The 113,740-nt window shown below is 71.4% G+C and carries 106 protein-coding genes, 3 tRNA genes and 1 pseudogene (2 of these 110 running past the window's edge); 47 read left to right on the top strand and 63 right to left on the bottom strand.

From position 1 onward, the window contains the following. The 3 genes from CP980_RS16420 to CP980_RS16430 form a co-directional block, all read right to left on the bottom strand. Positions 1-382: the beginning of an NHL domain-containing thioredoxin family protein gene (locus CP980_RS16420; protein WP_150528478.1), read on the bottom strand. It extends 1,466 nt beyond the left edge of the window; 382 of the gene's 1,848 nt are visible here — the first part of the coding sequence; it begins with the start codon at positions 380-382; its stop codon lies beyond the left edge, outside the window. A gap of 90 nt (positions 383-472) precedes the next feature. After that, positions 473-1,150 (bottom strand): class I SAM-dependent methyltransferase, encoded by a 678-nt coding sequence (locus CP980_RS16425; protein ID WP_150530249.1) that lies wholly within the window; start codon positions 1,148-1,150, stop codon positions 473-475. A gap of 92 nt (positions 1,151-1,242) precedes the next feature. Beyond that, positions 1,243-1,701, bottom strand: coding sequence for a glycine-rich domain-containing protein (locus CP980_RS16430; protein WP_150528479.1), 459 nt, complete (start codon positions 1,699-1,701; stop codon positions 1,243-1,245). Positions 1,702-2,038: 337 nt separating this feature from the next. Here CP980_RS16430 and CP980_RS16435 point away from each other — a divergent pair, with 337 nt between their 5' ends. Continuing rightward, complete coding sequence (locus tag CP980_RS16435; RefSeq protein ID WP_150528480.1) at positions 2,039-2,818, top strand: helix-turn-helix domain-containing protein; 780 nt, start codon at positions 2,039-2,041, stop codon at positions 2,816-2,818. 315 nt (positions 2,819-3,133) lie between these two features. Here CP980_RS16435 and CP980_RS16440 read toward each other — a convergent pair whose 3' ends face one another. The 3 genes from CP980_RS16440 to CP980_RS16450 form a co-directional block, all read right to left on the bottom strand. Then, entirely contained in the window at positions 3,134-4,633 is a 1,500-nt protein-coding gene (locus tag CP980_RS16440) for a recombinase family protein (RefSeq protein ID WP_268257459.1), read from the bottom strand. Between the two features lie 72 nt (positions 4,634-4,705). Then, positions 4,706-5,227: a DUF4240 domain-containing protein gene (locus CP980_RS16445; RefSeq protein ID WP_132758237.1), complete on the bottom strand. Its 522-nt coding sequence runs from the start codon at positions 5,225-5,227 to the stop codon at positions 4,706-4,708. Positions 5,228-5,267: 40 nt separating this feature from the next. Then, positions 5,268-6,071: an ATP-grasp domain-containing protein gene (locus CP980_RS16450; protein WP_132758235.1), complete on the bottom strand. Its 804-nt coding sequence runs from the start codon at positions 6,069-6,071 to the stop codon at positions 5,268-5,270. Between the two features lie 32 nt (positions 6,072-6,103). Here CP980_RS16450 and CP980_RS16455 point away from each other — a divergent pair, with 32 nt between their 5' ends. Next, the gene (locus CP980_RS16455) at positions 6,104-6,625 is read left to right on the top strand and encodes an LURP-one-related/scramblase family protein (protein WP_150528482.1); all 522 of its coding nucleotides are present in this window, start codon (positions 6,104-6,106) and stop codon (positions 6,623-6,625) included. Here CP980_RS16455 and CP980_RS16460 read toward each other — a convergent pair. Next, positions 6,561-6,908, bottom strand: coding sequence for a hypothetical protein (locus CP980_RS16460; protein WP_229907322.1), 348 nt, complete (start codon positions 6,906-6,908; stop codon positions 6,561-6,563). The two genes, CP980_RS16455 and CP980_RS16460, sit on opposite strands and share 65 nt — an antisense overlap. A gap of 211 nt (positions 6,909-7,119) precedes the next feature. Then, positions 7,120-7,896, bottom strand: coding sequence for a carbon-nitrogen family hydrolase (locus CP980_RS16465; protein ID WP_132758233.1), 777 nt, complete (start codon positions 7,894-7,896; stop codon positions 7,120-7,122). A 149-nt stretch (positions 7,897-8,045) separates the two neighbouring features. Here CP980_RS16465 and CP980_RS16470 point away from each other — a divergent pair, with 149 nt between their 5' ends. Then, positions 8,046-8,876 (top strand): maleylpyruvate isomerase family mycothiol-dependent enzyme, encoded by an 831-nt coding sequence (locus CP980_RS16470; RefSeq protein ID WP_132758231.1) that lies wholly within the window; start codon positions 8,046-8,048, stop codon positions 8,874-8,876. A gap of 62 nt (positions 8,877-8,938) precedes the next feature. Here the strand turns inward: CP980_RS16470 and CP980_RS16475 are convergent, their stop codons facing one another. The 5 genes from CP980_RS16475 to CP980_RS16495 form a co-directional block, all read right to left on the bottom strand. Further along, the gene (locus CP980_RS16475) at positions 8,939-10,246 is read right to left on the bottom strand and encodes an MFS transporter (RefSeq protein ID WP_132758229.1); all 1,308 of its coding nucleotides are present in this window, start codon (positions 10,244-10,246) and stop codon (positions 8,939-8,941) included. After that, the gene (locus CP980_RS16480) at positions 10,243-10,917 is read right to left on the bottom strand and encodes a GntR family transcriptional regulator (protein WP_150528483.1); all 675 of its coding nucleotides are present in this window, start codon (positions 10,915-10,917) and stop codon (positions 10,243-10,245) included. Before CP980_RS16480 ends, CP980_RS16475 begins: the two co-directional genes overlap by 4 nt. Before the next feature lie 106 nt (positions 10,918-11,023). Continuing rightward, complete coding sequence (locus CP980_RS16485; RefSeq protein WP_150528484.1) at positions 11,024-11,359, bottom strand: protease inhibitor I42 family protein; 336 nt, start codon at positions 11,357-11,359, stop codon at positions 11,024-11,026. Between the two features lie 17 nt (positions 11,360-11,376). Next, entirely contained in the window at positions 11,377-13,266 is a 1,890-nt protein-coding gene (locus CP980_RS16490) for a C1 family peptidase (RefSeq protein ID WP_150528485.1), read from the bottom strand. 162 nt (positions 13,267-13,428) lie between these two features. Further along, positions 13,429-14,544 (bottom strand): ribosomal eL19 family protein, encoded by a 1,116-nt coding sequence (locus CP980_RS16495; protein WP_150528486.1) that lies wholly within the window; start codon positions 14,542-14,544, stop codon positions 13,429-13,431. Between the two features lie 293 nt (positions 14,545-14,837). Here CP980_RS16495 and CP980_RS16500 point away from each other — a divergent pair, with 293 nt between their 5' ends. Continuing rightward, on the top strand, positions 14,838-16,058 hold the full coding sequence (locus tag CP980_RS16500; protein WP_150528487.1) for a DUF1266 domain-containing protein: 1,221 nt from the start codon (positions 14,838-14,840) through the stop codon (positions 16,056-16,058). An 83-nt stretch (positions 16,059-16,141) separates the two neighbouring features. Continuing rightward, on the top strand, positions 16,142-16,558 hold the full coding sequence (locus CP980_RS16505; protein ID WP_132758217.1) for a PPOX class F420-dependent oxidoreductase: 417 nt from the start codon (positions 16,142-16,144) through the stop codon (positions 16,556-16,558). A 17-nt stretch (positions 16,559-16,575) separates the two neighbouring features. Here the strand turns inward: CP980_RS16505 and CP980_RS16510 are convergent, their stop codons facing one another. From CP980_RS16510 to pdhA (CP980_RS16530), 5 genes are all read right to left on the bottom strand, one after another. Continuing rightward, the gene (locus CP980_RS16510) at positions 16,576-17,340 is read right to left on the bottom strand and encodes a hypothetical protein (protein ID WP_150528488.1); all 765 of its coding nucleotides are present in this window, start codon (positions 17,338-17,340) and stop codon (positions 16,576-16,578) included. A 35-nt stretch (positions 17,341-17,375) separates the two neighbouring features. After that, on the bottom strand, positions 17,376-18,311 hold the full coding sequence (locus CP980_RS16515; protein WP_150528489.1) for a GNAT family N-acetyltransferase: 936 nt from the start codon (positions 18,309-18,311) through the stop codon (positions 17,376-17,378). Between the two features lie 111 nt (positions 18,312-18,422). Beyond that, positions 18,423-19,856 (bottom strand): dihydrolipoamide acetyltransferase family protein, encoded by a 1,434-nt coding sequence (locus CP980_RS16520; protein WP_132758569.1) that lies wholly within the window; start codon positions 19,854-19,856, stop codon positions 18,423-18,425. Between the two features lie 34 nt (positions 19,857-19,890). Next, positions 19,891-20,871, bottom strand: coding sequence for an alpha-ketoacid dehydrogenase subunit beta (locus CP980_RS16525; protein WP_030857582.1), 981 nt, complete (start codon positions 20,869-20,871; stop codon positions 19,891-19,893). Further along, entirely contained in the window at positions 20,871-22,085 is a 1,215-nt protein-coding gene (gene pdhA, locus CP980_RS16530) for a pyruvate dehydrogenase (acetyl-transferring) E1 component subunit alpha (RefSeq protein WP_132758211.1), read from the bottom strand. The genes CP980_RS16525 and pdhA (CP980_RS16530) overlap by 1 nt, the downstream gene beginning before the upstream one ends. A gap of 326 nt (positions 22,086-22,411) precedes the next feature. Here pdhA (CP980_RS16530) and CP980_RS16535 point away from each other — a divergent pair, with 326 nt between their 5' ends. Next, complete coding sequence (locus tag CP980_RS16535) at positions 22,412-23,074, top strand: response regulator (RefSeq protein ID WP_099890498.1); 663 nt, start codon at positions 22,412-22,414, stop codon at positions 23,072-23,074. Positions 23,075-23,175: 101 nt separating this feature from the next. Then, the gene (locus tag CP980_RS16540) at positions 23,176-23,592 is read left to right on the top strand and encodes a pyridoxamine 5'-phosphate oxidase family protein (protein ID WP_123513479.1); all 417 of its coding nucleotides are present in this window, start codon (positions 23,176-23,178) and stop codon (positions 23,590-23,592) included. A 13-nt stretch (positions 23,593-23,605) separates the two neighbouring features. Here the strand turns inward: CP980_RS16540 and CP980_RS16545 are convergent, their stop codons facing one another. Continuing rightward, positions 23,606-25,162 (bottom strand): protein kinase domain-containing protein, encoded by a 1,557-nt coding sequence (locus tag CP980_RS16545; protein WP_150528490.1) that lies wholly within the window; start codon positions 25,160-25,162, stop codon positions 23,606-23,608. A gap of 262 nt (positions 25,163-25,424) precedes the next feature. On the opposite strand from CP980_RS16545, the gene CP980_RS16550 reads away from it, so the two are divergent. From CP980_RS16550 to CP980_RS16595, 10 genes are all read left to right on the top strand, one after another. Beyond that, positions 25,425-27,098: a protein kinase domain-containing protein gene (locus CP980_RS16550; protein ID WP_132758205.1), complete on the top strand. Its 1,674-nt coding sequence runs from the start codon at positions 25,425-25,427 to the stop codon at positions 27,096-27,098. A 141-nt stretch (positions 27,099-27,239) separates the two neighbouring features. Next, on the top strand, positions 27,240-27,857 hold the full coding sequence (locus tag CP980_RS16555) for a hypothetical protein (protein ID WP_150528491.1): 618 nt from the start codon (positions 27,240-27,242) through the stop codon (positions 27,855-27,857). A 107-nt stretch (positions 27,858-27,964) separates the two neighbouring features. Next, a complete protein-coding gene (locus tag CP980_RS16560; RefSeq protein WP_132758202.1) occupies positions 27,965-28,615 on the top strand; it encodes a PadR family transcriptional regulator in 651 nt (216 codons plus the stop codon). Between the two features lie 118 nt (positions 28,616-28,733). Then, complete coding sequence (locus tag CP980_RS16565) at positions 28,734-29,450, top strand: ABC transporter ATP-binding protein (protein ID WP_132758567.1); 717 nt, start codon at positions 28,734-28,736, stop codon at positions 29,448-29,450. Continuing rightward, positions 29,447-32,269: an ABC transporter permease gene (locus CP980_RS16570; protein WP_150528492.1), complete on the top strand. Its 2,823-nt coding sequence runs from the start codon at positions 29,447-29,449 to the stop codon at positions 32,267-32,269. The genes CP980_RS16565 and CP980_RS16570 overlap by 4 nt, the downstream gene beginning before the upstream one ends. 93 nt (positions 32,270-32,362) lie before the next feature. Then, positions 32,363-32,896, top strand: a complete 534-nt coding sequence (locus CP980_RS16575) for a bacterial proteasome activator family protein (RefSeq protein ID WP_030153082.1) — start codon at positions 32,363-32,365, stop codon at positions 32,894-32,896. A gap of 120 nt (positions 32,897-33,016) precedes the next feature. Beyond that, the gene (locus CP980_RS16580) at positions 33,017-33,886 is read left to right on the top strand and encodes an NTP transferase domain-containing protein (protein WP_150528493.1); all 870 of its coding nucleotides are present in this window, start codon (positions 33,017-33,019) and stop codon (positions 33,884-33,886) included. Then, the gene (locus CP980_RS16585; protein WP_150528494.1) at positions 33,883-35,190 is read left to right on the top strand and encodes a molybdopterin molybdotransferase MoeA; all 1,308 of its coding nucleotides are present in this window, start codon (positions 33,883-33,885) and stop codon (positions 35,188-35,190) included. Before CP980_RS16580 ends, CP980_RS16585 begins: the two co-directional genes overlap by 4 nt. Next, a complete protein-coding gene (locus CP980_RS16590) occupies positions 35,178-36,251 on the top strand; it encodes a potassium channel family protein (RefSeq protein WP_150528495.1) in 1,074 nt (357 codons plus the stop codon). Before CP980_RS16585 ends, CP980_RS16590 begins: the two co-directional genes overlap by 13 nt. Before the next feature lie 47 nt (positions 36,252-36,298). Then, entirely contained in the window at positions 36,299-37,276 is a 978-nt protein-coding gene (locus tag CP980_RS16595) for an NAD(P)H-quinone oxidoreductase (RefSeq protein WP_150528496.1), read from the top strand. Between the two features lie 99 nt (positions 37,277-37,375). On the opposite strand, the gene CP980_RS16600 is transcribed toward CP980_RS16595, so the two are convergent. Genes CP980_RS16600 through pdhA (CP980_RS16610) form a run of 3 tightly spaced genes read right to left on the bottom strand, consistent with a single transcriptional unit; the run spans position 37,376 to position 40,814 of the window. Then, positions 37,376-38,683, bottom strand: coding sequence for a dihydrolipoamide acetyltransferase family protein (locus CP980_RS16600; protein WP_150528497.1), 1,308 nt, complete (start codon positions 38,681-38,683; stop codon positions 37,376-37,378). After that, positions 38,683-39,651, bottom strand: coding sequence for an alpha-ketoacid dehydrogenase subunit beta (locus tag CP980_RS16605; RefSeq protein WP_229907329.1), 969 nt, complete (start codon positions 39,649-39,651; stop codon positions 38,683-38,685). Before CP980_RS16605 ends, CP980_RS16600 begins: the two co-directional genes overlap by 1 nt. A gap of 26 nt (positions 39,652-39,677) precedes the next feature. After that, positions 39,678-40,814 carry a pyruvate dehydrogenase (acetyl-transferring) E1 component subunit alpha gene (gene pdhA, locus CP980_RS16610; protein WP_150528499.1) on the bottom strand — a complete coding sequence of 379 codons (1,137 nt, stop codon included), beginning with the start codon at positions 40,812-40,814 and terminating at the stop codon, positions 39,678-39,680. Between the two features lie 176 nt (positions 40,815-40,990). Here pdhA (CP980_RS16610) and CP980_RS16615 point away from each other — a divergent pair, with 176 nt between their 5' ends. After that, positions 40,991-41,575 (top strand): Lrp/AsnC family transcriptional regulator, encoded by a 585-nt coding sequence (locus tag CP980_RS16615; RefSeq protein WP_150528500.1) that lies wholly within the window; start codon positions 40,991-40,993, stop codon positions 41,573-41,575. 89 nt (positions 41,576-41,664) lie between these two features. Here the strand turns inward: CP980_RS16615 and CP980_RS16620 are convergent, their stop codons facing one another. The 3 genes from CP980_RS16620 to CP980_RS16630 all read right to left on the bottom strand — a co-directional run bounded on the left by CP980_RS16620 (position 41,665) and on the right by CP980_RS16630 (position 45,607). Beyond that, the gene (locus tag CP980_RS16620) at positions 41,665-43,245 is read right to left on the bottom strand and encodes a PKD domain-containing protein (RefSeq protein WP_150528501.1); all 1,581 of its coding nucleotides are present in this window, start codon (positions 43,243-43,245) and stop codon (positions 41,665-41,667) included. A 227-nt stretch (positions 43,246-43,472) separates the two neighbouring features. Further along, the gene (locus CP980_RS16625) at positions 43,473-44,063 is read right to left on the bottom strand and encodes a TetR/AcrR family transcriptional regulator (RefSeq protein WP_132758185.1); all 591 of its coding nucleotides are present in this window, start codon (positions 44,061-44,063) and stop codon (positions 43,473-43,475) included. Then, positions 44,060-45,607: a 3-hydroxyacyl-CoA dehydrogenase gene (locus CP980_RS16630; RefSeq protein ID WP_150528502.1), complete on the bottom strand. Its 1,548-nt coding sequence runs from the start codon at positions 45,605-45,607 to the stop codon at positions 44,060-44,062. Before CP980_RS16630 ends, CP980_RS16625 begins: the two co-directional genes overlap by 4 nt. 167 nt (positions 45,608-45,774) lie before the next feature. Between CP980_RS16630 and paaN the strand changes: the two genes are divergently transcribed. Together paaN and CP980_RS16640 are read left to right on the top strand one after the other, a co-directional pair. Continuing rightward, positions 45,775-47,457, top strand: coding sequence for a phenylacetic acid degradation protein PaaN (gene paaN / locus CP980_RS16635; protein ID WP_132758182.1), 1,683 nt, complete (start codon positions 45,775-45,777; stop codon positions 47,455-47,457). A gap of 82 nt (positions 47,458-47,539) precedes the next feature. Beyond that, positions 47,540-48,586 carry a DNA polymerase III subunit beta family protein gene (locus CP980_RS16640; RefSeq protein ID WP_229907321.1) on the top strand — a complete coding sequence of 349 codons (1,047 nt, stop codon included), beginning with the start codon at positions 47,540-47,542 and terminating at the stop codon, positions 48,584-48,586. 220 nt (positions 48,587-48,806) lie between these two features. On the opposite strand, the gene CP980_RS16645 is transcribed toward CP980_RS16640, so the two are convergent. From CP980_RS16645 to CP980_RS16655, 3 genes are read right to left on the bottom strand one after another with little or no spacing between them, the layout of a single operon-like run. Continuing rightward, positions 48,807-49,556: a TrmH family RNA methyltransferase gene (locus tag CP980_RS16645; RefSeq protein ID WP_132758179.1), complete on the bottom strand. Its 750-nt coding sequence runs from the start codon at positions 49,554-49,556 to the stop codon at positions 48,807-48,809. Positions 49,557-49,570: 14 nt separating this feature from the next. Further along, positions 49,571-50,833, bottom strand: a complete 1,263-nt coding sequence (locus tag CP980_RS16650; RefSeq protein WP_229907328.1) for an HTTM domain-containing protein — start codon at positions 50,831-50,833, stop codon at positions 49,571-49,573. Beyond that, the gene (locus CP980_RS16655) at positions 50,830-51,618 is read right to left on the bottom strand and encodes a DUF5819 family protein (protein WP_229907320.1); all 789 of its coding nucleotides are present in this window, start codon (positions 51,616-51,618) and stop codon (positions 50,830-50,832) included. Before CP980_RS16655 ends, CP980_RS16650 begins: the two co-directional genes overlap by 4 nt. Positions 51,619-51,753: 135 nt before the next feature. On the opposite strand from CP980_RS16655, the gene paaA reads away from it, so the two are divergent. The 6 genes from paaA (at position 51,754) to CP980_RS16685 (ending at position 56,687) form a co-directional block, all read left to right on the top strand. Next, positions 51,754-52,773 carry a 1,2-phenylacetyl-CoA epoxidase subunit PaaA gene (paaA, locus tag CP980_RS16660; RefSeq protein ID WP_150528504.1) on the top strand — a complete coding sequence of 340 codons (1,020 nt, stop codon included), beginning with the start codon at positions 51,754-51,756 and terminating at the stop codon, positions 52,771-52,773. Further along, positions 52,770-53,054, top strand: a complete 285-nt coding sequence (paaB, locus tag CP980_RS16665) for a 1,2-phenylacetyl-CoA epoxidase subunit PaaB (protein ID WP_132758176.1) — start codon at positions 52,770-52,772, stop codon at positions 53,052-53,054. Before paaA ends, paaB begins: the two co-directional genes overlap by 4 nt. Next, positions 53,051-53,791, top strand: a complete 741-nt coding sequence (paaC, locus tag CP980_RS16670) for a 1,2-phenylacetyl-CoA epoxidase subunit PaaC (protein WP_150528505.1) — start codon at positions 53,051-53,053, stop codon at positions 53,789-53,791. The genes paaB and paaC overlap by 4 nt, the downstream gene beginning before the upstream one ends. After that, the gene (gene paaD, locus CP980_RS16675; protein ID WP_132758173.1) at positions 53,785-54,306 is read left to right on the top strand and encodes a 1,2-phenylacetyl-CoA epoxidase subunit PaaD; all 522 of its coding nucleotides are present in this window, start codon (positions 53,785-53,787) and stop codon (positions 54,304-54,306) included. Before paaC ends, paaD begins: the two co-directional genes overlap by 7 nt. Continuing rightward, on the top strand, positions 54,307-55,434 hold the full coding sequence (locus CP980_RS16680; RefSeq protein WP_123513510.1) for a 2Fe-2S iron-sulfur cluster-binding protein: 1,128 nt from the start codon (positions 54,307-54,309) through the stop codon (positions 55,432-55,434). A gap of 110 nt (positions 55,435-55,544) precedes the next feature. Continuing rightward, entirely contained in the window at positions 55,545-56,687 is a 1,143-nt protein-coding gene (locus CP980_RS16685) for an acyl-CoA dehydrogenase family protein (RefSeq protein WP_150528506.1), read from the top strand. Between the two features lie 25 nt (positions 56,688-56,712). Here the strand turns inward: CP980_RS16685 and CP980_RS16690 are convergent, their stop codons facing one another. The 6 genes from CP980_RS16690 to CP980_RS16715 all read right to left on the bottom strand — a co-directional run bounded on the left by CP980_RS16690 (position 56,713) and on the right by CP980_RS16715 (position 62,387). Continuing rightward, on the bottom strand, positions 56,713-57,057 hold the full coding sequence (locus tag CP980_RS16690) for a rhodanese-like domain-containing protein (protein ID WP_099890552.1): 345 nt from the start codon (positions 57,055-57,057) through the stop codon (positions 56,713-56,715). A 36-nt stretch (positions 57,058-57,093) separates the two neighbouring features. Continuing rightward, a complete protein-coding gene (locus CP980_RS16695) occupies positions 57,094-57,903 on the bottom strand; it encodes a J domain-containing protein (protein WP_150528507.1) in 810 nt (269 codons plus the stop codon). A 94-nt stretch (positions 57,904-57,997) separates the two neighbouring features. Continuing rightward, positions 57,998-59,443 carry a DUF2252 domain-containing protein gene (locus CP980_RS16700; protein ID WP_229907319.1) on the bottom strand — a complete coding sequence of 482 codons (1,446 nt, stop codon included), beginning with the start codon at positions 59,441-59,443 and terminating at the stop codon, positions 57,998-58,000. Between the two features lie 89 nt (positions 59,444-59,532). After that, complete coding sequence (locus CP980_RS16705) at positions 59,533-60,180, bottom strand: response regulator (RefSeq protein ID WP_165937331.1); 648 nt, start codon at positions 60,178-60,180, stop codon at positions 59,533-59,535. A 20-nt stretch (positions 60,181-60,200) separates the two neighbouring features. Then, positions 60,201-61,886 carry a sensor histidine kinase gene (locus CP980_RS16710; protein WP_150530250.1) on the bottom strand — a complete coding sequence of 562 codons (1,686 nt, stop codon included), beginning with the start codon at positions 61,884-61,886 and terminating at the stop codon, positions 60,201-60,203. Between the two features lie 418 nt (positions 61,887-62,304). After that, positions 62,305-62,387: transfer RNA gene (locus CP980_RS16715), tRNA-Leu, on the bottom strand. A 292-nt stretch (positions 62,388-62,679) separates the two neighbouring features. Between CP980_RS16715 and CP980_RS16720 the strand changes: the two genes are divergently transcribed. The 6 genes from CP980_RS16720 (at position 62,680) to pknB (ending at position 70,793) form a co-directional block, all read left to right on the top strand. Beyond that, positions 62,680-63,495, top strand: coding sequence for an FhaA domain-containing protein (locus CP980_RS16720; protein WP_048477937.1), 816 nt, complete (start codon positions 62,680-62,682; stop codon positions 63,493-63,495). A gap of 10 nt (positions 63,496-63,505) precedes the next feature. After that, positions 63,506-64,012: an FHA domain-containing protein FhaB/FipA gene (locus CP980_RS16725; RefSeq protein ID WP_132758167.1), complete on the top strand. Its 507-nt coding sequence runs from the start codon at positions 63,506-63,508 to the stop codon at positions 64,010-64,012. A 144-nt stretch (positions 64,013-64,156) separates the two neighbouring features. Continuing rightward, positions 64,157-65,620 carry a Stp1/IreP family PP2C-type Ser/Thr phosphatase gene (locus CP980_RS16730; protein ID WP_189999053.1) on the top strand — a complete coding sequence of 488 codons (1,464 nt, stop codon included), beginning with the start codon at positions 64,157-64,159 and terminating at the stop codon, positions 65,618-65,620. A gap of 34 nt (positions 65,621-65,654) precedes the next feature. Next, positions 65,655-67,079: an FtsW/RodA/SpoVE family cell cycle protein gene (locus tag CP980_RS16735; protein ID WP_123513551.1), complete on the top strand. Its 1,425-nt coding sequence runs from the start codon at positions 65,655-65,657 to the stop codon at positions 67,077-67,079. After that, complete coding sequence (locus tag CP980_RS16740) at positions 67,076-68,551, top strand: peptidoglycan D,D-transpeptidase FtsI family protein (protein ID WP_132758163.1); 1,476 nt, start codon at positions 67,076-67,078, stop codon at positions 68,549-68,551. The genes CP980_RS16735 and CP980_RS16740 overlap by 4 nt, the downstream gene beginning before the upstream one ends. A gap of 214 nt (positions 68,552-68,765) precedes the next feature. Then, the gene (pknB, locus tag CP980_RS16750; RefSeq protein ID WP_132758161.1) at positions 68,766-70,793 is read left to right on the top strand and encodes a Stk1 family PASTA domain-containing Ser/Thr kinase; all 2,028 of its coding nucleotides are present in this window, start codon (positions 68,766-68,768) and stop codon (positions 70,791-70,793) included. Positions 70,794-70,874: 81 nt separating this feature from the next. On the opposite strand, the gene CP980_RS16755 is transcribed toward pknB, so the two are convergent. From CP980_RS16755 to CP980_RS16775, 6 genes and pseudogenes are all read right to left on the bottom strand, one after another. Next, complete coding sequence (locus CP980_RS16755) at positions 70,875-71,597, bottom strand: class E sortase (protein WP_150528509.1); 723 nt, start codon at positions 71,595-71,597, stop codon at positions 70,875-70,877. 13 nt (positions 71,598-71,610) lie between these two features. Next, positions 71,611-72,441 (bottom strand): annotated as a pseudogene (locus CP980_RS16760) (class E sortase); the annotation flags it as partial. Then, a complete protein-coding gene (locus tag CP980_RS16765) occupies positions 72,423-73,061 on the bottom strand; it encodes an aminodeoxychorismate/anthranilate synthase component II (RefSeq protein WP_150528511.1) in 639 nt (212 codons plus the stop codon). The pseudogene CP980_RS16760 and the gene CP980_RS16765, both read right to left, overlap by 19 nt. After that, positions 73,058-73,234, bottom strand: coding sequence for a hypothetical protein (locus tag CP980_RS35165; RefSeq protein ID WP_099890577.1), 177 nt, complete (start codon positions 73,232-73,234; stop codon positions 73,058-73,060). Before CP980_RS35165 ends, CP980_RS16765 begins: the two co-directional genes overlap by 4 nt. A gap of 89 nt (positions 73,235-73,323) precedes the next feature. Then, the gene (locus CP980_RS16770) at positions 73,324-74,112 is read right to left on the bottom strand and encodes a class E sortase (protein WP_150528512.1); all 789 of its coding nucleotides are present in this window, start codon (positions 74,110-74,112) and stop codon (positions 73,324-73,326) included. Then, complete coding sequence (locus tag CP980_RS16775) at positions 74,069-74,857, bottom strand: DUF881 domain-containing protein (protein ID WP_132758153.1); 789 nt, start codon at positions 74,855-74,857, stop codon at positions 74,069-74,071. The genes CP980_RS16770 and CP980_RS16775 overlap by 44 nt, the downstream gene beginning before the upstream one ends. A 91-nt stretch (positions 74,858-74,948) precedes the next feature. On the opposite strand from CP980_RS16775, the gene crgA reads away from it, so the two are divergent. Next, entirely contained in the window at positions 74,949-75,203 is a 255-nt protein-coding gene (gene crgA / locus CP980_RS16780; RefSeq protein WP_030153143.1) for a cell division protein CrgA, read from the top strand. 142 nt (positions 75,204-75,345) lie between these two features. Here crgA and CP980_RS16785 read toward each other — a convergent pair whose 3' ends face one another. Both CP980_RS16785 and CP980_RS16790 read right to left on the bottom strand, forming a co-directional pair. Continuing rightward, a complete protein-coding gene (locus CP980_RS16785) occupies positions 75,346-76,221 on the bottom strand; it encodes a rhomboid family intramembrane serine protease (protein ID WP_099890583.1) in 876 nt (291 codons plus the stop codon). A gap of 130 nt (positions 76,222-76,351) precedes the next feature. Beyond that, complete coding sequence (locus CP980_RS16790) at positions 76,352-76,879, bottom strand: peptidylprolyl isomerase (RefSeq protein ID WP_099890585.1); 528 nt, start codon at positions 76,877-76,879, stop codon at positions 76,352-76,354. 175 nt (positions 76,880-77,054) lie between these two features. On the opposite strand from CP980_RS16790, the gene CP980_RS16795 reads away from it, so the two are divergent. Beyond that, positions 77,055-77,738: a DUF5324 family protein gene (locus tag CP980_RS16795; protein ID WP_165937319.1), complete on the top strand. Its 684-nt coding sequence runs from the start codon at positions 77,055-77,057 to the stop codon at positions 77,736-77,738. Positions 77,739-77,813: 75 nt separating this feature from the next. Here the strand turns inward: CP980_RS16795 and CP980_RS35570 are convergent, their stop codons facing one another. Next, a complete protein-coding gene (locus CP980_RS35570; RefSeq protein WP_132758149.1) occupies positions 77,814-78,287 on the bottom strand; it encodes a LysM peptidoglycan-binding domain-containing protein in 474 nt (157 codons plus the stop codon). A 139-nt stretch (positions 78,288-78,426) separates the two neighbouring features. Between CP980_RS35570 and CP980_RS16805 the strand changes: the two genes are divergently transcribed. Beyond that, positions 78,427-78,951 carry a GNAT family N-acetyltransferase gene (locus CP980_RS16805; protein WP_132758148.1) on the top strand — a complete coding sequence of 175 codons (525 nt, stop codon included), beginning with the start codon at positions 78,427-78,429 and terminating at the stop codon, positions 78,949-78,951. An 83-nt stretch (positions 78,952-79,034) separates the two neighbouring features. Here CP980_RS16805 and CP980_RS16810 read toward each other — a convergent pair. Continuing rightward, positions 79,035-79,107, bottom strand: a tRNA-Ala gene (locus CP980_RS16810). Positions 79,108-79,271: 164 nt separating this feature from the next. Here CP980_RS16810 and CP980_RS16815 point away from each other — a divergent pair. Continuing rightward, positions 79,272-79,820 (top strand): helix-turn-helix domain-containing protein, encoded by a 549-nt coding sequence (locus CP980_RS16815; protein ID WP_030292665.1) that lies wholly within the window; start codon positions 79,272-79,274, stop codon positions 79,818-79,820. 143 nt (positions 79,821-79,963) lie between these two features. After that, positions 79,964-81,187 carry a serine/threonine-protein kinase gene (locus CP980_RS16820; RefSeq protein WP_150528513.1) on the top strand — a complete coding sequence of 408 codons (1,224 nt, stop codon included), beginning with the start codon at positions 79,964-79,966 and terminating at the stop codon, positions 81,185-81,187. Between the two features lie 3 nt (positions 81,188-81,190). Here the strand turns inward: CP980_RS16820 and CP980_RS16825 are convergent, their stop codons facing one another. The 11 genes from CP980_RS16825 to dnaA form a co-directional block, all read right to left on the bottom strand. Then, positions 81,191-82,495, bottom strand: coding sequence for a hypothetical protein (locus tag CP980_RS16825; RefSeq protein WP_150528514.1), 1,305 nt, complete (start codon positions 82,493-82,495; stop codon positions 81,191-81,193). Between the two features lie 121 nt (positions 82,496-82,616). Beyond that, positions 82,617-82,751, bottom strand: coding sequence for a DLW-39 family protein (locus CP980_RS35575; RefSeq protein WP_208809277.1), 135 nt, complete (start codon positions 82,749-82,751; stop codon positions 82,617-82,619). Between the two features lie 146 nt (positions 82,752-82,897). Continuing rightward, positions 82,898-82,971, bottom strand: a tRNA-Ile gene (locus CP980_RS16835). Between the two features lie 94 nt (positions 82,972-83,065). Continuing rightward, the gene (locus tag CP980_RS16840) at positions 83,066-83,752 is read right to left on the bottom strand and encodes a DUF3566 domain-containing protein (RefSeq protein ID WP_123513569.1); all 687 of its coding nucleotides are present in this window, start codon (positions 83,750-83,752) and stop codon (positions 83,066-83,068) included. 3 nt (positions 83,753-83,755) lie between these two features. Then, positions 83,756-86,362: a DNA gyrase subunit A gene (gene gyrA / locus CP980_RS16845; protein ID WP_099890600.1), complete on the bottom strand. Its 2,607-nt coding sequence runs from the start codon at positions 86,360-86,362 to the stop codon at positions 83,756-83,758. A 44-nt stretch (positions 86,363-86,406) separates the two neighbouring features. Continuing rightward, positions 86,407-88,467: a DNA topoisomerase (ATP-hydrolyzing) subunit B gene (gene gyrB / locus CP980_RS16850; protein WP_123513571.1), complete on the bottom strand. Its 2,061-nt coding sequence runs from the start codon at positions 88,465-88,467 to the stop codon at positions 86,407-86,409. 285 nt (positions 88,468-88,752) lie between these two features. Then, positions 88,753-89,292 carry a DciA family protein gene (locus CP980_RS16855; protein WP_099890604.1) on the bottom strand — a complete coding sequence of 180 codons (540 nt, stop codon included), beginning with the start codon at positions 89,290-89,292 and terminating at the stop codon, positions 88,753-88,755. Continuing rightward, complete coding sequence (gene recF / locus CP980_RS16860) at positions 89,289-90,437, bottom strand: DNA replication/repair protein RecF (RefSeq protein ID WP_150528515.1); 1,149 nt, start codon at positions 90,435-90,437, stop codon at positions 89,289-89,291. Before recF ends, CP980_RS16855 begins: the two co-directional genes overlap by 4 nt. A gap of 120 nt (positions 90,438-90,557) precedes the next feature. Beyond that, positions 90,558-91,481, bottom strand: coding sequence for a phosphogluconate dehydrogenase (NAD(+)-dependent, decarboxylating) (gnd, locus tag CP980_RS16865; protein WP_373312967.1), 924 nt, complete (start codon positions 91,479-91,481; stop codon positions 90,558-90,560). 188 nt (positions 91,482-91,669) lie between these two features. Beyond that, positions 91,670-92,800 carry a DNA polymerase III subunit beta gene (gene dnaN, locus CP980_RS16870; protein WP_099890610.1) on the bottom strand — a complete coding sequence of 377 codons (1,131 nt, stop codon included), beginning with the start codon at positions 92,798-92,800 and terminating at the stop codon, positions 91,670-91,672. 919 nt (positions 92,801-93,719) lie between these two features. Continuing rightward, a complete protein-coding gene (gene dnaA / locus CP980_RS16875; protein WP_425281769.1) occupies positions 93,720-95,651 on the bottom strand; it encodes a chromosomal replication initiator protein DnaA in 1,932 nt (643 codons plus the stop codon). Between the two features lie 211 nt (positions 95,652-95,862). Between dnaA and rpmH the strand changes: the two genes are divergently transcribed. The 9 genes from rpmH (at position 95,863) to CP980_RS16920 (ending at position 102,325) form a co-directional block, all read left to right on the top strand. Further along, positions 95,863-96,000 (top strand): 50S ribosomal protein L34, encoded by a 138-nt coding sequence (gene rpmH / locus CP980_RS16880; RefSeq protein ID WP_018547628.1) that lies wholly within the window; start codon positions 95,863-95,865, stop codon positions 95,998-96,000. A gap of 21 nt (positions 96,001-96,021) precedes the next feature. Then, the gene (rnpA, locus tag CP980_RS16885) at positions 96,022-96,396 is read left to right on the top strand and encodes a ribonuclease P protein component (protein WP_078621799.1); all 375 of its coding nucleotides are present in this window, start codon (positions 96,022-96,024) and stop codon (positions 96,394-96,396) included. Then, positions 96,393-96,674: a membrane protein insertion efficiency factor YidD gene (yidD, locus tag CP980_RS16890; RefSeq protein WP_078613072.1), complete on the top strand. Its 282-nt coding sequence runs from the start codon at positions 96,393-96,395 to the stop codon at positions 96,672-96,674. The genes rnpA and yidD overlap by 4 nt, the downstream gene beginning before the upstream one ends. A gap of 3 nt (positions 96,675-96,677) precedes the next feature. Then, entirely contained in the window at positions 96,678-97,781 is a 1,104-nt protein-coding gene (gene yidC / locus CP980_RS16895; protein WP_132758139.1) for a membrane protein insertase YidC, read from the top strand. A gap of 15 nt (positions 97,782-97,796) precedes the next feature. Further along, positions 97,797-98,309, top strand: a complete 513-nt coding sequence (locus CP980_RS16900; protein ID WP_030153171.1) for a Jag family protein — start codon at positions 97,797-97,799, stop codon at positions 98,307-98,309. Between the two features lie 112 nt (positions 98,310-98,421). After that, a complete protein-coding gene (gene rsmG, locus CP980_RS16905; protein ID WP_037835282.1) occupies positions 98,422-99,162 on the top strand; it encodes a 16S rRNA (guanine(527)-N(7))-methyltransferase RsmG in 741 nt (246 codons plus the stop codon). Between the two features lie 245 nt (positions 99,163-99,407). After that, the gene (locus CP980_RS16910) at positions 99,408-100,493 is read left to right on the top strand and encodes a ParA family protein (RefSeq protein ID WP_099890618.1); all 1,086 of its coding nucleotides are present in this window, start codon (positions 99,408-99,410) and stop codon (positions 100,491-100,493) included. Next, positions 100,490-101,602, top strand: coding sequence for a ParB/RepB/Spo0J family partition protein (locus tag CP980_RS16915; protein ID WP_132758137.1), 1,113 nt, complete (start codon positions 100,490-100,492; stop codon positions 101,600-101,602). The genes CP980_RS16910 and CP980_RS16915 overlap by 4 nt, the downstream gene beginning before the upstream one ends. A gap of 105 nt (positions 101,603-101,707) precedes the next feature. Next, positions 101,708-102,325, top strand: a complete 618-nt coding sequence (locus CP980_RS16920) for a GNAT family N-acetyltransferase (protein ID WP_099890623.1) — start codon at positions 101,708-101,710, stop codon at positions 102,323-102,325. Positions 102,326-102,408: 83 nt separating this feature from the next. Here CP980_RS16920 and trxA read toward each other — a convergent pair whose 3' ends face one another. The 7 genes from trxA to CP980_RS16955 form a co-directional block, all read right to left on the bottom strand. Then, the gene (gene trxA / locus CP980_RS16925; protein WP_099890625.1) at positions 102,409-102,744 is read right to left on the bottom strand and encodes a thioredoxin; all 336 of its coding nucleotides are present in this window, start codon (positions 102,742-102,744) and stop codon (positions 102,409-102,411) included. Positions 102,745-102,799: 55 nt separating this feature from the next. Continuing rightward, on the bottom strand, positions 102,800-103,759 hold the full coding sequence (gene trxB / locus CP980_RS16930; RefSeq protein ID WP_150528517.1) for a thioredoxin-disulfide reductase: 960 nt from the start codon (positions 103,757-103,759) through the stop codon (positions 102,800-102,802). Between the two features lie 126 nt (positions 103,760-103,885). Then, positions 103,886-104,815 carry an anti-sigma factor family protein gene (locus CP980_RS16935; protein ID WP_150528518.1) on the bottom strand — a complete coding sequence of 310 codons (930 nt, stop codon included), beginning with the start codon at positions 104,813-104,815 and terminating at the stop codon, positions 103,886-103,888. Next, a complete protein-coding gene (gene sigM / locus CP980_RS16940) occupies positions 104,812-105,513 on the bottom strand; it encodes an RNA polymerase sigma factor SigM (protein ID WP_132758133.1) in 702 nt (233 codons plus the stop codon). The genes CP980_RS16935 and sigM overlap by 4 nt, the downstream gene beginning before the upstream one ends. A 101-nt stretch (positions 105,514-105,614) precedes the next feature. Further along, positions 105,615-107,354, bottom strand: a complete 1,740-nt coding sequence (locus tag CP980_RS16945; RefSeq protein WP_132758131.1) for a protein kinase family protein — start codon at positions 107,352-107,354, stop codon at positions 105,615-105,617. Between the two features lie 117 nt (positions 107,355-107,471). Then, positions 107,472-109,646, bottom strand: coding sequence for a murein biosynthesis integral membrane protein MurJ (gene murJ, locus CP980_RS16950; protein ID WP_150528519.1), 2,175 nt, complete (start codon positions 109,644-109,646; stop codon positions 107,472-107,474). A 46-nt stretch (positions 109,647-109,692) separates the two neighbouring features. Continuing rightward, positions 109,693-111,960, bottom strand: coding sequence for a DUF6049 family protein (locus CP980_RS16955; protein WP_189999051.1), 2,268 nt, complete (start codon positions 111,958-111,960; stop codon positions 109,693-109,695). Between the two features lie 185 nt (positions 111,961-112,145). On the opposite strand from CP980_RS16955, the gene CP980_RS16960 reads away from it, so the two are divergent. Further along, entirely contained in the window at positions 112,146-113,588 is a 1,443-nt protein-coding gene (locus CP980_RS16960; protein WP_150528520.1) for a CCA tRNA nucleotidyltransferase, read from the top strand. Between the two features lie 60 nt (positions 113,589-113,648). Here CP980_RS16960 and CP980_RS16965 read toward each other — a convergent pair whose 3' ends face one another. Continuing rightward, on the bottom strand, positions 113,649-113,740 hold the end of the coding sequence (locus CP980_RS16965; RefSeq protein ID WP_150528521.1) for an MFS transporter. It continues 1,174 nt past the right edge of the window; only the last 92 of its 1,266 coding nucleotides appear in the window; its start codon lies off the right edge, out of view; the stop codon is at positions 113,649-113,651.

Raw genomic sequence — 113,740 nt, forward strand, 5'->3', positions numbered from 1 at the left:
AGGCCCGTACGGCGTACTGCTTCCAGGTGGCCAGCTCGGGGTCGTCGAGGACGGGGTGGTGCACCTCGTACCGCTCGACGGCGTCGACGACGGCCGCGTGCTCGGCCTCGTGCACGAACTTCGGCGAGTGGACACCGATGATCACGACGGTGTCGCGGTGCTTCTCCTCCAGCTCGCGCAGCTCGTCCAGGACGTGCAGGCAGTTGATGCAGCAGAAGGTCCAAAAATCGAGGATCAATGTGCGACCTCGGAAGTCGGCGAGCTTCAGATCCTTGCCGCCGGTGTTGATCCATCCGCCCTTGCCGATCAGCTCGGGGGCACGGACACGGGCACGCTTGCGGGGTACGGGCGCGGGGGTGGGCGCCGGGGCAGCATCGTTCATGTTTCAAGCTTGCCATTGGCCCATGAACACCGGATCACGGCCGTACGACGCCGTTGTCCCGCGCAGCTATGGGATCCGCTCCACCACGGACTAGCCTCCTGGGACGCCCCGGACGAACAGGGTTCCTGCGCGCCGACTCCCGGCGGGTGGGGCAAGCACGGACGCTGACACGTCCACGAAGCCGTGTTCCTCGAGAATCCGCGCCCACACATCGGGTTCGTAGTCCCACCGCTTGACGACAGCGGGGTCTTCTTCGGGCCCGCGCGGGATGTATGACGCCTGGCAGCCGTAGCACCCTTCAACCGGGGGACGCTGGGAGAAGGCGAAGACGCCACCCGGCTTGAGGTTCGCGTGAACCATCGGCAGCAGAAGACCGGGGTCGGTGAACCAGGCAGCGCCGAACACGCTGTAGACCGCATCGAAGATCGTGAACGTGTCTCCGAGATAGGTGAGCGCGTCGGCCTGGCGGAGTTCCATCCCGTCCACGCCCGGCCACCGCTCGCGTGCCTTGTCGAGCTGCTTGGCGGAGAGGTCGATCCCGACGGACTGATTGCCGAGCATTGCGAGATGAGCGGCGTTCCCTCCAGACCCGCACCCGAGATCGAGCACGCGGTCTCCCGGGTTGAGGTTGAGCACGTCGGCCCTGGGGCCGTGGTCCGGGTACTGGGTCCAGTTGAACCATGTGGTCTCGCCCTTGGCGTTGGTCTTCCGCCGCTGGGGCTTGCTCTGCGAGTAGGTGTCCCATGCGGTGCTGCGAGCGTCAGTCACTACCTGTCCGTTCTCGTTCACGGCGACAGCCGCCCGGCACGATACCGGGCGGCTGAAGCTCTCGTGGGTCAGTCGCTCCGCTTAAGTCGGAGCTATGTGGCAACGGGGCTGTCGGAGCAGCCCGCGTAGCTCTGGGTGCAGTCGGCTGCGCCGTTGATCGGCCAGAACTCCGGGTCCACGTCGAAGCCGGCCGATCGGATCACCTCGGCCGTCCGACGCATCGCGGCCCGGCCCTCGGCGGGGTCGTGGCCGTTGTTGCGGTCGGGGACGTGGTGGATGAATCCGCCGCCGAGCGCGTCGCAGACCCTGGCGTAGTCCTTGGTGTGGAGCACGAGTGCGTGCCAGAAGAGGTCCACGCGAAGGCTGGGCGTGGCCCTCTCCGTGGTGTTCGCGGCGACGGCGAGGAAGGCCGCCACCTGGTTGACGCCGCGCTGGCCCTGGTCGTCGGTCATCTCCGGCCAGGAGTCCTCGCGGACCATGGTGATGAGGTCGGCCCTCAGCTCCGGGGTGATGAGGTCGTACACGGCCTTCGTCGTGTCGGTGATCGTCACGTCTGTGCCTTCCTGGTCTGTGAGGAACATCGGGGGCACTTGCAGGGGGGCCAGGCAGCGGAGGCCATGGGGGTCAACGGCTTCTCGGCGCTGCTGCTGGGGTAGATCACCTCAGAGCCGAACATCTGGCCGGAGTCGCGAGACACCCGCACGGTCATGGTCATCGTTGGCCTTCTGCTTGCCCGGTCCGGTTGGTGAAGCGATGTTCCCGCCGCCGGTCGGTCGGAACGACGACGCTTCGGGCGTCGCCTGGGCGTCACTCAGTGGGGTGTCAATGACGCCCTCCAGGGCGTCAAACCGGTGTCATTGCATGGCTGTTCGGTCTAGCTTTGACGTCATGACGACGACCGCCGTGGTGCCGAATGATGTGCTGCGGGCCGTTCGTATCGGCCTGCGCTTAAGCCAAGACGACTTCGCCAAGGCGCTCCGCCGGGCAGGTGCGGAACTGGGGGAGCCGAACGAGGCTTCGAAGCGGCTGGTGCAGCGCTGGGAGTCCGGCACGAGCAAGACGCCTCGGGGCGTGTACGCCAGGGCCTTAGAACGGGTCACTGGGCGTCCGGTCGAGGCACTGGGGTTCGCCCTGCCGGTGCCGACGGCACGAGTCCACGCAGACGGGAAGGGAGGGCATGACATGGAGACCGGCACAACCGATGTCGCGTCTGCCTCCGTAGGCGCGCAGCCCACCGCGCAGACGGGTGAGGAGACGTTTTCGGGAGTGTGGCTCAGCCGCTACGAGTTCTTCTCTTCGAGCCGGGGCGACTCGTACGAGGGCAAGCACTACGTAGTGATCGTCCAGCACGGGAACCGGCTGACCGTTCAGAGTCTGCCCGGGGCGAGCAGCAACCCGGACAGCCCGCTCACGCTGGATCTCACTGTCGATCGCAACGTGGTCACGGGTACGTGGGTCGAGCAGACTGCCGCAGACGGCTACTACAACGGGGCCCGCTACCACGGGGCCATCCAACTCCTGGTCGAGCCGACCGGACGGCGCATGGCCGGAAAGTGGGTCGGCTTCGGCAAGGACTTCGACGTGAATACCGGCCCCTGGGAACTGCGGCTGGTGGACCGGTCCACGAGCAAGGCGACGCTGGAGAGGTACGGCCAGCCGCCGGAGTGACATCCGACCCGGCACCTGATCGGGCGAAGACCCCACGGGGTGGGGCCTTCGGCGGGCTTTGCAGGGCGTTAACTGTGCCGCTCTCGCGCCTTCGGCGGTCGATATGCGCTGGTCAGAGCCCACGATGGGCCGGAAAATGGGGGTCATACCCAGCGTGCGCGTTCCGAGCTGCGGCCGGGGTCGGGATGGTGACCACAGCGCAACTTCGCGCCGACCCTCGGGCCGCCCCAGTGACGAAGTGACGGAATGACATTTAGTTCTATTCCATCCATAGAGACTCAGAATATCTCTTAAGGAGGTAGCGGACTTCGACCGTCATTCCGTCACTTCGTCACCCGCCGACTCCGCCCCGGCACCGTCTCTCGTCGCCCAGACGATCCGGCAGCGCTCGTCACCGTCGAACCTCACGCCCACTCTGCCTCGCCGGACTTCCACGCGATCGATTGCGAGGCCAAGGCGTGCACGCCTTCCGGCCGCATCGTCGGCTTCCCACGATTCACGCAGCAGGCTCGCGTCCAGGAGCGGAGAGATGTCCACGGAAGGGGTCGGCACCCGCAGTAGGTCCGCGCGCAGCCCCTCGATGCGGGTACGAAGTCGCCCGGCGAGTCGGTTGTACCGGTCGATCGCGTCTGCGCCTGTGAACTCGCCACGGACGTACCTGGCCTCCTCCAGGTCCGCCAGACGGGCCCCTTCGTCCGCGATCTCCGCCTCGATCGCGTCCCGCTTCGCGAAAACCTCCGGGTCCTCCCTCTGTACCCAGCGATCGGCGATCACGGCGAGCAGCGGGTCCTGAGGCCCCAGGGAAGGCAGGCGTGAGAGGAACGCCCGGGTCACGTAGTCATCGATGCTCTCCACCCGAGCCGAGACGCCGGAGCATCCTCGCCCCATGCGGTGGCTGGAGCACTGGTACGACGTGCCGGCCTTGCTCATCCGGGCCCCGCAGAGCCCACAACGCGCTATCCCGGTGAGCAGCGACTTCCCCTGCTTGTGACCGTGCCGCATCCCCGCCAGAGGGAACGTGCGCGCTTCGAGCTGGCGGAGGATGAGCTCACGCTCCCCGACCGTGATGATCCCCTCGCCGATACTCACGGTTTCGAGCGTCTCCGGGTCCCGGTAGGGAGAGACCCGGTTCATGTACTTGCGTGTCCCATCCGGCTGCTCCTCGTACTCGGTCTGCGGCATGAGACCGGCGAAGGCCGGTGAGCGAAGGAGCTGCATGACGCTGGACGAGTTCCACTCGCCTCCGCGGGCCGACTCCACCCCGTTCTCGTTCAGCAGTCGGGCAATGTGAACGAGGGCCTTCCCGGACAGCGCTTCGTCGGCGATCAGGCGGGCGTAGACAGCGGTCTCGGGGTCGTGGACGAGCTTCTTCGCCTCCGGGTTCACCAGGAGCCCGTAGGGCGGCTGCCCGCCGATCCATTGCCCTCGCTGCCGCAGGTACCGCTTGGCACTGCCCACGCGCATCCCCAGATTGCGTGACTCGTTGCGCGCGAGCTCCGCCAACATCGCAATGGTGACGCGGGCACTGTCGTTCTGCGTGTCGAGGCCATCCATGACGGAGACCAACCGCCCGCCGCCCCGGCCTATGTCGTCCAGCGCCTTGCCGACCTCGCCGATGCCTTTGCGGGACAGACGGTCGAGTTTCCAGACGATCAGCACGCCCACGACGCCGGCCGTGACGGCTGTGATCGCCGCGTCGAACCCCTTGCGGCTGACGTTCTTGTAGCCGGAACGTCCACGGTCGACGTGGACCTTGCGGACTGTCAGTCCGTTGCGCTCCGCCCAAGCCCGGCAGTCGGCTTCCTGGCGGTCGATCGCGGTCTTGCCTTCCCCGTGAACGCCAGGTCACGGGCGTGCGACCGCGTCCGCCGGGTGCGCCCGGGGCGGCTAGTCGAAGAGGGCGCTCAGGCGGGGGAGGCGGGCGGCGGTCTCCTTCGTGTCGTCGAAGTCGAAGTCCCAGGACGGGTCCAGCGCGGGGTAGCTGATCGTGAAGGAGTCCGACGGGAGCTCGCGGCCCGTGGCGGATTCGTAGGCCGTCCAGGCGATCGACAGGGCCTCCTCGTCCCACAGCTCCAGGCCCTGCGCCGCCGCCTCGCGGACCGCGGGGTGGTCCGCGAGGGAGTCGGGGTCGGCCAGGGCCCCGGCGAAGGCCTCCTCGCCCTGGGTGAGGAGCCAGCCGCGGAAGTAGTCGAAGCCGTCGTCCGAGCAGCCGCCGTTGATCACGTACGCCGCGGCCCACAGGGGGCTGCGGTAGGACTCCGCCAGCAGGTCCCACAGCACCTGCTGGGCGGCGGCTATCTCGGCCTCGGGGCAGCGCGCCAGCAACTCCGAGGCCCGCGCCGCCACCTGGTCCGGCTCGGCGTCCGTGCGGGCGGCGTCGATCAGCTTCCAGAACGTTTGCTTGTCCATGGGGGAATCGTGGCACTCCCCTCTGACATCGGACGCGTCGTCAGACCGTGAGGAAGGAGTGGAGGGATTGCGTCAGAGCGGTGACGAAGGCCTCCTGGGTCGCCGGGGGGACCAGGTCCAGGGAGAGGTACGGGTTCAGGTCCTCCAGTTCGACGAGGAGCAGCTCGCCCGACGGGGCGCGGCAGGCGTCCACCCGCTGGATGCCGTGCGCCAGCGTGTTCCACGCGATGAAGGCGCGGGCGAAGTCGAGGTCGGCCGCCGTGGCCTCGTACGGCTCCAGCTGCCAGCGGCGGGCCGGGTCCGGGGCGTACAGCGCGTACTGGAAGGCGTCGTCGACGAAGTAGAAGGAGACCTCGTACGCGAAGTCGACGCGCGGCTGGATCAGGTTCACCCCCGCCGGGCCGTCCGGGTGCGGGGTGAAGGTCAGGCCTATGGAGTCGGCGCCCTGCTTGGGCTTCACCGCGTACGAGGGCACCGACGGGAGCAGCGCGAGGTCGGCGGGGTCGTCGATCGTGGGGATGACCGGGTAGCCGGCGGCCGTGAGGTCGAGGAGGTACTGCTTGCCGGCCATGTCGCCGCGGCCCGTGAGCGGGTTGTAGACGCGGGTACCGGCGGCGAGCGCGGCCGCGCGGAACGCGTCGTACGCCTCCTGGTAGTGCAGGACCGGCCCGCTGTTGCGGACGACCACCGCGTCGAAGTCCGCCATGACGGCCTCCGCGTCCAGCGGATGGCACAGGGCGAGCGGGAAGTGCTCGCGCAGGCGGGAGGTGAGGAGGATGTCCTCGTCGCAGTAGCGGCGGCCGCGCGCCGGGTACGCCAGGTCGGTCACATAGAGCAGGGGCATGGCGGCAACCTATCGCGGGCATCGATCCGGGCATGAAATACCTGGTTCGGGACAAAATGCTGGCCCTCGGCGACGACTACTGGATCGAGGACGAGGACGGCAGGCACGCCTTCCTCGTCGACGGCAAGGCGCTGCGCATCCGGGACACGCTGGAGCTGAAGGATCCGGACGGGCACATCCTGATCACGCTGCGGGAGAAGCTGCTGGGCCTGCGCGACGCGATGACGCTGGAGCGCGACGAGCGCCGGCTCGCCGTGATCCGCCGCAAGCGGCTGTCCCTGCTGCGGGGCCACTACCTCGTGAAGCTGATCGAGGGCACCGAACTGGACGTGAGCGGGCGGCTCCTGGACCGGGAGTTCAAGATCGAATACGAGGGGGAGCTCCTCGCCCTGGTCTCGCGCCAGTGGTACCGGATCCGCGAGACCTACGCCGTGGACGTGATCCGAGAGGACGCGGACGCGGCGCTGCTGATCGCGGTCGCCGTGTGCGTCATCCGGATGGCGGAGAGGGAACGGGAGGACGGGGCCGGTCCCGATGGTGGTGCCGGGCCGTGAGCTGGCCCTGGACGTAGGCGTCGGTGTCCGGCGCGTACGGGCCTCCGTGGTCCAGCAGGAGGTCGCTGATGCGCTGCCACTCGGCGGCCTCGGCGCGGGCGCCGGCGTCCGCGGACTCCAGGTCACCGGTGTCGGCGAGCACGGCCTCCAGGGCGGCCCGCGCCGCGTGGTGGGTCATGCCCGTGGCCCGGTCCCGGACGCGCCGGCGGGCCTCGATCTCCGCGGCGGCGGGCTCGTGCGGCTCCAGTGCGGCCTCCAGCACGTCCTCTGCGTCGTCCTTCACGGCGCGTCCCCCTCCTCGTCTCCCGGCGCGGAACCGGTCCGGCACCGCCCACTCCTCCCCCTCTGCCCGCGGACCCCGGCGTCAACCGGGGCCTTCCGGGGGCATCCGGCGGCTTCCGGGGCCGTCCAGGGGTTCCGGGGGGGCCGGGGGCTTCCGGGACGCGGGCCCGCGGGGCCCCGGAGCCCCGGAGCCCCGGGGCCCCGGGCGACGGTCAGCGCATGCGGCGGTCCTTCAGGGCCGGGAACTGCTCGCGGGTCTCGGCCACCTTCGAGGGGTCCAGCTCGACGGTGAGGACGTCCTCGCCGGGGCCCGCCTCGGCCAGGACCTCGCCCCACGGGTCCACGACCAGGCTGTGCCCGGCCTGCTCGACGCCCGCGTGCGTACCGGCCAGCCCGCAGGCGAGGACGTACGACTGGTCCTCGACGGCCCGGGCCCGGTTCAGCAGGGTCCAGTGGGCCCGGCGGCGGGCCGGCCAGCCCGCGGCCACGACCATCGTGGTGGCCCCGGCGTCGACCAGGCCCCGGAACAGCTCGGGGAAGCGCAGGTCGTAGCAGGTGGCGATGCCGAGGACCTGCTCCGGCAGGGTCACGGTGGTCAGGGACTCGCCGGCCGACATCAGGACGGCCTCGCCCTGGTCGAAGCCGAAGCGGTGGATCTTGCGGTACGTGGCGGCCAGCTCGCCGGCCGGCGACAGGACGAGGGCGGTGTTGTAGAGGGAGCCGTCGCCCGCGCGCTCCACGACCGATCCGGCGTGCAGCCAGACCCCGGCGTCGCTCGCCGCCTTCGACATCGCCTCGTACGTCGGGCCGTCCAGCGGCTCGGCCTCTGTCTCGAACTGCTCGTAGGCGAAGGCGCCCACCGTCCACAGTTCGGGCAGCACGACCAGGTCCGAGCCCGACTGCTCCCGTACGAGATCGGCCGCTCGGGCCCGGCGTGAGGCGACCGACTCCCCGTCGGACACCGCGATTTGGATCAGCGAGGCGCGCACACTACCACCGTCCTGGCATTCAAGCCGTCAACTCCGGCCTACGATCGTCACACGAAAGCGGTGCCGGGGTGCTCACCGGCAGCGTAGTTTGGGAATCAGTCCACACGCTTCCAGAAAACGCGCCACTGAACAGCACGCGAGGGGTCCCGTTGACCGTCCAGCCGCATCCCAGCCTCCAGCCCTATGCCGACGCGTGGACCCACTCCATCGAGGCGATATCCGAGCTCGTCCTCCCCCTGACGGAGGGCGAGTGGAACCGCGCGACCCCGTGCCCCGGCTGGTCCGTCCGTGATGTGGTGTCACACGTCATCGGCATCGAGTGCGAGCAGCTGGGGGATCCGCGGCCGATCCACACGCTGCCGCGGGATCTGCGGCACGTCGTGGACGAGTTCACCCGGTACATGGAGGTCCAGGTCGACGTCCGGCGCCACCACACCGCGCCGGAGATGACCTCGGAGCTGGAGTACACGATCATCCGGCGGTCGCGGCAGCTGCGGAACGAGAAGCGGGATCCGGACACGATGGTGCGGGGACCGCTGGGCGACCAGGTGACCCTGGAGCACGCTCTGCGGCTGCGCGCGTTCGACGTGTGGATCCACGAGCAGGACCTGCGGGCGGCGCTGGGCGTGCCGGGGAACTGGGACTCGCCGGGGGCGTACGTGGCGCGCGACATCCTGCTGGCGGGGCTGCCGAAGGTGGTCGCGAAGAAGGCCGGGGCGCCGGCGAACTCGGCGGTCGTGATCGACGTGCACGGCCCGGTGGAGTTCCTGCGGACCGTGCGCGTGGACGCGCAGGGGCGCGGGACGGTGGACGGTACGCCCTCGCTGGGCCCGGCCGTGACGCTGACGACGGACTGGGAGACGTACGTGCGCCTCGCGGCGGGCCGGGTGCGCGCGGGTGCCGTCGCGGACCGGGTGAAGGTCGAGGGCGACGCCGAGCTGGCCGAGGCGATCCTGGCCCACTTCGCCGTGACCCCTTGACCCCTTGACCCCGTGACCCCTTGACCCCGTGACTCCGTGGCCGCCGCGCGGGGAACCGCCGCTCAGGCCCGGGTCGGGCTCGGGGAGTCCGCGCTGTGGCGGCTCGGAACGGTCGGCCGGTGGGCGCGTTCCGCCCTCAGGGCCGCCGGGCGCAGGCGCAGGATCTGGGTCAGGCCCAGGAGTTCCACCACGAAGACCGACGAGAAGGCGATCCGGTAGTCGTCGCCGGTGGCGTCCAGGAGGAGGCCGATCGCCAGCAGGGTCGTCATCGAGGCCAGGAAGCCGCCCATGTTGGTGATGCCCGACGCCGTGCCCTGGCGCTCGGGCGGGTTCGCGGGGCGGGCGAAGTCGAAGCCGATCATCGAGGCCGGGCCGCAGGTCCCCAGGACCACGCACAGCATGACGAGGAGCCACATCGGGGCCCGCTGCCCCGGGTAGGCCAGAGTCGAGGCCCACAGCAGCGCCGTGAGACCGACGGTCCCCAGCGCCAGCGGGATCCTCGCCGACTGGCGGCGGCCTATCAGCTGGCCGTAGACGAGGCCGAAGGCCATGTTCGAGGCCACCACCAGGGTCAGCAGTCCGGCCGCGGTGGTCCGCGCCAGCCCCTGGTCCTCGACCAGGAACGGCATGCCCCACAGCAGCAGGAACACCATCGCCGGGAACTGCGTCGTGAAGTGCACCCACAGGCCCAGTCGGGTGCCGGGCTCCTGCCAGGACTCCCGGATCTGGCGGCGCACGAAGCCCCCGCCCGCCACGCGCGCCGGCGGCTCGTGGCCTTCCGGGTGGTCCTTCAGGAACAGCACCAGCGGGATCAGCACCAGCACGCCCGCCGCCGCGCTGCCCGCGAACGCCTGCACCCAGCCGAACCCGTGCAGCACGGGTGCCAGCACCAGCGTGGAGACCAGGTTGCCGGCCATGCCGACCAGCCCCGCCAGCTGCGCCGTCAGCGGACCGCGCCGGGCCGGGAACCACCGGGTGCCCAGCCGCAGGACGGAGATGAAGGTCATCGCGTCGCCGCAGCCCAGCAGGGCGCGGGCTGCGAGGGCCATCCCGTACGTGGGCGAGAGCGCGAAGCCGATCTGCCCGGCCGTGAACAGGACGGCGCCCAGCGTCAGCACCTTCTTGGTGCCGAGCCGGTCCACCATCAGCCCCACCGGCACCTGCATGCCCGCGTACACCAGGAGTTGGAGGATGGAGAAGGTCGAGAGCGCGGAGGCGTTGACGTGGAAGCGGTCCGCCGCCTCCAGTCCGGCCACGCCCAGGCTCGTACGGAAGATCACCGCGACGAAGTAGACGGCCACGCCGATGGACCAGACGGCCACCGCCTTCCGGCCCCCCGGGGGATCCTTGAAGACCACCGCCCCGCTCACCGGCCCGGCCCCCGCACCAGCGACTCGACGCGGCCCACGTGACCCCGTACGGCGGCGGCCGCCGTCTCCGCGTCCCCGGCCCGCAGCGCGTCCAGGATCTCCGCGTGCTCGGCCAGCGAGCGCTCCACCCTCTCGGGGTGCGCGTGCAGCAGGGCCACGCCCATCCGCAGCTGCCGGTCGCGGAGCTGGTCGTACAGGCGGCAGAGGATCGCGTTCCCGGCGCTGCGCACGATCTCGGCGTGGAAACCCCGGTCGGCGGCCATCATCGCCGCGAGGTCGCCCCCGGCGGCGTGCCGGCGCTGCTCCTCCAGCAGTTCCGCGAGCCGCTCCAGCAGCCCGGGCGGGGCCGGTACGGCCCTGCGTACGGTGAACTCCTCGACCAGCAGCCGGGTTTCTATGACGTCGGCGATCTCCTGAGCGGAGACCGGCAGCACCAGCGCGCCCTTCTTCGGGTACAGCTTCAGCAGCCCCTCGGTCTCCAGACGCAGCAGCGCCTCGCGGACCGGCGTACGGGACACCCCGACGGCGTCGGCGAGTTCGCCCTCGGTGAGGAGGGTGCCGCCCTCGTAGCGGCGGTCCACCAGCACGGCGTGCTTGACGTGTCGGTAGACGCGTTCGGCGGCGGGAACGGCCGCCGGCGCGGTGGTGGCTGGGGGAGCGGCTGAAGGCATGCGCACAGGATAGATACGTGAAGGGTGCACCGGTCCTCCCCGTCCGGGATGTGGACAGCCGCGCCGCTTCGGGCGGGCCCGCTGGAGGCCGTACGGCACCGGGCGCTCAGCTCCCGTCCCTCCCGGGGGTCGCGCCCGTGACCTCCACCTCCAGCACGAACTCGTCGTACGGGGCCTCCTGCGGGTAGGGCGGCCGGATCTGCGCGAAGCGGATCGTGGCCCGCCCGCCCGGGCAGCGGCCCCGGACCAGGTAGGTCCGCTCCAGCTGGGCCCCGGGCAGCACCTGCGCGGGCGGCGGCGGGGGCCCGCTCACGTCGCTGACGGAGACGGCGTCCGCGTCCCCGGTGACCTGCCAGGTCCACACGTACCCGCGCGCCCCGCGCCCGGCGAGCCGCAGCTCGTACGACTCGCCCGCGCCCAGGGCGATCCGGCGTACCTCCACCGCGAAGACCTCCCGGCTCAGGCGGGGCCGATCACCGGCCCCTCGTGCCAGCCCGCCGCGTCCCGCCAGTAGTGCTGAAGCTGCCGGTCCGTGCGCAGGACGATGACCTCCAGGTTGAACCCGAAACTCCCCTGGAGCATCCCGGTGACGGCGAGCGCGTCGTGGCCGAAGACGGCACCGCGGCTCCAGGCGGAGCCGGCGGCGTTGCCGCGCCACCAGTGCTCGACGCGGCCGCCGGCGCCGACCGCGCAGAGCTCGTAGTTCCCGGCGGTGTCCTCGTCGGCCGCCCCGTACTGGGACTCGATCAGGCAGGGTGCGGAGGTGATCGCGCTCCCGAAGACCTCCCCGGGGCGCCAGGTGAAGCCGTTCGGGTCGTCGCGCCACCACAGCTGCATCCGGCCGTCCGTACGGGTGGCGACGAGGTCGAGGGTGCGGCCGCGGGTCTGGACGAGGGCGGGCCCGTAGTGGGCGATGCCGGAGCCGAAGCGGCCGCCGTCGTTCCAGGTCCAGGGGGCGCCGTTGATCCGCCACCAGTGGTTCAGACGGCCGTCGGCGGTGCGGACGACCACCTCGAAGTTGCCCGGCTTGCCGTAGTCGCTCTGGATGAACGCCGGGGTCGAGCCGATCGCCGCGTCGCCCGGCCCGAAGGCGCCGCCGTCGCGCCAGACGCCGGCGGACTGCTCGTAGTACCAGTGGCGCAGCCGGCCGCCGGTCGTCACGTGCAGGGACTCCATGTTCCGGTTGTACGTGGTGCCGGTGAAGGCGGGCTGGCCGGAGGCGTCACTCGCGTACGCCTGGGCGCGGGTCCACGCGAAGGGGGCGTCGCCCTCGCGCCACCAGTGCTGGAGGCGGCCCCCGCCGGCGGCCGCGCACAGCTCGAAATTGCGGTGGGCTCGGCCGTTGCCGCTCTCGTAGACGTTGCCGGCGTGCAGGCGGCGCTTGCTCCACGGGTCGATGTTGGTGCCGTGCAGACCGCACTTGGCCCAGTAGTCGATGTTGACCTCGCCGTAGGCGATCCGCCCGTGGCCGCCGACGTGGTAGCCCGTCCCCCAGGAGTTCTTGAACAGCCAGCAGCCCGCCGCGTCGTCGTAGCCGGTGATCAGGACGCAGTGGCCGCCCGCGAGACGGTCGCTGGTGCGGTGGTAGACCCCGGAGCCGAGGCCGAAGAAGTCGTCGTACACGTCGAAGCAGGCGGTGAGCGGGCCGACGGTGTCCAGCCAGACCTTCTGCTGCTCCACATCTCCGAGGCGTACGTAGTCGGTGATCCGGACGGTCCGGCCGGACCGGTCCCAGCTGGGCGTGTACTCGGCGCGCCAGGCGTCGCGGCGGTCGGCCGGGACGGTGGCCGGGGGCGGGGAGTAGGGCCAGCAGTCGGGGTCGGCGAGGCCGCCGTTGGCCTTGACCCAGTCGAGGGCGGTCTCGGGGTTGGAGCCCTGGCCGCAGGTGAACTTCAGACCGTCGTGGACGTCCCCCTCGGAGCGCTTCGCCCACACGTTGTGCTCGATGCGGGCCATGGACTCGACGAGTCCCGCGGCCCCGAAGGCCCAGCAGGAGCCGCACGGGTTCTGGTCCTTCACCTTGGTGATCCAGGGCCAGCCCCAGCGGGTGCGCCAGTCGACGGCAGCGGGTCGGGCGCCGGGCCCCGCGGGCGGCGATCCGGGCAGCAGGCCGTGGGCGGCGCGGCGGCGGGTGAGGCGCGGATCGGCGCTCTCGTGGCCGATGAGCGCCGGCAGGTCGACGGCGCCGATCTGCGCGGCGGGCGTGAGGTTCACGCCCGGTTCCAGGCCGAGGGAGGGCCGGGGTACGGGCTCCTCGTCGGCGAGATGTTCGATGACGGACCAGCGCGCTCCCCGCGCCACGAGCCGCGCGCGCAGCTCCCCCGCCGTCTGGACAGACTGCTCCGGCATGACCGGCCCCCCAGCGTCAACCGTTGTGTGCAGACCCGGGAGCGTCCATCGGGCGGCGGGGCGCGTCAAGGGTGTCCGCACGGTCGCGCGGTCGCACGGGGGGTCGTACGGGACGGCCGTCCGCCCCCGGCGTCGGAGGGACGCCGGGGGCGGAGGTGGGGCCTATTCCGCCGGGGCGGGGGCGGCGGCCGGCATGCCGGGCAGGCCGAGGCCGGTGAAGAGGGCGACCACGGTGGCGCCGAGGTCGTTCACGACGTCGTTGGCCTTGGCCTTGGCGTCGGTGGTGCAGCCGCAGGGGCCGGCGGCCTTGGCGACTTCGTCGACGGAGGCCTTGAGGTGGTCGACGGCGGCGGTGACGAGGTCGACGCGGGCGCGGTCCACGGCCCGGGGCTTCGCCGCGACGGCCGGGGCGACGGCAGGGAGCGTGACGGGCTGCGCGACGGCGGCGGGCGGCACGGCCGCGTCGACGGGCGGCTTGGCGGCTTCTGCCGGGGGCTTGGCCGCGTCGACCGGCGGCTTCGCAGCTTCGGCCGGCGGCTTCGCGGCCTCAACGGGGGGCTTGGCGGCCTCCATCGGCGGCTTCGCAGCGTCGACCGGAGGCTTGGCGGCCTCAACGGGCGGCTTCGCGGCCTCCGCCGGGGGCTTCGCAGCCTCGACCGGCGGCTTGGCGGCTTCGACCGGAGGCTTCGCAGCCTCCATCGGCGGCTTCGCAGCCTCCATCGGCGGCTTCGCAGCCTCCACCGGCGGCTTGGCGGCTACGGGCGGCTTCGCAGCCTCCACCGGCGGCTTCACAGCCTCCACCGGCGGCTTCGCGGCCTCCGCCGGGGGCTTCGCCACGGCTGCCGGGGGCTCGTCCGCCGGCTGCTTCGGCAGGACCACCGGGGTCACCGGCGCGGCCGCCGGAGGCTTGGCCGCCGCCTCCGGTACGGCGGGAGCCGCCGGGGCCGCCGCCGGAGCGGCCGCCGCGAAGGTCTTCTTCATGGAGGCCAGGGCCGCGTCGATCTTCTGCTTGTGCGCGGCCAGGTCCGCCTCCGGGAGCTTCCCGTCCGGCGACTTCAGCACCTCCCCGAGGAAGTTCGTGACCGGGGTGATCATGCTGCCGGCGGCCCCGAGGGAAGCCACCTGCGCGGTCAGCGCCTCGGCACCGGGGATGGCCTTCTTCGCCACCGGCGCCGGCGCCTTCGCCGGGGCGTCGGCCGCACCGGCCAGACCGGGGGAGACGGACATGAGCGTCACGCACAGGGCGGCGGGGAGGGTGTAGCGGGTGATGCGGTGCAAGATTTCTCTCCTGTTCAGAGTCGCGGGGCAGGGGATGTGCCCCTGTCCACTCACCGCCACCCGGTCACATTCGGCAACCGGAAACCGGCCCGCGCACGGCCCAAACCCCCGCCCCCACGCCTGCGACCTGCACAGATACCTTCTCCCTCCGACTCCACCACCGGTGCTGCACCCTCGTGAAACCATCACCCTGAGTGACGGTCGTGCGCGGTGCTCACCGCGTGCGCGCAGCCCCCGCCGGGGGGACCGTACGGGCCGCGACCGGCGCCACGGGGCCCGTTAGGGTTTCCCGCATGGGGACCTGGATCGCGCCGAGCGTCGTAGAACGAGAGCTGTACGAAGCCAAGCTCAGGAACGACTGGCCCTCCTACTTCGACACCCTGGCCGGCGCCTGGCTGTTCATCCCCCTGGCCCGCGGCTACGCGGACGCACATCCCACCTCCGTGCTCCTCGAACCCGCGTACTTCCCCCAGGCCCGCGCCCGTTGCTACGTCGCGTACACGGCCGGCATGCTGCCCGCCCCCACCGCCGACGTGGTCTTCAAACGCCAGAGCCTCGCCTGGTTCGCCGCCGGCTTCGAGCCCGGCGACCCTCCGTTCCTGGCCGTCAACCCCGGCAGCCCCTGCGAGGCCTTCCTGCCGGCCTCCCCCGCCGACCGCGCCGTGTGGAACGCCCATTGGGACCGGGCGCCCCGGTACGGCCTGGAGCAGAACAAGGTGCACGCCCTCCACGTCGGGGGACCGCTGCGCGGCCCCGCCGCCTTCGGGCTCGCCTGCGGCGCGCACCTCTCGGTACGCAACGGGCTGTTCTGGAACGCCCTCGGCTACCACGGCGAGGGTTACGGCAAGGAGCGCGAGAAGCTCAAGGAGCACTGGGGCATCACCACCCGCGAGGAGTGGCTGGTCACCGTAGAGCAGTTGCTGACGGCGGACATGGTCAGCGCGGTATGGGAGTTCGCGCTCCGGATCCGCGCCGCCCTCGCCAAGGAGTTCGCCGGGCCGGTGGACATCGAGCACTGGCGCCACGCCACCGAGGCGACCCTGCGGGCCAACGCCGAACGGGCGGCCGAGCCCCGGATCACCCCCGAAGGCGTCACCGTCGCCCGGCCGCGTTCCACGGCCGAGATCGAGGGGGAGGTCGCCGGCGTCCAGCGGGTCATCGGCCGCATCGCGCGCTACGAGCAGCGCTTCCGGGCCGACGGGATCCTCGGCGAGGGCAGGTTCGTCCGGTCCGTCGAGGCCTGGGACTACGGGCGGGCCTCCCAGATGGCCCGCTGGGGCCTCGGCGCCCGCCTGTGCACGCTCCAGGAGGCGGAGGACGCCGTGGTGAGGGCCGGGAGGGTCTGCCGGCTCTCCTACCGCTCCTGGGAGGACCTCTCCGCCGGCTTCATCCTGGGGCGCTGCCTTCAGTTCGACGAGGAGGAGTACGGGCACTGGTACACGGACATGGCCGCCACCCACCAGGCGCTGATGAGCGATCCGGGCAGTCCCTGGCTCAACATCCCCTGGGAGTAGGACAAGCGCCGCCGTCCGGCGACTTTTCCCAGTAGCGGCAAATCCTTGGACGGAGCCCGAATCCGCCAACTAGCGTCGCCCGCATGACCATTGTGCTGAATGACACGGTACGCAAACTGCTCGACTCCCCGCACCCGGCGGTGCTCACCACCCTCAACCCCGACGGCGGCCCGCAGAGTTCGGTGGTCTGGGTGGCCAGGGACGGCGACGAACTGCTGATCTCCACCGAGCAGGGGCGCCGCAAGGAGCGCAACATCGCCCGCGACGCGCGCGTCGGGCTGACCGTCTTCGACACCGCCAACCCCTTCATGTACGTGGAGATCCGCGGCACGGCCACCCTCGCCGAGGACACGGGCCGCGAGGTCGCCGTCCTCATCGCGGAGCAGTACATGGGGCCGGGCGGCGGCAAGGAGTACGCCGAGGCCCCGGCCGAGAACGTCCGCCTCGTCGTGCGCGTCACCCCGACCAAGGTGCTCGGCAACGCGGCCAAGGCCGGATAGCCGTATCCCGTCCGGCGCTACGGCAGCTGCGGGCGGACCTGCGACCAGGCGTCGACCGCCGCCGCGAGCGGGTCCCCCTCCGCCAGATGCGGCCGTACGAGGGCCGTCCAGGGCAGCAGGAGCTTGATGCGCCGCAGGTGCTGGATGCGCGGTCGCGGCAGGTCGCGCCACGTGCGCGCCTCCGCGGCCGCCTCCGCCGGGGTCAGGTCGATCAGCGCCAGCGCGTCGCGGCACAGCTCCGCCGGATCGCCGCCGCGGCCCGGGCCGAACTGATCGATCAGGTAGCCCCGTACGGCGGCCACCTCGACCGCCCGGTCCAGCGGGTGCGCGCCCTCCCACTCGGCCTTGCGGTACGTCGCGGCCAGCGCGACCGCGCCCCAGCGCAGCCGGGTCCCCTCGGGCAGCCAGTCCCCCTGCATCCGGCCCACGGCCAGCGTCCGCAGGGTCAGCGGATGCGGCTCGTCCAGCAGCGGCGGGTCGGTGGCCAGCCAGGCCTCGATGTCCTCCAGCGCGTGCCCGCCGGGCGGGACGGCGGTCAGCACCTGGCCCCGGGCGAGCAGCGCGACCAGGGCCCCGGTGAGGTGCACCTTGGCCACGTGGCCCGCGTCGAAGAAGGCCACGGTGCGCCCGTACCGCTCGATACGGCGCAGCCCGAGCCGCAGTTCCCCGACGGCGTAGACCTGCCCGGCGCGCGCGACCCCGCCCAGGCAGCGGACCACGCACACCCCGCCCGTGACGTCGGCCTCCTCGACGGAGTACACCTGCAACTCGGCGATGGCCACTCCCGGCCCCCCTTCCCCGGCGGGGAGGCTACCCCCTAGCCCTGCGGACGCTCCAGGACCAGGCGGATCTCCGTGACCTCGTAGCCCGCGCGGTCGAAGGCGGCGGCCATCGGGGCGTTGACGGTGTCCGTGGTCGCCGTGATGCGCTCGGCGCCGGCGGCCGCGTGGAAGCGGGTGATCTCTGCCAGGACCTCGTCGATCAGGCCCCGGCCGCGCAGCTCCGGTACGACGCCCAGATATCCGACGTTGCGGTGGTACGGGGTCGCGGACGGGACGGCCAGGCCGGCGAGGGTGCCGTCCGGGAGCTCGGCCAGCCGCCACCAGGAGCGCTCACCGGGGCAGTCCAGGTAGAACTCGACGTCATCGCGGGCCAGTTGCTCAGCGTCCCTCGTGCGCAGCTCGTTCTGCGTGTGCAGGTCCAGGCTGCCGGCCGAGAGGCGGGCGAAGGCGTCGAGGAACTCCTCGTCCGTGCCCTCGCGGAAGACCAGCCGCCCGGTGGGCCCGGCGGTGCCGGCGGCCGGCGTCCACTCGTAGCGCAGCCGCTCGATCTCGCGGGTCAGCCCCGCCTCGTACGCGGCCCGCCGGCGCCAGGCGACGGCCTCGACGAGGCCGGGGCGGGTGCGCCAGTCGCCGGGCAGCGAGATGTTGTAGAGCGGGACGTTCCCGAAGGCCGCGTGCCCGGCGGCGAGCAGGCCGGCGGCGAGCGCGGCAGGGTCGGCGACGGATTCCCGTACCTGGAGGCAGTCGAGCGCGATGGGCCGCTCGCTGTCGGCCCGGCCCCACCACAGCGCACGGCCGAGGACCTCGCCGTCCTCGTCCTCGGCGAACCAGATCCACTCGGGCCGGAACCGGTTCCCGGCGAGCTCCTCGCGGATCTTCTCGGCGGACAGGGCCTCGACCGGCCCGTCGGCCGGGTAGGCCAGGGCTCGGTCGGTGCCGTCGGGGGCCTCAGTGGCGGCGCGGAATCTCATACGTTGATCATCGCCCGGCCGCCGGGCATCCGACCAGGAGTTTTCCGACGGGCCGAAGCCCCCCTCGCGGTGCGGTGGCGAGGGGGGCTTCGGGTACCGGTCGGGACCGGGCTACGCCCAGGTGACCAGGCGGCGCGGGTGTTCCAGGACGGCCGCGATGTCCGCCAGGAACTTCGAGCCGAGCTCACCGTCGATGAGGCGGTGGTCGAACGACAGCGCCAGGGTGGTGACGTGACGCGGCTTCACCTTGCCCTTGTGGACCCACGGCTGGAGCTTGATCGCACCGACCGCGAGGATCGCGGACTCGCCGGGGTTCAGGATGGGCGTACCGGTGTCGACGCCGAAGACGCCGACGTTGGTGATGGTGATGGTGCCGTTCTGCATGTCGGCCGGGGAGGTCTTGCCGTCGCGGGCCGTGGCGACCAGCTCGGACAGGGCCGTGGACAGCTCGCCGAGGGTCTTGGCGTGGGCGTCCTTGATGTTCGGGACGATCAGGCCGCGGGGGGTGGCCGCCGCGATGCCCAGGTTGACGTAGTGCTTGAGCACGATCTCCTGGGCCGCCTCGTCCCAGGACGCGTTGACGTCCGGGTTGCGGCGGATGGCCACCAGCACCGCCTTGGCGATGAGCAGCAGCGGGTTGATCCGCAGACCGGCGAGGTCCGGGTCTTCCTTGAGCTCCTGGACCAGCTTCATCGTGCGGGTCACGTCGAAGGTGATGAACTCGGTGACGTGCGGCGCGGTGAACGCCGAGTTGACCATCGCCTGGGCGGTGACCTTGCGGACGCCCTTGACCGGGATGCGGGTCTCGCGGGCGTCCCCGGCCGCCGCCGGTGCCTCGGCCTGGGCCGGTACCGGCACGGCCGCTGCGGATACGGCCGGAGCCGGTGCGGACACCGCGCTCTGCGGGGCGATCGCGGCCGCCGCGGCGGCGTGCACGTCCTCGCGGGTCACGACCCCGCCTTCGCCGGTGGGCACCACCGAGGCGAGGTCGATGCCGAGGTCCTTGGCCAGCTTGCGCACCGGCGGCTTCGCCAGCGGGCGCTCCCCGGCCGCGTGGCCGTTGCCGTTCAGCCCGGCGGGTGCGGCGGCCGGCGCGGCCGCCGCCTCCGGCTGGGCGGGTACGGCCGGCAGGGCCACCGCGGCGCTGCCGTTCTGCGCGGCCGGAGCGGCCTTGCGCGGGCGGCGCTTGGTCGAGGCCTGGGAGACCCCGTAGCCGACCAGGACGGGCTGGCGTGCGGCGGCGGCCGGCTCCTCGGCGGCCTCGGCGACGACGGGAGCCGCGGCCGGGGCCACGGCCGCAGCGGCGGCCTCGGGGGCCTGGGCCTCGCCCGTCTGCACCGAGATGATCACCTGGCCGACGTCGACCGTGGTGCCCTCCTCGAAGAGCAGTGCGTGCACGGTCCCGTCGAACGGGATCGGCAGCTCCACGGCCGCCTTCGCCGTCTCGACCTCGCAGACGACCTGCCCGTCGGTGACCGTGTCACCGGGCTGGACGTACCACTTGAGGATCTCGGCCTCGGTCAGGCCCTCGCCCACGTCGGGCATCTTGAATTCGCGGATCGTCACGGGAACGCTCTCCTCAGTACGCAAGCGAGCGGTCGACGGCGTCGAGCACCCTGTCCAGGCCCGGCAGGTACTCGTCCTCCAGGCGGGCCGGCGGGTACGGGGCGTGGAACCCGCCCACGCGCAGCACCGGCGCCTCCAGGTGGTAGAAGCACCGCTCCGTGATGCGGGCGGCGATCTCCGCGCCCGTGCCCAGGAACACCGGGGCCTCGTGGACGACCACGAGCCGGCGGGTCTTCTCCACGGAGACCTGCAGCCCGTCGAAGTCGATCGGGGACATCGAGCGCAGGTCGACGACCTCCACCGACTTGCCCTCCTCGGCCGCGGCGGCCGCCGCCTCCAGGCAGACCTTCACCATGGGGCCGTAGGCCGCCAGGGTGATGTCCGAGCCCTCGCGCGCCACGCGCGCCTTGTGCAGCTCGCCGGGGATGGCGTCGGTGTCGACCTCGCCCTTGTCCCAGTAGCGCCGCTTCGGCTCGAAGAAGATCACCGGGTCGTCGCTGAGGATCGCCTGCTGGAGCATCCAGTACGCGTCGCTCGCGTTCGACGGCGAGACCACCTTCAGGCCCGGGACGTGCGCGAACAGCGCCTCGGGGGACTCCGAGTGGTGCTCCACCGCGCCGATGCCGCCGGCGTACGGGATGCGTACGACGACCGGCATCTTGACCTTGCCCAGCGCCCGCGCGTGCATCTTCGCGAGCTGCGTGACGATCTGGTCGTACGCGGGGAAGACGAACCCGTCGAACTGGATCTCCACCACGGGCCGGTAGCCGCGCAGCGCCAGGCCGATCGCCGTGCCGACGATGCCGGACTCGGCGAGCGGGGTGTCGATGACCCGCTCCTCGCCGAAGTCCTTCTGCAGACCGTCGGTGATGCGGAAGACACCGCCCAGCTTGCCGACGTCCTCGCCCATGATCAGGACCTTCGGGTCCTGCTCCAGGGCCTTGCGCAGGGACTCGTTGAGCGCCTTCGCGATCGACATCTTCTCGACAGCCATCAGTGACCCTCCTCGAAGGACGCGAGGTAGGCGGCGAACTGGGCGCGCTCCTCGTCGACGAGCGCGTGCCCGTCCGCGTAGACGTTCTCGAAGATCGCCATGGTGTCCGGGTCGGGCATGGCGCGCACGACCTCGCGCACCCGCTTGCCCAGGGCCTCGCTCTCGGCCTCCAGCGACTCGAAGAAGGCCTCGTCGGCGCCGCCGCTGGCCAGCAGGTACGTCTTCAGGCGCAGGATCGGGTCCTTCGCCTCCCAGGCCTGCGTCTCCTCGTCCCGCCGGTACTTGGTCGGGTCGTCGGAGGTGGTGTGCGCGCCCATGCGGTACGTGAACGCCTCGACCAGGGTCGGGCCCTCGCCCGCGCGGGCCCGCGCCAGCGCCCAGCGGGTGACCGCGAGGCAGGCGAGCACGTCGTTGCCGTCCACGCGGACGCCGGGGAAGCCGAAGCCCTGGGCGCGCTGGTAGAGCGGCACGCGCATCTGGCGCTCGGTCGGCTCGGAGATCGCCCACTGGTTGTTCTGGCAGAAGAACACCACGGGGGAGTTGTAGACGGCCGAGAAGGTGAACGCCTCGGCCACGTCGCCCTGGCTGGACGCGCCGTCGCCGAAGTAGGCGATGACCGCGGAGTCCGCGCCGTCCTTGGCCACGCCCATCGCGTAACCGGTCGCGTGCAGCGTCTGCGAGCCGATGACGATCGTGTACAGGTGGAAGTTGTTCGTGTTCGGGTCCCAGCCGCCGTGGTTCACGCCGCGGAACATGCCGAGCAGGTTCGTCGGGTCGACGCCCCGGCACCAGGCCACACCGTGCTCGCGGTAGGTCGGGAACACGTAGTCGTCGTCGCGCAGGGCGCGGCCGGAGCCGATCTGGGCGGCCTCCTGGCCGAGCAGCGAGGCCCACAGGCCCAGCTCGCCCTGGCGCTGGAGGGCGGTCGCCTCGCCGTCGAATCGGCGGGTCAGGACCATGTCGCGGTAGAGCCCGCGCAGGTCCTCGGTCGTGATGTCCTCGACGAAGGAGAGGAACTCCGCGGCGTCGGGATTGTCCGCTGCGCTGACCCGTTCACCCTCGGGCGTCAACAGCTGTACGAGCTGGGGCTCGGCGTTCTGCGCGGTGGCGGCAGCCTTGGCAGCGGGGGCCTTGGCGGCGCTCGCCGCGCCTGCCGCCCGCTTGGTGCCGCTGCTGCGTCGCGGCTTGCGCGCGGCAGTGCTCTCCACGGTCACGTGTTGCTCCTCCGTCGGTCCGGCTCCCGGGTTCTCCGGGGTCCAGTGCGGCTCACCCGGATCCGTACCAGCGCACAAGGGTGGGTGCGCGTCGTGTACGGATTCGGGCGTGACAGGTGCCCCGGCAAGTGCCCTGCGCAATGCACGTTACCCAGTGCGCCGCATAACTGCGAAACCCCACTTGACCTGCGTTTTTGCTTGGATTTCCAAGTAAATCCGCCAGGTGGGGAACAAGCACTGGTCACAGCCTTGCAGGGGGCCGGAACAACGGCACGTTATCCCGGGTAACGACCGCAGGGAAGGGGTGAGTGTGTGAAACTGAGTTCGTGCGCGAAGACGGAAAAATCAAGGTATTCCTCCTGGACGACCACGAAGTGGTACGTCGGGGTGTCCATGAGCTCCTTTCGGTCGAAGAGGACATCGAGATCGTCGGCGAGGCCGGTACCGCCGCGGACGCCTTGGTGCGCATCCCCGCCACCCGTCCGGACGTCGCCGTGCTCGACGTACGCCTGCCCGACGGCAGCGGGGTCGAGGTCTGCCGCGAGGTCCGATCGCAGAACGAGGACATCAAGTGCCTCATGCTGACCTCCTTCGCGGACGACGAGGCGCTGTTCGACGCGATCATGGCCGGGGCCTCCGGTTACGTGCTCAAGGCGATCCGCGGGAACGAGCTGCTGAGCGCCGTACGGGACGTCGCGGCCGGCAAGTCGCTGCTGGACCCCGTCGCCACGGCGCGCGTGCTGGAGCGGCTGCGCGACGGCAAGAACGGCAAGGGCGACGACCGCCTGGCCAACCTCACCGAGCAGGAGCGCAAGATCCTCGACCTGATCGGCGAGGGCCTGACCAACCGCGTCATCGGCGAGCGGCTGCACCTGGCCGAGAAGACCATCAAGAACTACGTCTCCAGCCTGCTGTCCAAGCTGGGCATGGAGCGCCGCTCGCAGGCCGCCGCGTACGTGGCCCGGCTCCAGGCCGAGAAGCGCGCCTGAGTTCCGCCGCGGCGTCCGTTCGTCTCATTCGGGACCAACGTCCCCGATCGTCGGGGCCGCCTCCTCTTTTCGGACGAGGGCCCGTACCGGACAGTGGACGCATGTCTCCGGAGGAACTCCACGCCATCGAACTGCTGCGCCGCGTGCCGTACGGCCGGGTGGCCACCAGCATGCGCGCGCTGCCCTTCCTCGCCCTCGCCCGCCACATCGTGGTGGACGGCAAGGTCGTGCTGAGAATGCACGCGGGCTTCGGCTACCACCAGGCGTGCAACGGCAGCGTGGTGGCGTACGGCGCCGACAACTTCAATTCCGCGGATGCCCGTCTGTGGTCCGTGCAGTTCACCGGAACGGCCCAGATCATCGAGCCGTCCACCCGGGAACTGGAACTGTTCGGACCAGTTCCGCATTACGTGGACGGCGCGGTCTTCGACCCCGTCTACATGCGCATCGAGCCCCAGTTCGTCACCGTGCACTCCCTGGCCGGAAATCCGGACAGGGAGTACCAGCACGCCCTCTGAGCTGCGAATTTCCCTAAAGATCGTCCAGCGGATTCGGCGATTCCACCGGCGGGCTCTTCGTCGGCGGCGCCTTCGTCGGCGGCGTCTTGGACGGACTGGTCGACGCCGAAGGCGATGAACTGAACGACGGCGACGTCGACGTCGAGGGGCTGCTGCTCTGCGTGAACTTGGAGCGGCCCGGCGACGGCGTGTAGTCGTCGTCCGACTGGCGCGACGACGGCGTCGCGTGCGAGGGGCTCACCTGCGGGTCGGACGGGGTGTTCGCCTGACCGCTCGAAGAACTCTGGACGGCGGGCGGAGTGCTGTCGTCCTTGTTGTTGCTGTGCGACACCGAATTGACGGCGTACGCCACGCCGCCCGCGATCGCGATGATCGCCAGCACCGCGAACAGCCACAGCTTCCAGCGGCTGCTCCCGCGGTCGTCGTAGCCCTCGTACCCGTCGTGACCGCCCTGCCCGCCGCCGTGGCCGTGGTTGTCGTACCCGCCCCCGCCGGGGAAGGCCGAGCCGTCGTCCGGGTTGATCGGCGGCACCATCGGCTGCTGGAACTGCGAGGTCGTGGCGTGCGCCGCGTACGGCTGCTGCCCGCCGGTCGGCCCCATCGGCATCGCCGTGGTCTGTGCCGCGCCGCCGCGCCCGTGCGGCAGGGCCATGGTGACCGGGCCGGTGTTCCAGGTGCCGGTGTTCGCGCCCTGGTCGTGCAGCATCTGGAGCGCGTACTGGACCAGCCCGCGCATCTCCTCGGCGCTCTGGAACCGGTCGTCCGGGTCCTTGGCGAGGGAGCGCATGACGAGCCCGTCGAGCTCCTGCGGGATGTGCTGGCCCTCCGGCAGCTGCGAGGGCGGAACCGGTGCGTCCTGTACGTGCTGGTAGACCACCGAGAGCGGGGTCTCGCCGGTGAACGGGGGCCGCAGCGCGAGCAGTTCGTACAGCAGGCAGCCGGTGGCGTACAGGTCGGAGCGGTGGTCGACCGCCTTGCCGAGCGCCTGCTCGGGCGACAGGTACTGCGGGGTGCCCATGACCATGCCGGTCTGGGTCATCGTCGACTGGGCGCCGTGCAGGGCGCGCGCGATGCCGAAGTCCATCACCTTGACCGCGCCGGTCTCGGTGATGATGACGTTGGCGGGCTTGATGTCGCGGTGCACGATGCCGTGCTGGTGCGAGTACGCGAGCGCTTCGAGCACGCCCGAGGTGATGATGAGCGCCTGCTCCGGGCCCGGGGCCTCGGCGCTGATCAGCAGATCGCGGATGGTGCGGCCCTCGACCAGCTCCATCACGATGTACGGCACCGTATTGGGGCCGACCTTGTCCTCGCCGGAGTCGTACACGGCGACGACGGCGTGGTGGTTGAGCCCGGCGACCGACTGCGCCTCCCGCGTGAAGCGGGCCTTGGAGACGGGGTCCTCGGCGAGGTCGGCGCGCAGCAGCTTCACGGCGACGATCCGGCCCAGCCGTACGTCCTCGGCGGCGAAGACCTCCGCCATGCCGCCGCGGCCCAGGCGGTGGGTGAGCCGGTAGCGGCCGTCGCCGACCAGGCCGCCGGCGCCCCAATGCTCAGGACCGTCGGCCATCCCGGCGCCGTTTCCCTCGGGTTCGGGTGCCATCAGTCCTCGCCGTCGTCTCTCTCGGCCGCCGCTCAGCGGTAGGTCCTTTTCGGGTGCTCCGATGAACGCTACAGCCTCGGAACAGGTCGCCGTTCGGACTATGGCGCCGTGTGGCCCCGTGGTCACGGAACGGGCACCCGGCTTGACGTGTGCTTGCCCTCCGGCAGACTGGGCGCCACATGCGCTCAGCCAGAGGCGTTGGGACACATCCCGAGGGGAAGCAACAGTCATGAGCCAGGACGGCACTCAGGGCCAGTACGCGGGCGGCTCTCTGGCCGGTGGCCGTTACCAGCTAAGGGACTTGCTGGGTGCGGGCGGCATGGCGTCCGTGTACCTGGCGTACGACTCGGCGCTCGACCGGCAGGTCGCCATCAAGACGCTGCACAGCGACCTCGGCCGGGAGCAGTCGTTCCGCGAGCGCTTCCGCCGTGAGGCGCAGGCTGTTGCGAAACTGTCGCACACGAACATCGTCTCGGTCTTCGACACCGGCGAGGGCGAAGTCACCTTCAGCGGCCCCGGGGCGGGCGACGCCGCCGTGATGCCGTACATCGTCATGGAGTACGTGGAGGGCCTGCCGCTCGGCTCCGTCCTGGAGGCGGACATCCGCCAGTACGGCGCGATGCCCGCAGACAAGGCGCTGAAGGTGACGGCCGACGTGCTGGCCGCGCTGGAGGTCAGCCACGAGATGGGGCTGGTGCACCGCGACATCAAGCCCGGCAACGTGATGATGACCAAGCGCGGCCTGGTCAAGGTCATGGACTTCGGCATCGCCCGCGCCATGCAGTCGGGGGTCACCTCGATGACGCAGACGGGCATGGTCGTCGGCACCCCCCAGTACCTCTCGCCCGAGCAGGCGCTGGGGCGCGGGGTGGACGCCCGCTCCGACCTGTACTCGGTCGGCATCATGCTGTTCCAGCTGCTGACGGGCCGGATCCCGTTCGACGCGGACTCGCCGCTGGCCATCGCGTACGCGCACGTCCAGGAGGAGCCGGTCGCCCCGTCCTCCATCAACCGTTCGGTCACCCCGGCGATGGACGCGCTGGTGGCCCGGGCCCTGAAGAAGAACCCGAACGAGCGCTTCCCCACGGCCGCCGCCATGCGCGACGAGGTCGCGCGGGTGATGTCGGCCGGGCAGACCGGCGCGCCGGCCATCGTGCCCGGCACGCACACGGGCGGCAGCGGGGCGGGCGTGAGCTCGGCCGTGTTCCCGCCGGTGGACTCCGGGTTCCAGGCCTCGCCGGCCCAGTCCGTGCAGCAGCCGTACGCGCCGACGCCGACGCCGTCCCCGTACGCACCCGCCCCGGCGCCGGTGGCGCAGCCGCACGGGCAGGGCGGCTACGCGTACCCGCCGCAGCAGCAGGTGTCGCACCAGCAGCAGTACGCGCCGTCGACCCCGCCGCCCTTCGCCATCTCCCCGGCCTCGACGAGCACGTCCGGCGGGGGCGGCGACAAGCGGAACATGCCGGTGGTCGTCGGAGCGATCGCGGTGGCGCTGCTGGCCATCGGCGGTCTGATCGCGGTGATCTCGATGAACGGCGACGACAAGGGCGGGTCCGGCGACACGGCCTCGTCGCCCGGGGCCTCGACGGCCGCGACGGGCTCGGCCAAGGCCGGGTACAAGGGGCCGGACACCTCGCGCACGATCGACGCCGCGAAGTGCAAGGAGCCGAGCAAGCACTTCAGCGACGCCACCAAGTACACGGCGCCGGACCTGCGCTACAAGAACCTGCTGTCGGTCAAGGCGTGCATCCAGGCCTCCGGCGGCAAGTACAAGATCGTCGACAAGGACGAGGCCGTGTACGGCAAGGACACCGTGCTCGACCAGAACCCGCGCCCCGGGGACAAGATCGACAAGGAAGGCACGGAGTACACGCTGACCGTGTCGACCGGCATGCCGGAGTAGGCCCGCAGGGGCGCCGTTCGGTCCCCCACGACACACCCGGCATCCCGGGCGACCCTGACGGGGCGTCCGGGATGCCGGTTTTGCCCCACTATGTAAACCTGAGCGCAACACCTCGGCTGCTCGGGACGGGAGGGGCTCCCCGTGACTCAACGCCTCCGCGCGCAGCGCTGGCTGGCCGGGGCCGCAGTGGCCGCCGCCGCCCTGTCTCCCGCCGCCCCCGCAGCTTCGGCCGCCTCCGCCCCGTCCGTCCCGTACCCGGCCAGGGCTCCCGCCGCCGCGCCGAAGGCCGACGAGACCGATCCGGGAGCCGACCCCGATCCGGTGGCCGACGTACCGCACGAGGCGTACGAGGAGCTCGCCGGAAGCGTCGCAGGAGTCGGGCGGGAGCGGCCCGGGCGGCCGGCCGCCGAGCCGGCGAACCCGGAGACCGTGCTCGCCGGCCGCCCCCTCCTCCCGGTCCGCCCGCACCACCGGCCGGCCACCGAAGCGATTCCGGCCCGCCCGGACCGGCCGGGCCACCCGAACCGCCCGAACCACCCGGACCACCCGGACCGGCCGGACCGGCCGGCCGATCCCGCCAGTCCGCGGCCGGTCGGGCAGCCCCCGCCGAGCCCTCCGCCCGTGGTCACCGCCATCGGCACGGGGCCGAACGAGCGCGCCGCCGACCTGGCCGCCCACCTACTGCCGCTCGGCACCGGATTCGCCCTGATGGGGCTGGGTCTGGGCTACCTCGGGATGCGGCTGCGCAAGGGGCTGTGACGCCCCTGCGCCCCCTCCCGTAGCCGGACGCGAGAGCGCCCGTCCCCCCTCCGGCGTACACCTCTGGATGGTTGCGCGGGCCTGCATACCCGGTATACATACTGAGTATGTCGATCCGCCACGGCCTCCTCGCCCTGCTGGAAAGGGGTCCTCGGTACGGCTCTCAGCTGCGTACCGAGTTCGAATCCCGCACCGGCTCCACCTGGCCGCTCAACGTCGGGCAGGTGTACACCACCCTCGCCCGCCTCGAACGCGACGGCCTCGTCGCACCCGGCGGCGAGGACACCGCCGGGCACACCCTCTACGCCATCACCGACTCCGGACGCGCCGAACTGCACCAGTGGTACGAGCGCCCCGTCGACCGCACCAACCCGCCCCGCGACGAGCTGTCCATCAAACTCGCCATGGCCGTGGGCGCCCCCGGCGTGGACATCCGCGCCGTCATCCAGGCCCAGCGGCACGCCACGATCAAGGCGATGCAGGACTACACCCGGCTCAAGGCGCAGGCGCTCGCCGCGATCGAAAGCGGGAAGTCCCGTGAACGCGACGACCTGGCCTGGCTGCTGGTCCTGGAGCAGCTGATCTTCCAGACCGAGGCCGAGGCCCGGTGGCTCGACCACTCGGAGGCACGGCTCGTACGGCTCTCCCTGCCGGCCGAACGGAGAGCCGAGCCCGATCCAACCCCGGCCGCAGACACCGACGCCCCCGCGGCCGCCGCCGCACCGAAGCTCCGCGCCTTCCGCACCCCGCGGGGCTGAAGCCACCACCGTCCCAGGGGGGACCTCCATGCCCGACCAGCACTCCGCACCCCGCATACAGCCCGGACAGCCCGGACAGCCTGCGCCGTCCGCACCCGCGGCGCCCTCCGCACAGCCCGTGCTGCGGCTCGACAGACTCGTCCGCACGCACGGCAGCGGCGCCACCGAGGTGCACGCCCTGCGCGGCATCGACCTGTCCGTGTACCCCGGCGAGCTCGTCGCCGTCATGGGCCCCTCCGGCTCCGGCAAGTCCACGCTGCTCACCCTGGCCGGCGGCCTCGACACGCCCACCAGCGGCCACGTCGTCGTCGAGGGCACCGACATCACCACCGCGAGCCGGGGGCAGTTGGCCGCACTGCGCCGCCGCAGCATCGGGTACGTCTTCCAGGACTACAACCTGATCCCGGCCCTCACCGCCGCCGAGAACGTGGCGCTGCCCCGGGAGCTCGACGGGATCTCCGCCCGCAAGGCCCGCGTCTCGGCCTTGGCCGCCCTGGAGGAAATGGGCCTCGGCCGGCTCGCCGACCGCTTCCCCGACGAGATGTCCGGCGGCCAGCAGCAGCGCGTGGCCATCGCCCGGGCACTCGTCGGCGACCGCCGCCTGGTCCTCGCGGACGAGCCCACCGGCGCCCTCGACTCCGAGACCGGCGAATCCGTTCTCGCCCTGCTGCGCTCGCGCTGCGACGCGGGCGCCGCCGGCATCCTCGTCACCCACGAACCGCGGTTCGCCGCCTGGGCCGACCGCGTGGTCTTCCTGCGCGACGGCAGCGTGGTCGACGAGACCCTGCGCAGCCAGGCCGACTCGCTGCTCTCGGAGCAGGCGGCCGGCCGGTGAAGTCCTCGTACCACTCCTGGGTCGCGGCCATCCGGATCGCCCGCCGCGACGCCTGGCGCGCGAAGGGCCGCAGCGCCCTCGTCCTCGCGATGATCGCCCTGCCGATCGTCGGCGTGAGCGCCGCCGATCTCACCGTGCGCAGCGCCGAACTCTCGCCCGAGCAGAAGGTGACCCGTCAGATCGGTGCGGCGGACGCCCGACTGAGCGACTCCCATCTCACGGGGCCCGTCTTCCAGGACGTCGAGGGGAGGAACTCCTCGCCCGCCGGCGGCTACGACACCTACGTACCCGGCGCGGAGCCGGATCCCAAGCTCCTGCCCTCGGTGATCCCCGCGGGCGCCCAGTCCCTCAAGGACAGCACGGCGCACACCAAGATCCGGACCCGGTACGGCCTGCTGGAGAGCGATCTGCGCGAGATCGACGCGGCCAGCCCCCTGGTCAAAGGCATGATCGAGATGAAGCGCGGGCGGCCCGCCCAGGAGGCGGGCGAGGTCGTCGCCACGACCGCCTTCCTGAAGGAGTCCGGCTTCTTCGTGGGCTCCGAGTTCCGCGCCCGCGGCTCGCAGACGTGGTACCGGATCGTGGGCGCCTACGAGCTGCCCTCCGAGCTCAGCAAGAGCGAGATCCTCGCCCCGCCCGGCACCCTGCTGGCCCCGCTCGACAAGGCGTTCCAGGCCGCCGGGGTCCCCGGCGTGGTGGCCACCGACAGCTACCTGGTCAAGGTCGGCGGCGATGGTTTCACGTGGAACATGGTCAAGGCCCTCAACACGAAGAGCGTGCAGGTCGTCTCGCGCGCGGTGTTCCTCGACCCGCCGGCCGAGTCCGAGGTGCCCTACATCGCCCAGCAGAAGGCGGCGGGCTACTACTCCGCCGACCAGGGGCTCCCGACCACCGAACTGGCGGTCCTGGCCACGGTCGTCGGCCTCGCGATGCTGGAGATCTGCCTGCTGGCCGGGCCGGCCTTCGCGGTCGGCGCCCGGCGCTCGCGCCGCCAGCTCGGCCTGGTCGGCGCCAACGGCGGCGACCGGCGCCACATCCGGGCCATCGTGCTCTCCGGCGGCCTCGTCATCGGCGCCGCGGCCGCGGTCGGCGGCACGGTGCTCGGCATCGCCCTCACCCTGGGGCTGCGGCCGGTGCTGGAGGAGTATCTCGGCGCGCGCTTCGGCGGGTTCACGCTGCGTCCGCTGGAGATCCTCGCCATCGCCCTGCTCGCCGTCCTGACCGGCCTGCTGGCCGCGATCGCCCCGGCCGTCACCGCGTCCCGGCAGACCGTGCTGGCCTCGCTGACCGGCCGTCGCGGGGTCCGCCGGGCCAACCGGGTGCTGCCCGTCCTCGGCCTGGTCGCCCTCGCCGCCGGCGCCGCGATCGCCCTCTACGGCACGGCCTCCAGGATGGGCGCCACCGTGGTCGCGGGCGGCAGCGCCATCGCCGAGCTCGGCATCGTCGCCCTCACCCCCGTGCTGGTCGGCCTGTTCGGGCGGCTCGGGCGCTGGCTGCCGTTGTCGCCGCGGCTCGCGCTGCGCGACGCCGTCCGCAACCGGGGGCGTACGGCTCCCGCCGTCGCGGCCGTCCTGGCCGCCGTGGCCGGCACCGTCGCCGTGTCCACGTACACGCACAGCCAGGAGATCCAGGCCCGCCACGAGTACGTCGCCGACCTCCCGGACGGCGTGGGCATCGTGTCCATCAACGAGCTCGGCCGCAGCAAGGACATGGGCGCCGTCCGCGAGGCGGTGACGCAGGAACTCCCCCTGGCCGTACGGGCGGACGTGGACTACATCTCGTACGGCAAGCCCGGCTGCGAGCGCTTCACCGGCAACGAGGGCTGCGGCCGGGCCGAGATCATCCGGCCCAAGGAGCAGCGCTGCCCGCTCTACGAGGCCAAGGGCGGGGCCGACGCGTTCGGCCCGGCGGAGAAGAAGGCGCTGCGCAAGGACCCGCGGTGCACGTACAACCGCCACTCCGTGCAGTTCGGCGTGGTCGTCGCCGACGAGAAGCTGCTGACGGCGCTCGCCGTCACCGATCCGGGCGCGGTCGCCGCCCTCAAGGAGGGCAAGGGCGTCTCGTTCGACAAGCGCAACGTCAAGGACGGCAAGGTGACCGTCCGGCTGATCGACAACAAGGACGAGGTCTACGAGCCCGGCGTCGACCCCAAGGGCGTGGACAAGGCCTTCCCCGTCCACCAGGCGCCCGACACCGCCGAGGGGTGGGGCCTGGAGCTCGTCCTGCCGCCCGCGGCGGCCAAGAGCGCCGGACTGACCACCCTGCCGTTCGCCTCGTACTTCACCCTGGACGGCACGGCCACCAGCCAGCAGAAGCAGCGGGTGGCCGCGCGGATCGACCAGATCGGCGTGGAGGCACCCGTCACCATCGAGGCCGGCTACCAGGCCCAGGCCGACATCACCGGCCTCGCCCTGACCGTCTTCGCGGGCCTGGTCACCATCGGTGCGGCCGGTATCGCCACCGGACTCGCGCAGGCCGATGCCGAGGCCGATCTGAAGACCCTGGCGGCGGTCGGCGCCCCGCCGCGGGTGCGGCGCACGCTCAGCGGTTTCCAGTGCGGGGTGGTGGCCCTGATGGGCGTGGTCCTGGGGTCGGCTGCCGGCATCCTGCCGGCGGTGGGCCTGCGGCTCGTCCAGCGACGGGAGACGGAACACCTGATGGAGATGGCCGGCGACGCGAACGACAAGCTGTTCGTGCCGATCGCGGTGCCGTGGGAGACCCTCGGCGGGCTGCTCGTCGTGGTCCCGCTCGGGGCGGCCCTGCTGGCCGCCCTGGTCACCAGGTCCAGCGGCGCCATGGCGCGGCGCGAGGCGGGCTGACGGTCACTCCGTGTTCTCGCCCCCGTACAGGGTGGATCACGCCCGTGCGGGGGCACACCGTGTGAGTAGGACGGTGTGCGAGAGAATGACGGCATGGAGATGCCGAGGAGTGAACGGTCGCAGGACAGCCCCCCGCACGGCCTGATCGTGGGACAGGACGGGATGCCGGTCGGCGGCGCCGATGACGAGTCGCGCGAGGTCCCGGTGACGGAGATGGTCGAACAGCCCGCCAAGGTCATGCGGATCGGCAGCATGATCAAGCAACTTCTGGAAGAGGTCCGCGCCGCACCTCTGGACGAGGCCAGCCGGGTCCGTCTGAAGGACATCCACGCAGCGTCCGTGAAGGAGCTGGAAGACGGTCTGGCTCCGGAGCTCGTGGAGGAACTGGAGCGCCTGTCCCTGCCCTTCACCGAGGAGGCGATCCCCTCCGAGGCGGAACTGCGGATCGCCCAGGCCCAGTTGGTGGGCTGGCTGGAAGGCCTCTTCCACGGCATCCAGACGGCGCTGTTCGCGCAGCAGATGGCCGCGCGGGCCCAGCTGGAGCAGATGCGCCGCGCCCTCCCGCCGGGGGCCCCGACGGACGAGGAAGACGGCCACGGCGCCATCCGCTCGGGTCCGTACCTGTAAGCGGCGATGAGACATGGGACCGGGGTCCCGGGGCTTTGGCCCCGGGACCCCGGTCCCGTTGGTGAGCGCCCGGTAAGTGCGGCCCCCCGCCGGGGACATGGGCCGCGCATACTCATGGGTATGACCTACGACGCGATCGTCCTGGCCGGCGGCGCCGCCAGACGCCTCGGAGGCGCGGACAAGCCCGCCCTCCAGGTCGGCGGGCGGGCCCTCCTCGACCGCGTCCTGGACGCCTGCGCCGACGCCGCCACGACCGTCGTGGTCGGCGGCCGCCGACCCACCGCCCGCCCGGTCCGCTGGACCCGCGAGAACCCGCCCGGCGCCGGCCCCGTGGCCGCCCTGGACGCCGGGCTGCGCGCGACCACCGCCGAGCTGGTCCTCGTCCTCTCCGCCGACCTGCCCTTCCTCGACCGGGACACGGTCCGGGCACTGCTCCTGGCCCCGGCCGCGGGAGGGGACGGAGCCCTGCTGCGCGACCCCGCCGGCCGCGACCAGCCCCTCGTCGCGGCCTACCGCGCCGAGCCGCTGCGCCGCGAGATCGCCCTCCTGGCGACCGAGCACGGCACCCTCTCCGGCCTCCCCCTGCGCGCCCTCACCGCCGAGCTCGACCTGGCCAAAGTGACGGATCGCGCGCCGCTCGCCTCCTTCGACTGCGACACCTGGGAGGATCTCGCGGTCGCCAGAGCCCGGATCAGGGAGCATGGAAGCGTGCTGGACCAATGGATCACCGCCGTCAAGACCGAGCTGGACATCGACGTCTCCGTCGACACCAAGATCCTGCTCGACCTCGCCCGTGACGCCGCACACGGCGTCGCCCGGCCCGCCGCCCCCCTGACCACCTTCCTCGTCGGCTACGCGGCCGCGCAGGCCGAGGCCGCCGGCACCGACCCCGCCACCGCCGTCGCCGAGGCCTCCCGCAAGGCCGCCGAGCTGGCTCTGCGCTGGGCCGCCGAAGCCGAGTCCGAGGCCCGAGAGAACGGCTCAGGATGACCCCCACCGACGCCGATCACGCCCTCCAGGCCCTCGACGAGGCCCTGGCCCTGGTCAGCCGCGACCCCCGCGCCTCGGAGGGCTCCGGCGGCGACCACCGGGCCACCGGCTGGCCGCAGGCCCGGGAGGCCGCCGCCCGGGCCGGATCCGGCATCCGGCCGCGCACCCACCGGGTCCCCCTCGCGGAAGCGCTCGGCGAGGTCCTGGTCCAGTCCCTGGAGGCCCTCACCGACCTGCCGTCCTTCGACAGCTCCGCCATGGACGGCTGGGCCGTCGCCGGGCCCGGCCCCTGGACCGTCCGCCCCGGCGGCGGGGTGCTGGCAGGGTCCGAGCGCCCCGAGCCGCTGGCCGACGGGGAGGCCGTACGGATCGCCACCGGCGCCCGGATCCCCGCCGAAACCACCGCCGTCATCCGCAGCGAGCACTCGCGGGAGGTAGGTACCCAGCTCCACGCCGACCGGGCCGTCCTCACCGGCCAGGACATTCGCCCGCGGGGCCAGGAATGCCGCTCCGGCGACATGCTGCTGCCCGCCGGCTCCCTCGTCACCCCGGCCGTTCTCGGCCTCGCCGCGGCCGCCGGGTACGACGAGCTCATCACCCGGCCCCGGCCCCGCGTGGAGATCCTGGTCCTCGGGGACGAGCTGCTCACCGAAGGCCGGCCGCACGACGGGCTGATCCGCGACGCGCTCAGCCCCATGCTCGGCCCCTGGCTCGACCGGCTCGGCGCCGAGGTCATCGCCACCCGGCGGCTCGGCGACGACCCGGCCGGCGCCAAGGCCCTGCTGGCCGCCGTCACGGACTCCGACGCCGATCTGGTCATCACCACCGGTGGCACCGCCTCCGGCCCCGTCGACCACGTCCACCCCGTCCTGCGCGAGGCCGGCGCCGAGCTGCTGGTCGACGGGGTCGCCGTCCGCCCCGGACACCCGATGCTGCTGGCCCGGCTCGGCGACCGGACCGACGGGCGGCACCTGGTCGGCCTGCCCGGCAACCCGCTCGCCGCCGTCTCGGGACTGCTGACCCTCGCCGAACCGCTTCTGCGCGCCCTGGCCGGCCGCCGCCAGCGGCCCCGGTACACGGTTCCGGTGCAGGGCGAGGTGCCCGGCCACCCGTACGACACCCGGCTCGTGCCCGTCCTGCTGACCGACGAGCACGCCGTACCGCTGCGCTACAACGGTCCCGCGATGCTGCGCGGCGTCGCCGCCGCCGACGGGCTGGCCGTCGTACCGCCGCAGGGCGCGCGCGACGGACAGGACCTGGAGATCCTGGACCTGCCGTGGGTCTCCGGAGGATGTTTCACGTGAAACTTCACGGCCACGACGCGATGGCCCGGGGTGCCGACGAGAAACTCGTCTCACGGCGCATCAAACTGCCCAAGCGCATCGTCGAGAAGCCTCTGCGGCAGGTCGGCAAGCGCCTCTTGATGGCCCTGTTCGTGCTCTTCCTGACGGTCTTGATCGTGTGGCTCGACCGCGACGGCTACCACGACAACGCCAACGAGACGGTCGACTTCCTCGACTGCGTCTACTACGCCACGGTCACCCTGTCGACGACCGGATACGGCGACATCGTCCCGTACAGCGACAGCGCGCGGCTGACCAACATCCTGCTGATCACGCCCCTGCGCGTGCTCTTCCTGATCATCCTGGTCGGAACCACGCTGGAAGTCCTGACCGATCAGACCCGGGAAGAGTGGCGGCTGAACCGCTGGAGGAAGAACTTGCGTGAGCACACGGTCGTCGTCGGCTTCGGCACCAAGGGCCGCTCGGCCCTGCAGACGCTGCTGGCCACCGGCCTCCAGAAGGACCAGGTCGTCATCGTGGACCCGAGCGCCAAGGTGATCGACATGGCCAACTCCGAGGGGTTCACGGGAGTGGTCGGCGATGCCACCCGCTCCGATGTCCTGCTCCGCGCCGAGCTCCAGAAGGCCCGTCAGATCGTCATCGCAACGCAGCGGGACGACACGGCCGTGCTGGTCACGCTGACGGCACGGCAGATGAACCGGGGCGCGAAGATCGTCGCGGCGGTCCGCGAGGAGGAGAACGCCCCGCTGCTGCGCCAGTCGGGCGCCGACGGGGTCATCACCAGCGCGAGCGCGGCCGGCCGGCTGCTGGGGCTCTCGGTGCTGAGCCCGAGCGCGGGCACGGTGATGGAGGACCTGATCCAGCAGGGCAGCGGACTCGACCTGATCGAACGGCCGGTGAAGAAGGCCGAGGTCGGCAAGGGCGTACGGGAGACGGGAGACCTGGTGGTGAGCGTGCTGCGCGGCCACCGGCTGCTCGCGTACGACGACCCCCACGCGAGCCCGCTCCAGCTGACGGACCGTCTCATCACCATCGTGCGCGCCGCGCCGCTCTCGTCCTAGCACCTGGTGCTCCCGGTCGGTGGCGGAGTTCACGTACCCTCCGGGCCATGCATGCGATCACCATCGAACAGCCCGGCGGCCCCGAGGCCCTCGTCTGGGCCGAGGTACCCGATCCGGTGGCCGGCGAGGGCGAGGTCCTCGTCGACGTCGCGGCGAGCGCCGTGAACCGCGCCGACATCCTCCAGCGCCAGGGCTTCTACGATCCCCCGCCCGGCTCCTCCCGCTACCCCGGCCTGGAGTGCTCGGGGCGGATCGCCGCCCTCGGGCCGGGGGTGTCCGGCTGGGCGGTGGGCGACGAGGTGTGCGCCCTGCTCGCCGGGGGCGGGTACGCGGAGCGCGTGGCCGTCCCCGTGGGCCAGCTGCTACCGGTCCCGGCCGGGGTGGACCTGGTGACGGCGGCGGCGCTGCCCGAGGTGGTCTGCACGGTGTGGTCGAACGTGTTCATGGTGGCGGGGCTGCGCCCCGGCGAGACGCTGCTGGTCCACGGCGGCTCCAGCGGCATCGGCACGATGGCGATCCAGCTGGCGAAGGCGGTCGGCGCGACGGTCGCGGTCACCGCCGGCGGCCCGGAGAAGCTGGCCCGCTGCAAGGAGCTGGGCGCGGACGTCCTGATCGACTACCGCGAGCAGGACTTCGTCGCGGAGCTGCGGGCCGCGACCGGCGGCGCCGGGGCGGACGTGATCCTGGACATCATGGGAGCGAAGTACCTGGCGCGGAACCTGGACGCGCTGGCCGTCAACGGCCGGCTCGCGGTGATCGGGCTCCAGGGCGGGGTGAAGGCCGAGCTCAACCTGGGGGCCCTGCTGGCGAAGCGGGCGGCGATCACCGCGACGTCCCTGCGGGCCCGGCCGCTGGACGAGAAGGCTGCCATCGTCGCCGCCGTACGGGAACACGTCTGGCCGCTCGTGGCCTCGGGCCGGGTGAACCCGGTGGTGCACGGGGCGTTCCCGATGCGCGAGGCCCCGGAGGCCCACCGCACGATGGAATCGAGCACCCACGTGGGCAAGCTGCTCCTGACCACCTGAACGCCTGGACACTTGGGCACCTGAACGCCTCGACATCTGGACGCAGGAGGCGCCCCGCACCTCGTGGGAGGTGCGGGGCGCCCCGTTACGGCGACCGCGTCACAGCGAGCGCAGCAGCACCGCCGGGGACTCCACGCAGTCCGCCACGTAGCGCAGGAAGCCGCCCGCCGTGCCGCCGTCGCACACCCGGTGGTCGAAGGTCAGCGACAGCTGCACGACCTGGCGCACCGCCAGCTCGCCCTGGTGGACCCACGGCTTCGCCATGATCCGGCCGACGCCGAGCATCGCCGCCTCCGGGTGGTTGATGATCGGCGTGGAGCCGTCCACGCCGAACACCCCGTAGTTGTTCAGGGTGAACGTGCCGCCGGTGAGGTCCGACGGCGCCAGTTTCCCGGCCCGGGCCACCTCGGTGAGGCGGGCGAACTCCGCCGACAGGGACTCGGCGCCGCGCGCCTGCGCGTCCCGGACCACCGGCACCACGAGCCCGCGCTCGGTCTGCGCCGCGAAGCCCAGGTGCACGGACGGCAGCCGTACGATCTCGTTCGCCGCGAGGTCCACCGTCGAGTTGAGCTCGGGGTACTTCGCCAGCGCGGCCGTGCAGATCCGGGCCAGCAGCGCCAGCACCGAGATCTTCGGGCCGCCCACGGCGTTCATCGCGGCCCGCGCCGCCATGAGCTCGGTCGCATCGGCGTCGACCCAGCACGTGGCGTCCGGGATCTCCCGGCGGCTGCGCGACAGCTTCTCGGCCACCGCGCCCCGCAGACCCTTCAGCGGCACCCGCTCGCCCACGGCCGCGACCGCGACCGGAGTGGCGGCGGGAACGGCGACGGGAGCCGACGCCTGCGCCTGCGCCTGCGCCTGCGGAACCCTGAGCGCCGCCTCCACGTCCGCGCGCAGGATCAGCCCCTCGGGCCCGGACCCGCGCAGCCCGCGCAGGTCGATCCCGTGGTCCCGGGCCAGCTTGCGCACCAGCGGCGAGATGACCGCCACCGGACCGGTCACGGCGGCGGCGGGAGCGGGGGCGGGAGCGGCGGCGACAGCCGGCACGGCGGAGCCAGGTCGCACCCGCCTCCGACGTGCCGTGCGCGAGTGGTCCGTCCCGTAGCCCACCAGGACGTTGCCCGAACCGGAATCCTCGGGCTCCGCCTCGGGGGCCGTCCCCTCACCCACCGCCACCGTGATCAGCGGTGCTCCGACGGGGAGTTCCGTGCCCTCCTCCCCGAACCTGGCGGTGACCACACCGCCGTACGGGCACGGCACCTCCACCATCGCCTTGGCCGTCTCGACCTCGACCACCGGCTGGTCGATGGCCACGACGTCGCCCACCGCCACCAGCCAGCGGACGATCTCGGCCTCGGTCAGTCCCTCCCCGAGGTCGGGGAGCTTGAACTCCATTACCTGCGGCATCAGTTCTCCCACTGCAGGCGGGCCACGGTGTCCAGGATCCGGTCCACACCGGGCAGATGGTGCTTCTCCAGCATCGGCGGCGGGTACGGGATGTCGAAGCCCGTCACCCGCAGCACCGGAGCCTCCAGGTGGTGGAAGCACTTCTCCTGGATGCGGGCGACGATCTCCGCGCCCGGTCCGGCGAAGCCGTTCGCCTCGTGGACCACCACCGCGCGCCCCGTACGCCGTACGGAGGCCATGACGGTCTCCTCGTCGAACGGGACGAGCGAGCGCAGGTCCACGACCTCCAGGTCCCAGCCCTCCTCGCGCGCCGCCTCGGCGGCCTCCAGGCACACCGGGAGCGAGGGCCCGTAGGTGATCAGCGTGGCGCTCGCGCCAGTACGCCGGACGAGTGCCTTCCCGATCCCCGGCACGGCCGCCGGCGCGGCGGGGTCCCACTGCGCCTTCGACCAGTACAGCCGCTTCGGCTCCAGGAAGACCACCGGGTCGTCGCTCGCGATCGAGGCGCGCAGCAGCCCGTACGCGTCCTCGACGGTCGCCGGGGTCACCACGTGCAGGCCGGGGGTGGCCGCGTAGTAGGCCTCGGAGGAGTCGCTGTGGTGCTCCACGCCGCCGATCCCGCCGCCGTAGGGCACCCGGATGGTGATCGGCAGCGGCATCGCGCCGCGCGTGCGGTTGCGCATCTTCGCGACGTGCGAGATCAGCTGCTCGAAGGCGGGGTACGCGAACGCGTCGAACTGCATCTCCACGACCGGCCGCAGCCCGTACATGGCCATGCCGACCGCGGCGCCCAGGATCCCGGCCTCCGCGAGCGGGGTGTCGGTGCAGCGCTCCTCGCCGAACTCCTTCGCGAGGCCGTCCGTGATCCGGAAGACCCCGCCCAGCGTGCCGACGTCCTCGCCCATGACGTGGACCGTCGGGTCCTGCGCCATCGCGTCGCGCATGGCCCGCTGCAGGGCCTGCGCCATCGTCGCCGGCTTCACGGCCACCGTGGTCACGACTGCTCCTCCGCGTCGAGCTCGGCGCGCAGCATCTCCGCCTGCTCGCGGAGCCGGCCGGTCTGCTCCGCGTAGACGTTTTCGAACAGGTCCATCGGGTCGAGCACGGGCTCGGCGTTCATCCGATCGCGCAGGGTCGCGGCCATCGCCTCGGCGGCTTCCTTGGCCTCGCGGATGCCCGCCTCGTCCAGCATTCCGCGGGCGGTCAGCTCGCGCTCCAGCAGCTCCACCGGGTCGTGCGCCTTCCATGCCTCGACCTCGGCGTCCCCGCGGTAGCGGGTGGCGTCGTCGGCGTTCGTGTGGGCCTCGATGCGGTACGTGACCGCCTCGATCAGCGTCGGTCCGCCGCCGGCCCGGGCCCGCCGGACGGCGTCGGACAGCACCTCGTGCACGGCGGCGATGTCGTTGCCGTCGACGAGGCGGCCGGGCATCCCGTACCCGACGGCCTTGTGGGCCAGGGTGGGGGCGGCCGTCTGCTTGGCCAGCGGGACCGATATCGCGAAGCCGTTGTTCTGGACGAGGAAGACCACCGGGGCCTGCCAGACGGCCGCGAAGTTCAGCGCCTCGTGGAAGTCGCCCTCGCTGGTGCCGCCGTCACCCACCAGGGCGAGCGCGACCACGTCGTCACCGCGCAGCCGGGCCGCGTGGGCCAGGCCGACCGCGTGCGGCAGCTGGGTGGCGAGCGGGGTGCACAGCGGGGCGATCCGGTACTCGCGCGGGTCGTACCCGGTGTGCCAGTCGCCGCGCAGCAGCGTCAGCGCCTGGACGGGGTCCAGCCCGCGGGCCACGGCCGCGAGGGTGTCGCGGTAGCTCGGGAAGAGCCAGTCCTGCTCCTCCAGGACCAGGGCGGCCGCGATCTCGCAGGCCTCCTGCCCGACGGTGGAGGGGTACACGGCCAGTCGGCCCTGCCGGGTGAGGGCGGTCGCCTGGGCGTTGTACCGGCGGCCGCGCACCAGCTCGGCGTAGCAGCGGCGCATCAGCTCGGGGTCGAGCTTCTCGGCGGCCGGCGTGCCCAGCACCCGGTACGGCTCGGGGTCCGGGAGCAGCGGGGCGGCATCCGTACGGGGCCTCCAGGCGGGCGGCGGGGTGGAACGGTGGGATGCACCGGCACCGGGCAGCTCTTGGACCGTCATGGCGGCGTACACCTCCTCGTGGGAAGCGGGCAGGGCGGCTCGGCTGTGAGGCGCCTCACCAACCGATTGTTCGGTCGATGGCGCAATTTGGCTACAGGCGGCTCCAGGCTGTGGACAAAGTGGCGCCGGGGCCCTGGGATGGGTGCAGGACGTCCAAATGAGGGAGGCAGTGGGCAATGCCGGATGAACAAATGGCCGCACCGGGTGCCACGCCGGGTTCCGCGCCGGTGCCGCCCGGCGGTGCTCCTCCGGCCCCGCAGGCCCCGTCGGCACCCCCTCGCCCCCTGGATCCCATCGACCGTTCGATCATGCGCCTGCTCCAGGCGGACGGCCGTGCGTCGATACGTTCGGTGGCCGAGCAGGTCCACGTATCGCGCGCGAACGCCTACGCCCGGATCAACCGGCTCATCGACGACGGCGTGATCCGCGGGTTCACGGCCCGCGTCAACCACGAGAGGGCCGGCCAGGGGACCTCCGCGTACATCACCCTGAAGATCGTCCAGAACTCCTGGCGCACGGTCCGCGAGCAGCTCCGCGAGCTTCCGGGCGCCGCGCACATCGCCCTGGTCAGCGGCGATTTCGACGTACTGCTGCTGGTCCACACGCCCGACAACCGCACCCTGCGCGAGCTGGTCCTGACCCGCCTCCAGTCCATCCCGGAGGTCCTGTCGACCCGCACCCTGCTGGTGTTCGAGGAAACGGATCTGCTCGATTCCGGCCCCGGCTCCGGCGGCGGCGCCGCGGCGATCTCCGAGGAGTAGGGGGAGCCGGGGCGCCCGGGGAACGACAGAGCCCCGGAAAGGCCGTGAGGGCCTTCCCGGGGCTCTGTACGAGGCCCGCTACGCGACGGTCACTTCGTGTCGTAATACCCGAACATGTCGATGATCAGGTCCGCGGTGTCCCAGCTCTGGTTCCAGAAGTCGACGATCCCGGTACTGCCGGTGCTCGCCTGGACCAGGTTCGGGACTGTCTGGCCGGCGGTCCAGTTCAGCGTGGACGACGTGGGCGTCGCCGGCCAGCTGTCCCTCCCGTTGGCGTAGTCGTCCCGGGTGTTCGGGTCCGGCGCCACCGACAGGAATCCGTCGGCCCTCGTGTTGGTCACCGTCGTGTTCAGGACGACGCCCGTGATGCCCTTGTCCTGGGTGGACATAGGCATCCAGATGTAGCCTCCGTCGTACATCGGCCCCTCGCCCCAGCTGCGGGTGTCGAGCCTGCGAACCGGCGCCATGGACATGAACGCCCCGGAGCTGTCGGGGCTGTAGTAACCGAGGACGTCGACGATCACGTCGGTGCCCGCCCAGGCGCCGTTGAAGATGTTGACCTTGCCGTCGGCGCCGACGGGGACGATCACCGAGTTGGCGACGGTCTGCTTGGCCTTGAAGTTGACGTTGGACGTGTTCGGGGCCGACTGGCCGCTCGGGTAGGCCGTCAGGTGGCCGTCCTCGCGCGGGTTGGTGGCGGTCACGTTCAGCGCCACGGCGGTGGCGTTGGAGGGCACGTACCAGCCGCCGAGCTGCACGCCGATCGACTTGCGGCCACCGACCTGGCCCTGGGGGGCGCCCTGGCCGGAGCGGGTGTCCACCGCGCGGACCGGGGTCATCGGCGTGTAGCCGCTGGCCGCGGTGCGGGTGAAGTAGCCCGTGATGTCCGCGATCAGGTCGATCGCCGTCCAGCTGCCGTTGTACAGCTCGACGGTGCCGTCCTTGCCCACCGGCACGATGACCATGTTCGGGACGGTCTGCGCGGCCACGAAGTTGACGTTGGACGTCGTCGGACGCGTGGTGCCGCCGGGGAACACCGTGACGTGCCCGGGGTTCGAGGTGTTGGTGGCGGTGACGTTCAGGGCCACGGCCGTGACGCCCGCCGGGATCTTGCCGTTGCCGGCGATCTTCAGCTTGGCCGAGGAGTACGCCTGCACCATGCCCCGCGGGGCACCGGTGCCGTCCCGGGTGTCCAGGAGGCGGGTCGGGGCGTACGGGGTGAAGTCCGAGCCGACCGTGGAGAGGGGCAGCTCGTTGACGGACTCGGCCTGGTTCGCGGCGTCGGTGACGGTGACCTTGACCTTGTACTCGCCGAGCTCGGCGTAGCTGTGCTTGAGCGACACCTCCTGGCCCGGGGAGGCGTCGGTGCCGTCGGTCGTCCCGTCGCCCCAGTCGTAGACGACCTTGAGGGTGGCGCCCGCGGCGCTGACGACTTGGGCGCGCAGCTCGATGCCGTGCGCGGAGACGCTCTTCGCGTCGAGGACGAGACCCAGCTCCGGGTTGCCGGCGGCCGTCTCCGCGCCCTGCGCGGTGACGTTCGCGGAGGCCTTGCCCTTGGCCGCGGGCAGGGTCTTGCGGACCGAGCGCTCCTTCGGGCTGTGGAAGGTCTTGGCATCGGCCGTGCCGAGCTTGGCCAGGTCCGCCACGGGAGCGGCCGCCCCCTTGGCCACCGGCGCGGACGGACCTGCGGCCGGACCGGCCGCCTGGGCCAGGCCCGGGATGAAACCAACGCTGGCCGCGACGACAACGGCAGCGGAAACTACAAGACGGCGACTGCGCACCGGCCCCCCATTTTCTGTTACTGCTTGAACGCGTTCGAAAGCTCGCTCATCGTACAGAATTCGCACAGCAGTTCATCAGAAAATATGCGGCCTGATCGTACGGATCCTGCCAGGGGTCAACCGCGAACCGTCCGCAGGCCGTCCAAGGCCATGTGGACCACCGCGTCGGCCAGCTGGTCCGCGCTCGTACCGGGGTGCGGGCGGTACCACTCCACCAGCGAGTTCACCATGCCGAACAGCAGGCGGGTGGCCAGCCGGATGTCCACGTCCGCCCGCAGGTCCCCGTCCGCCGCCGCGGCCTTCAGCAGCTCCGCGACCTGGTGGTCGAACTCGCGGCGGCGCTCCAGGGCCCAGCGCTCGGTCCGGGTGTTGCCCCGCACCCGCAGCAGCAGCGTCACGTACGGGAGCTCGGCGACCAGGACCTCGACCGTCCGGCGCGTGACGTACTCGACCCGCTCGACGGCCCGGCCGCGCACCGCGCCCGGCTCCTCCAGTACGGCGAAGAGCCCGTCGAGCGCCCGGCTGACGGCCCGCTGGAGGAGCTCCTCCTTGCCCGCCACGTGGTGGTAGATCGAGGACTTCGAGATGCCCGCGGCCTTGGAGAGGTGCTCCATGGAGGTGCCGTCGTAGCCGCGCTCGTTGAAGACCTGGACGGCGACGGACAGGAGCGTCTCGGGGGTGTAGGTGTCCCGCTTGGCGGTGGTCATGCAGTCTCCTCCGCGGCGTCCTGGTCGCCGTCGTCGCCTTCCCCGCCGTCTTCGCCCTCGGTGTAGCCGAGCTTGAACAGCGCCAGCGAGGGCGCGTAGCGGCCGCCGGGACAGCGCTCGTCGAGGTGGTGCAGCAGGTCGTACGCCCAGTCGCGGCCGAGCCGCTCGTGCCATTCGGACGGGCCCAGCGGGTAGTTGACCCCGAGCCGCATCGCCGTGTCGATGTCCTCGGCACTGGCCGCCCCGCGCGCGACGGCGTCGGCGGCCAGGTCGATCAGCATCGCGACCGTACGGGCCACGATCATGCCCGGGACGTCGCCGATGACGGAGACCTTCTTGCCCAGCCTCTGGAAGAGGCCGACCGCCTCGGCGAGGGTCCGCTCGCTGGTGTCCGCGCCGGCGGAGAGCGCGATCCGGGTAGCGCCGCGGTAGTCGAGCGCGAGGTCGAAGTAGACGACGTCGGCGAACTCGATCGAGGTCTTGCCGTCCGCGAGCACCAGCTGGCCCTCGCCGGGCAGCTGGATGTACGGGCCCCCGTGCTCGGTGGAGGTGACCTTGATCCCGGCCTCCTCCAGCAGTTCGACGAGCCCGGCGGCGGGACCGAGGTCGCCGACCACGGTGACCTTCTCCGGGGCCTCCTCGGGACCGGCGGTGTGCGGGGCCGGGGCCTCGGCGCCCTGGCCGTAAGGGAACCAGCCGTGCCCCGATTTGCGGCCGAGGCGGCCCGACTGGACCAGCCGCCGCTGCGCCAGGGACGGGGTGAACTTGGGGCTCCGGAAGAACGACTCCCACACGGAGCGGGTGACGGCCTCGTTGACGTCCTGGCCGATCAGGTCGGTCAGCTGGAACGGGCCCATCTTGAAGCCGCCGCTCTCGCGGAGCACGGCGTCGATGGTGGCCGGGTCGGCGCCCTGCTCCTCGTACACCGAGAAGGCCTCGGCGTAGAAGGGGCGGGCGATCCGGTTGACGATGAAGCCGGGGGTGTCGGCGCAGCGGACCGGCGTCTTCCCCCAGCCCAGGACGGTGGCGTACGCGCGCTCGGCGGCGGCCGGATCGGTGGCGAAACCGCTGACCACCTCGACGAGGGGGAGCAGCGGGGCCGGGTTGAAGAAGTGCATGCCGAGGAAGCGGCCGGGGTGCACGAGGCCGGCGGCGAGCTCGGTGACGGAGAGGGAGGAGGTGTTGGTCGCCAGCAGGGCGTCCGGCGAAACCACCTCTTCGAGCGCTTCGAAGAGCGCGCGCTTGACGGTGGCGTCCTCGACGACCGCCTCGATGACGAGCGCCGCGTCCGCGAGGTCGGTGAGGGCGGAGGCCGACTCGATCCGGCCGATCGCGTCCTCGGCCTCGGCGCGGTCGAGGCGGCCCTTCGCGGCCAGGCGGTCGACGCGGTCCTGGACGATGCCGACGCCGCCGGCGGCGAGGGTGGCGTTGATGTCGTAGATCAGCACCCGGTGACCTGCGAGGAGGGCGACCTGGGCGATGCCCTGCCCCATGGTGCCGGCGCCGACGACCGCCACAGTGCGGGACCGCTCGATTGCTGTCATGTCCTGATCCTCCCGCACCGGGTTATCCACAGGCTTGCCGGGCCCTCTTGTCCCGACCGATCGTTCGGTTACTCTAACTCCAGTCTGCTCTTCTTCACCCGCCCCTGCCTGATCTCAGTCTGCGACCCAGCCTGATCTTGCCCGGCTCAACGAGGAGTTGGTCCCTGATGGCCGCCGAGCTCACCGTCCCCCAGCTGTCCGACAAGCACCGCTCCACCCTGGACCAGGCCCTGGCGGCCATCCGCAGCCGTGCCTACTGGTCCCCGCATCCGGAGCACCCCAAGGCCTACGGGGAGACCGCGCCGGCCGACGGGCTCGCCGCCTTCGAGGCCGTCCGCGGCACCCGGTTCGACCTGGACCAGCCCGGTACGGACGGCTGGACCGGCGGCGAGGTGTCCCCGTACGGCCCCGAGCTGGGCGTCGAGTACCCGCACGTCGACCCGGACGTGCTGCTGCCCGCGATGAAGGCCGGCATGGGCGCCTGGCGGGACGCCGGGCCCGAGGCCCGCGCCCTGGTCTGCATCGAGATCCTGGCCCGGATCGGCGCGCGGACGCACGAGTTCGCGCACGCGGTGATGCACACCAGCGGCCAGGCCTTCATGATGGCGTTCCAGGCGGGCGGCCCGCACGCGCAGGACCGCGGCCTGGAGGCGGTGGCGTACGCGTACGAGGAGCAGACCCGCGTGCCCGGCCAGGCCGACTGGTCGAAGCCGCAGGGCAAGAAGGACCCGCTGGAACTCGGCAAGACCTTCACGGCCGTCCCGCGCGGCGTCTCCCTCATGATCGGCTGCAACACCTTCCCGACCTGGAACGGCTACCCCGGCCTGTTCGCCTCCCTGGCAACGGGCAACGCGGTGCTGGTCAAGCCGCACCCGCGCGCCGTGCTCCCGCTGGCGCTGACCGTGAAGGTCGCCCGCGAGGTCCTCGCCGAGGCGGGCTTCGACCCGAACCTGGTGGCGCTGGCCGTGGAGCGCCCCGGCGAGGGCATCGCCAAGACGCTGGCCGTCCGCCCCGAGATCAAGCTGATCGACTACACCGGCTCGACCCAGTTCGGTGACTGGCTGGAGACCAACGCCCGCCAGGCCCAGGTCTACACGGAGAAGGCCGGCGTCAACACGGTCGTCGTCGACTCGACCTCGAACTACAAGGGGATGCTGTCCAACCTGGCGTTCTCGCTGTCCCTGTACAGCGGCCAGATGTGCACCACCCCGCAGAACCTGCTGATCCCGCGCGACGGCATCGAGACGGACGCGGGCCACAAGTCGTACGACGAGGTCGTCGCGGACCTCGCGGCCTCGGTCGGCGGTCTGCTGGGCGACGACGCCCGGGCCAACGCACTGCTCGGCGCGCTGGTCAACCCGGACGTCAAGAGCCGCCTGGAGGCGGCGGCCGCCCTCGGCGAGGTGGCGCTGGCCTCGCGCGAGGTGGTGAACCCGGAGTTCCCGGACGCCGTGGTCCGCACGCCCGTGATGGTCAAGCTGGACGCCGCCAAGCCGGACCCGGAGGCCCCGTACCTGTCGGAGTGCTTCGGCCCGGTGTCGTTCGCGGTGGCCGTGGACTCCACGGCCGACGCCCTTGAGCTCCTGCGCCGCACGGTGCGCGAGAAGGGCGCGATGACGGTCGGCGCCTACACCACCTCGGCGGACACCGAGCGGGCCATCGAGGAGGTCTGCCTGGAGGAGTCGGCGCAGCTCTCGCTGAACCTGACGGGCGGGGTCTACGTCAACCAGACCGCGGCCTTCTCGGACTTCCACGGCTCCGGCGGCAACCCGGCGGCCAACGCGGCGCTGTGCGACGGGGCCTTCGTCTCGAACCGCTTCCGCATGGTGGAGATCCGCCGCCAGGCCTGACGGCGACGGCAGGGGCGGGCCCGGCGTGGCGGCGCCGGGCCCGCTTGACCCTCGACCTGGTGGAGGTCCCAGAGTCGTGGGCGTGGAGAGCGACATGCGCAGCATCGGCGAGATGGGCCGCGACAGCGGGCTCGGGGTGAGCGCCCTGCGGTTCTACGACCGCGCGGGCGTCCTCGTACCGGCATGGGTGGACCCGGTGACCGGGTACCGCTGGTACGCGCCCGAGCAGCTCGGCGAGGCCCGGCTGCTGGCGAGGCTGCGGCGCTCGGGGATGCCGCTCGCGGACATCCGGCTGGTGCTGGCCGGCTGGGCCGGCGGGGACACCGGTCTGGTGCCCCGGCTGCTCGACGGGCATCTGCGCCGGCTCGAACGCGGGCTGGCCGAAGCGCGCGAGGAACTCTCCACGGTACGGGCCCTACTCGGACACAAGGAGACCTCCATGACCACCGCCACCGACACCGCCCGGCTGACCGTTGCGGGCGACGAGCTCGCGGCCGCCCTGGACGCCGTGCGGTACGCCGCCGGAAGCGACCCGGAGCTGCCGGTGCTCTGCGGGATCCACTTCGACATCGAGGGCGACGCCCTGCACCTCGTGGCCACGGACCGCTACCGGATGGCCGTGGCCCGTACGCCGGCCACCACCGGCACCGGCGGCGGCCGGGTCCGGGTGACCGTGCCCACCCCCCTCGCGGACGCGATGCGCGCGCTGCTGACCGACGACGCCCCGGCCCGTCTCACCGTGGACGGGGACGGGGTGGAGCTGGAGACCCGGGGCCGCCGGGTCGCCGGGCAGGGCCTCGGCGAGGACTTCCCCGACTACCGCCGCCTGACCCGGCTGCCCGAGGGGCGCCGCCTCGCCCTGGACGTACCGGCCCTGCGGCGGGCCCTCGCCGCGCAGGAGGCCGAGGTGTGCGTCCTCGTCCTGGCCGACGAGGTGACCGTGGGCGACGAGGACCTGGACCTCGCCGGGGACCGGGTCGGGGTCAACCCCGCCTTCCTGCTCGACGCGCTCGCCGCCGGGGAGGAACTGCTGCTGGAGTACATCGGGCCCAGGGCCCCGCTCGTCCTCCTGCGCCCCGACGTCGAGGACGTCTTCTCGCTGCTGATGCCGGTCAGTCTGGAGGCGTGACCCCGCCGGGGCGGGTCGGGGTCCTCTCAGGGTGATCACCCATCGGCGACCGTCCACCTGGCCCGCAGAGGGGGTGCGGCCGAAGAGACCACACCCCCCACGGGGAGCATCCCTGCGTGCCCAGCGCCGCCCCGCCGTCACCGGACTCGCCCTCGCCGCGCTCACCGTCGGCGCCGGCGGCCCGGCCGCCACGGCGGCCTTCGCCGGCCAGGGGGCGGTGTCACGGTAGCTTCGGGCCGCCCCAGTGGAAGAGGGTCATGGCCACGCTGGTGGCCAGGTTGTAGCTGGAGACCTGCGGGCGCATCGGGAGCGCGACCAGGTGGTCGGCCCGTTCGCGCAGCTCGGGCGAGATGCCGTGGCGCTCCGAGCCGAAGGCGAGCACGGCGTCGTCCGGGAGGGTGAGGGCGCGGATGTCCTCGCCGTCGGGGTCGAGCGCGTACACGGGCCCGGCGGGCAGGGTGTCGATGTCGACCCGGTCCACGGTGGTGGCGTAGTGCAGGCCCGCTCCGGCGCGCACCACGTTGGGGTGCCAGGGGTCGAGGTCGCCCCGGGTGACGACGCCGGTGGCGCCGAAGCCCGCCGCGAGCCGGACGACGGCGCCGACGTTGCCGAGGTTGCGGGGGTTGTCGAGCAGGACGACGGGCGCGGTGCGGGGCTGCCGGTCGAGCCGGGCCCGCCCCTCGGTCCGGTCGGGCCGTACGGCCAGCGCGGCGACCCCGGTGGGGTGCACGCGCGCCACGAGCTCCCGGAGCCGGCCCCCGCGCACCAGCCGGGCCACCTCCCCTTCCACGTCCGGAGCCAGCTCGGCGGCCAGCGCCCGTACGGCCTCGGGGTCGTCGGCCACGACCATCCGCACATCGGCCCCGAACCGCAAGGCGTGCTTCAGCGCGTGGAACCCGTCGAGGAGGACGAGGTCCTCCCGCTCCGCGGTCTCCCGCCACTGCCGCCCGCTCTGCTCCAGCTCACTCATACCGCTGAGCGTAGTCAGCCGGTCAGCGCCCGCTCGGCCCCGGACCCCGGCCCGGAGCCGCCCGGCCCGCAGCCGCCCGGTGCGGAGCCGCCCGGTGCGGAGCCGCCCGTGCCGGGGCCGCCCGCCCCGGCGGCGGTCGCCCGCCTGCGCCCCACCGCGCCGGAGGCCCTGGCGCCCAGCCAGACCAGGAACGCCGTCGGCAGGAACACCGCGTCGGCGGCGATCATCGCCAGCGAGAAGAACGGCAGGCCCAGCAGCACCGCGATCCCCGCGTGCTCCAGCATCATCAGCGCCAGCAGCACGTTCTTGATCCGCCGGTTGAACACCGTGAACGGGAAGGCGACCTGCACCGCCACCGTCCCGTACGACAGCAGCATCACCATCGTCCCGCTCCCCGCCAGGAGCCCCGACAGCCCCGGCCACGGAGTGAAGTAGTCCAGTCCGAGCGGGTAGTACAGCGCGGTCCCGTCCTGCCACCGCGATCCCTGGATCTTGTACCAGCCGGCCGTCGCGTAGATCAGGCAGACCTCCGCCATGATCACCAGCAGCCCGGCGTTGTGCACCAGGTTCGCCAGGACGTCCAGGACGGCCCGCCCCTCGCCCTCCGGCTCGTACCGGTCCACCATCCACCACAGCGCGCACACGACCCACAGCGCCGCGAAGGCCGCCAGCCAGCCGTAGCCGAACCGCTCCGTCACCGCCCCGTACGCGAACACCGCGCCGAGCACGCCCCACAGCACCGGCCCGGCCGCCCCCGCCGAGGCCGACCCGCGCAGCCGCGCGCGCCGCGCGTCGAGCGACCACACCTGCGCGCACCGCGTCAGCACCAGGTAGATCGCCATCAGGTGGATGACGTTGTCCCCGCCGTCGCCCATGAACACGCTGCGGTTCTGCAGCGACAGCACGCCGACCATGAACACCACGGACGTCGCGCGCGTCCGCCAGCCCAGCATCAGCAGCAGGCTCGACGCCACCGACACCGCGTAGACCGTCTCGAACCACGCTCCCGAGTCCGACCACATCAGCACCGAGAAGGCGTGGTTCGAGGCGATCAGCCGCTCCGCGAGGGCGAAGCTCCAGGGTCCGTCCGGCCCGTACAGCTCGGCGCGGTGCGGGAACTCCCGCAGCAGGAAGAACAGCCAGGTGGCCGAGAAGCCGATGCGGACGACGGCGCTCTGGTACGGGCCCAGCGCCCGCCCGCTGACCTGCGCGATCCCCCGGCCGGCGGCGGCCCGCGCCCGAGCGGCCGCCCCGGCCGTGGCGGGCGCCAGGCTCACACCGTCCACCACGGCAGCTCCCGGTAGTACGTCTGGGTGTCGGTCTTCTCGTCGCTCCACGGGGGCGCCGCCACCGCGCGCGTCGCCGAGCGCAGCTGGATCCGTACGATCTCCTCGCGCGCGGTCCCGTCCTCCGCGAGCCGGTTCAGGGCGATCCGCCGCAGGTACTGCTCCGACAGTTCGCCGCGCTCGCCGATGGGCTTGTTGTCCTCGCCGTGCGAGCCGGTGAAGAAGTCCCACGCCCGCCGGAGCTCGTTCTGCCGCGTGTGGCTCGGCAGCAGGCTGTGCCGGATGGCCGCCCCGTCCTGGGCGGACAGGTCGCGCCAGCCGCCGGCGACCGGCTCGCCGCCGGGGGTGCGGACCTCGGCCCGCACCTCGACGGCGATGTTCTGCTGGAGCGGGTTGGGGGCGAAGAGCTTCCAGTTCTGTTCGAACTCGGGGTAGATCCAGTCGTCGACCGTCCGCGCGTGCTGCTTGCTCACCGTGTTGGACGGCGCGACGTGCAGGAACACCAGCGCCAGGTGCCCGCAGGCGGCGAGGCCCACGGCGGCCAGCGCGAGGGCCGTGACGACCCGGTACGGGGTGGACAGGCCCGCGATCCCGGGAGCCCGCGGCGGCTTCGCCGGGTCCGCGGGCGGCCCGGCCTGCGGATCCGGCGGCGTGCGGGCCGGGGGGACGGCCGCCGCGACGACCGGGCGACGGACCGGTGGACCGGCCGGCGGGTCGACCGGCGGACCGGCCTGCGGAACGGCTGCTTCCGCGGGCTCGCGCTCGTTCGAATCCATCCCGCCCCGATCATCCGGCGTCCACAGGGTTGACCTCAGAGGTTGACACCCTACGGGCCGCCGACCCACCATTGAAGAGTACGAACCGAACGATCGGTCGGTCGGGCGGTCAACAATCTCTGGCAGGGGGCCGGGATGGTGGCAGTGACCCCGGAGACGGGGCAGGAATCAGGCCTCGGGGCTGACCTCGGGGCCCAGCTCGCGGCGGCCTTCGACGCCGCCGTGGCGGCCGACGAGCGCGTCGAGCCGCGCGACTGGATGCCCGAGGCGTACCGCGCCTCGCTCGTACGCCAGATGGCCCAGCACGCCCATTCCGAAATCATCGGCATGCAGCCCGAGGCCAACTGGATCACTCGCGCGCCCTCGCTGCGCCGCAAGGCGATCCTGATGGCCAAGGTCCAGGACGAGGCCGGGCACGGCCTCTACCTGTACAGCGCCGCCGAAACCCTCGGCACCGGCCGCGACGAGCTGCTCGACAAGCTCCACTCCGGCAAGCAGAAGTACTCCTCGATCTTCAACTACCCCACCCTGACCTGGGCCGATGTCGGCGCGATCGGCTGGCTCGTGGACGGCGCGGCGATCACCAACCAGGTGCCGATCTGCCGCTGCTCGTACGGGCCGTACGCCCGCGCGATGGTCCGGATCTGCAAGGAGGAGTCCTTCCACCAGCGGCAGGGCTTCGAGCTCCTCATGGCCCTGTCCAAGGGCACCGAGGCGCAGCACGCGATGGCCCAGGACGCCGTGGACCGCTGGTGGTGGCCCTCGCTGATGATGTTCGGCCCGCCGGACGACGAATCGGCGCACTCCGCGCAGTCCATGGCCTGGCGGATCAAGCGGCACTCCAACGACGAGCTGCGCCAGCGCTTCGTGGACATCGCCGTTCCGCAGGCCGAGGCGCTGGGTCTGACCCTGCCCGATCCGGACCTGAAGTGGAACGAGGAGCGCGGGCACCACGACTTCGGCGCGATCGACTGGGCGGAGTTCTGGGACGTGCTCAAGGGCAACGGCCCCTGCAACGACCAGCGGATCGGCCAGCGGCGCCGGGCCCACGAGGAGGGCGCCTGGGTCCGCGAGGCGGCCGCGGCGTATGCGGAGAAGCACAGCGCACACCACGCCGTACAGAACACGGCGACGAACGAGGAGGCAGGGGTATGACGCAGAACTGGCCACTGTGGGAGGTGTTCGTGCGCTCGCGCCGCGGCCTCTCGCACACGCACGCGGGCAGCCTGCACGCGCCCGACGCAGAAATGGCCCTGCGCAACGCCCGCGACCTCTACACCCGGCGCGGCGAGGGCATCTCGATCTGGGTGGTGCCCTCCGCCGAGATCACCGCCTCCTCGCCGGACGAGCGGGACCCGTTCTTCGCCCCCTCGGCCGACAAGCCGTACCGGCACCCGACCTTCTACGAGATCCCCGAGGGGGTGCACCACCTGTGACCAGCACCGATGCCGCTCCCACCGAGGTCTCCCGCAGCGCGGCCCTCGCGCTCGGGGACGACGCGCTGATCCTCTCCCACCGCCTCGGCGAGTGGGCGGGCCACGCCCCCGTCCTGGAGGAGGAGGTCGCCCTCGCGAACATCGCGCTCGACCTGCTCGGCCAGGCCCGCGTCCTGCTGTCCCTGGCCGGCGACGAGGACGAGCTGGCCTTCCTGCGCGAGGAGCGCTCCTTCCGCAACCTCCAGCTGGTCGAGCAGCCGAACGGGGACTTCGCCCACACCATCGCCCGCCAGCTCTACTTCTCCTTCCACCAGCACGAGCTGTACGCGGAACTGGCCGTCGGCGACGGTCCGTTCGCCCCGCTCGCGGCGAAGGCCGTCAAGGAGACCGCGTACCACCGCGACCACGCCGAGCAGTGGACCCTGCGGCTCGGCGACGGCACGCAGGAGAGCCGCGCCCGCATGCGGACCGCCCTGGACGTCCTGTGGAAGTACACCGGCGAGATGTTCCAGCCGGTCGACGGGATCGAGGGCGTCGACTGGGCCGCTCTGGAGGCCCGCTGGCTGGCCGCCGTGGGCGGCGTCCTGGAGCGGGCCGGGCTCGCGCTCCCCGAGGGCCCGCGCACCGGCGCATGGGCCGCCGGCGCCGGCCGCCAGGGCCTGCACACCGAGTCCTTCGGCAGACTGCTCGCCGAGATGCAGCATCTGCACCGCAGCCATCCGGGGGCGTCATGGTGACGGACCGGGCCCCCGAGGCCCCGGAGGCCGTGACCCGCCTGGAGGCGGAGCTGGCCGAGCTCGCGGGCTCCGTCCCCGACCCCGAGCTGCCCGTCCTCAGCCTCGCCGAGCTCGGCGTGATGCGGGGCGTGCGGATGTTCGAGGACGGGCACGTCGAGGTCACCCTCACCCCGACCTACACCGGCTGCCCCGCCATCGAGGCGATGTCCGCCGACATCGAGCGGGTCCTGACCGGCCACGGCATCCCGGACGTGCGGGTGCGCACCGTCCTGGCCCCGGCCTGGTCCACCGACGACATCAGCGCCGAGGGGCGCCGCAAGCTGGCCGAGTTCGGCATCGCCCCGCCGCGCCCGCACGCGGCGGGCGGGCCCGTCCCGGTCGCCCTCTCGGTCCGCTGCCCGAACTGCGGATCGACCGACACCGAACTGCTCAGCCGGTTCTCCTCCACCGCATGCAAGGCGCTGCGCCGCTGCACCGCCTGCCGTGAACCGTTCGACCACTTCAAGGAGTTGTAGATGGCCGCGTCCACGCCGTCGCCCACGTCGGGCTCCGGGCGCCCCGCGCGCCACGGCGCCTTCCACCCGCTGACGGTGGCGGCGGTCGACCGGCTCACCGACGACTCCGTGGCGCTGACCCTGCGCGTCCCCGAGGAGCTGCGCGGCGAGTACCTGCACGCCCCCGGCCAGCACCTCACGCTGCGCCGCCGCACCCCCGAGGGCACCGAGGTCCGGCGCACGTACTCGATCTGCTCTCCCGCCCCGGCCCCCGCGGGCCCGGGCCCGGCGGCCCTGCGCGTGGGTGTGCGGCTCGTGGAGGGCGGCGAGTTCTCCACCTTCGCCCACAAGGAGATCGCCGCCGGGGACGTGCTGGACGTGATGGTCCCGGCAGGGCGGTTCGTCCTGGACCCGGCCGCCGCTCCGGCCGGCGGGCACTACGCGGCGATCGTCGGCGGCAGCGGGATCACCCCGGTGCTGTCGATCGCCGCCTCGCTCCTGGCGGAGCGGCCCGACGCCCGGTTCTGCCTGGTCCGCAGCGACCGTACGGCCGCGTCGACGATGTTCCTGGACGAGGTCGCCGACCTCAAGGACCGCTTCCCCGACCGCTTCCAGCTGGTGACCGTCCTCTCCCGCGAGGAGCAGGAGGCCGGACTGCCCTCCGGCCGCCTCGACGAGGAGCGGCTGAAGGCCCTGCTGCCCGCGCTGCTTCCGGTCGCGCAGGTGACGGGCTGGTTCCTGTGCGGCCCGTACGGGCTGGTCATGGGCGCGGAGCGGGCCCTGGGCACGCTCGGCGTCGTGCGGACCCGTATCCACGAGGAGATCTTCCACGTCGAGGACACGGCCGCTCCGGCCCCCGCCGCCGCCCCGTCCCACGTACGGGTCACGGCCCGCCTCGACGGCCGCTCCGGGACCTGGCCGGTCCAGGACGGCGAGTCCCTGCTGGACGCGGTGCTGCGCAACCGCGCGGACGCCCCCTACGCCTGCAAGGGCGGGGTCTGCGGCACGTGCCGGGCGTTCCTGGTCACGGGCGAGGTCCGGATGGACCGGAACTTCGCGCTGGAGTCGGAGGAGACGGAGGCCGGGTTCGTGCTGGCCTGCCAGTCGCACGCGGTGACCGAGGAAGTGGAGATCGACTTCGACCGCTGAGGCCGCGGCCCCTCCCGCGCTGTCCATTTCCGGCGTCCTGCTCTATCTTGACGCACCGTCAGGTCCGGACGGGGTCTGACCGGGATCCGGTGCGCGCGGGAGGACAGGCAGTGGACTTCACCTTCACCGAGGAGCAGCAGGCCGCCGTCGAGGCGGCGAAGGCCGTCTTCGCGGACGTCGCCCCGGACGGCGTACCCAGCCCCGCGCTGACTCCGGGGGCCGTCGCCGAGGACTTCGACCGCCCCCTGTGGGCCAAGCTGGCCGCGTCCGACCTGCTGGGCCTGGTCCTCGCCGAGGAGCACGGCGGCGCGGGGCTCGACGCGATCGCCCTGTGCCTGGTGCTGCGCGAAGCGGCGAAGGTACTGGCCCGGGTGCCGCTGCTGGAGCACTGCGCCACCGCCATGGCCGTCCAGGCCCACGGCAGCCCCGAACTGGCCGCCGCCCTGCTGCCGGGCGCCGGGCGCGGGACGCTCGTCCTCACCGCCGCCGCGCACGGCCGCAGCGGGCACGATCCCGCGGAACTCGCCGTCACCGCCCGCCGCGAGGACGCCCGGTGGATCCTCGACGGGGTGCAGACGGCCGTCCCGTGGGCGCACGGGGCCGACTGGATCGCCGTACCGGCCCACACCGGCGAGGCAGAGGCCGTCCTGGCTCTCGTCCCGCGCACCGCCGAGGGCCTCACCCTGGCCGGCCAGGTCTCCACCAGCGGGGAGCGGCTCGCCGAACTCGCCCTGGACGGCGTCCAGGTGCCCGCGAGCCACCTCATCGACACCCCGGGCGCCTGGGAGCGGCTGCGCCAGCTCCTCGCCACCGGGACCTGCGCCCTGGCCCTCGGCCTGGGCGAGGGCGTACTCACCATGACCAGCCGATACACCAGCAAGCGGGAGCAGTTCGGCTTCCCGGTGGCCACCTTCCAGGCCGTCGCCGTCCAGGCCGCCGACCGCTACATCGACCTGCGCGCCATGGAAGTCACCCTCTGGCAGGCCGCCTGGCGGCTCGACGCGGCGACCGGCGGGGCCGGCGGCCCGCTGCCGAGCGCCGGGGACGTGGCCGTCGCCAAGATCTGGGCCTCGGAAGGGGTACGGCGGGTCGTGCAGACAGCACAGCACCTGCACGGAGGCTTCGGCGCCGACACCGACTACCCGCTGCACCGCTACCACGCGTGGGCGAAGCAGCTGGAGCTCCAACTGGGCCCGGCCGCAGCCCACGAGGAGGCACTGGGCGACCTCCTGGCCGCCCACTCCCTCGCCTGAACGCCCCTGACCCGCCGGGCTCAACCTAGAGCACGAAGGCCGGGTTCCCGTTGTCGGTCACCATCGGGCGCCCGGCACCGTCCCAGGCCTGCATGCCGCCGTCGATGTTCACGGCGTCGATGCCCTGGCGCACCAGGTACTGGGTGACCTGCGCGGAGCGCCCGCCCACCCGGCACATCACGTGCACGCGGCGGCCGTCCTCGACGACCTCCGTCAGCTCACCGAAGCGGGCCACGAAGTCGCTCATCGGGATGTGCAGGGCCCCTTCCACGTGTCCGGCAGCCCATTCGTCGTCCTCACGGACGTCGAGGACAAAGCCTTCGGAGGGCACCGCGGCGGCGTCCACCGAGGGAAGCGGTCCGAAGTTCATACGTCGCCTTCTCTCATCGCAGATCTGTTCCCCAACCTACCCAACGAGGGCGGCAAGCTCCGCCTCACGCTTCGCGACATCCGCGAGCAGCTGCTCCGCGATCTCCTCCAGCAGCCGGTCCGGGTCCTCCGGAGCCATCCGCAGCATCGAGCCGATCGCGCTGTCCTCCAGCTCCCGCGCCACCGCCGACAGCAGCTCCTTGCGCTGCGCCAGCCACTCCAGCCTGGCGTAGAGCTCCTCGCTCTCGTTCAGCCGCCGCACCTCCTCGGGCACGGGACCCGCGGCCCACTCCTCGGCCAGCTCGCGCAGCAGCCGCTCCTCGCCCCGCCCGTACGCGGCATTGACCCGTGCGATGAACGCGTCGCGGCGCTCCCGCTCGGCCTCGTCCCGGGCGAGGTCGGGGTGCGCCTGGCGGACCAGCTCGCGGTAGAGGCGGCGGACCTCCTCCGTGGGCCGCACCCGCTGCGGGGGCTGCACCGCACGGTCGGTGAGCATCGCGGACGCGTCGTCGGAGATCCCGTCCGCGTCCATCCAGTCGTGGAACAGCTCGTCGACCCCGGGCATCGGCATCACCAGCGAGCGGGCGTCCCGGGCCCGTCGCAGATCCTCGGCGTCCCCGCTGCGCTCCGCCTTCGCCTCGGCGATCAGCGCGTCCAGCTCGTCCAGCCGCGAGTACATCGGGCCGAGTTTCTGGTGGTGCAGCCGGGAGAAGTTCTCCACCTCCACCCGGAAGGTCTCCACCGCGATCTCGAACTCGATCAGCGCCTGCTCGGCGGCCCGAACGGCCCGCTCCAGGCGCGCCTCGGGACGCTCGTCGCCCGTCTCTTCAGTCTGCTGCTCGCTCACCCGGCCAGCCTAAGGCCGGTCGGACCGGGCCGATGTTCCACGTGAAACATCGACCCGCGACCGTGACCCCCGGGTGCCAGGGGGCCTGACCCGCTCAGACCCCGGCCTCCGCCGCGATCCGTCCGGACTTCACGGCCGCCACCAGGTGCTCGTGGTCCGCCTCGCTTCGGTCCGCGTAGGCCACCGCGAAAGTGGCCATCGCCTCGTCCAGCTCGTCGTTCTTGCCGCAGTACCCGGCCAGCAGCCGCGGATCGGCGCTGTGGGCGTGTGCCCGGGCCAGCAGGGCGCCGGTCATCCGCCCGTAGTCGTCGATCTGCTCGGGGGCCAGCGCCGCCGGGTCCACGCTGCCCTTGCGGTTGCGGAACTGCCGTACCTGGTAGGGCCGCCCCTCCACCGTGGTCCAGCCGAGCAGGATGTCCGACACCACCTGCATCCGCTTCTGCCCGGCCACCACCCGGCGACCCTCGTGCTCCTCGGCCGCGCTCTCGAAGCCCAGCGCGGGCAGGTACGGCAGCAGCACCGACGGCCGCGCCTCCTTCACCTGGAGCACCAGGGGCTCGCCCCGGTGGTCGAGCAGCAGCACCACGTACGAGCGGGTTCCGACGCTCCCGGTGCCCACCACCCGGAAGGCCACGTCGTGGATGGCGTACCGGGCCAGCAGCGGCAGCCGGTCCCCCTGGAGGGTCTCCAGGTACGGGCCCAGCGAGGCCGCCACGGCCGCCGCCTCCCCGTCGCCGACCCGGCGCAGCACCGGCAGCGCGTCCACGAAGCGGCGTGACCCGTCGGCGCCGGCCTCGGTGGACTTGGCGGCGAACCGCGCCGAGGTGTTGTTGCGGGCCTTCTCGGAGACCCGCTCCAAGGTGCCCAGCAGGTCCCGGGCGTCGGTGTGCGAGACGAGTTCCTCGTCCGCGATGGCGTTCCAGGCGTCCAGCGCCGGCAGCTTGGCCAGCAGCCGCATCGTGCGGCGGTACGCGCCCACCGTGTCGTGCGCCGCGGCCCGGCAGGTGTCCTCGTCCGCCCCGGCCACCCGGCCGGCCAGGACCAGCGAGGTCGCGAGCCGCTTCAGGTCCCACTCCCACGGGCCGAACACGGTCTCGTCGAAGTCGTTGAGGTCGATGACGAGCCGGCCGCGGGCATCCCCGTACAGACCGAAGTTCGCCGCGTGGGCGTCACCGCAGATCTGCGCGCCGACGCCGGTCACCGGACCGCCGGAGAGGTCGTGCGCCATCAGGCCGGCCGATCCGCGCAGGAACGCGAAGGGGTTCGCGGCCATCCGCCCGACCCGGATCGGCGCCAGCTCGGGCACCCGCCCGACATTGGAGTCCTCCACGGCCCGCACCGCGTCCGGCCGTCCTGCCGGGGCCTCGAAGTGCGCGTGCGCCGAGCGCGGCACCCGCAGCCGCAGGGCCTTGCCCGCCTCCTTGGGCGAGCCCGCCACGGCCCGGGCCGCGAACCCGCCGACCGCCGGTATCCGCCCGTCGCCGGCCGTCCACCCCGCCGCGTCCGGCTCCGCCACCCGCTGTTCCGGTACCGCCACCATCCGTGCCGCCCCCGCCCGTACCCGTCGTACTGTTCCGGCCCGGCGACCTCGATCGCCCGGCTCACCACATGGATTCGGCCCGACCGTATCTACAGCCCGGCGTCCCTGGCCAGCAGGGCTGCCTGAACCCGGTTTTCGCAGCCCAGCTTGGAGAGGATCCTGCTGACGTACGTCTTCACGGTCGCCTCGCTCATGTGGAGCCGGCGGCCCGCGTCCGCGTTGGACAAGCCCTCGCCCAGCAGCGCCAGCACCCCGCGCTCCCGCTCGCTCAGCTCCGCCACGCGCCGCCGGGCCTCCTCACCGCGCGCCGCGCCCCGCCCGGAGGCCAGCTGGTCGACCACGTGCCGGGTCGCCCCCGGCGAGAGGTAGGCGTCCCCGGCCGAGGCCGCCCGCACGGCGCCGATCAGCTCACCCGGCGCCGAGTCCTTCAGCAGGAAGCCCGCGCCGCCCGAGCCCAGCGCCCGCAGCACGTTCTCCTTCTCCCCGAAGGTGGTCAGGATCAGCGCCCGGACCTCCGGAGCCGCCCGCCCCAGCTCACCGAGCGCGGTCAGCCCGTCCATCACCGGCATCTGGATGTCCAGGAGCATCACGTCCGGGGTGTGCGCGCGGGCCAGTTCCACGGCCTCGCGCCCGTTCGCCGCCTCCGCGACCACCTCGATGTCGGGTGCCGAGGTCAGGATCATCCTGATCCCTGCCCTGATCAGCGGCTCGTCGTCAGCGATCACCACTCGGATCACCTTGGCTGTCACCCGTGCTCCTACTGCTCGGACTCGTACGCCTGCTTGTCGACGAGCTTGCCGTCCTTGAAGCAGAACCGGAAAACAGTATTGGTGGTCAGCCCCGAGTCGTCCGACGAGAGCAGGGCCAGGCAGTCCGAGCCCGCCGGCCGCTCCGGGCCCTTGCGGTCCAGTCCTTCGGTCATGAAGCTGTTGCCGTCGGGCAGCGTCTTGCGGACCGCCTCCTCCGAATCGCCCACCCGGACCTTGTCGTAGTCCTCCTGGCTGATCATCGCGCTGCCCGCCGAACCGACCAGCATCACCACCCCGGCCCCGATCACGATCACCAGCAGCACCACCGCGGCGAAGGCGATCCCGCAGCCCATCGCGACGCCCCCGGCCCGGCTGCGGCCGCCCACTGCAAGTTCCTTGTCCACCGCCGCCCAGTCCATCGGCGGCGCAGCCGCGAACCCGCGGGCCTGTGCCTGGGCCTGGGCCTGGGCCTGGGCCTGCTGCCCGAAGTCATCGGCGATGTCCTCCACCCCGGCCGGCTCCGCCCCGTACGGGAGCACGCCCGCCACCCGGAAGCCGCCGCCCTCCGTCCCGCCCGCGTGCACCATCCCGCCGACCAGCCGGGCCCGTTCCCGCAGCCCCGTCAGTCCTTGGCCACCCGAGACCACCGCGCCGACGCCCGGACCGGCCGCCGGGCCGTTGGCGATCTCCACCACCAGCGAGTCGTCCTCGTACCGCAGCTCCACCGAGATCGGCGCCCCCGACGCGTGCTTGTAGGCGTTGGTCAGCGCCTCCTGCACGATCCGGTACGCCGCGTGGTCGCACGCCGCGACCAGCGGCCTCGGCCGCCCCGACACGGTCATGCGTACGTCGGTCCCCGCGCTCCGCGCCGCCTCGACGATCCCGGCGATCCCGGCCACCCCGCGCGCCGCGGGCTGCGCCTCCTCCGCCGGCACCGGTGCCTCGACCCCGTCCCGCAGGATCCCGACGACCTCGCGCAGTTCGTGCATCGCCGCGACCGAGGCCTGCCGCAGCACGCCCACCGCCTCCCGCTGGCGCTCGGTGAGCTGCGGGTCCACCTCCAGGGCGCCCGTGTGCACGGCGATCAGCGCCAGCTGGTGGCCCAGGCTGTCGTGCATGTCCTGGGCGATCCGCTGGCGCTCGCGCAGCCGGGCCTGCCCGGCGACCATCACGCGCTCCCGCATCAGCTGCCCGTTGCGCTCCTGGAGGGCCTGGAGCAGGGTCCGGCGCTGCGACCAGTAGCGGCTGGCCAGGCCCGGCATCACGGTCATCGCGAGGAACATCAGCGTGGAGAATACGATCACCAGCACGGGCCGCTGGTCGGACCAGGCCTGCAGCACGCTGAAGACGACCGCGGCGAGGAAGGCCACGGTGAACGCCGCCATCGCCCGGCCCACCCCGACGATCCGGCGCCCCGCCGACCAGCCCAGCAACACGGTGACCAGCAACGAGCCCGGCAGGAACGGGGAGACCGCCGAAGCCACGATCAAGGTCGTGGCCGGGAGCCGGCGCCGCGCCAACGTGAGCAGCACCACGGCCGCGGCGCTCGCCGCCATCCGCTGCACGCTGCCGTTGTCCAGCTCCTCGACGCCCAGCCCGAGCAGCGCGAGCACCCCGGCGAGCACCAGGTCGCCCGCCAGCATCCGCCGGGTCCACGGCTCGGGCCCCTTCAGCCAGTCCCAGCCCGCCCGCATCCTCGCCGTCGCATCCACGCGCCCGACCCTAGACACCGCCGCTCCCACGAGGCCTCCCCCTTTCGTCGCGCCCACCGCGACGAAAGTCGTCCGGCGGATTCCGGCGGATTCCGGCGGGTTCCGGCGGATCGACGGCTCCCCCCGGCGGGCGATGGCTGATTCCGGTGCGCCGGGCGTACTCCGGCTCCTGCGCCACGAGCGTCAAGTCCAGGCGTCACAAGGCGTGGTGCCGGTGGCCGGCCGGGGGAGAGCACGGCGGTCTCCGGCAACGCGGCTGCGGCGGGCGGGGCTTGCCCGGTCCTTCCGCCGCCGGAGGGCGGACCGTGACACCGGACACAACGAAGAACCCCCGCTCCGGATTTCTCCGGAGCGGGGGTTCTGTCAATCCAACCTGAGCGGTTCTGTGAACCACCCGAAGTGGGCGAGGGGGGATTTGAACCCCCACGTCCCGAAGGACACTGGCACCTGAAGCCAGCGCGTCTGCCGTTCCGCCACTCGCCCGAGCAGCGCCCCAGTGGATCTTCCCTTTCGGTCCGTTCCCCTGGCGACGTCGAAACATTAGCACGTCGGACGGGGTGGATTCACATCGCTTTCCCCGCACCCCCGGACCCGGCTCGGATTGCCCCTCCCGCACCGCGCTCCCGGTGCGGGACACTGTCCCCGGAGCGCCCCTACGATCCCTTGTGAGTACCAACACTCATGCGCATGGGACCCAGGGGGAACCAGCCGAATCCGCCACGCGTGGATACGATCAGTAAGCAGTACAGGGCGACAACGACGGAGGAGGTGCCCCATGGGAGTCCTGAAGCGGTTCGAGCAGCGACTCGAAGGTCTGGTGAACGGCACCTTCGCCAAGGTGTTCAAGTCCGAGGTCCAGCCCGTCGAGATCGCCGGCGCCCTCCAGCGCGAGTGCGACAACAACGCGACGATCTGGAACCGGGAGCGGACGGTCGTCCCGAACGACTTCATCGTCGAGCTCAGCACGGGCGACTACGAGCGCCTGAGCCCCTACTCCGGGCAGCTCGGCGACGAGCTCGCGGGCCTCGTCCGCGACTACGCCAAGCAGCAGCGCTACAGCTTCATGGGCCCGATCAAGGTCCACCTGGAGAAGGCCGACGACCTGGACACCGGGCTCTACCGGGTCCGCAGCCGCACGCTCGCCTCCAGCACCTCGCAGGCGCCGCCGCAGGCCGCCCCCCAGAACCAGCAGGGCGGCTACGGCTATCCGCCGGTCTCCGCACCGCCGATGCCGGCCGGACCGCCGCCGGGCGCGCCCGCGCGCCGGCCGGGCGCCGCCGGACCGGCCCCCGTACCCACCGGAGGCGCCACCCGGCGCCACTGGATCGAGATCAACGGCACCCGCCACCAGATCTCGCGCCCCACGCTCGTACTCGGCCGAAGCACCGAAGCCGACGTGCGGATCGACGACCCCGGCGTCTCGCGCCGGCACTGTGAGATCCGGACCGGAACGCCCTCGACGATCCAGGATCTCGGGTCCACCAACGGCATCGTGGTGGACGGGCAGCACACCACCCGCGCTACGCTCCGCGACGGCTCGCGGATCGTCGTGGGCAGTACCACCATCATTTACCGGCAAGCCGAAGGGTGAAGCGGGGGCAATGTCAGAGCTGACCCTGACGGTCATGCGGTTGGGTTTCCTGGCCGTTCTGTGGCTGTTCGTCATCGTGGCCGTCCAGGTCATCCGCAGCGACCTCTTCGGTACGCGCGTCACCCAGCGCGGCTCGCGCCGCGGCGGCTCGAACGCGTCCGGAGCGCCGGCGCAGGGCGGCCGCCAGACCGCCGCGCCACCGCAGCAGCGCCAGCGCCGCGGAGCGCCGACCAAACTCGTCGTCTCCGAGGGCACCCTCACGGGCACCACGGTCGCCCTCGCGGGGCAGACGATCACGCTCGGCCGGGCACACGACTCGACGATCGTGCTGGACGACGACTACGCGTCCAGCCGTCATGCCAGGATCTACCCCGACCGTGACGGCCAGTGGATCGTCGAGGATCTCGGGTCCACCAACGGCACGTATCTCGACCGGACCCGGCTGACCACCCCGACGCCCATTCCGCCGGGCGCCCCGATCCGCATCGGCAAGACCGTCATCGAGCTGCGGAAGTAGTACGAGAATGAGCGAGCGGAGCGAGCGAGCCGCGGCAGTCCGGACCACCCAGGACACGGACCCGAGCGCGCTCCCGACCGGAGGGTGGGCAGTGTGGCTCGAGACCGGTTGTACCCGGAGGAAGCGTCGACTGGGCAGGTGCGCATGAGTCTGTCCCTGCGGTTCGCCGCCGGATCCCACAAGGGCATGATCCGCGAGGGCAACGAGGACTCCGGCTATGCCGGTCCCCGTCTCCTCGCCGTCGCCGACGGCATGGGCGGCCAGGCCGCCGGCGAGGTCGCCAGCTCCGAGGTGATCTCCTCCCTCGTGCAGCTCGACGACGACGTCCCGGGCTCCGACATCCTCACGTCGCTCGCCACCGCCGTGCAGCGCGCCAACGACCAGCTGCGCGTCATGGTCGAGGAGGACGCCCAGCTGGAGGGCATGGGCACCACCTTGACCGCCCTCCTGTGGACCGGCCAGCGCCTCGGCCTCGTCCACGTCGGCGACTCCCGCGCCTACCTGCTCCGCGACGGCGTCCTCACGCAGATCACCCAGGACCACACCTGGGTGCAGCGCCTCGTCGACGAGGGCCGCATCACCGAAGAGGAAGCCACCACCCACCCGCAGCGCTCCCTCCTCATGCGGGCGCTCGGCAGCGGTGACACCGTCGAGCCCGACCTCTCGATCCGCGAGGTCCGCACCGGCGACCGCTACCTGATCTGCTCCGACGGGCTGTCCGGCGTCGTCTCGCACCAGACCCTGGAAGAGACCCTCGCCGACTACCACGGCCCCCACGAGACCGTGCAGGCCCTGATCCAGCTCGCCCTGCGCGGCGGCGGACCGGACAACATCACCTGCATCGTCGCGGACGTCCTCGACACCGACAGCGGCGACACCCTCGCCGCCCAGCTGAACGACACCCCGGTCGTCGTCGGCGCGGTCGCCGAGAACCAGCACCAGCTCTTCGACGCGGGCGCCATGCAGACCCCGGCGGGCCGCGCCTCCGGCCTGGGCCGCCAGGCCCCCCCGCCGGCGGGCGCCTTCGGGCCCCCCGGCAGCGGCGAGGGCCCCGGCTACGGATACCCCGACCAGAGCCAGGGCGGCGGCGGCGCGTACGGCAGCTTCGGCGAACCCGACCCGTACGAGGACGACGCGCGCTACGAGGACACGTACGACCACCCGCGCCGGCGCCGCGGCAAAGGGCGCAAGTGGACCACCCGCACCCTGATCCTGCTGATCGTCGCCGGCGCCATCGGAGGCGGCCTCTACGCCGCCCACCGCTGGACCCAGACGCAGTTCTACATCGGCGTCAAGGGCGAGCACGTGGCGCTCTTCCGCGGCATCAGCCAGAACCTCGGCCCGCTGGAGCTCTCCAAGGTGGAGACCGACCGCACCGACATCGAACTGAAGTACCTGCCGCCCTTCAAGCGGAAGCTGGTCGAGGCCACCATCACCGAGACCAGCCTCGACGGCGCCCGTCGGAAGATCGACGAACTCGGCGTCCAGGTCGCCGCCTGCAAGAAGGACGAGGAGCGCCGCGCCGCGGAAGCGCAGAACCCACCAGCACCCGGTCCCAGCCTGACTCCCACGGAGCAGTCGCTGGTCGGCCTCTGCGGCAAGCAGTAGTACACACCCGCGGGCACAGGGGGCCTGCCACACCATGAGCGTTGTCACCAACACGACCACCATCGGCGCCATCGAGCTGCCGAGCCGGCGGAACACCGAGCTCCTGCTGCTCGCGTTCGCCGTGGTCATCCCGATCTTCGCCTACGCCAACGTGGGCCTGTCGATCCACGGCAAGCTGCCGCCGGGCATGGTCGCCTACGGCGGCGGCCTCGCCGTGCTCGCCGGCATCGCCCACCTCGTGGTGCGCCGCTACGCGAAGTACGCCGACCCGCTGCTGCTGCCGATCGGCACGCTGCTCAACGGGCTCGGCTGCGTACTGATCTGGCGGCTCGACCAGTCGGAGCGGCTGCAGAACCTGGCCAAGCGCAGCTTCGGCCACTTCTCCGAGTCGGCCCCCCGCCAGATGATGTACACGGCGCTCGCCATCGCCCTGTTCGCCGCCGTACTGGTGCTCCTCAAGGACCACCGCACGCTGCAGCGGTTCACGTACATCTCCATGGCCGCCTCGCTGGTCCTGCTGATCCTGCCCGTCATCCCGGGCCTCGGCGCCGACGTGTTCGGCGCGAAGATCTGGATCAGCGTCGGCGGCTTCTCCATCCAGCCCGGCGAGTTCGCGAAGATCGTCATCGCGATCTTCTTCGCCGGCTACCTGATGGTGAAGCGCGACGCGCTCGCGCTGGCCAGCCGCCGCTTCATGGGTCTCTACCTGCCGCGCGGCCGCGACCTCGGCCCGATCCTGATGATCTGGGCGATGAGCCTGCTCGTCCTCGTCTTCGAGAACGACCTCGGCACCTCGCTGCTCTTCTTCGGCATGTTCGTGATCATGCTGTACGTGGCCACCGAGCGCACCAGCTGGATCGTCATCGGCCTGGTCATGAGCGTGGCCGGCGCGGCCGTCGTCGGCGCGACGGCCAGCCACGTCAAGGCCCGTGTCACCGCCTGGCTCGACCCCTTCGCCTGCTACACCAAGTCGGGCGCCTGCGAGCAGGTCGGCCAGTCGATCATGAGCTTCGGCTCCGGCGGGGTCCTCGGCACCGGCTGGGGACAGGGCAACTCGGACCTCATCGGCTTCGCCGCCAACTCCGACTTCATCTTCTCCACGGTCGGCGAGGAGCTCGGCCTCGCGGGCGTCATGGCCTTCCTCCTGCTCTACGGCCTGATCATCGAGCGCGGTGTGCGCACCGCCCTCGCCGCCCGCGACCCCTTCGGCAAGCTCTTCGCCATCGGCCTCTCCGGCGCCTTCGCCCTGCAGATCTTCGTGGTCGCCGGCGGAGTCATGGGCCTCATCCCCCTGACCGGCATGACCATGCCCTTCCTCGCGTCCGGCGGTTCCTCCGTCCTCGCCAACTGGGCCCTCATCGGGATCCTCATCCGGATCAGCGACACCGCACGCCGCCCCGCCCCGGCCCCGGCTCCGTCCCCCGACTCCGAGATGACCCAGGTGGTCCGCCCGTCATGAACAAGCCCCTGCGCCGCATCTCGATCTTCTGCGGGCTGCTCGTCCTCGCGCTGCTGATCCGGACCAACTGGCTCCAGTACGTCCAGGCCGAGGACCTCAGCACCCGCAAGGAGAACCGGCGGGTCCAGATCGCCCAGTACGCCACGCAGCGCGGCAACATCATCGTCGCGGGCGGCCAGGCCATCACGGGTTCCGCGGCCACCGACGGCAGCGACTACAAGTACAAGCGGGTCTACACCGACGGCGCGCTCTGGGCGCCGGTGACGGGGTACGCCTCCCAGGCCTTCGGCTCCACCCAGCTGGAGTCCCTGGAGGACAAGATCCTCACCGGCAACGACGACCGGCTGTTCTTCGACCGCACCATCGGCATGTTCACCGGCGAGAAGAAGGCCGGCGGCAACGTGGTCACCACGCTGATGCCGGACGTCCAGAAGGCCGCGTACGAAAAGCTCGACACCAAGACCGGCGCCGTGGCCGCGATCGACCCGCGCACCGGCGCCATCCTCGCCCTGGTCAGCACCCCCTCGTACGACCCGTCCAGCTTCGCCGGCAACTCCAAGACGGACGAGAAGGCCTGGGTCGAGCTGAAGGACAGCCCGGAGAAGAAGCTCGTCAACCGCGCCCTGCGCGAGACCTACCCGCCCGGCTCGACCTTCAAGGTCGTCACCGCCGCGGCCGCGCTGGAGCACGGCGTCGTCACCGACATCGACGCGCCCACGGACACCCCCGAGCCGTTCCTGCTGCCGACGACCCAGACGCCGATGGTCAACCACGCGAAGGGCTGCGAGAAGGCGACGCTCAACTTCGCGCTCCAGGTCTCCTGCAACTCCGTCTTCGCCAACGTCGCCGACAAGGTGACCAAGGACAAGATGCTGGAGACGGCGCAGAAGTTCGGCTTCAACAACGACAAGATCGACACCCCGGTCCGGGCGTTCGCCAGCGTCTACGACAAGAACATGGACCGGCCGGGCAACTCGCTCTCCGCGATCGGCCAGTTCAACACCGCCGCCACCCCGCTCCAGATGGCGATGGTCGCCGCGGCCGTCGCCAACGACGGCAAGCTGATGAAGCCGTACATGGTCGACCAGCTCACCGCCCCCAACCTCGACGTCATCGAGAAGCACGAGCCGCAGGAGATGAGCCGCCCGCTCTCGCCCGCCAACGCGCAGAAGCTCCAGAAGATGATGGAGAACGTCGTCGAGAACCCGAACGGCACCGGCGGCTCGGCCAAGATCAAGAACGTCACGGTCGGCGGCAAGACCGGTACGGCCCAGCACGGCGAGAAGAACGCCAAGCGCCCGTACGCCTGGTTCATCTCCTACGCGAAGACGGACAAGGGCTCCCCGGTCGCGGTCGCCGTGGTCATCGAGGACAGCAACGCCGACCGCGAGGACATCACCGGTGGCGGTCTTGCGGCCCCCGTCGCGAAGGCCGTCATGGAAGCCGTTCTGAAGAACCAGAACAAGGGCTGACGGGCGGGCGCAAGGGACCAGCAGGGGCGCAGGAGCCCAACCGGAGTGATCCACATCACTGTTGCCGCCCGGATCCGAGCGTACTGTACCGGTCCGGTATCAGCCTGTGGTCACGAACCGATCACCGACGATCGGCCGGTAGCCTTTGCGCGAACAGCACACCGCCGGACCACACACGGGTGCGGTCGGGACTGACGGAGAGGGCTGCAACGTTATGGAAGAGCCGCGTCGCCTCGGCGGCCGGTACGAGCTGAGCCACGTGCTCGGCCGCGGTGGCATGGCCGAGGTCTACCTCGCCCACGACACCCGGCTCGGCCGTACCGTCGCCGTCAAGACCCTGCGCGCCGACCTCGCCCGCGACCCGTCCTTCCAGGCCCGGTTCCGTCGCGAGGCCCAGTCGGCCGCGTCGCTCAACCACCCGGCGATCGTCGCGGTCTACGACACCGGCGAGGACTACGTCGACAACATCTCCATCCCGTACATCGTGATGGAGTACGTCGACGGCTCCACCCTGCGCGAGCTCCTGCACTCCGGCCGCAAGCTGCTGCCCGAGCGCACCCTGGAAATGACCATCGGCATCCTCCAGGCACTCGAATACTCGCACCGCGCCGGCATCGTGCACCGTGACATCAAGCCCGCCAACGTGATGCTCACCCGCACCGGCCAGGTCAAGGTCATGGACTTCGGCATCGCCCGGGCCATGGGCGACTCCGGCATGACCATGACGCAGACCGCGGCCGTCATCGGCACCGCCCAGTACCTCTCCCCGGAGCAGGCCAAGGGCGAGCAGGTCGACGCGCGCTCCGACCTGTACTCCGCCGGCTGCCTGCTGTACGAACTCCTCAGCGTCCGGCCGCCGTTCATCGGCGACTCGCCGGTCGCCGTCGCGTACCAGCACGTACGGGAAGAACCGCAGCCGCCGTCGAACTTCGACCCCGAGATCACGCCCGAGATGGACGCGATCGTCCTCAAGGCGCTGGTCAAGGACCCCGACTACCGCTACCAGTCCGCCGACGAGATGCGCGCCGACATCGAGGCCTGCCTCGACGGCCAGCCCGTCGCGGCCGCGGCGGCCATGGGGGCGCCCGGCTACGGCTACCCCGACCAGGGGCACGCCTACGGACACCAGGGCTACGACCAGCCCACCACCGCCCTGCGCACGGCCGACGCCGGCCAGACCTCGATGCTCCCGCCGATGCCCCCGGGCGACGGCGGTTACCCGGGCCAGGGCCAGGGCGGCTACGACCAGAACGGCCACGGCCGCCGCCAGCAGAAGAAGAGCAAGGCCTCGACGATCCTGCTGGTCACGGCCGGCATCCTCGTCCTGGTCGGCGCGATCCTGATCGGGCGCTCCGTCTTCGGCGGCGGCGCCGACAACCGGCCCAACGTGCCCAAGTTCATCGGCGAGACCCTGGAGGCGGCCCAGAAGGCGGGCGACAACGTCGGCCTCAAGGTCGAGAAGGAAGCCGACGAGCCCTGCGACAACCAGCCCAAGGGCAACATCTGCTCGCAGAACCCGGCACCGGACACCAAGGCCGACAAGGGCTCCACGGTCAAGGTCAAGGTCTCCTCGGGCGCACCGAACCTGCCGGTGCCCAACGTCGTCAACCTGAAGTTCGAGGACGCGGAGAAGGCGCTCAAGGAGAAGGGCTTCGCGGTCGACAAGAAGACCCAGGAGTCCGACCGGCCCGCCGGCACCGTCCTGGACCAGGACCCCAAGAGCGGCACGGCCCAGAAGGGCTCGACCGTCACGCTGACCGTCGCCAAGGAACAGGCGAAGGCCGAGATGCCGGACCTCCTCGGGAAGACCAGGGAGGCGGCGATCAAGGCGCTGAACGACGCCAAGCTGAAGCTCGGCAGCCAGACGGAGGTCGACTCCCCGGGCGCCCAGCCGAAGACGGTCGTCCAGCAGCAGTACCAGGCGGGTGAGCAGCTCGCGGTGGGCACGACGGTCAACATCCAGATCGCCAAGGCCGCGCAGCAGACCCAGGTCCCGCAGCTGCTGGGCAAGACGGTCGCGCAGGCCAAGGCGGACCTCGCCACCCGCGGCCTGAACCTCCAGGTCATCGGCGGCCCGACGGACGACAAGGCGGTCATCGTGCAGAGCGATCCCCCGGCGGGCACCCCCGTCGAAGCGGGCCGCGTCATCAACGTCACGACGCTGGCCGGCCAGCAGGACGGCGGCAACGGCAACAACGGCGGCAACGGCTGGTTCGGCGGCCTCACGGGCGGCCGGAACTAGCCGGGACGCCCCCCGGGGCCCGGAGCGCGCGAAAGCCCCGGTGAGCGGCCTCAGAGCCGCTCACCGGGGCTTTTTCGCGTGTCAGCGCAGCTCGGCCGGGGGCGTGCGCTGCGCGTCGACCTTCTCCGTACGCACCAGTTCGCCCCACACGATGTACCGGAACTTCGACGTGTACACCGGCGTGCAGGTCGTCAGCGTGATGAAGCGGCCCGGCGCCGTCCGGCCCGATTCCTTGGGGACCGCCGAGATCACGTCCACGTTGTACTTCGACGTCTGGCGCAGCTCCGCGAAGACCTTGTACACGTACCAGGTGTCCCGCGTCTCGAAGACGACCGCGTCGCCGTTCTTCACCTTGTCGATGTCGTGGAACTTCGCGCCGTGCCCGTCCCGGTGCGCCGCCAGGGCGAAGTTCCCCGAGGCCTCCCACGGCAGGGCCGCCTTCACCGGGTCCGTGTAGTACCCGGCCACGCCGTCGTCGAGGACGTCCGGCGCCGTGCCCTTCTTGACCAGGACCTCGCCGTTCTTCATCGCCGGGACGTGCAGGAAGCCGATGCCGTCCTGGGTGTCGAGCGCCCCCGGCGCCGCGGCCCCGTTCGCGCCCGGCGCGGTCTGCCACTGCTGGCGGATCTCGTTGCCGCGCGCCGCCGCCTGCCGGTCCGCGAGCACGTTCGTCCACCACAGCGAGTACACGACGAACAGGCCGAGGACGAGGCCCACCGTGATCAGGAACTCGCCCAGCAGGCTCAGGAACCCGGCGAGCACACTGCGGCTCGGCGGCGGCGACGGCGACGCGGCACGTGACACTGCTTGTTCGTCCTTACGGGCTGGCCAGGGCGGGCGGAGCGCCCTGGCTGCGGGGGCGTTCGTCGGTCATCCTGCCCCATACGATCATCCGGTAGGTGCTCGTGAACTCGGGAGTGCAGGTCGTCAGCGTGATGTACCGGCCCGGGGCGGTGAATCCCGATCCCTCCGGCACGGGTTTGATCACCGACACGTTCGTCGGCGGTGTCTGCGCCAGCGACGAGGTGATCTCGTACGTGTAGTACGCGTCCCGGGTCTCGACCACGACCGGGTCCCCCGGCACCAGCCGGTTGATGAAGCGGAACGGTTCGCCATGGGTGTTGCGGTGGCCCGCCAGCGCGAAATTACCCTGCTTGTCGGCCGGCATCGCCGACTTCAGCGGACCGTCCCCGTAGTGCCCGACCATTCCCTTGTCGAGCACCTTCGGCTTGCTGACCCCCTCCGCCACCGGCACCTTCACGTCCAGCTTCGGGATGTGGAGGATCGCGAAACCCTGCCCCGGCTCGAACGCCGAGACCTGCGGGGCGGCGGCGGCCCCGTCCGGGGCCCGCTCCCAGTTCTGGCGCAGCGAGCCGGCCGCCCCGTTCGCCGTCCGCTCCGCCAGTACGTTCGTGTACCAGAGCTGGTAGGCGACGAACAGCAGCATCACCACGCCCAGGGTGATGAACAGCTCCCCGGCGAGCCGGCTCAGGACGACCACCGGGCCGCCCGACGCGGGCCGCCTGCGCCGACGGCCCCCGCCGCGCCTGCGCGCGCGCTTCGCGGCCTCCTGAGCTGCCCTGCGCCGCGCGGCCCGGCCCTCCGTGGGCGCGGACGGCGCGACCGCGGTCACGCGACGGCCTTGCCCACCACCGGGGCCAGCCCCACCGAGCGCTCGACGGCCCCCGCGTCCCCGCAGCGCACCAGCCAGTTCGCGAGCATCCGGTGGCCCCACTCGGTCAGCACCGACTCGGGGTGGAACTGCACGCCCTCGACGTCGTGCTCCCGGTGCCGCAGCCCCATGATGATCCCGTCCTCGGTGCGCGCGGTGACTTCCAGCACGTCCGGCAGGGTCTGCGGCTCGGCCGCGAGCGAGTGGTAGCGGGTCGCCGTGAAGGGCGAGGGCAGCCCCGTGAAGACGCCGAGGCCCTCGTGCACCACCGGCGAGGTCTTCCCGTGCAGCAGTTCGGGGGCCCGGCCCACGACCCCGCCGTACGCCACGGCCATGGACTGCATGCCGAGGCACACGCCGAAGACCGGGACGCCGGTGTCGGCGCAGTGGCGGACCATGTCGACGCAGACGCCCGCCTGCTCCGGCGTGCCCGGTCCGGGCGACAGCAGCACGCCGTCGAAGCCGTCCTGCGCGTGGGCGAGTTCGACCTCGTCGTTGCGCAGCACCTCGCACTCCGCGCCGAGCTGGTACAGGTACTGGACCAGGTTGAAGACAAAGCTGTCGTAGTTGTCGACAACCAGAATGCGCGCGCTCACGGAGTGGCTCCCGATCCCTCGTCCACCGTTACGTCGTTGAACGGGAGGAGCGGCTCGGCCCACGGGAAGACGTACTGGAAGAGCACGAAGACCACTCCGAGGACCAGTACGAGGGAGATCAGCGCGCGAATCCACGCGTTGCCCGGCAGATGCCGCCAGATCCAGCCGTACATGCCGTCTGTTTCCTATCCGTCCACGATCGACCACCGCACCGCGGGGGCGGTACGCGAACAGACTAAAGCCAGTGACCCGGCCGGGTGGGTCAGCTCCGCAAACCCTCCGGGCGGCCCTGGGCGGCCGTGCGGGTCTGCGTCAGCTCCGCCCAGACGACCAGCCGGTGGCTGTGGCCCCACTCCGGATCGCAGGTCGTGAGGGTCAGGTACCGCCCCGGGCCGGTGAAGGGAGAACGGCGGGGCACCGGGTCGACCACCCCGACGTCGGTGGGCAGGGTGCGCAGCGGCTCGCTGCGGACCGTGTACGTGTACCAGGTGCTCGCGTCCTTGAGGATCACGGCGTCGCCCGGGCGCAGCTCGGGGAAGTCCTTGAAGGGGTCGCCGTACGTCCGCCGGTGGCCCGCGACCGAGAAGTTCCCGGTGCCGCCGAGGGGCGCGGTGCCCGCGTAGTGGCCGAGGCCCTTCTTCAGCAGCTCCGTGCCGGTGCCCTCCAGGACCGGCTTGTTCCAGTCCGGCCCGAAGCGCGGGATGTACATCTCGGCGAAGGCCCGGCCGGCCGGGTAGGCGGCCTGGTCCCGCGCCGGGGGCGCGGGCTGCGGCGACGCCGCGGGGGCGGCGGAGGGGGTCGCCGACGGGGCCGGGGAGGGGGTGGCGGGCGCCGCGGCGGCCGGCGCCGCGGCCCAGCCGTCCCGCATCCGGGCCATCTCCCCGTCCATGGCCCGGTCGGCCTTGACCCCGGTCCACAGCAGGACGTACGCCACGAACAGCACGATCAGCGTGCCCGCCGTCAGGCAGACCTCGCTGACCGTCCGCACCACCAGGCGCAGTACGACGTCACGGCGTACTGCTCGCGGAGGCGGATTCCAGCGGCTTCGCATAGTGGAGGTCCACTGTGCCGGAGTAGCCGGGGAGTGTCAGCTCCTTGTGCTCGTCCACTTTCCAGCCGAGCCCGTACGCCGTCACGTACTGCTGGTAGTTCTGCAGGGCCGGGGAGGCGGCGAGCGCCTTGCGCAGCGCGGCCGGGTCCCCGACCGCCGTCACCTTGTACGGGGGCGAGTAGACGCGCCCCTGGAGGATCAGCGTGTTGCCCACGCAGCGCACCGCGCTGGTGGCGATCAGCCGCTGGTCCATGACCTGGATGCCCTGGGCGCCGCCCTGCCACAGGGCGTTCACCACGGCCTGGAGATCCTGCTGGTGGATCACCAGGTCGTTGGGCTGCGGCTCCGGCACGTTGGGAATGCGGGCGGCGGCGTTCGGCGGGGCGTCGTTCAGGGTGACGGTGAGGCCCTTGCCGGACAGCGCCTCGGTGCCGGAGGCGATGCGCAGGGCGGCGAGCTTGGCGTCCTCGGCCTTGGTGCTGCCGTCGTCGCGCTCGGCGAGGGTGTCCACCCGGTCGCGGACGGCGGCGGTGCTCTGTTCGAGCAGCGCGTTGTTCTGGCTGCGCTCGTGGATGAGGTCCGAGAGCTTGAGGAGCGAGGCGTCCGTCCGGATGTTCGTACCCTTGGACGTGTTGAAACTGGTGACGAAGATGAGACCGGCCAGGGCGAAAACGGCGGCCGTCAGCAGCCGGACCGGCCTGGCCCGGCGACGGGGACCCGCGGAGGAGTCGTCGGAATTGCTCAACGTACCCTTCTCCTTCAACGCCACAGGTCCACTACGCTAACGGACGCCCGGGGCAGGCAAGGTCCCCAGCGCATCGACAGGAGAGCCCCTCGTGCCGAAGTCACGTATCCGCAAGAAGGACGACTACACGCCGCCGCCGGCGAAGCAGGCGCAGACGATCAGGCTGACCAACCGCAGCTGGGTCGCCCCGGTCATGCTGGCGTTCTTCCTGATCGGTCTCGCGTGGATCGTCGTCTTCTACGTGACAGAGACCCAGCTGCCGATCGAGGCGCTGGGCAACTGGAACATCGTGGTCGGATTCGGCTTCATCGCGGCGGGATTCGGCGTGTCCACGCAGTGGAAGTAGCCGGTCCCCGGTCGGACGCCGCACAGCACACGCGCACCGGGTCCGACAAGCTCTCCCCATGAGTTATCCACAGCGTCATCCACACCTGAGGAAAAGACAGAAGATCTGTGGATAACTCTGTGGAGTGTTGACGCCGGTGTGATCAGGTGAGTTCGGCCGTACGGATCAGGACCACCGCCGCTGCCAGCAGGAACGCCGCAGCGCAGGTCCCCCACTGGATCAGCGTGCGGGTCCTGCCGGCGGCCGGTCCGACCATGCCCAGACCCACCAGCAGACCGGTCACCAGGCCCCCGATGTGGGCCTGCCAGGACACGGACAGGCTGCCGCCGAAGGGTACGAAGGTCAGCACCAGCATGAGCACGACCATGGTGATGACCGGCCGCATCTCGTAGCGCAGGCGGCGCACCAGCACCACGGTCGCGCCGAGCAGGCCGAAGATCGCGCCGGAGGCGCCGAGGGTCGGCGTGTTCGGCGCGGTCAGCAGGTAGACGAGGGCGCTTCCGCCCAGCCCCGACAGCAGGTACACGGCGAGGTAGCGGACCCGGCCCAGAGCCGCCTCCAGCGGGCCGCCGATCACCCACAGGGCCAGCATGTTGCCCCCGATGTGCCACCACTCCACGTGCAGGAACACCGAGCTCAGCAGCCGGTAGTACTGGCCGGTGGAAATCCCTTCCACCGGGCCGCCGAAGTACTCGACGTACCGCCCCAGCAGCTCCAGCTGGACGACGACCGCCGGCGCGAGCAGGCCCACCAGGAACACCGCGGCGTTGATCCCGATCAGGACCTTGGTGACGAGGTGCGGATCGGCGGAGACCACCCCGCCCGCGACGGTGCGCGGCACGTTCGCCGCGGGGGCGTGCCCCGTACCGGAGCCGTCGCGGACGCAGTCGGGGCACTGGAAGCCGACCGAGGCGCTGATCATGCACTCGGGGCAGATGGGGCGCTCGCAGCGCGCGCAGCGGATCCCCGTGTCGCGGTCCGGGTGGCGGTAGCAGCCCGGCAGACGGTCGGTGTCCATCGGTCCCCTCGGTCAGCGGCGGGGCGGGCGGTGCACCCCGCCGGTCGTCCGGCTGTGGCCCCGGCGGGTTCCACGCATGCAGGACGGACGGGCGGGGCGGAAAGGTTCCCGGTGTGCCCGTACGGGAGGGTCAGCGCTTCTCGACGACGACGGACTGGATGATCACGTCGTCGAGGGGGCGCTCGGTGCGCGGGTTCGTGCGCAGGCCCGCGATGTCGTCCACGATCTTCTGGCTGGCCTTGTCGGTGACCTCGCCGAAGATGGTGTGCTTGCGGGTCAGCCAGGCGGTGGGCGCGACGGTGATGAAGAACTGGGACCCGTTGGTGCCCGGGCCGGCGTTGGCCATGGCCACCAGGTACGGCTTGGTGAAGGCCAGGTCGGGGTGGAACTCGTCGGCGAACTGGTAGCCGGGGCCGCCGGTGCCGTTGCCGAGCGGGTCGCCGCCCTGAATCATGAACCCGCTGATGACGCGGTGGAAGACGGTGCCGTCGTACAGCGGATCGGTGGTCTTCTGGCCGTCGGTGGGACGGGTCCATTCGCGGGCGCCCGTGGCCAGCTCCACGAAGTTCTTGACCGTCTTCGGAGCGAAGTTGGCCAGGAGCTCGATCTCGATGTCGCCGTGGTTCGTCTTCAGGGTGGCGTAGAGCTTCTCGGCCACGGATCTGCCTTCCATAGTCGTCACTGTCGGTTCCAGATCCTCCCACGGAGCGCCGCACGGCACAGAAATCCTCCACCCGTATGCCCTGTCACGCATGCCGCCCGGCGGTAAGGCAGGCATGATCCGACAAAGGGTGGAAAGGTGAACTGTGTCCGCCACCGAGGAGGAGGATCCTGTGACCCGCAAGGACAGCGTGCACCTGGCCGCCGAAAGCGCCAGGGAAACGGCGAGGCACGCAGCGGAAGCGGTGGCGCCGTACGCAGCGGCCGCCAGGGACGCCGCTGCACACTACGCGGCCGAGGCGAACGAGCGGCTGGCACCCAAGGTGTCGTACGCGACCGCCGAGGCGGCCCGGCAGGCCCGTACGGCGTACGACGAGCATCTGCACCCGAGGATGAGGGCGGCCCGCACGCACGTGCCCCCGAACGTGGACCGGGCGGCGACGATGGCGGTGCACCACACGCGCCGGGCGGCGCGGCAGGCGGCCGACTACACGCAGCCGAGACTGGAGAGCGCGCTGGCCGCGGCCCAGCCGGTGGCCGAGGAGGCCGCGTCCCGGTCGACGGCGGCGCTGGCGGCGCTGCGCGGCCAGGTGTCGGCCAAGGAGGTCCAGAAGCTGGTGAAGCGCCACGAGCGGCGCTGCCGGGCCGGCCGGGCGCTCAAGTTCACGGCGGTGGTCGGCGTACTGGCCGCCGGGGCGTACCTGGCGTGGCGGTGGTGGGACCAGCAGTCGAACCCGGACTGGCTCGTCGAGCCGCCGGCCGCCACCGAGCTCTCGCGCGAGCGGGAGCCGGCCAGTTTCGACGACGAGCTGGCGGCGAAGGAGCGCGAGACCTCCAACGGCACGCCGGACGAGTGAGCGGGCCCTGACGGGCTCGCACGGCGGGAGGGCCCGGATCGACGGATCCGGGCCCTCCCGCCGTCCGTCGTGCCCCTAGTGGGGCAGGGTGAGGACCTGGCCGGGGTGGATCAGCTCGGGGTTCGATCCGATGACGCCCCGGTTCATGGCGTAGAGCTCGCGCCAGCGGGCCTCGTTGCCCAGCTCCAGGCGGGCGATCGAGGAGAGCGAGTCGCCCGCCCGCACGGTGTACGTACGTTTCGCGGCGGCCTGCGTCGGCCCACCGGCCGGGGCCGCGGGGACCGCCTTGTGCGCGGCGGACATGGGCGTCGGCGTGTGGTGCGGATGCCCGGCGGCGGCCGCGGCCGGCTTCGGCGGTACCGGGGCCGCCTTCGGCGGAGCCGGCGCGGGCTTCGGCGGGGCGGCGGCGGCCATGCGCTCGGCGGCGGCCTTGGTGGCCGACACGGCGTCCGCGTACTTCGCCGCGTAGTCGGCGGACGCGGTCGCCGCGGCCTTCTCGGCGGCCTCGTGCTTCTTCTTGTCGGACTTGAGGAAGTCGAAGAGTCCCATGTGTCTGTACGCCTCCGGCGTGGTGTCGCCCCCTGGCTCGGTGCCTTCCCCCACTGTCGGCCAGCCCGGGCCGCCCGGCCCTGTGACAGGGCCAACCGGGCGACCCGGCAGGGCGGCGCCCGCCTGTTACCGTCGACGGATGCCCGAGCTCGTCCTCCCCTCCCCCCGTCTGCACGCCTCCTGGCTCGAAGCCCGCGCGGAATGGGGCCCCGAGGACCACATGGACGGCGCCGGGCTCGGCTCCGAAGACGACGTGGACAGCCCGGAGGGCTTCGCCGCCTGGACGGAGCGGCTGCGCGGGTACGGGGACCGGACCCGGCCCCTGGAGCAGGGCCGCGTGCACGCCACGTACTGGTGGATCGCCGAGGGCGACACCTATCTGGGCGCCATCGACCTGCGCCACTACCTGAACGGCTTCCTCCTCGACGCCGGCGGCCACATCGGCTACGGGATACGGCCCTCCGCCCGCCGGCGCGGGCTGGCCGGCTGGGCCCTCGGCGCGGTCCTGTACGAGGCCCGGCTCCTGGGGATGGACCGCGTACTCCTGACGTGCGACCCCGGCAACACGGGCTCCGTGCGCACGATCGAGCGGGGCGGCGGGGTCCTGGAGGACGTCCGCGAGACCCTCGTGGGCCCCAAGCGCCGGTACTGGATCGACCTCTGACCGGGGGCGCCGGCAGGCGCGCCGCCTCACGCAAAGAGGCCACCTGACCGGCGTTTCCGCTGGTCAGGTGGCCTCTGGTGCTGTGGAGCTTAGGAGATTCGAACTCCTGACATCTGCCTTGCAAAGGCAGCGCTCTACCAACTGAGCTAAAGCCCCGAAAAGATGGACGCGACCGCCTCCCGTGAAGGTGTGGCCGTTCCGCAGAACAGAGTACCGGGTGTACCCCCGCATCTCGCAAAATTATGGGGGCTCCCGCCACGCGACCACGCTCCGTAAGATGCTCGCGAGGTTCGCACCAGCGAAGTAGGGGAGTAGTAAGAGTGGACGCTGTTCAGCAAGAGGCCACGGCCAGAGCCAGAGAGCTTCAGCGCAGTTGGTACGGGGAGCCCCTGGGCGCTCTCTTCCGCCGGCTCATAGATGACCTCGGCTTGAACCAGGCCCGCCTCGCTGCCGTCCTCGGACTGTCGGCGCCCATGCTGTCCCAGCTGATGAGCGGCCAGCGGGCCAAGATCGGGAACCCGGCCGTGGTGCAGCGCGTCCAGGCCCTCCAGGATCTCGCGGGCCAGGTGGCGGACGGAAGCGTCAGCGCGGCCGAGGCCACCGACCGGATGGACGAGATCAAGAAGACCCAGGGAGGCTCCGTCCTCAGCAACAGCGGCCAGACGACCACCAGTTCCGGAGCGCCCACCGTCAAGCGCGTCGTCCGCGAGATCCAGTCGCTGCTGCGCTCGGTCTCCGCGGCCGGCGACATCATCGACGCGGCCGACTCCCTCGCCCCCAGCCATCCCGAACTGGCCGAGTTCCTCAGGGTGTACGGCGCGGGCCGCACCGCGGACGCGGTCGCCCACTACGAGTCGCACCAGAACTGACCCGGCACGGCGGCACGGCGGTACGGCAACAGGGCGGCACGGCAGCACGACGGCACGGGACGCATTCGCGAGGCGCACGAGAACGCACGGGACATGCGCACGGGACATGCGCACGGGACGGGGGACGGGGGACGGGCGCAGCGATGGGTGAGATCTTCGCCGGTCGGTACGAGCTGATCGATCCGATCGGGAGCGGTGGCGCGGGCGCCGTGTGGCGGGCCTGGGACCACCGGCGCCGCCGGTACGTCGCCGCCAAGGTCCTGCGGCACGGCGACGCCCACACCCTGCTCCGCTTCGTCCGGGAGCAGGCCCTGCGCATCGACCACCCGCACGTGCTGGCCCCGGCCAGCTGGGCGGCGGACGACGACAAGGTCCTGTTCACGATGGACCTCGTCGCCGGCGGTTCCCTCGCCCACGTCATCGGGGACTACGGCCCGCTGCCGCCCCGCTTCGTCTGCACGCTGCTCGACCAGCTCCTGTCCGGGCTGGCGGCGGTGCACGCGGAAGGCGTCGTCCACCGCGACATCAAGCCGGCCAACGTCCTGATGGAGGCCACCGGATCCGGACGGCCGCACCTGCGGCTGTCCGACTTCGGGATCTCGATGCGCAAGGGCGAGCCGCGCCTCACCGAGACCGACCACGTGGTGGGCACGCCCGGCTACGTCGCCCCGGAACAACTGCTCGGCTCCGAACCCGACTTCCCCGCCGACCTCTTCGCCGTCGGCCTGGTCGCCCTCTACCTCCTGCGGGGCGCCAAACCCGATTCCCGGGCGCTGGTGGAGCACTTCCTCGCCCATGGCACCCCCGCCGCCCCCGAGGGCGTGCCGGCGCCGCTGTGGGACGTCGTCGCGAACCTCCTCCAGCCGGACCCCCACAGCCGCTTCAGGACCGCCACAGGGGCCCGCAAGGCCCTTGCCGGGGCCGTGGAGCTGCTCCCGCCGCCCGCACCCGACGAGGACCCGGTGGAGGTGTTCGACCAACTGGGCCCGCTCCCGGCCGGTTTCGGGCCCCAGGGGCCGCAGAGCACGGCCGCGGTGACCCCCGGATCGCCCACGGCGGCGGGGGTGCCCGTTCAGGCGGCCGCGGTGGCCGCACCCGTCGCCCCGGCGGGGTTCGGGCCACCGCCGGCCGGGGTGTTCGGGCCCTCGGAGACGGGCAGCTTCCACCTCCCGCCGCCGGTACGCCCCGGCGCGACCACGGCCGGCTCCGACTCCGGCTCCGGCGCCGCTCCCGCCGCCGACGCCCCGCACCCGACGCCCGTACGGACCGGGGGGATCGCCCCGCCCCCGCCGAAGGTCGCCGCCGGGATCCTCACCGCAGCCCTGCTGTGCTTCGCGGTGGGCGTCTGGGCCCTGACCCGGCTCTGAGCTCTACGCGCGCCTCCCGCGCCGGGCCAGCAGGTACCAGCCGCCGAGCACCAGCAGCAACACCGTCCCGGCGCCGAAGCCCGCGCCCGCCACCACCCGCATCACCGAGCGCCCCTCGGCCGCCTGCGCGGCCTCGGGGGCGGTGAGCCCGTCCTCGGCGGCCGCCCGGTCGTCCGCGCCCACCCCGAACCCGGCCGCGGTCAGGCTCTCCCGGTACGCGGGGGCCTTGGCCGGGGCCCCCGTCACGTCCATGCGCAGCGTCAGCGGCACCGGGCTCGCGTCCTGCGTGAACTCGGCGACCTTCCCGCCCAGGGTCACGGCGACGTAGTACCAGCCCGCCACCCGGACCCCCCGTACCCCCGCGGTGTCCGAGAACCGGTTCTCGTACGCCACCGGCGCCGTCCTCGGCAGGGTGAGCCCCGCCTGCTTGCCCCCGTACGCGATGCCCTTGTCCTCGATCAGGCCCCGGTACGGGCTGTACAGCGCGACGGTGAGCCCGCCCGGCGCCGATCCGTACGACTTGGTCATCCTGGCGTCGGCGAGCTCCGCGCCGAGCCCCAACTGCTGGCCCCAGTCGAGCGGGACCCGGTAGAAGCGGGTCTGTCCGGGCCTCAGGTCGTCGCGCCAGACCCCGCTGCCCAGCGCCCGGGCGTCGTTGAAGCCGGTGCCCCCGCTGCGCGCTTCCGGCTCGCTGCCGGGCAGCGTCGGCGAGGCGGAGGGCCAGACGCTGGGCGCGGTGGTGGGGGCGCTGCCGGCGGCGAGGCCGGGTTCGCGCCGGAGCAGCAGTTCCACCGGCCACGCGGCCTGGTCGGAGTCCTTGGCCGCGGTGCGGACGACCTTCGCGAAGTAGACGCCGGCGCCCTGGCATTCGGCGTCCTCCTCCAGCCGGCGGACCGCCACCGCGCCGAGGGGGACGGGGTCGTAGCCGAAGCCGGCCCGGCCGCGGTCGTCCGGGCAGCGCTCGCCCTCCTTGGTCATGATCTCGACCTCCAGGCCGTCGCCGTAGCCGACCTTGGCGCCGCGCGGGGGCTGGACCACGGCGGAGAAGTACACGCTGGAGGCGTCGTCGAGATTGAGCCGGTAGTAGCGCTCGCCCGGGGCGAGGGTGTCGGCGTACGCCCGCCCGGCCGCCACGAGCGGCGCGTCCGCGCTGCCGGGCCCGCCCTGGATCCGCTGGGCCCCCTGGGCGCCCTGGTACGCCGGCACCGGCTGCGGGGGAACGGTGGCGGCCCGCACCGCCCCGGGAAGGGCCCCGGCCAGCCCCAGGGCCGCCGCCCCCACCAGCACCGTCGTCCGTACCCGCCCCATCACGCCACCCCGATTTTGCTAGCGCAAGCGAAATCTTTGCATAACGTAACTTTTCGTCACAGAACAGCACAAAGCCCCGGCCGCAGCGGCAGCCGGGGCTTCATGAGATCAGCTTTGGGTCTCACACACCGGAACCAGAGGGCACGGAGTCAGTTGCCTCCGTCCACAGGTCCTGCTCGGCGCGGTCCGCCTGGATCTGGCGGTACACGAGGAGCCCGCCGATGGCGGCCAGTGCGACCAGGAGCAGCTTCTTCACCGCGCGACCTCGTCTTTCATTGACGTTGGGGACTTCTGACGGCCAACAATACACACGCACCGATACCGTTCGGTGACCTGGGAAGGCCCCAACCGACCCTACGAAGAAGACCCCCAGGCCAAGGGCCTGGGGGTCTTCATTCACTGTGGGGCTAACAGGATTTGAACCTGTGGCCTCATCCTTATCAGGGATGCGCTCTAACCAACTGAGCTATAGCCCCATCCGCGCTGCGCGCTGACTCCTGAAGATTAGCGCACAGACACGGTCCCGCCAAAATCCGTTCCCCGGGGCAGTCCCCGCAGGTCAATCAGCGGTCATTCGTCCTCGGCGAGCGTGAGCTCCACACCGCCGACGAAGCCCGCCGACAAGTTGTAGATGAACGCGCCCAGGGTGGCCAGAGCCGTCGCCAGCACCACGTCGATGACCGCGATCACCGACGTGAAGATCAGAACGCGCGGCAGCGACAGGAACGACTGGAGATCGAAGCCGTTGCTCTCGTTCGACCCGGTCGCCTCGCTGATGGTGCCGCCGACGGTCGAGAAGACGCCCATGGCGTCCATGACCATCCACAGCACCGCCGCCGCGACGATCGTGCACACGCCCAGCGCGATCGACAGCAGGAAGCTGACCTTCATCACCGACCACGGGTCGGCCTTGGCCACCCGCAGCCGCGCCTTGCGCGTCCTGGGCGTCGTACGGGCCCCCGTACGCGCCTTGCGCTGCGCCGCGGCGTCCCCGGCCCCCCGCGGCGCACCCGGCGCCTGGGGCGCCGCGTACGCCTGCGGCGGGTGGTACGGCTGCTCCGGCGGCCGGCCGGGTGCGGCCGCGCCGGCAGCGGCGGCGGCCTTCTCCGGCTGCGGCTTGCGGGTGTCCGTCACGGTTCTCCCCCTGCCCTCGACGGCCTCGGCGCCACCGTCCGGGGTGTCCGGGGAGTCCGCGGCGGGGCCACGGGTACCGTCCTCCCCAGTCTTGGCCGGTCCGGCGCCCGTGGCTCCACTCACGACTTACTCCTCGTGCTCCCCGGCCGAGGGCTGCGTGCCCTCGGCGGCCTCGGCGGCCTGTCCTTCGGCTGCGTCGGTCTCCTCGACCTCGTCAGCTTCCTGACCGGCCTCGGCGTTACGAGCGATACCGACCACGGCATCGCGCTTGCCCAGGTTGATCAGCTGGACGCCCATGGTGTCACGGCCGGTCTCCCTGACTTCGTTGACTCGCGTACGAATCACACCGCCGCCGAGCGTGATGGCGAGAATCTCGTCCGATTCGTCCACCACCAGCGCGCCGACGAGCGACCCGCGGTCCTCCACGATCTTCGCGGCCTTGATGCCCAGACCGCCACGGCCCTGGACGCGGTACTCGTCGACCGGCGTCCGCTTGGCGTAGCCGCCGTCGGTCGCGGTGAAGACGAACGTACCGGGCCGCACCACGCTCATGGAGAGCAGTTCGTCACCTTCACGGAAACTCATGCCCTTCACGCCCGAGGTGGCGCGGCCCATCGGACGCAGCGCGTCGTCGGTCGCCGTGAAGCGGATCGACTGCGCCTTCTTGCTGATCAGCAGCAGGTCGTCCTCGGCGGAGACCAGCTCGGCGCCGATCAGCTCGTCAGCAGCACCGTCGGCACCGTCGGCGCCGGTCTCCCGGAGGTTGATCGCGATGACACCACCCGAACGGGGCGAGTCGTAGTCCTTGAGCGCCGTCTTCTTCACCAGGCCGCCCTTGGTGGCCAGGATCAGGTACGGGGCGGCCTCGTAGTCGCGGATCGCGAGGATCTGGGCGATCTTCTCGTCCGGCTGGAAGGCCAGCAGGTTGGCCACGTGCTGCCCACGGGCGTCACGGCCGGCGTCCGGCAGCTCGTACGCCTTGGAGCGGTAGACCCGGCCCTTGTTCGTGAAGAACAGCAGCCAGTGGTGCGTGGTGGAGACGAAGAAGTGGTCGACCAGGTCGTCCTGCTTCAGCTTCGTGCCGCGCACGCCCTTGCCGCCGCGCTTCTGCGAGCGGTAGTCCTCGGTCTTGGTGCGCTTGACGTAGCCGCCGTGCGTGATCGTGACGACGATGTCCTCTTCGGCGATCAGGTCCTCCATGGACATGTCGCCGTCGAAGGGGACCAGCTTGGAGCGCCGGTCGTCGCCGTACTTCTCGACGAGGGCCGCCAGTTCCTCGCTGACGATCGAACGCTGCTTCTCCGGCGAGGCCAGGATCGCGTTGTACTCGTTGATCTTCGCCTGGAGTTCGTCGTGCTCGGCGACGATCTTCTGCCGCTCCAGGGCCGCCAGGCGCCGCAGCTGCATCTCCAGGATCGCGTTGGCCTGGATCTCGTCGATCTCCAGCAGGCCCATCAGGCCCTCGCGCGCGATCTCGACCGTGTTGCTGCGCCGGATCAGCGCGATGACCTCGTCGATCGCGTCCAGCGCCTTGAGCAGGCCGCGCAGGATGTGCGCCCGCTCCTCCGCCTTGCGCAGGCGGAACTTCGTACGCCGGACGATGACCTCGATCTGGTGCTGCACCCAGTGGCGGATGAACGCGTCGATCGACAGCGTGCGCGGCACGCCGTCCACCAGCGCCAGCATGTTCGCGCCGAAGTTCGTCTGGAGGTCGGTGTGCTTGTACAGGTTGTTCAGCACGACCTTGGCGACGGCGTCGCGCTTGAGCACGATCACCAGGCGCTGGCCGGTGCGCGAGGAGGTCTCGTCGCGCACGTCGGCGATGCCGCCGATCTTGCCGTCCTTCACCAGGTCGGCGATCTTCTGCGCCAGGTTGTCCGGGTTGGTCTGGTACGGAAGCTCCGTCACCACCAGGCACTGGCGGTTCTGGATCTCCTCGACCTCGACCACCGCGCGCATCGTGATGGAGCCGCGACCGGTCCGGTACGCCTCCTCGATGCCCTTGCGGCCCACGACCAGGGCGCCCGAAGGGAAGTCAGGACCCTTGATGCGCTCCAGCAGCGCCTCCAGGAGCTCCTCGTGCGTGGCCTCCGGGTGCTCCAGCGCCCACTGCGCGCCCGCCGCGACCTCGCGCAGGTTGTGCGGCGGGATGTTGGTCGCCATGCCGACCGCGATACCGGCGGAGCCGTTCACCAGCAGGTTCGGGAACCGCGCCGGCAGGACGGTGGGCTCCTGGTTGCGGCCGTCGTAGTTGTCCGTGAAGTCGACGGTCTCCTCGTCGATGTCCCGGAGCATCTCCATGGCCTGCGGCATCAGCTTGCACTCGGTGTAGCGCATCGCGGCCGCCGGGTCGTTGCCCGGGGAGCCGAAGTTGCCGTTGCTGTCCACCAGCGGCATGCGCATCGACCACGGCTGGGCCAGGCGGACCAGGGCGTCGTAGATCGAGCTGTCGCCGTGCGGGTGGTACGTGCCCATGACGTCGCCGACGACGCGGGCGCACTTGTAGAAGCCCTTCTCGGGCCGGTAACCGCCGTCGTACATCGCGTACAGCACGCGGCGGTGGACCGGCTTGAGGCCGTCCCGTACGTCGGGCAGCGCGCGGGACACGATGACGGACATCGCGTAGTCGAGGTAGGAGCGCTGCATCTCCGTCTCGAGCCCGACGGGCTCGATGCGCAGCACGGGCTGCTCCTCCGCGGGATTCTCGGCGGTGGGGGTGGTTTCGTCGGCCATTGCTGGTCAGAAGTCCTTTCAGGCGGCGGTCAGCGGAGGCCGACTCAGATGTCGAGGAACCGAACGTCCTTGGCGTTGCGCTGGATGAAGGAGCGCCGGGCTTCGACGTCCTCGCCCATGAGCACCGAGAACAGGTCGTCGGCCTGGGCCGCGTCGTCGAGGGTGACCTGGCCGAGCACGCGGTGGTCCACGTCCATGGTCGTGACGCGCAGCTCCTCGGCGTTCATCTCGCCCAGACCCTTGAAGCGCTGGATCGAGTCTTCCTTGATCCGCTTGCCGTTCTGCTTGCCGAGCTCCACCAGCGCGTCGCGCTCGCGGTCCGAGTACGCGTACTCGAAGTCGTCCCGGCCCCACTTGATCTTGTACAGCGGCGGGCGGGACAGGTACACGTGACCCGCCTCGACCAGCGGCCGCATGAAGCGGAAGAGGAAGGTCAGCAGCAGGGTGTTGATGTGCTGGCCGTCGACGTCGGCGTCCGCCATCAGGATGATCTTGTGATAGCGGAGCTTCTCGATGTCGAAGTCCTCGTGCACACCGGTGCCGAAGGCGCTGATCAGCGCCTGGACCTCGGTGTTCTGGAGGATCTTGTCGATCCGGGCCTTCTCGACGTTCAGGATCTTGCCGCGGATCGGCAGGATGGCCTGGTACATCGGGTTGCGGCCGGACTTCGCGGAGCCGCCGGCGGAGTCACCCTCGACGATGAAGATCTCGCACTTGGTCGGGTCGTTCGACTGGCAGTCGGACAGCTTGCCCGGCAGCGAGGCGCTCTCCAGCAGGCCCTTGCGACGGGTCAGGTCGCGGGCCTTGCGGGCCGCGACGCGGGCCGTGGCCGCCTGGATCGACTTGCGGACGATGTCCGCGGCCTCGACCGGGTTGCGGTCGAACCAGTCGTTGAGGTGCTCGTGGACGACCTTCTGCACGAAGGTCTTGGCCTCCGTGTTGCCCAGCTTGGTCTTCGTCTGGCCCTCGAACTGGGGCTCGCCCAGCTTGACCGAGATGATCGCGGTCAGACCCTCGCGGATGTCCTCGCCCGCGAGGTTGTCGTCCTTCTCGCGCAGCAGCTTCTTGTCGCGCGCGTAACGGTTCACCAGACCCGTCAGCGCCGCGCGGAAGCCCTCCTCGTGCGTACCGCCCTCGTGCGTGTGGATCGTGTTCGCGAAGGAGTAGACGCCCTCCGAATACTGCGAGTTCCACTGCATCGCGATCTCGACCGAGAGCATGCGCTCCTTGTCCTCGGCCTCGACGTCGATGACGGTCGGGTGGATGAGCTCGCCCTTGCGCGAGTTCAGGTACTTCACGAAGTCGACGATGCCGCCCTCGTAGTAGTACGTGACGGTGCGCGCGGTGGGCTCGGCCGTGTCCGCCTCGGGGTCGTCCGCACCGACGGTCGCCTTGGCCGATTCGCGCTCGTCGGTCAGCTTCAGGGTCAGGCCCTTGTTGAGGAAGGCCATCTCCTGGAAGCGCCGCGACAGCGTCTCGAAGGAGTACTCGGTCGTCTCGAAGATGTCGCCGTCGGCCCAGAACGTGACGGACGTGCCGTGCTCGTCGGTCGCCTCGTTCTTGGCCAGCGGGGCCGTCGGCACGCCCAGCTTGTAGTCCTGGGTCCAGCGGTGGCCGTCCGTCTTGACCTCGACCGCGACCTTGGTCGACAGGGCGTTCACGACGGAGACGCCGACGCCGTGCAGACCGCCGGAGACGGCGTAGCCGCCACCGCCGAACTTGCCGCCCGCGTGCAGGACCGTCAGGACGACCTCGACGGCCGGCTTGCCCTCGGACGGCACGATGCCGACCGGGATGCCGCGGCCGTTGTCGATGACCCGCACACCGCCGTCGGCGAGGATCGTCACGTCGATGGTGTCCGCGTGCCCGGCCAGGGCCTCGTCGACGGAGTTGTCCACCACCTCGTACACGAGGTGGTGGAGCCCGCGCTCACCGGTCGAGCCGATGTACATGCCGGGCCGCTTGCGGACCGCGTCCAAGCCCTCCAGGACCTGGATCGCACTGGCGTCGTACGAGGCGGTGACCTCGCCGTTCTCGCCGGCTGTGGACTGGTTGTCGTTGGGGTTGCCGGAATCGGCCACGAAGCGCCCTTTCTGGCACAGCACAGGCCGTACTCCGGGCCAGCAGGCATGCAAGCAGGAGCGGCTGCGTCGATCTGCGTTGTCAGCGTGTATCAGCTAGATCCCGCAAGCGGGCGGGATTCGCTTCAGTCTACCGGTACCACGGACATGAATGGGGGTTTGCCGGTACCTGAGTCCGCATGTGCCGCCCTGAACCTCCTCTCTCCGACTCCCCATATCCGGGAAGGGGCTCAAAGAGGCTCACACGGGCGTGCAGCGCTTCGGCCTGTCAACCTCCCGCTACCGTGAGGGACGCCACGCGGGCACGGCCTATCCGTACGTGTCCCCCGGACCCGTACTGCCCGGCGCGCGCAGCGGCCCGTACCGCTTCGGGCGCCCGCCCGGACCCTGGACCTTGATCATCCTGACCGTGCCCTGGCCCAGGTCCGCGTTGAGCCGGGCCACCAGCTGCGGGGCCAGCAGCTTCAGCTGCGCGGCCCACGCCGAGGAATCACAGCGCACGACCAGTTCACGGTCCTCGTAGCGGTCCGGTTCACAGTGCGCCGCGATCTCCGGGCCGACGATCTCCGGCCAGCGCTCCATCACGCCCGCGACCGCCATCGGCATCTCCCAGCCATGCTCGGTGCGCAGGCGGTCCAGCGCCGCCATGAGCGGCATCGGATCGCGGCCGTCGGCGCGGGCGCCCGAGCGCAGGCCGGGCCGGTGCTTGTTCTTCCCGCCGGCCGCGTTGCCGCGGGCCCGGGCCTGCTCGCGGGCGGCCGCCAGCGCCTGCCGGGCGAGGTCCACGCCCGAGGGCTCGGGGACCTTGCGGGGGCCGGTCGTACCGGGTTCCTTCTCTTCGCCGCTCACAGCCGGGTCACCTCACCGCCGGACACCCCGAAACGGGCCCCGGCCAAGGCCCCCGGGACGTCGTCGTCCACCGCCGCCGTCACCAGTACCTGCTCGCCCGGGGCCACCAGCTCCGCCAGCCGCTCGCGGCGCCGCGCGTCCAGCTCGGCGAAGACGTCGTCGAGGATCAGCACCGGCTCGGCGCCCTCCGAGCGCAGCAGCTCGTACGAGGCCAGTCGCAGGGCCAGCGCGTACGACCAGGACTCGCCGTGGCTCGCGTACCCCTTGGCCGGGAGGTCGCCCAGGCGCAGCAGCACGTCGTCGCGGTGCGGGCCGACCAGGGTCACGCCGCGCTCGATCTCCTGCTTGCGCACCTCGGCCAGGGCCGCCAGCAGCACCTCGTACAGGGCCTCGCGGGTACGGGCCCCGCCCCCGTCCACGGCCTCGTCGGCCTCGCCGGCCGCCGAGGACTTGTACGCGAGCCCGAGCGGTCCGCCGCCGGGCGCGAGCTGCTCGTACGCCTTGTCCGCGAGCGGCAGCAGCGTCGCGATGAGGTCGAGACGCTGCGCCAGCAGTTCCGCGCCCGCGCGCGCGAGGTGCTGGTCCCAGACGTCGAGGGTGGAGAGGTCCATGGAGCGGCCGCCGTGCCGGCGGGCCATCGCCGCCGATTTCAGCAGGGTGTTGCGCTGCTTGAGCACCCGCTCGTAGTCGGAGCGGACCCCCGCCATCCGCGGCGAGCGGGCGGTGACGAGCTCGTCGAGGAACCGGCGGCGCTCCCCGGGGTCCCCCTTCACCAGGGCCAGGTCCTCCGGAGCGAACAGCACCGTGCGGACGATCCCGAGCACGTCCCGGGGCCTGACCTGCGAGGACCGGTTGATGCGGGCGCGGTTGGCGCGGCCGGGGTTCAGCTCCAGCTCGACCAGCTGCTGGCGGGCGCCGTGGGTGACGGCCGCGCGGATGACCGCCCGGTCCGCGCCCATGCGGACCAGGGGCGCGTCCGAGGAGACGCGGTGGCTGCCGAGCGTGGCCAGGTAGCCGATGGCCTCGACCAGGTTGGTCTTCCCCTGGCCGTTGGGGCCCACGAAAGCCGTGACGCCCGGGTCGAGGGGAACCTCGGCCCGGGCGTACGAGCGGAAGTCGGCCAGTGAGAGATGCGAAACATGCATACGGCGCCGACCTCCCCCGGCTTCCTGCTGCTCTGCTCTGTGCTGCTGTGGATCCGTGATCCGTGGTCCGTGGTCCGTGCTGCCGCGGACCGGCTGTGGACGGTTGTGGACGGCTGTGGATTACGCCTTCTCGACCGCGTGGCCGCCGAACTGGTTGCGCAGCGCGGCGATCATCTTCATCTGCGGGGAGTCGTCCTGGCGGGACGCGAACCGCGCGAAGAGCGAGGCGGTGATCGCGGGCAGCGGCACGGAGTTGTCGATCGCCGCCTCCACGGTCCACCGGCCCTCGCCCGAGTCCTGCGCGAAGCCGCGCAGCTGCTCCAGGTGCTCGTCCTGGTCCAGGGCGTTCACGGCCAGGTCCAGCAGCCAGGAACGGATGACCGTCCCTTCCTGCCAGGAGCGGAAGACCTCGCGGACGTCGGTGACCGAGTCCACCTTCTCCAGGAGCTCCCAGCCCTCGGCGTAGGCCTGCATCATGGCGTACTCGATGCCGTTGTGGACCATCTTCGCGAAGTGGCCCGCGCCCACCTTGCCGGCGTGCACGGAGCCGAACTCGCCCTCGGGCTTGAGGGCGTCGAAGATCGGCTGGACCCGGGCGACGTGGTCCTTCTCGCCGCCGTACATGAGCGCGTAGCCGTTCTCCAGGCCCCATACGCCGCCGGAGACACCGCAGTCGACGAAGCCGATGCCCTTGGCCGCCAGCTCGGCGGCGTGCTTCTCGTCGTCGGTCCAGCGCGAGTTGCCGCCGTCGACGACGATGTCGCCGATCGAGAGCAGCTCGGCGAGCTCGTCGACGGTGGACTGCGTCGCCGCACCTGCCGGGACCATCACCCACACGACGCGGGGGGCCTGCAGGCTGTCCACAAGTTCCCGCAGGCTGTGGACATCGGCAAGGTCCGGGTTGCGGTCGTATCCGATGACGGTGTGGCCTGCGCGGCGGATGCGCTCGCGCATGTTGCCGCCCATCTTGCCGAGACCGACGAGACCAAGCTCCATCAGGTGGTTCCTTAAGCGTTGTGGCCGTCTGTGCCGGGTTCCCCGCACATCACCGGGGGCACCCAGGCTCCGAGCCTACGCCGGGCGGTGCCGCCGGGCGCCACGGGCGCTCCAGGACGGCGGTACGGGGCCCGTACGAGGGGGTGTACGGGCCGGCGGCGCGGGAGCCCGTACGGGGGCGAACGGCGTCGGGCCCGGCCCCGCGCCTGCGAGACCGGGCCCGACGTACGCGTGCGTCAGCCGGACAGGCGCACCGGCATGATCAGGTACTTGTACGCCTCGTCCGCCTCGGCGTCGACGGCCGGACGGCCGCTCAGCAGCGCGGGCTTGGTGGACGTGGTGAAGCTCAGCTGCGCGGCGGGCGAATCGATCGCGCTCAGACCGTCCAGCAGGAAGGTGGGGTTGAAGGCGATCGAGATGTCGTCGCCCTCCAGCTTCGCGTCCACACGTTCCACAGCCTGTGCGTCGTCGGAGGAGCCGGCCTCCAGGATCAGCACGCCCTGCTCGAAGCTGAGGCGGACCGGGGTGTTGCGCTCGGCGACCAGGGCCACGCGCTTGACGGCCTCGACGAAGGGGGCGGTCTCGATGACCGCGACGGAGTTGAACTCCGTCGGGAACAGCGTGCGGTACTTCGGCAGGTCGCCTTCGAGCAGGCGGGTGGTGGTGCGGCGGCCGGCGCCCTCGAAGCCGATGAGGCCCTCGCCGGCGCCGGAGCCGGACAGCGCCAGGGTGACCGTGTCACCGCTGGTCAGGGACTTCGCGGTGTCCAGGAGCGTCTTCGCGGGCACCAGGGCCACGGCGGAGGCGTCCGGGTTCTCCGGCTTCCACAGGAACTCGCGGACCGCGAAGCGGTAGCGGTCGGTGGAGGCCAGGGTGACGCGGTCGCCCTCGATCTCGATGCGGACACCGGTCAGCACGGGCAGCGTGTCGTCGCGGCCGGCGGCGATGGCGACCTGGGCGGCGGCGGAGGCGAAGACCTCGCCGGGCACGGTGCCGGTCGCGGTGGGCATCGTCGGCAGGGCCGGGTACTCCTCCACAGGCAGGGTGTGGAGTGTGAATCGCGAGGAGCCGCAGACCACGGTCGCCCGTACACCGTCTGTGGAAATCTCCACGGGGCGGTTGGGGAGCGCGCGGCAGATGTCGGCGAGGAGCCGGCCGGAGACGAGGACGGTCCCGTCCTCCTCGACGTCCGCCTCGACGGAGACGCGGGCGGAGACCTCGTAGTCGAAGCCGGAGAGGGACAGCGTGCCCTCCTCGGCCTTCAGCAGCAGGCCCGCGAGAACGGGCACCGGCGGCCGGGCCGGGAGGCTGCGGGCAGCCCAGGCCACCGCCTCCGCGAGTACGTCGCGCTCCACCCGGATCTTCACCGGAACCGCCTCCTGCTGTTGCTCGCTCGTCTGCCGGCCTTCGTTCTCGGCCCGATGCCTCGATGCCCTCGATGGCTCGGAGCCTCGGTGCCGGGGACCAGTCTGACGTACGGCGCCGACAGTCGGTGCTGCCGGAGGTCAAGTCGGGAGCGAGGTGTCGGGGAGGCGTCCCCACCGAGTTGTGCACAGGACCCGCTTGAAAACCGAAACCGGGCTAACTCTCTATGGGGGTAGTAGTAGGGCCTGTGGAAACGGTGGATAAGCCCGTTGTCCCAGGTCAGCCCGCGTTTTTTATCCACCGACCCTGTGGGTGACACCGGTGGACAACACCGTGTGTCTGTGGAGAACAAAAACTTCTGCACAGGCCATCCCCAGGTGACCCCGACTACTCCACAGGTGTGTCCCCAGGTTTCCCCCAGTACTCCACAGCCCAAACGTCGACTTCCGTGTGACGGCTTTCACTCAGGGCGGTGACGGGAGGCGGAATGTTGCCGAACAGTGGACAGCGGTGTGGGTAACTCATCGGAACCTGTGCACAGAGTGCGGGAACCTGTGGGTCGGCGGTGGACAGAGGAGTGGACGAGCCTGTGGACGAAAGCTCTGTCCACAGGCTGTGGATGACGCTTGCGCACAAATCCACAGGGGTCTGACCAGTACTGATGGTGTCTCACTCCGCAGCCCTGTGGACAGATTGTGGGTGACGGAACCTGTCCCCACCCTGTGGACGGAAGAAAGTCGGGAAATCTGTGGATGAGTTGCTCCACAGGGGGCGTATTCGAACAGGTCAGGGGCGCGCGGACGAAGAAGGGCGCCCCCGAAGTACCCCGGGAGCGCCCTCTGGAAGCGTGTGGAGAGGCCCGGCCGACCCGCCGGACGGGCCTCCGCGGGCGGCTGACGGACCGTCGCCGAAGCCGTCGGCTCAGCCGTTCTTGATGCGGTTGGTGAGCTCGGTGACCTGGTTGTAGATGGAGCGCCGCTCCGCCATCAGGGCCCGGATCTTGCGGTCGGCGTGCATGACCGTGGTGTGGTCGCGGCCGCCGAACTGCGCCCCGATCTTGGGCAGGGAGAGGTCCGTGAGCTCCCGGCACAGGTACATGGCGATCTGCCGGGCGGTGACCAGCACGCGGCTGCGCGAGGAGCCGCACAGGTCGTCCACGGTGAGCCCGAAGTAGTCCGCGGTGGCCGCCATGATGTCCGTGGCCGTGATCTCGGGGGCCGAGTCCTCGCCGCCGGGGATCAGGTTCTTGAGGACGTCCTCGGTCAGGCCCAGGTCGACCGGCTGCCGGTTCAGGCTCGCGAAGGCCGTGACCCGGATCAGCGCCCCCTCCAGCTCGCGGATGTTGCGCGAGATGCGGGAGGCGATGAACTCCAGTACCTCCGGCGGGGCGTTGAGCTGCTCCTGTACGGCCTTCTTGCGCAGGATGGCGATACGGGTCTCCAGCTCGGGCGGCTGGACGTCGGTGATCAGGCCCCACTCGAAGCGGTTGCGGAGCCGGTCCTCCAGGGTGACGAGCTGCTTGGGCGGCCGGTCGGAGGAGAGCACGATCTGCTTGTTGGCGTTGTGGAGCGTATTGAAGGTGTGGAAGAACTCCTCCTGCGTCGACTCCTTGCTCGCGAGGAACTGGATGTCGTCGACGAGCAGGATGTCCATCTCGCGGTAGCGCTTGCGGAACGCGTCGCCCTTGCCGTCGCGGATCGAGTTGATGAACTCGTTGGTGAACTCCTCGGAGCTCACGTACCGCACCCGGGTGCCCGGGTAGAGGCTCCGCGCGTAGTGGCCGATGGCGTGCAGAAGATGCGTTTTGCCAAGGCCCGATTCCCCGTAGATGAAGAGGGGGTTGTAGGCCTTGGCGGGCGCCTCGGCGACGGCCACCGCGGCGGCGTGCGCGAAGCGGTTGGACGCGCCGATGACGAACGTGTCGAACAGGTACTTGGGGTTGAGCCGGGCGGTCGGCTCCAGCGGGCCCGAGGTCGAGCCGCCCGAGGGGGCCGGGGCCGCGGGCCGGCCGGGCGCCTGGCGCGGGGCCGGCTGCTCGTACTGCTGCTGCTCGTACTGATGAGACTGATGGGCCTGCGGGGACTGGCGGGGCTCGTACTGCTGCTGCTCGTACTGCTGCTGGTCGAAGGAGCCCTGCTCGTAGCCGCCGGAGTCGGACTGCTGGAGGTAGCCGGGCTGGGGGGAGGCGTACGGATCGCGCTCGGGGAAGCCGCCGAGGCGCGGCTGCTGCCAGCCGTAGTCGTCCTGCTGGCCGCCCCGGGGCCAGGAGCCGGGCTCGGGGCGCGACTGCTGGTAGTCGGGGTAGGCGGGGCGGGCGGTGGGGAGCTGGTCGTCGGAGGGGCTGCCGGGGCCGGTGTGGCCGCCGCGCTGGTTGCCGTACGGCTCGTACGCGTCGGAGCGCTGCTGCGTGGCCGCGGGCAGGGGCGCGGGCTCGCCGGCGGAGTCGTCCACGGTGATGGCGATGCGGATGGGGCGGCCGCACTCACGGCTGAGCGCGTCACTGATCAGCGGGGCGAGCCGGCCCTCCAGGACGCGCTTGCCGTATTCGTTGGGGACGGCGAGCAGCGCGGTGTCGGCGACCAGGGCCAGGGGCTGGCAGCGCTCGACCCACTGCTTGTCCTTGGGCTCGATCGCCTGCTGTCCCTCCCCGAGGAGCTTTTCGAGCACCCTTGGCCACACTGCGGCAAGATCGGCAGGTACGTCAGCCACAGAGCACGCTCTCTCACAGGGGTCCCACGAATGTGTGGTTCTTTGGGACGGTCGGGACAAAAAATCCGGGATCAGACAACGGTAGTCAGGCCGACGGGTACGGTTCAAGTCGTTGTCCACAGCCTGTGCACAGTGTGGGGGCACGTCGCCTCGGTTTGACCGGATGGCGTAGCCGCGCGTACCGTAACGAGGTCGAGTTGTCGATGGCTGCTGCCGCCTGCCTACCGATGGGCGAAGATCACCTTTTGTGATCGTTTAGCGGTGCCACTCGGGCGAACACGCGAGTTTCCTCGTGGGCGCACGGTGACAGCCAGGCGATGTCCCGCCACAACGATTCATTCTCTGGAGCCCCCGAGTGAGCAAGCGCACCTTCCAGCCGAACAACCGCCGTCGTGCCAAGACCCACGGCTTCCGTCTCCGGATGCGTACCCGTGCCGGTCGCGCGATCCTGGCGAACCGCCGCAGCAAGGGCCGCGCCGCCCTCTCCGCGTAACAACGCGCAGGTCGTGACGTCGTGCTGTCTCCCGAAAATCGGCTGAGGCGGCGCGAGGACTTCGCGAGCGCGGTACGTCGAGGCAGGCGGGCAGGTCGTCCGCTCCTCGTCGTCCACCTACGTACAAGCGGTGCAACGGACCCGCACGAGCCGGGGGAGATCGATCCCTCGACGCGTGCGGGTTTCGTTGTCAGCAAGGCCGTGGGTGGCGCCGTCGTCCGTAACCGGGTGAAGCGCCGTTTGCGCCATCTCGTCCGCGAGCGGCTCTCCCAGCTGCCCGCCGGTAGCCTGGTGGTGGTGCGGGCATTGCCCGGAGCGGGTGACGCCGGTGCCGACGAACTGGCCCGGGACCTGGACGCCGCTCTGACGCGGCTCCTGGGAGGCGTGGCTCGATGAAGTACCCGCTGCTCGCATTGATCAAGCTGTACCAGTGGACCATCAGTCCGCTGCTCGGGCCGGTGTGCCGTTATTACCCCTCGTGCTCGCACTACGGGTTCACGGCCATCGACCGGCATGGTGCGGTGAAGGGGACGGTTCTGACCGGCTGGCGGATCCTGCGGTGCAATCCGTGGTCCGCCGGCGGTGTCGACCATGTCCCACCCCGTAAACGCCCGCGTTGGCACGAGCAGCTGCGCAGTGCGTTGCGTAGATCTCGCAATGCTCAAGGAGCCTGATTAGTGGACACGATTGCCAGTCTGTTCAGCTTTATCACCACGCCCGTCTCGTGGGTCATCGTCCAGTTCCACAGTCTGTACGGCGCGATCTTCGGCCCGGACAGCGGTTGGGCCTGGGGCCTGTCGATCGTGTCCCTGGTGGTCTTGATCCGTATCTGCTTGATCCCGCTCTTCGTGAAGCAGATCAAAGCGACGCGTGGCATGCAGGCGCTCCAGCCGAAGATGAAGGCGATCCAGGAGCGCTACAAGAACGACAAGCAGCGCCAGTCCGAAGAGATGATGAAGCTGTACAAGGAGACGGGTACCAACCCGCTCTCCTCGTGCCTTCCGATCATCGCGCAGTCCCCGTTCTTCTTCGCGCTGTACCACGTGCTCTCGGCCATCGCCAATGGTCAGACCATCGGTGTCATCAACCAGTCGCTGCTGGAGAGCGCGCGTCAGGCGCACATCTTCGGCGCCCCGCTGGCGGCGAAGTTCACGGACAGCGCCGAGAAGGCCGCCTCCCTGGGCGCCTCGATCACGGATGTCCGCATCGTCACCGCGGTCATGATCGTCCTGATGTCGCTGTCGCAGTTCTACACCCAGCGCCAGCTGATGCAGAAGAACGTCGACCTCTCGGTCAAGACGCCGTTCATGCAGCAGCAGAAGATGCTGATGTACATCTTCCCGCTGATCTTCGCGGTCATGGGCATCAACTTCCCCGTGGGTGTTCTCGTCTACTGGCTGACCACGAACCTGTGGACCATGGGCCAGCAGATGTACGTGATCAACCAGAACCCGACCCCCGGCAGCAAGGCCCAGGACCAGTACCTGACCCGTCTGCTGAAGCACGTCACCACGCACGGGGACGTCAAGGGCCGGGGTAAGAAGAAGATCGTCGCGGCGATCGTGGCCAAGGGCCCGGACCGCAACGACAACGAGCGCAAGTTCATCGCGGCTCTCACGAAGCAGGGTCTGGCTGCGCAGGCGGACGGGTCTGTGATCAAGAGTGCCGAGGCCACGGCCGATTCGGACGCGGCGAGCGGCGGTGCCGCCAAGCGGCAGCAGCCGAAGCGGCAGACGAAGTCGCAGCGCCAGACGCCCCCCAAGCCCTCTTCCAAGAAGTAAGAAGGAGTCCCTCCCGTGACGGAAGGCACCACCACCGCCGCCGCTGAGAGTGGCGACACCCTGACCCGCCTTGAGCAGGAGGGTGAGATCGCGGCCGACTACCTGGAGGGTCTGCTGGACATCGCCGACCTGGACGGGGACATCGACATGGACGTCGAGGCCGACCGGGCCGCGGTGTCGATCGTCAGTGACTCGGCCAGCCGCGATCTCCAGAAGCTCGTGGGCCGCGACGGTGAGGTCCTGGAGGCCCTGCAGGAGCTGACCCGCCTCGCCGTGCACCGCGAGACCGGGGACCGCAGCCGGCTGATGCTGGACATCGCGGGCTTCCGCGCGAAGAAGCGCGAGGAGCTGGCGGCGCTCGGTGCCCAGGCGGCGGCGGACGTCAAGGCGTCGGGTGAGCCGCTGAAGCTGGCGCCGATGACGCCCTTCGAGCGCAAGGTCGTCCACGACGCCGTGGCGGCTGCCGGTCTGAAGAGCGAGTCGGAGGGCGAGGAGCCGCAGCGCTTCGTCGTCGTGCTCCCGGCCTGACCGCAAGCCTGAGTGTTCGGCCCCGTCTGTGTCGCAGACGGGGCCGATGTTTGTCAGCCTGGCAGTGCCGGCCTGGGCGGTGCCAGTTCGAGCAGTGCGTTTTCAACGATCCATGCGGTACGGAAGGACGGTCCCCGTGACGGAGGCAGCGGAGCTTCCCCCGGCGCCTGAAGAGGCGCGCGCGGTGTTCGGCGAGTTTTTCCCGGAAGCTGTGCGGTATGCGGAGCTGCTGGCGGACGCGGGGGTCAAGCGCGGCCTGATCGGCCCGCGTGAGGTGCCGCGGTTGTGGGAGCGGCACCTGCTGAACTGCGCGGTGCTCTCCGAGGTGGTGCCCGAGGGCGTCACCGTCTGCGATGTCGGCTCGGGCGCCGGCCTGCCCGGTATTCCGCTGGCTCTGGTGCGGCGCGACCTGAAGATCACGCTGCTGGAGCCGCTGCTGCGGCGGACGACCTTCCTGCAGGAGGCCGTGGAGCTGCTGGGCCTGGACCATGTCACGGTGGTGCGGGGCCGGGCCGAGGAGATGCTCGGCAAGGTGCAGCCGGTGCACGTCGTGACGGCACGGGCCGTGGCGCCGTTGGACCGGCTGGCGGGCTGGGGTGTGCCCCTGCTGCGTCCGTACGGGGAGATGCTGGCGCTCAAGGGCGACACCGCCGAGGAAGAGCTGGTGGCGGCGAAGACCGCGCTGGCGAAGCTCGGTGTGGTGAAGACCTCGGTGCTCCAGGTGGGCGAGGGTGTGGTGGATCCCCTGTCCACGGTCGTCCGGGTCGAGGTCGGAGAAAGCCCCGGCGGGGTGAGGTTTGCGGCCAAGCGGGCTAAGGCGGCTCGTACCAGCCGGACCCGTCGGCGTCGCTGACGGCCGGGCATTGAGCCCTATAGGTATGGATTTCGGAGTGTCGTAGCGGCCCGAGGACCCTGTCCGGGTGCGGTCCGGGCATCGTGTTTCACGTGAAACGTCGCTCTCTGCTGCACGGAATCATCAGCCGCGGCCGTGCGGCCGCGTCCCCCCGTCCCCGCAAGGGCGAAGGGGGGACGGAGTTGTCCACAACGGTGGATTCATCCACAGGAGTACGGGCCCCGCTGGTTCGCGACCCGGGTGTCATGGCAGGCTCTGTTCATCGCGAGCCTGATGCCGAGGAGAGTGACACCGTGCGGTCCGACGCCAACCTCGCGGGGCCGATGGCCGACCCGGTCCCCGGTCCCCGCTCAGAAACAGCGGGGGACGATGTTTCACGTGAAACATCGTCGCCTCTTGTAGACAACGACACGCCCATCGGCCGGGCCGCCCAGCTGGCGGTCGAGGCCCTGGGGCGCGCCGGTGAGGGGCTTCCCCGCCCGGCGGAGACCCGAGTCATCGTGGTCGCCAACCAGAAGGGCGGCGTGGGCAAGACCACGACGACCGTGAACCTGGCGGCCTCCCTGGCCCTGCACGGTGCGCGCGTCCTGGTGGTCGACCTCGACCCGCAGGGCAACGCCTCCACGGCGCTCGGTATCGACCACCACGCGGATGTGCCCTCGATCTACGACGTGCTCGTGGACAGCCGACCGCTGCTGGAGGTCGTCCAGCCGGTGGTGGACGTGGAAGGGCTCTTCTGCGCCCCGGCCACGATCGACCTGGCGGGTGCGGAGATCGAGCTGGTCTCCCTGGTGGCCCGCGAGAGCCGGCTCCAGCGGGCCATCCAGGCCTACGAGCAGCCGCTGGACTACATCCTGATCGACTGCCCGCCCTCGCTGGGCCTGCTGACGGTGAACGCGCTGGTGGCCGGCGCCGAGGTGCTGATCCCGATCCAGTGCGAGTACTACGCGCTGGAGGGCCTGGGTCAGCTGCTGCGCAACGTCGATCTGGTGCGGGCGCACCTGAACCCGGCGCTGCACGTGTCGACGATCCTGCTGACGATGTACGACGGCAGGACCCGGCTGGCCTCGCAGGTGGCGGAGGAGGTGCGCACCCACTTCGGCAAGGAGGTGCTGCGCACGAGCATCCCGCGTTCGGTGCGCATTTCCGAGGCGCCGAGTTATGGCCAGACGGTGCTCACCTACGATCCGGGTTCGAGTGGTTCTCTCTCCTATCTGGAAGCGGCGCGTGAGATCGCGCTGCGGGGGGCCGGAATTTCTTACGACGCCCAGCACGCCCATCTGGGCGCGGGCACGAACAGCACGCAGAGTGTGGCGGAGGGGATCCAGTGAGTGAGCGACGTAGGGGTCTGGGGCGGGGGCTCGGCGCGCTGATCCCCGCCGCTCCGCAGGAGAAGACGCCGCCGGTGATCGGTGCCGGTTCGACGTCTCCGTCGGCGGTGCCGATGTTGCCTTCGGAGCGCGGGGTTGCGGCGGCGAAGCTGGCTTCGCTGGCGCAGGCCGATGCGCACAGCGATGTTTCACGTGAAACATCGCTTGCGGCGACTGCGGTTGCGGTGGCGGATGAGCCGGAGGCGGCGGAGCCCGAGGCCAATGTGGTGGCCGGGGCGACCTTCGCCGAGCTTCCGATGGACTCGATCACGCCGAACCCGCGGCAGCCCCGTGAGGTGTTCGACGAGGACGCGTTGGCGGAGCTGGTCACCTCCATCCAGGAGGTGGGCCTGCTCCAGCCGGTGGTGGTGCGGCAGTCCGCTCCGGGCCGTTATGAGCTCATCATGGGTGAGCGGCGCTGGCGGGCCTGCCGGGAGGCAGGGCTGGAGCGCATTCCGGCGATCATCCGGGCGACGGACGACGAGAAGCTGCTGCTGGACGCGCTGCTGGAGAACCTGCACCGGGCGCAGCTGAATCCCCTGGAGGAGGCGGCCGCGTACGACCAGCTGCTCCAGGACTTCAACTGCACGCACGACCAGCTGGCGGACCGGATCGGGCGTTCGCGTCCGCAGGTGTCCAACACGCTGCGCCTGCTGAAGCTATCGCCGCCGGTCCAGCGCCGGGTGGCCGCAGGTGTGCTGTCGGCCGGACATGCGCGGGCGCTGCTGTCGGTGGAGCACTCCGAGGCCCAGGACAAGCTGGCGCACCGGATCGTGGCCGAGGGCCTCTCGGTGCGGGCGGTCGAGGAGATCGTCTCGCTGATGGGCTCGGAGCCCGAGGGGCCCGTGAAGCCGAAGGGCCCGCGGGCCGGTGCCCGGGTGGCTCCGGCCCTCAGTGAGCTGGCGACGCGGCTGTCCGACCGGTTCGAGACGCGCGTGAAGGTGGATCTGGGCCAGAAGAAGGGCAAGATCACCGTCGAGTTCGCCTCGATGGAGGATCTGGAGCGGATTCTGGGGACGCTGGCACCGGGCGAGGGCCGGGTGCTGGAGCAGGGTCTGTCCGGGGAGTGAGTTCCCGGCCGCCGAGGGGCGGATCGTGCCGGTGTGAATCGGTGCGGTCCGCCCCTTTGCCTTGTTGCGGTTTCGCCTGATTCGGGCTGTGGATACGATGCGCTCATGGGGCGTCGGTTGGTACCACTCACGCTGGACAACCTCCAGGACCTTCCTCGGCGTTGCCGGTCCTGCGTGTTCTGGGAGCTGGATCCCGTCAGTGGTGAGGCTGCTGTGAAGGCGGGAACTCCGGCGCTGGAGAAGGAGGCGTGGATCTCCGCCGTCCTGCTGGAGTGGGGTTCGTGCGGCCGCGTGGTCTACGTGGACGAGGTCCCGGTGGGATTCGTGCTGTACGCACCGCCGGCGTACGTACCGAGGGCCGCTTCGTTTCCGACGAGTCCGGTGTCCCCGGACGCGGTTCAGCTGATCACGGCGTGGATCATGCCGGGCTACCAGGGGCAGGGCCTGGGACGGGTGATGGTGCAGACCGTGGCCAAGGACCTGCTGCGGCGCGGGTTCCGGGCGATCGAGGCGTTCGGGGACGCGCGCTGGGAGGGCCCTGCCTGTCTGCTGCCGGCTGACCACCTGCTGGCCGTGGGCTTCAAGACGGTACGGCCGCATCCTGTGCACCCGCGCCTGCGGCTGGAGATGCGCTCGACGCTCTCGTGGAAGGAAGACGTGGAGCTCGCGTTGGACCGGCTGCTCGGTGCGGCACGCAAGGAGCCCGCGCTGCGACCGCTGTGATGTGCGAACGGGGCCGCCCCTTGAAGGGGCGGCCCCGTTTCACGTGAAACACTCCCGGCTGCCGACGGGCGGGCTCGCGATCGTCAGACGGACTTGGCCTCGACGAAGTCGGAGAGGTCGCGCAGGATGGCGGCCTTCGGCTTGGCACCGACGATGGTCTTGGCGACCTCGCCGCCCTGGTAGACGTTCAGGGTCGGGATGGACATGACGCCGTAGCGCGCGGCCGTCGCCGGGTTCTGGTCGATGTTCAGCTTGACGATCTCGATCTGGTCGCCGTACTCGGCCGCGATGGCCTCCAGGGAGGGGGCGATCTGGCGGCACGGGCCGCACCACTCGGCCCAGAAGTCCACCAGTACAGGCTTGTCGCTGTTGAGGACCTCGGCGTCGAAGTCGGCATCGGTCACGCTCTTGAGGGCCACTGCGGCCTCCTTGTTCTTTCCTGCGGGGTGTGAGGTGGTGGGGGTAGGCGAGGGGTCAGACCGTCGCGTGCGCCTTCTCGGCGTCCGCGAGGGCGGAGAGGAAGCGCTCGGCATCCAGGGCCGCGGAGCAGCCGGTGCCCGCAGCGGTGATGGCCTGACGGTACGTGTGGTCCACGACGTCACCGGCGCCGAACACGCCGGTGAGGTTGGTGCGCGTGGAGGGGGCGGCGACCTTGAGGTAGCCCTCCTCGTCGAGCTCCAGCTGGTCCTTGAACAGCTCGGTGCGCGGGTCGTGGCCGACAGCGATGAAGAGGCCCGTCACGGGCAGCTCGGAGGTCTCACCGGTCTTGGTGTTGCGCAGGGTCAGACCGGAGAGCTTCTGCTCGCCGTGGATCTCGGCGACCTCGCTGTCCCAGGCGAACTTGATCTTCGGGTCGGCGAACGCGCGGTCCTGCATCGCCTTGGAGGCACGCAGCGAGTCCCGGCGGTGCACGATGGTGACGGACTTGGCGAAGCGCGAGAGGAAGGTGGCCTCCTCGATCGCGGTGTCACCGCCGCCGACGACGGCGATGTCCTGGTCCTTGAAGAAGAACCCGTCACAGGTGGCGCACCAGGAGACACCGCGGCCGGAGAGGGCGTCCTCGTTGGGCAGCCCCAGCTTGCGGTGCTGGGAGCCGGTCGTCACGATCACGGCCTTGGCGCGGTGCACGGTGCCGGCGGTGTCGGTGACGGTCTTGATGTCACCGGTCAGGTCCACGGACACGACGTCGTCCGGAACGAGCTCGGCGCCGAAGCGCTCTGCCTGGCCGCGCATGTTGTCCATGAGGTCAGGACCCATGATGCCGTCCTGGAAGCCGGGGAAGTTCTCCACCTCGGTGGTGTTCATCAGCGCGCCACCGGCCGTGACCGCGCCTTCGAAGACCAGCGGCTTGAGCGAAGCGCGTGCGGTGTACAGGGCGGCGGTGTAGCCGGCCGGCCCGGAACCGATGATGATCACGTTTCGTACGTCGCTCACGGGTTTCTTCCTCGTCTCTGTGGACTGCACGCTGCTTGCCGAAGGGGCCGGTGTGTTGTCTCACCCCACCCAACGGATCCTACGGCGCATGCATTCCCCGCCCGCTCCCTCGCGGACGTGAAGGTGTCAGCTTCGAGGATATGTCCTGGTCAGCAACGGTTTGGTGGGGCTGGTCGATGGGGTGTCCGTGCACGCCGCGCCCACGAGATAGGCGTCCACGCGGGCAGCGTCGCCGGGGTGCGGCAGCACGAGGAGGTAGACCTCGGTGCCCTGGTAGCTGCCTCGTTCCACCCCGATCGGGGTGTCGGGGCGCCCGATGGCGTTCTGGACGCAGTCCGGCACCGAGGAGCCGGTCGTGCGGTTGCCGTCACCGGGTGCCAGCTTCGGGGACGGAGTGGTGTTCTCCATTCCGTACGTGTTGTTCTGCTGCTCCCCGGGGGGCGCGATCTTGGCGCCCGGCCCGGAGGACAGGAGCCGGCGCACGTTGTCCTGGAGGCCCTGCGCGGTGTACGTGTCGCCGGCGAGTGCCTCGGCCGTCGAGTTCGTCGCGGATCTGCGCGCGGCGGTGTCCGGGGAGCCGGTCCCGATCAGGTTGCCCGCGAGGAAGACTCCCAGGGCGCACGCTGCCGCTCCGGCCAGGCCGGCGAGGACGGCGATCCGGCGGCGGGCGCGCCGGCGCCCGGGACCGGTTGCTCCGGCCGGGTGACCGGCGGCCCGACCGGTGGTCGGACCCGAGGGGATGGCAGGCGATGTTTCACGTGAAACATCGGAGGGCGGAGCGGCCTCCGTCCGGGGTGCGGTGGAGTCGAGGAGCGCCTCGGCGGCGAGGGCGGCGTCGATGCGCCCGGCGATGTCGGCGGGCATCCGGGGCTGCCCCGGGAGGGTGCCGAGGAGTCCCCGGATCTCCTCCAGGGAGGCATGGACGTCGGCGCAGAGGGAGCAGTCGCCCAGATGGCGGCGTACCTCGGCGGCCTGGACCGGCGAGAGGAGCCCTTCGGTCAGGTCGGAGATCTCCGAGACGTCAGGGTGCCGGATCGTGCCGGTTGCGGGAGTCACGTTCGTCCACCTCCGCCCTTCACCGTGTCTGCGTCTGGGGCCGGCTGACTGGAGCCTGCCGCTGGTGGGACGGGTGTCCCCGGCGTCCGGTTCCTTCCCCGCTCGGTGGCGGAGTTATCCCCGGCATTCGAGCGCAGATGAGTGAGCATCGGGAGGAGCTTCGCCCGACCGCGCGCGCACCGGCTCTTCACGGTGCCGGTGGGGACGTCGAGGATACGGGCGGCCTCGGCGACGGGGTAGGCCTGCATGTCGACGAGGACCAGGGCGGCCCGCTGTTCGGCCGGGAGCGTGCCGAGGGCGGCCAGGAGCTGCCGGTGGAGGTCCTGGCGCTCCGCGGGTGCCTCCGCGGACTCGTGGGGCTCCAGGAGGCGCTCCAGGCGCTCCGTATCGTCGAGTGGGGAGGTCCTGCGGGAGGCGGCCTTGCGGGCACGGTCGAGACAGGCGTTGACGGTGATCCGGTGCAGCCAGGTGGTGACGGCCGATTCCCCGCGGAAGGTGTGGGCGGCGCGGTAGGCGGAGACGAGGGCGTCCTGCACGGCGTCGGCGGCTTCCTCGCGGTCGCCCAGGGTGCGCAGGGCCACGGCCCACAACCGGTCGCGGTGCCGTCGTACGAGCTCTCCGAAGGCATCCGGATCCCCCGCGGCGTGCAGCGCCAGCAGCTCCTGGTCGCTCCGCTCTTCGCCCGTTGGTGACTGCATCACACCTCCCCTCCGGAAGGGAGCGTACGGGGCGGGCGGGACGAATACGAGGGACCGCCGCGCAGTCGGCGCAGCGGTCCCGTTGCGGTGGCGGCCCGGCCTTACTCGCCCTTGCCGAGCACCTTGATCTCGTTGATGCCGCCGCGGTAGTTGCCGTTCGAGTCGGAAGGCAGTGAGGTGATGTGGATCAGCAGGTAGCGGGTCTTCAGCGGAGTGTCCAGGGTGGTCTTCAGGGTCTTCCCCGCGGTGGTCAGCTTGACGACCTCCTGGGAGAAACCCGAGAGGGACCGGGGTGAAGAGGTGGCTTCCGGAGAGGCGGCGCGGACCTCGACCTTCTGCCCCGCGGCATACATGTCGACGTCGAGGCCGGCCACCTCCTGGGCGCTGCCGAGGTCGACGACGATGCCGCTGCCGTCGTCGTAGCTGTCCAGGTTGCCGAAGTTGGCGTAGCTGTAGAACACCAAGGTGATCCAGGCGGTGTCGGGGTTGTGGTCGACGGCCTTGTTCACGTCCTCCGGCTTGATCGGCTCCTTGCCGAAGGTGGTGGCGTTGGCGATGTCCAGCGGCTTGCCGGGGGTGGTCGGCTTGGCACTCTTGGAGGCGTCGTCGGCCTTGGGCTGCTGGTTGGAGCCGTTGCTGCCGGTGTCGCCCTTGACGCGTTCCAGGAGGGTGTCGGCGAGCTGCCAGCTGCCCAGGCCCAGTGCGGCGATCAGCAGGGCGGCCACGCCCCACTTCAGAACGCGGCCGATGCGGCTCTGCAGCGGGGGCGGCGGCACGATGACGGGCATGGCGTGGCCGCCCGGGACGCCGGGGTGCGTCTGAGGGCGGCCGTAGTTGCCCTGCTGGTAGGTGGTGTGCTGGTACTCCGGTGGAGCGGTGAACGCGGGCTCCGGCGGCCGGATGCGGGGCATCGCGGCGACCGCCTTGGCCAGCTCCTCCGGGGTGGTGCAGGGCGGCTCCTGCCGGGAGGCGGTGGCGCCCTCGTTGGCGAGGGCGCGCATGGCGAGCTCGCCGAGTCCCCGGTGCACTCCGGCACGGACCTGGTCGGGTGCGATCAGGCCGACGCCCTTGGGCAGGCCGGTGAGCCCGTACGCGTCCTCCTCGTAGGGCCAGCGCTGGGTCAGGGCGGCGTACAGGAGCGCGCCGATGGCCTCGGTGTCCGCGCGCTGCGGGGTGTCGCTGGTGATGCCGCGCAGGGCGGCGTTCACGGCCAGCCCGCGGATGCGGTACTGGCCCGTGGAGGTGCGCAGTATGGCGCTCGGCGTCAGCCGCAGGTGGGCCAGGCCCTCGCGGTGGGCCGCGGCCATGGCCTGGGAAACCTGGGTGACGAGCTGGTAGGCCTCGTGGGCTTCCAGGGGGCCCGCGGCGAGGATCGCGGTCAGCTCGGTGGCGTCGGGCAGCCACTCGTGGACGACGTAGACGAGGTCGTTCTCCTCCACGGCATCGAGGACGTGCACGAACCGCGGGTCGCCGAGCAGGGCGGAGGAGCGGGCCGCGGCCAGGACGGCGCGGGCCCGGGGGTGGTCGGCGGGCAGCAGGTGGACGCCCACGGCACGGCGCAGCTTCTCGTCCATGGCGCGCCAGCTGCTGAATCCGTCCAGACGGGTGACGCACTCTTCGAGGCGGTAGCGCCTGGCGAGCTTGTGGCCGCTGTGGAGTTCGGGGGCGGCAGCAGGGGCCGCTTTTCTGCGTTCGCCGTCCTTTTCGGGCATGGGTCCGTCCGCGGCTCGTCCGTTCTGGGTGTCCACCCCGTCGGCCGTGGCCTTCGCCGCATCTGCGGCCGGCGGCTCGTCGCCGCCGTTGTCGGCCACGTCGACGGCAGCCGTGCTACGTTCCGCCACCGTCGTTCCCGCCTCCCCATCCGTTACGCGCTGTCGGCCAGTCTGCGAAGCCATGCCAATTGTGCCCACAGTCCGGCGCTATGCACGACACGCGAAGGGGTCCGACGGTTGTGCGCATCAGCGACCCATACGTCCGCGGACCATACCGACCATGGCGTTGAGCTCTTCGATGCGCATCCGCTTGGCCGCCACGAGGAAGACGGCGGCCAGTGCGACACCGCCGGCGGCCAACGCGGCGAAGGAGCCGGTGACTCCGCTGCCGAGCCACTGGGTGACCGCGTAGGCGGCCGCGCCCGCCACGGCGGCCGCGGGGACGCAGGCGCCCGTGAGGCGAGCGTAGGTGCGCATCACGTGGGCGCCGTCGAGGTCACCGCCCAGCCGGTTGCGCAGGCGCCGCCAGGCGACGCCGACGCCGACCGTATAGCCGAGGCCGTAGGCGGCGGCCATGCCGACGACGGCCCAGCGCGCGGGGAGCACGAAGAACGCGGCGGTGGAGACGGCCGCGTTGACGCCGGCGACGATGACCGTGTTGTAGAAGGGCGTCCGGGTGTCCTCGTAGGCGTAGAACCCGCGCAGGACGACGTACTGGACGGAGTACGGGATGAGTCCGAGGCCGAAGGCCATCAGGACGTAGCCGATGTTCTGGGCGCCGGATCCGGAACCGGCGTACAGCAGCGTGGCCATGGGGACGCCGAGGGCGAGGAAAGCGAAGGCGCACGGCACGATCGCGACGGCCGAAGTACGCAGCCCGTAGGAGATGTCGTCGCGCACGGCGGCCGCGTCCCCGTCGTGGGCGGAGCGGGAGATGCGCGGCAGCACCGCCGTCATGACGGAGACGGTGATGATGGCCTGCGGCATCTGCCACAGCAGCAGCGCGTAGTTGTAGGCGGTGATGCCCGTGCCGGGGTGGCCCTGCTTCTCGGCTACGGATCCGGCCCAGGTGGCCAGCTGCGTCACGACGACGAGGCCGACCTGGTTGGCCAGGACGAAGAAGAACGTCCACTTGGCCAGGCGGGCGGCCTTGCCGAGGCCGTGGCCCCGCCAGTCGAAGCGCAGGCGCGGCCGGAAGCCGGCGTCGCGCAGGTAGGGCAGCATCGCGAGCGCCTGGACGGTCAGGCCCAGGAGGGTGCCGAGACCCAACAGGCGGACGCCCTCGGCGGTGACGGTGGTCGCGTTGACCCCGGAGGTGGTGAAGCCGCCGAAGGCCCAGATGAAGGCGCCGAACGTGGCGATGACGACGATGTTGTTGAGGACGGGGGTCCACATCATCGCGCCGAACCGGCCGCGTGCGTTGAGGATCTGACCGAGGACCACGTGCACGCCCATGAAGAACATGGTCGGCAGGCAGTAACGGGCGAAGGCGACCGCGACCTCCATCTGCTGGGGGTCGGACGCGAGCTTCGGCGACATCATCGTGATGAACACCGGCGCGGCCAGGACGCAGATGGTGGTGATGGCCGCCAGCAGCACGACGACGAGCGTCAGGAGGCGGTTGGCGTAGGCCTCGCCCCCGTCGTCGTCCTGCTTCATGGCCCGCACCAGCTGCGGGATGAAGACGGCGTTGAGCGCACCGCCACCGACGAGCACGTAGATCATCGTCGGCAGGGTGTTGGCGATCTGGTACGTGTCGTTGAACGTGCCGACGCCGATGGCACCCGCGATGACGAGGGTCCGCAGGAAGCCGGTGATGCGGGAGACGATCGTGCCGGCGGCCATGAGGGCGCTGGACTTGAGCAGGCTGGAGGCGCGGCCGGCCGGCTTGCTCGGCGCCGGGACGGCGACGGGGGCGTCCTCGGTGGAGGTGCCGGGAGTGCCCTGCTGATCCCGGTAGAGGTGTGCGAAGGCGTCCGGCTCGGGCTTCTCGTCCGCCGCCTTGGTGACCAGGGAGTCCACTCCGACGAACTGGGTGGTCGTCGCGTGGTCGCCGTAGGGCAGGTGCCGTGAGGGTCCGTCCGGCTCGGGCGGCGGGGTCTGGGCCCACACCTGCGGGTCGGGGGCGTGTACGGGGGCCTGGGGGGCCGCGTAGAGCGGTCCGGGCTCCTGGTAGGTGCCGGGCGGCGGCGGAGGGTGCGAGGCCCGGTCGTAGAGGACCTCGGCGACGGGGTCCTGGGCCGACAGGTCCTGGGACCGGTACGGGTCGTAGTCGTAGGCGTCCTGGACGTACGGGTCACGGTCCGGCGCGGGGGCAGGCACGGGGACCTGCCCGGCCACCGGGGTGCCCGGGGCAGTGCCCTGGTAGGGCGCGGGCCCACCAGTGCCCTGCGCCCGGTCACCGTCGTACGGCGCGTTCATCGAAACCCCACCTCATCGTCCCCAGGCCGACCGGCCACGGCATCGCTCAACGGTCCACTGTCTCACCCGTGCCGGACGGCCCGGTGCTTTGCGCTCCGGTGTCCGGGGTCCCGTCACTCGGCTGCGTGCTCTCCTCGGCCGCCGCACGGGCGGCGACGCGCTTGCGGCTGGCGTACATCTTGATGCCCGCCAAGACGAGGAGGAGGACGCCGCCTGCGATGACGAGCATGACGGTCGGAGTGACCTCCGTGGCCTCCACGGTGAACTTGCGCGCCTTGCCGTAGGGAACGCCGTCCGTGGTGAAGAGCTGCGCGGTGACCTCGACGGGACCGCTTGCGGTGGCGTTGGCGGTGAACTTGACCGTCTGGCTGTGCCCGCCCGTGACGTTCACCTCCTGCTCGGCCTGGCCGCTGTCGCCGAACATCAGGCGGGTCGGGTTGGCCGACTTCACCCGCAGGACGAGGTTGTGGACGTCCTGGACGAGGCTGTTCTGGACGCTGACCGGGATGGTCGCGCTGTGTCCGGACAGGGTGGCGTCGGATTTAGGGACGACCTTGACCTTTTCCGTGAGACCGAGCAGGTACTCCTGCACCTGGTCCCGGTAGAGCCGGGCCTCCTCCGGGCGGCCGCGCCACGAGGTGGACATCTCGCGGTTGGTGGTGTTGCCGAAGGGGATCTCCACGCGGTCGGGCGCGCTGAGGATCACCTTGAAGTGGTCCAGGGTGTTCTGGGTGGTGCGGATCTTCTCGAAAGCGGAGACCGGGAGCTCCGTCTTGCGCAGGGCTTCGGGGTACTGGCCCGCGCCCGGGACCTGGGTGTTGACGCCCGGGTCGGGCTTGGCCGCGGCCGCCGTGTCGAGGTCGGCCGGCTGGGTCCAGCGGCCCGCCTGCAGGCCCCGTACGGCGGCCGCCATCGTCTGAGCCTGGCTGGTGGTCGGCATCCGCTGCGGGGTGACCACGAAGCTGCGCTGGTTGTCGGTCTTCTGCAGGTTCAGGGCGAGGCTCTGGGCGAGGAAGCGCTGCACGGCCAGCGTGGCGTCCCCGGCGTTCAGCATGTTGCCCTGGAAGGCGGTCGAGAGGTCGGCGTCGGCGACGACCGCGGTGGTGCCCGCGCCGATGGGACGGGCCGCGGAGGGCGTGTAGCCGAGGGCCCCGGTCTCCTGGAGGCTGTCGCTGCGCGTCAGGACGTTGTGGGCGCCCGCCGAGGTCGCCACGTTGACGATCGACGGGTCGATGGCGCCGTCCACGGGCCAGGAGAAGTCGGTGGACGGGGTGACGTGCAGGACGGTCTCCACGGCCTGCTTCGCCTTGTCGGTGGCCGGTCGCAGCTGGCCCAGGGTGCCCGAGACGTCCTTGCCCTGATGGGCGAGGGAGGCGATGTCGGGGTCGGCGAACGGCAGCGCGACGATCTTCTTGCCCTGGACCGCGGTCTCCAGGGCGCTCAGCCACTGCTCGGCGACGGCCTTGCTCTTGCCCTGGACGATCCGGCCGTCCGGCGTGCGGTACCGGTAGCCCTTGGTCATGGCGTCGACGGTGTAGAGCAGGTCGGGGTCGATGACCCAGGTGACGGGGAGGTCCTTGCCGAGGGCGACCATCTGCTGGAGGCGGCCGCCGGGCTTGAGCTCCTCGGTGAGGGAGTCGTCGAGGAAGACGGGGGTCTGGAGCTCGTCCGAGCCCGTCTCCGCCGTCAGGCGCGTGGTGGAGATCAGCGGCCACAGGTAGGTGAGCTGGGAGCGCTTGGCGGCTGCCTCCGGCTGCCAGGGCAGGAAGGTCCGCTTGATGCCGAGCACCTGCTCGTACTGGCGGCTCTCGGTCTCCCCGGACAGCGAGACGCCGAGCTGGTAGACCCCGTCCTTGTCCAGCTCCAGCTTGTTCACGGGGACGGTGAGCGTGAAGTCCTGCTTGACCTTGGACGGGAGCGAGGGGATCTTCACGGCGTAGGCCGGGTCGATCTCGCCGGGATCCGTGCCGGCCCGGAACCCGGCACGTTCCGCCGCCTCGTCGATGGAGGCGCGGTCGCCCAGGGCGGGCCCGACGCGCAGGCCCACGTGCGCGCCCGTGATCGTCTCGCGGCCGTTGTTGACCACGCTGCCGGAGATGGTGAGCGTGTCGCCCTTGACCGGGGCCGCGGGGGCCATACCGTCCAGCTGCACGTCGACGGTGCCCGCATCGGCCGCCTGGGCGGCCTGTGGGGCGGGTGAGTAGACCAGGGCGGCGAGCACGGGGGTTCCGGCCAGCAGGACGACTGCGCGCCGCAGCCAGCGGCGCCGGGCAGGTGCGGGGGATGCCCCCTGGATGTCTGCCGCCTCGGCCACGCGCTAGCCCGTCCCTCGAAGTGTCAGTGGTCGTCGTTTGTGCGTCCACGCATGGTAACGAGACCCGCTGTGCGCGAGTGCCGCGCCTTGCCCCACATGATCAGGGCCGGGCCGGGGGCGCCGCATGCCGGGGCGTCCGTAAACGCGGAAGCCCTCGCCGGGCGGGGCACGTACCCTTTTCTGTTGTGCCGAACGCCAACGAAGACAACCCCAGTGCCCTGAGTCAGGTGCAGCTCCGCGCGGTCAGTGAACTGCTGCGGGTCGCCCCTGTCGCCGACGAGCTCGGCCGCCGGTTCCAGCAGGCCGGCTTCCGCCTCGCCCTGGTCGGCGGGTCCGTACGCGATGCGCTGCTCGGGCGTCTCGGCAACGACCTCGACTTCACCACCGAGGCCCGCCCCGAGGACGTCCTGAAGATCGTCCGCCCGTGGGCCGACTCGGTCTGGGACGTGGGCATCGCCTTCGGCACGGTCGGAGCCCAGAAGGATGGCTTCCAGATCGAGGTGACCACGTACCGCTCGGAGTCCTACGACCGCACCTCGCGCAAGCCCGAGGTCTCCTACGGCGACTCGATCGAGGAGGACCTGGTCCGCCGCGACTTCACCGTGAACGCGATGGCGGTCGCCCTCCCGGAGAAGGAGTTCGTGGACCCGCACGGGGGCCTGGAAGACCTCCAGGCGGGCGTTCTGCGCACTCCCGGCACCCCGGAGGACTCTTTCTCCGACGACCCGCTGCGCATGCTGCGTGCGGCGCGTTTCGCGGCCCAGCTCGACTTCGAGGTCGCCCCCGAGGTCGTGGCGGCGATGAAGGCGATGTCGGACCGGATCGAGATCGTCTCCGCGGAGCGGGTGCAGGGCGAGCTGAACAAGCTGCTGCTGTCCGCGCACCCGCGCAAGGGGCTGGGCCTGCTCGTGGACACCGGGCTGGCCGACCACGTGCTCCCCGAGCTTCCGGCCCTGCGGCTGGAGAGTGACGAACACCACCGGCACAAGGACGTCTACGACCACTCGCTGATCGTGCTGGAGCAGGCCATCGCGCTGGAGCACGACGGGCCGGACCTGGTGCTGCGGCTGGCGGCCCTGCTCCACGACATCGGCAAGCCGCGCACCCGCCGGTTCGAGAGCGACGGCCGGGTCTCCTTCCACCACCACGAGGTGGTGGGCGCGAAGATGACCAAGAAGCGGATGACCGCGCTGAAGTACTCGAACGACCTGGTCAAGGACGTGTCACGGCTGGTGGAGCTGCACCTGCGCTTCCACGGCTACGGGGACGGCGAATGGACCGACTCGGCGGTGCGGCGCTACGTCCGTGACGCCGGCCCGCTCCTGGACCGGCTGCACAAGCTCACCCGGTCCGACTGCACCACGCGCAACAAGCGCAAGGCCAATGCCCTCTCCCGTACCTACGACGGCCTGGAGGAGCGCATCGCGCAGCTTCAGGAGCAGGAGGAGCTCGACGCGATCCGGCCCGATCTTGACGGCAACCAGATCATGGAGGTCCTGGGCGTCGGTCCCGGCCCTGTGATCGGCAAGGCCTACGCGTTCCTGCTGGAGCTGCGGCTGGAGAACGGCCCGATGGAGCATGACGCCGCGGTCGCCGCCCTCAAGGAATGGTGGGCGGCGCAAGCCTGATCCGTGGTCGCCCGGTCGATGTTTCACGTGAAACATCGACCGGGCGACGCGTCGGATGAGTCAGGAGCGGGATCCGCGCCGCTGCAGGTAGACCGCGGTCAGCGCGTAGAGGACGGCCACGCTCATGATCAGCATGATGGAACGCCCGTCCG

It is taken from the genome of Streptomyces vinaceus (assembly GCF_008704935.1).
GTDB lineage: Bacteria > Actinomycetota > Actinomycetes > Streptomycetales > Streptomycetaceae > Streptomyces > Streptomyces vinaceus.

What these genes read in the sequence shown, in the direction of transcription:
- CP980_RS16435 (WP_150528480.1), top strand. Translation starts at nt 2,039, where the DNA reads ATGACGACGACCGCCGTGGTGCCGAATGATGTGCTGCGGGCCGTTCGT.
- CP980_RS16445 (WP_132758237.1), bottom strand. Translation starts at nt 5,227, where the DNA reads ATGGACAAGCAAACGTTCTGGAAGCTGATCGACGCCGCCCGCACGGAC.
- CP980_RS16450 (WP_132758235.1), bottom strand. Translation starts at nt 6,071, where the DNA reads ATGCCCCTGCTCTATGTGACCGACCTGGCGTACCCGGCGCGCGGCCGC.
- CP980_RS16455 (WP_150528482.1), top strand. Translation starts at nt 6,104, where the DNA reads ATGAAATACCTGGTTCGGGACAAAATGCTGGCCCTCGGCGACGACTAC.
- CP980_RS16480 (WP_150528483.1), bottom strand. Translation starts at nt 10,917, where the DNA reads ATGCCTTCAGCCGCTCCCCCAGCCACCACCGCGCCGGCGGCCGTTCCC.
- CP980_RS16490 (WP_150528485.1), bottom strand. Translation starts at nt 13,266, where the DNA reads ATGCCGGAGCAGTCTGTCCAGACGGCGGGGGAGCTGCGCGCGCGGCTC.
- CP980_RS16500 (WP_150528487.1), top strand. Translation starts at nt 14,838, where the DNA reads ATGGGGACCTGGATCGCGCCGAGCGTCGTAGAACGAGAGCTGTACGAA.
- CP980_RS16505 (WP_132758217.1), top strand. Translation starts at nt 16,142, where the DNA reads ATGACCATTGTGCTGAATGACACGGTACGCAAACTGCTCGACTCCCCG.
- CP980_RS16515 (WP_150528489.1), bottom strand. Translation starts at nt 18,311, where the DNA reads ATGAGATTCCGCGCCGCCACTGAGGCCCCCGACGGCACCGACCGAGCC.
- CP980_RS16520 (WP_132758569.1), bottom strand. Translation starts at nt 19,856, where the DNA reads ATGCCCGACGTGGGCGAGGGCCTGACCGAGGCCGAGATCCTCAAGTGG.
- CP980_RS16525 (WP_030857582.1), bottom strand. Translation starts at nt 20,871, where the DNA reads ATGGCTGTCGAGAAGATGTCGATCGCGAAGGCGCTCAACGAGTCCCTG.
- CP980_RS16540 (WP_123513479.1), top strand. Translation starts at nt 23,176, where the DNA reads ATGTCTCCGGAGGAACTCCACGCCATCGAACTGCTGCGCCGCGTGCCG.
- CP980_RS16545 (WP_150528490.1), bottom strand. Translation starts at nt 25,162, where the DNA reads ATGGCCGACGGTCCTGAGCATTGGGGCGCCGGCGGCCTGGTCGGCGAC.
- CP980_RS16550 (WP_132758205.1), top strand. Translation starts at nt 25,425, where the DNA reads ATGAGCCAGGACGGCACTCAGGGCCAGTACGCGGGCGGCTCTCTGGCC.
- CP980_RS16560 (WP_132758202.1), top strand. Translation starts at nt 27,965, where the DNA reads ATGTCGATCCGCCACGGCCTCCTCGCCCTGCTGGAAAGGGGTCCTCGG.
- CP980_RS16575 (WP_030153082.1), top strand. Translation starts at nt 32,363, where the DNA reads ATGGAGATGCCGAGGAGTGAACGGTCGCAGGACAGCCCCCCGCACGGC.
- CP980_RS16580 (WP_150528493.1), top strand. Translation starts at nt 33,017, where the DNA reads ATGACCTACGACGCGATCGTCCTGGCCGGCGGCGCCGCCAGACGCCTC.
- CP980_RS16585 (WP_150528494.1), top strand. Translation starts at nt 33,883, where the DNA reads ATGACCCCCACCGACGCCGATCACGCCCTCCAGGCCCTCGACGAGGCC.
- CP980_RS16590 (WP_150528495.1), top strand. Translation starts at nt 35,178, where the DNA reads ATGTTTCACGTGAAACTTCACGGCCACGACGCGATGGCCCGGGGTGCC.
- CP980_RS16595 (WP_150528496.1), top strand. Translation starts at nt 36,299, where the DNA reads ATGCATGCGATCACCATCGAACAGCCCGGCGGCCCCGAGGCCCTCGTC.
- CP980_RS16600 (WP_150528497.1), bottom strand. Translation starts at nt 38,683, where the DNA reads ATGCCGCAGGTAATGGAGTTCAAGCTCCCCGACCTCGGGGAGGGACTG.
- CP980_RS16605 (WP_229907329.1), bottom strand. Translation starts at nt 39,651, where the DNA reads ATGGCGCAGGCCCTGCAGCGGGCCATGCGCGACGCGATGGCGCAGGAC.
- pdhA (WP_150528499.1), bottom strand. Translation starts at nt 40,814, where the DNA reads ATGACGGTCCAAGAGCTGCCCGGTGCCGGTGCATCCCACCGTTCCACC.
- CP980_RS16615 (WP_150528500.1), top strand. Translation starts at nt 40,991, where the DNA reads ATGCCGGATGAACAAATGGCCGCACCGGGTGCCACGCCGGGTTCCGCG.
- CP980_RS16625 (WP_132758185.1), bottom strand. Translation starts at nt 44,063, where the DNA reads ATGACCACCGCCAAGCGGGACACCTACACCCCCGAGACGCTCCTGTCC.
- CP980_RS16630 (WP_150528502.1), bottom strand. Translation starts at nt 45,607, where the DNA reads ATGACAGCAATCGAGCGGTCCCGCACTGTGGCGGTCGTCGGCGCCGGC.
- paaN (WP_132758182.1), top strand. Translation starts at nt 45,775, where the DNA reads ATGGCCGCCGAGCTCACCGTCCCCCAGCTGTCCGACAAGCACCGCTCC.
- CP980_RS16645 (WP_132758179.1), bottom strand. Translation starts at nt 49,556, where the DNA reads ATGAGTGAGCTGGAGCAGAGCGGGCGGCAGTGGCGGGAGACCGCGGAG.
- CP980_RS16655 (WP_229907320.1), bottom strand. Translation starts at nt 51,618, where the DNA reads ATGGATTCGAACGAGCGCGAGCCCGCGGAAGCAGCCGTTCCGCAGGCC.
- paaA (WP_150528504.1), top strand. Translation starts at nt 51,754, where the DNA reads ATGGTGGCAGTGACCCCGGAGACGGGGCAGGAATCAGGCCTCGGGGCT.
- paaB (WP_132758176.1), top strand. Translation starts at nt 52,770, where the DNA reads ATGACGCAGAACTGGCCACTGTGGGAGGTGTTCGTGCGCTCGCGCCGC.
- paaD (WP_132758173.1), top strand. Translation starts at nt 53,785, where the DNA reads ATGGTGACGGACCGGGCCCCCGAGGCCCCGGAGGCCGTGACCCGCCTG.
- CP980_RS16680 (WP_123513510.1), top strand. Translation starts at nt 54,307, where the DNA reads ATGGCCGCGTCCACGCCGTCGCCCACGTCGGGCTCCGGGCGCCCCGCG.
- CP980_RS16690 (WP_099890552.1), bottom strand. Translation starts at nt 57,057, where the DNA reads ATGAACTTCGGACCGCTTCCCTCGGTGGACGCCGCCGCGGTGCCCTCC.
- CP980_RS16700 (WP_229907319.1), bottom strand. Translation starts at nt 59,443, where the DNA reads ATGGTGGCGGTACCGGAACAGCGGGTGGCGGAGCCGGACGCGGCGGGG.
- CP980_RS16710 (WP_150530250.1), bottom strand. Translation starts at nt 61,886, where the DNA reads ATGCGGGCGGGCTGGGACTGGCTGAAGGGGCCCGAGCCGTGGACCCGG.
- CP980_RS16720 (WP_048477937.1), top strand. Translation starts at nt 62,680, where the DNA reads ATGGGAGTCCTGAAGCGGTTCGAGCAGCGACTCGAAGGTCTGGTGAAC.
- CP980_RS16725 (WP_132758167.1), top strand. Translation starts at nt 63,506, where the DNA reads ATGTCAGAGCTGACCCTGACGGTCATGCGGTTGGGTTTCCTGGCCGTT.
- CP980_RS16730 (WP_189999053.1), top strand. Translation starts at nt 64,157, where the DNA reads ATGAGTCTGTCCCTGCGGTTCGCCGCCGGATCCCACAAGGGCATGATC.
- CP980_RS16735 (WP_123513551.1), top strand. Translation starts at nt 65,655, where the DNA reads ATGAGCGTTGTCACCAACACGACCACCATCGGCGCCATCGAGCTGCCG.
- CP980_RS16740 (WP_132758163.1), top strand. Translation starts at nt 67,076, where the DNA reads ATGAACAAGCCCCTGCGCCGCATCTCGATCTTCTGCGGGCTGCTCGTC.
- pknB (WP_132758161.1), top strand. Translation starts at nt 68,766, where the DNA reads ATGGAAGAGCCGCGTCGCCTCGGCGGCCGGTACGAGCTGAGCCACGTG.
- CP980_RS35165 (WP_099890577.1), bottom strand. Translation starts at nt 73,234, where the DNA reads ATGTACGGCTGGATCTGGCGGCATCTGCCGGGCAACGCGTGGATTCGC.
- CP980_RS16770 (WP_150528512.1), bottom strand. Translation starts at nt 74,112, where the DNA reads ATGCGAAGCCGCTGGAATCCGCCTCCGCGAGCAGTACGCCGTGACGTC.
- CP980_RS16785 (WP_099890583.1), bottom strand. Translation starts at nt 76,221, where the DNA reads ATGGACACCGACCGTCTGCCGGGCTGCTACCGCCACCCGGACCGCGAC.
- CP980_RS35570 (WP_132758149.1), bottom strand. Translation starts at nt 78,287, where the DNA reads ATGGGACTCTTCGACTTCCTCAAGTCCGACAAGAAGAAGCACGAGGCC.
- CP980_RS16805 (WP_132758148.1), top strand. Translation starts at nt 78,427, where the DNA reads ATGCCCGAGCTCGTCCTCCCCTCCCCCCGTCTGCACGCCTCCTGGCTC.
- CP980_RS16820 (WP_150528513.1), top strand. Translation starts at nt 79,964, where the DNA reads ATGGGTGAGATCTTCGCCGGTCGGTACGAGCTGATCGATCCGATCGGG.
- CP980_RS16825 (WP_150528514.1), bottom strand. Translation starts at nt 82,495, where the DNA reads ATGGGGCGGGTACGGACGACGGTGCTGGTGGGGGCGGCGGCCCTGGGG.
- gyrA (WP_099890600.1), bottom strand. Translation starts at nt 86,362, where the DNA reads ATGGCCGACGAAACCACCCCCACCGCCGAGAATCCCGCGGAGGAGCAG.
- recF (WP_150528515.1), bottom strand. Translation starts at nt 90,437, where the DNA reads ATGCATGTTTCGCATCTCTCACTGGCCGACTTCCGCTCGTACGCCCGG.
- yidD (WP_078613072.1), top strand. Translation starts at nt 96,393, where the DNA reads ATGAAGTACCCGCTGCTCGCATTGATCAAGCTGTACCAGTGGACCATC.
- rsmG (WP_037835282.1), top strand. Translation starts at nt 98,422, where the DNA reads ATGCGGTACGGAAGGACGGTCCCCGTGACGGAGGCAGCGGAGCTTCCC.
- CP980_RS16910 (WP_099890618.1), top strand. Translation starts at nt 99,408, where the DNA reads ATGGCAGGCTCTGTTCATCGCGAGCCTGATGCCGAGGAGAGTGACACC.
- CP980_RS16920 (WP_099890623.1), top strand. Translation starts at nt 101,708, where the DNA reads ATGGGGCGTCGGTTGGTACCACTCACGCTGGACAACCTCCAGGACCTT.
- sigM (WP_132758133.1), bottom strand. Translation starts at nt 105,513, where the DNA reads ATGCAGTCACCAACGGGCGAAGAGCGGAGCGACCAGGAGCTGCTGGCG.
- murJ (WP_150528519.1), bottom strand. Translation starts at nt 109,646, where the DNA reads ATGAACGCGCCGTACGACGGTGACCGGGCGCAGGGCACTGGTGGGCCC.